Origin of the sequence: Streptosporangium longisporum, from assembly GCF_039534895.1 — a bacterium.
Taxonomy (GTDB): domain Bacteria; phylum Actinomycetota; class Actinomycetes; order Streptosporangiales; family Streptosporangiaceae; genus Streptosporangium; species Streptosporangium longisporum.
Genome location: NZ_BAAAWD010000007.1, coordinates 114,176 through 229,518 on the forward strand (window position 1 = coordinate 114,176; position 115,343 = coordinate 229,518).

Consider the following 115,343-nt stretch of genomic DNA (forward strand, 5'->3'; position numbering starts at 1 on the left):
CGCCCCCGGGGCGTGGGTGTGCCGGGTGCCCCCACCGCCACCGGCCACGAGCCCACCTCGCGGTCGCCGTCGAACACGGTGAGCCTGCGCGCGGCCAGCCCGACCTCCACCCGGTACGTGCTCCGGACGACGCGCAGCCCCCCGTCCCCGGTGTACAGCCAGCCGGTGGACCGGTTCGGCCGGCTCGGCAGCAGCACCCGGTCCCAGCCGGGGAGCCGCTCCACCACCGGTACCCAGGTCGGGCCCGCGAGCTGGGTGGGCGGCAGCACCCCCACGGGCGGTCCGCCGGGACGGGCGTAGATCACCTGCTCCCGCCGGGGATGGACGACGAGCCCGTCGGCGGGCCGGAACGGGTCGGGGTCGCGGGGGGCCTGCCGCAGCGTCGCGTACGTCGTGGCGGCCGGCAGCCGGGCCAGCCGCGCCGCCGAGACCGGTAGCGGGGCGATCCGCTCCCGCCGCCGGGCGGGCTCGTACGGGGCGGCGCTGAGGAGGGGCGTCGGCGCGGCGGACGGCCCGGTGGGCGGGGCGGGCGTCCCCTGCGTGCAGGAGGAGAGCGAGAGCGCGCAGAGCGGCACCGCGCCGAGCGGGACCAGCAGGCGGAGGAGCCGCGAGCGGGACGGTCGCGCAGTGAGGGGGATCGCCGGTGCGAGCAGGGCCGCCGGGGCCGTGGGCCGTTTCACCATCGTGGACGCACCCCCCGTCGCCTCAGATCACGTCACGTCACGCGACGTCACGTCACGCCGGATCACGTCGCCTCGGATCACGTCGTTCCGAAGCGTGTCGCCCGGGACGGCCCGGCCGGGCTCGCGACCTCTCGTTCCCCGCAAGGACTGATGCCCGCTGCGGGGCGCCGGGTCGCCCAAGGTTCGTTGAAGGCTCGGTCCGCTTCCCGTTCCGTACGGATCATTGATGGTCCTGAAAAGAGACGAGACGTATCGTCTTGACGAACATCGATCCCCGGGTGCATGCTTGGGCTCATCGCGAGACGAGACGTCTCGCGAGAAAGCTTCCCAGCCTTCGGAGGACCCCATGACCCGCCGCGCCCACATCGCCATGGTCAGCATCCCGGCCCCGGGTCACGTGAACCCGAGCATCGAGGTGATCAGGGAACTGGCCGCCCGGGGGCACCGGGTGACCTACGCCAACGACCCCTCCTACGCCGAGATCGTCGCGGAGGCCGGGGCCGAACCGGTGCTCTACGACTCGCTCCTGCCCAAGGTGGACTCCGGTACGTGGCCCGAGGACCCGGTCGGCCAGATCGACCTCTTCCTGCGTGACGCGATGGCGATGCTGCCGACGCTGCGCGCCGCGTACGAGAACGACCGTCCCGACCTGTTCCTCTACGACATCGGCGGGTACGCCGTGCGGGTGCTCGCGGAGAACTGGGGGATCCCGCTGATGCAGCTCTCACCGACGTACGTCGCCTGGGAGGGCTACCGCGAGGACATGGCGCCGATGATCGAGGAGTTCGAAAAGGCCCCGGGCGGCGCCGAGCACTACCGGCGGTTCGACGAGTGGCTCTCGGCCAACGGCCTCGGTCACCTCGACTCCCACGAGTTCTCCGGACGCCCGCCCCGGGCGCTGGCGCTCATCCCGAAGGTCATGCAGCCCAACGCGGACCGGGTCGACCCGGCCAGGATCACCTTCACCGGTCCGTGCTTCTCGGTACGGCCCCGCCAGGAGCCCTGGAAGCGCCCCGAGGGGGTGGAGAAGGTCCTGCTCGTCTCGCTCGGGTCGACCTTCACCGACGTGCCCGACTTCTACCGCGCCTGCCTGACCGCCTTCGGCGACCTGCCCGGCTGGCACGTGGTGCTGCAGATCGGCAGGCACATCGACCTCGACGGCCTGGGGGAGATCCCGTCCAACGTCGAGGTGCACCGCTGGGTGTCGCAGCTGTCGATCCTGGAACAGGCCGACGCGTTCGTCACCCACGCGGGCATGGGCGGCACCCAGGAGGGCCTGTACTGCGGTGTCCCGATGATCGCCGTTCCCCAGGCCGCCGACCAGTTCGGCAACGCCGACAGGCTGGTGGAGCTCGGCGTCGGCCGCCGTGTCGACACCGGGGAGGCCACCCCCGAGGCGCTGCGCACGGCCCTGCTCGACCTCACGGGCGATCCGGAGGTCGCCGAGCGGCTGGCCGCGATCCAGGCCGAGACCCGCGCGGAGGGCGGCACCCCCCGGGCGGTCGCCCTGATCGAGGAGATGCTGGCCGGCGTCCCGTCCCGCTAGACGCACCCCGGCCGCCCGGGTCCCGGACCCCGGCTGCCCGGGTCCGGACCCAGGCCGTCCCGGACCCCGGCCCTCCCGGGTCCCGGACCCCGGCTGCCCGGACCCAGGCCGTCCCGGACCCCGGCCCTCCAGGGTCCAGGCCGTCCCTGACCCCGGCCCGGACTTCAGCCCACGGTGACCGGCAGGTCCTTGATGCCGTTGATGAAGTTGGAGCGCAGGCGGCGGGCCGGGCCCGCCTGCTCCAGCTTCGGCAGCCGCTCGGCCAGCACCTCGAAGAGCACCCGCAGCTCCAGCTTGGCCAGGTGGTTGCCGAGGCAGAAGTGGGCCCCGCCGCCACCGAAGCCGATCTGCGGGTTGGGGTCGCGGCCGATGTCGAAGGTGTCCGGGTCGGCGAACACGTCCTCGTCGCGGTTGGCGGAGCTGTAGAAGACCACGATCTTGTCGTTCTCCTTGACCTCCTGCCCGCCGATCACCGTGTCGGTGGTGGCCGTACGGCGGAAGAGGTTCACCGGGGAGACCCAGCGGACGATCTCGTCGGCCGCGGTGCCGGCGAGCGAGGGGTCGGCGACCAGGCGCCGCCACTGCTCGGGGTGCTCGAAGAAGGCCAGCATGCCACCGGAGGCGGCGTTGCGGGTCGTCTCGTTGCCCGCCACCACGAGCAGCAGCACGAACAGGTCGAACTCCTCCTCGGTGAGCGTGTCCCCCGCGGCGTCGGGCATGATCAGCTTGGTGACGATGTCCTCGCGGGGCTGCCGGCGACGCTCGGCGGCCAGCGCGTTGGCGTAGGCGTAGACCTCACCGGCCGCGTTCGCACCCTCGCCGGGGTCGGCCGCGTAGTCCGGGTCCTCGGCCCCGATCATCTGGTTGGACCAGTTGAAGAGCTTGTCCCGGTCCTCGGGCGGGGCACCGAGCAGCTCGCAGATCACGTACAGCGGCAGCGGGGCCGAGATGTCCCGGACGAAGTCGACCGAGTCGCGTCCCTTGGCCTCGTCCACCAGCTGGTGGCAGATCTCGCGGATGTGCCCCTCCAGGGCGCCCATCATGCGCGGGGTGAAGCCCCGGTTGACCAGGGAGCGGCGCCGGGTGTGCTCCGGCGGGTCCTGGTTGAGCATCATCAGCCGCTGCAGGGCCCGCTGGTCCTCGGGGACCTCGTTGAAGAGCGCGAGCTTCCTGCTGGAGGAGAACAGGTCGGAGTGGCGGGAGATGTGCACCACGTCGGCGTGCTTGGTGACCGCCCAGAAGCCGGGCCAGCCCCGCTCGGCGTCCCCCGGATGCGCGTAGACCGGCGCGTTGGCCCTCAGCCAGGCCATCTGGTCGTACGGGGCGCCGTTCCGCCAGTAGAAGTCCTGGTCGACCAGATCGATGTCCATCGGTCCTCCTGCGAGCCGGGTCGGCGTTCCCGTGACACGGTTCATTGTCGGTGCGGCCTGGGTGCGGTTAGCGGCGTACCCTACCCGTTCACGGAGAATCCACCGGGAACGTGACGATGGCCGGGTTTTCCGGTGTTCCGCCCCCGCCCGGGGCACGTCGAGCCACCAAGCGCTCGATCAGTTTCCTGGCGGATTCTTCTTTCTGAAACGTGTTCTATTACGGCTGGGAGACCCCGTCAAGCCGGGGCCCCGGTCACCGGCCCCCCGCGACGCCCTCGGCACCCCGCGACGTCCTCGGCGCCGCGCACGGCGCGGGCCCGGGACGCGTGCGCGTCCCGGGCCCGCGAAACGGGATTCAGGATCGGTTCCGGCGCAGGAGCCGGGGGCGGACCGCGTACGGGATCAGAACGCGATGTCGCGCCAGGTGCCCACCTCCGCGGCGGTCAGGGCCTTCGGCAGGACGGCCATGCGGTCGACCGCGCCGCTCAGGCGCTGGCCGCCGTCCTGGTCGGCGCCGAAGCGCAGCGGCCGGGAGGTGCAGCCGGTGATGCCGTCGCCGGTGGCCGTGCCGCCGCCGACCCGGGTGCCGTCGACGTAGACGTCGATCACGCCGCTGCGGTCCATGGTGACGACGAGGTCGACGTAGCGGCCGGTCGGGATCGTCCCGCTCAGCCCCACGTTCTGTCCGGCGCCGATGAAGCGCAGGGTGTTGGAGGGAGTGAGGTCGACGATGATCCCGTCGGTGCCCGGGTCGCCGCCGGGCTGGGAGTCGAAGAGCCGCCGGTAACCGGTCCCCTCGATCTTGACCTCGGCCGCGAACGTCGCCTCGGGCAGGTGGCCCAGCAGGGTGCTCTCCGTGGTGAGGTAGGTCGAGCCGTCCAGGACCAGTCCGCTGCCGCTCGGCGCCTCGGTGTCGTAGGCCGCCGCGCCGACGACGGTGGCGTCCCTGCCGCTGCCGGAGGCGTCGGTGACGGTCGTGCCCGACGTCGGGTCCCAGGCGACGACGGCCCTGTCCGCCGGGGGAGAGACGCACGGGTTGAGGCCGACGACCGCCGAGCCGCCCGCCTTCCAGTCGTCTCCCGAGAGCTCCGCCGCGATCCGCGCGGACCTGGTCCCGTTCGCGGGACCGGCGGTCACCGAGAACGAGAAGGTCCTGGGACCGCCCGGCGAGACGGCGGGCACCCGGATCGAGGCGGGGACGGCGGTCCAGCCCTGCGGCAGGGCGAGGGTCAGCGTGCCGGCGGGCACGTCCCTCCCGCCGGGCGCGGTGACGGTGACGGTGACCGGGATCGACTCGCCGGCACCCGCGACGACGGGAGCCGTGATCTTGACGGTCACCTCGTTGACGATCGTGTAGGACCTGCCCGCCTTGGCGTCCACGGTGATGACGTCGCCGTCGCGGCGCGGGGTGATCGTCCTGCCCTGCTGGTCCTCGACGTGGTAACGGCCGCCGATCATGGCGGCGCGGACCTTGAGGGGGCCGGACGTCCCGGCGTGCACGGTGACCCTGTCGGCGTTGCCGTCCTTCCACGAGGCGTCCACGGTCACGTCGCCCCGAGCGCGCAGGCCGGTGACCGACCCGGTGGGCCAGGCCGCCGGGAGTGCGGGCAGTACGTGCACCGTGTCGTGCTGGCTCTGCAGCAGCATCTCGGCCATGCCGGCGGTGGCGCCGAAGTTGCCGTCGATCTGGAACGGCGGGTGGGTGTCCCACAGGTTGTCCAGCGTGGAGCCCTTGAGCTGCTCGCTGAGCATCTTGTGCGCGTGGTCGCCGTCCAGCAGGCGGGCCCAGAAGTTGACCTTCCACGCTTTGCTCCAGCCGGTGCCGCCGTCGCCCCGCGCGGTGAGCGACACCTTGGCCGCCTCGGCCTCCGGGGTGCCGGCCGCGATCTGCCGTCCGGGGTGCAGGGCGAACAGGTGGGAGACGTGCCGGTGGGTGTTGGCCCGGTCGTCCAGGTCCTCCTTCCACTCCTGGAGCTGCCCCCAGGAGCCGATCCGGATCCCCGGGTCGAGCTTGGCCAGCGCGGCCTTCATCTCGGCCTGGAAGGCCCTGTCGGTCCTCAGCTCCCGCGCCGCCTCCAGGGTGTTGGTCAGCAGGTCGAAGACGATCTGCTGGGACATCGAGGCGCCCGCGGTGAAGTCGCCCTGCTCGGGGGAGTAGCTGGGGGAGACCACCAGCCTGCCGTCACGCGGGTCGGTGTGGAGGGTGTCCAGCCAGAACTCGGCGGCCCCCTTCATCACCGGGTACGCGGTCTTGCGCAGGTACGTGGTGTCACCGCCGAAGCGGTAGTGGTCGTACATCTGCTGGGTCACCCACGCCGCCGCGTCGGGGAACCAGAACGAGGTGGCCCAGTCGTGCACGCCGGTGAAGCCGAACGGGTTGGTCTCGTTGTGCACCACCCAGCCGCGCGCCCCGAACATCTCCTTCGCGGTCCTCCGCCCGGGGGCGACCATCGACCGGACGTAGCGGTCGTACGGCTCGGTCGTCTCGGCGAGGTTGGTCTGCTCGGCGAGCCAGTAGTTCATCTGCAGGTTGATGTTGACGTGGTAGTCGGCCGACCAGGGAGGATTGGTGGAGTTGTTCCACACGCCCTGCAGGTTGGCCGGGAGCGACCCCTCCCTGGAGGAGGCGATCAGCAGGTAGCGGCCGTAGGCGAAGAACATCGCCTCCAACGCCCGGTCGTCGGCCGAGGCGCCGCCGGTGTACGCCGCGCGCAGCCTGTCCGTCGGGATGGACGGCGTCTTCTGCCCGAGGTCCAGCTCGACCCGGTCGAACAGCCTCCGGTGGTCGGCGCGGTGCTCGGACCTGAGCTCCTCGTACGACCTGCGGGAGGCCCTGTCGACCGCCCTGGTCACCTTGGCGTGCGGGTCCACGGTCCGGTAGGCCGGGTAGGCGTCGGAGTAGTCGGTGCCCGCGGACAGCACGAACACCGCGCTGTCGGCGCCCGTGACGGTGATCCTGTCGGTGCCGTCGGTACGGGTGCCGCCCTGGACGATCACCTGGACCTGCGACTCGAACCTCATGCCGTTGTCGGCGAGCACGCCCTTGACGGTGAGGCGGCCCTTGGAGACCGCGACCTGCTTGTCGTCGCGGGGCGAGGAGGTGCGCAACGTGAAGGAGACCTGGCCGCGCCTGTCGGCGGAGACCCTGCCGACGACGACGTTGCCGGGATGGCTGGCGAAGTACTCGCGGGAGTGGGTCACCCCGTTCGCGGTGTAGCCGACCCTGGCGACCGCGTCGCGCAGGTCCAGCTCCCGGCGGTAACCGGTGACCGTGTTCTCGGTGTTCTCGGGGTTCCCGGGGTTCCCGGGGTTCTCGGGGTTCTCCGGCATGTCCAGCCAGAGGTCCCCGAAGGTCTGGTAGGCGCCGAAGCCGCTCTTGGGCTGGCCGAGCTCGGCCGCCACCGCCTCGGGCGACATCCTGCCGTCGCGGTCGATCTGTGCCCTGACCTCGGCGATCGCGTTCGGCCTGGGGGAGGTCCAGTTGCCGAAGTCGTAGCCGTTCGCCCCGGGGCCGCCGGTCCACAGGGACTTCTCGTTGAACTGGATCCGCTCGCTGCCGACACCGCCGAACACCATGGCGCCCAGCGCGCCGTTGCCGATCGGCAGCGCCTGGGTCTCCCAGTCGGTGGCCGGTTCGTCGTACCAGAGCGTCAAGTCATCGGGTGTATTCGGCTTCATCGTGTTCGTCGATGGTTCCGCGTCGGCCGGGCTCTGGCCGTACAAGCCGGTGGCGAGGGTGAGAACGGCGAGGAGTGCGACACCGAGACGGCGTCGTGGGGGGCGGGGCAACGGATTCCTCCGATCACAGGGCGAGACTGTTTCAAGGAGATAGCACCGAAATTCCGTCGTAACAAGCTTCGTCCTCCGATGTTTCTTGGTAGGTGATCACTTTTGCGCCCGTCGTCACCGGGAACATTCTCGATGATCTCTATCTGCTTCCGCACGAGGAACTCCGATGACTGAAGGTCGAAATTGGGACACGATCCGGCATTAGCCCTGTCAGCTGCGGTTTATCCTCGGTAACGGATCGGATGTATCGGCCCGCGAGGGGTTGACATCGAGGTTCAGTGTCGTTCAGCATCACGAGACAAGACATCCGATGTATCAATGAAGGGTGCGGTGTGAAGCTGCTGCGCGTGGGACCCGTCGGCCAGGAGCGACCGGCCGTCCTGGACGGAGCCGGTAACCTCCGCGAAATCCCGGAGGCCGAGATCGACGGGGCTTTCCTCGCCTCCGGGGGAGTGGCTCGTGTCCGGGAGGCGCTGGAGCGGGACGAGCTTCCCGTGCTGGAGGCCGAGGGGCTGCGGATCGGTGCCCCGATCGCCCGGCCCGGGAAGATCGTGTGCATCGGCCTCAACTACCGCGACCACGCGGCCGAGACGAACGCCGCGATCCCGGCCGAGCCGATCGTCTTCATGAAGGCCCCCGGCACGGTGATCGGCCCGTACGACGAGGTGCTCATCCCCAGGGACAGCGTCAAGACCGACTGGGAGGTCGAGCTGGCCGTCGTGATCGGCGAGACGGCGCGCTACGTCGAGACGCACGAGGAGGCGCTGTCCAAGGTCGCCGGGTACGCGATCTCCAACGACGTCTCCGAACGGGAGTTCCAGCTGGAGCGCGGCGGCCAGTGGGACAAGGGCAAGTCGTGCGAGACCTTCAACCCGCTCGGCCCCTGGCTGGTCACCGCCGACGAGATCGCCGATCCGCAGGCCCTGGGCCTGCGCCTGTGGGTGGACGGCACGCGGTTCCAGGACGGCGGCACCAAGAACATGATCTTCACCGTGGCGGAGATCGTCCGCTACCTGAGCCGGTTCATGGTCCTCGAACCCGGTGACCTGATCAACACGGGCACCCCGGCGGGCGTCGCGCTCGGCCTGCCCGGCACCCCGTACCTGCGGGCGGGCCAGGTCATGGAGCTGGAGATCGACGGTCTCGGCCGCCAGCGGCAGACCCTGGGACAGGCATGAGCGAGCTGACCGCCCCCGGCCCGTCCCCGGCCCTCGACGCGTTCGCTCCCGAGGTCACCGCCTCCGGTGCGGCCCTCGGCGCGTACCGCATCGTCTCGATGCGCACCCACGACATCCGTTTTCCCACCTCGCTGGAGCTCGACGGCTCCGACGCGATGAACCCCGACCCCGACTACTCGGCCGCCTACGTCGTGCTGGGCACCGACGACGGCTTCGAGGGCCACGGCTTCGCGTTCACCATCGGACGCGGCAACGAGGTGCAGACCGCCGCGATCAGGGCCCTGGAGCCGTACGTGCTCGGCAGGGACGCCGAGGACATGGGCACGCTCTGGAAGGACATGGTCCACGACTCCCAGCTGCGCTGGCTCGGCCCGGAGAAGGGCGTCATGCACATGGCGATCTCCGCGGTGGTCAACGCGCTGTGGGACCTCAAGGCCAAGCGGGCCGGAAAGCCGCTCTGGCTGCTGCTGGCCGAGATGCCGCCCGAGGAGCTCGTCGCCCTGGTCGACTTCCGCTACCTCACCGACGCCCTCACCCCGGACGAGGCGCTGGACATCCTGCGCGCCGCCGAACCCGGGAAGCGCGAGCGGATCGCCCACCTGCGCGAGCACGGCTACCCGGCCTACACCACCTCGCCCGGCTGGCTCGGCTACGACGACGACAAGCTGCGCCGCCTGTGCGAGGAGGCCATCGAGGACGGCTTCACCCAGATCAAGCTGAAGGTCGGCGCCGACCTGGAGGACGACCGGCGGCGGATGCGCATCGCCCGCGACACCTGCGGCGAGGACTTCCCCATCGCGATCGACGCCAACCAGCGCTGGGACGTCGGCACGGCCATCGAATGGGTGAACGCCCTGGCCGAGTTCCGCCCGCACTGGGTGGAGGAGCCCACCAGCCCCGACGACGTGCTCGGCCACGCCGCCATCGCCCGGGGCATCGCGCCCATCCCGGTCGCCACCGGCGAGCACGTGCAGAACCGCATGGTCTTCAAGCAGCTCCTGCAGGCCGAGGCCATCTCGTACCTGCAGATCGACGCGGCCCGCGTCGCGGGCGTCAACGAGAACGTCGCGATCCTGCTGCTCGCCGCCAAGTTCGGCGTCCCGGTCTGCCCGCACGCGGGCGGGGTCGGCCTGTGCGAGCTGGTGCAGCACCTGTCGATGTTCGACTACGTCGCGGTGAGCGGCTCGATGGAGAACCGGGTGATCGAGTACGTCGACCACCTGCACGAGCACTTCGCCGACCCCGTGGTGATCGAGAACGGCGCCTACGTCGCACCGAGCGTGCCCGGCTTCGGCGCGGCCATGCACCCCTCGTCGATCGCCGACCACAGCTATCCCGACGGCCCGGTGTGGAGGCCCCTCGATGGGTGAGTTCGACGGCCTGCGCGCACTGGTCACCGGCGGAGGCTCCGGCATCGGCCTGGCCACCGCCACCCTGCTGGCCGAGCGGGGAGCGAGCGTGGCCTCGCTGGACGTCAACGCCTCCGGCGGCCCGTTCGCCGAGGTCACGGCGGACGTCACCGACGACGACGCGGTCCGCGCCGCCGTCACCGAGGCCGCCGGACGGCTCGGCGGGCTGGACATCCTGGTCAACAACGCCGGGATCGGCGCCGCCGGAACGATCGAGGACAACCCGGACGAGGAGTGGCTGCGGGTCCTGGACGTCAACCTCCTGGGCATCGTCCGGGTCACCCGGGCCGCCCTGCCGCACCTGCGCCGCTCCGAGCACGCCGCGATCGTCAACACCTGCTCGATCGCGGCGACGGCCGGCCTGCCCCAGCGGGCGCTCTACAGCGCGTCCAAGGGGGCCATCCAGTCGCTGACCCTGGCGATGGCGGCCGACCACGTCCACGAGGGGATCCGCGTCAACTGCGTCAACCCCGGCACCGCCGACACCCCCTGGGTGCAGCGCCTGCTGGCGGCGGCCGGCGACCCGGCCGCCGAACGGGCGGCGCTGGAGAACCGCCAGCCGATGGGGCGTCTGGTGAGCGCCCCCGAGGTCGCCGCGGCCGTCGCCTACCTGGCGAGCCCGCTCGCGGCGTCCACCACCGGGACCGTCCTGGCCGTCGACGGCGGCATGCACGGCCTCAGACTCCGGCCCAGGACATGACCCCTCCCGGTTCCCACCGACCCATTCACCCTTCGTACGGCTCGAACAAAGGCAACGGCATGAACATTCGACCCGCGGCGACAGGGGCGGCACTGCTCGCCCTCGCCCTCACGCTCTCGGCCTGCGGCTCCTCCGAGCCCGCCGGCACCGCGGCCACCACCGGCGCCCGGCCCACCGGTGACGCCGGCGCCAAGGGCGGCAAGGTCGGGATCGACTTCCCCCGTGCCGACTCCGACTTCTGGAACTCGTACAACAAGTACGTCCCCCAGATGGCGGCCGAGCTGGGCATCGACCTGATGCCGCCGACCAACTCGCAGAACGACGTGGCCAAGCTGGTCGCCAACACCCAGGCCCTCACCGGGCAGGGCGCCAAGGCGATCGTCATGGCTCCGCAGGACACCGGCGCCATCGCCTCCACCCTGCAGACGCTGGAGACCAGGAACATCCCGGTCGTCACCGTGGACACCCGCCCCGACAAGGGCAAGGTCTACATGGTGGTGCGCGCCGACAACAAGGCGTACGGCACCCAGGCGTGCGAGTTCCTCGGCGAGAAGCTCGGTGGCAAGGGCAAGGTCGTCCAGCTCATGGGCGCGCTCGGGTCGATCAACGGCCGCGACCGGGCCGAGGCGTTCCGCGGCTGCATGAAGGAGAAGTTCCCCGGCATCACGGTCTTCGACGAGCCCACCGAGTGGGAGGGCACCAAGGCCGCCTCGATGCTGCAGACCCGCCTCCAGCAGCACCCGGACATCAAGGGCGTCTACATGCACGCCGGAGGCGTCCACCTGGCCCCCACCCTTCAGGTGCTCAAGGCCAAGAACCTGATCGTGCCGCCGGAGGACCCCGGGCACGTCTTCGTGGTCTCCAACGACGGCATCCCGCAGGAGTTCGACGCCATCCGCAAGGGCGAGATCGACGCCACGGTCTCCCAGCCCGCCGACCTGTACGCGAAGTACGCGCTCTTCTACGCCAAGGCCGCGATCGAGGGCAAGACCTTCACACCCGGCCCCACCGACCACGACAGCACGATCATCCAGCTGCCGAACGGCCTGGAGGACCAGCTCCCCGCGCCGCTGGTCACCAAGGAGAACGTGGACGACAAGGCTCTCTGGGGTAACCAGGTCAAGTGATGACACCATCCGTCACGGCGGTCGAGGCGCTCGGGATCACCAAGCGCTTCGGGCCGACCATCGCGCTCAACGGGGCCGGGATCGCCATCACCGAGGGGGAGACGCACGCGCTCGTCGGCAGGAACGGCGCGGGCAAGTCCACCCTGGTGTCGATCCTGACCGGCCTGCAGCGCCCCGACGAGGGAGAGGTCCGCTTCGCCGGCGAGCCCGCGCCGCCGATGGCCGACCGGGACGCCTGGCGGCGGCGCGTCGCGTGCGTCTACCAGAAGTCGACGATCATCCCCACCCTGACGGTGGCGGAGAACCTCTTCCTGAACCGCCAGACCGACCGCGGCGCGATCAGCTGGCGGAGCCTGCGCGGCCGCGCCCGCGACCTGCTGGACCAGTACGGGGTGGACGTCGACGCCGGCACCATGGCCTCGGACCTCGGCGTCGAGCAGCGCCAGCTCCTGGAGATCGCCAGGGCGCTGTCGTTCGGCGCCCGCTTCGTCATCCTGGACGAGCCCACCGCCCAGCTCGACGGGCCCGCCATCCAGCGGCTCTTCGACCGGATGCGCGCGCTGCGCGAGCAGGGCGTCACGATGATGTTCATCTCCCACCACCTGGAGGAGGTGTACGAGATCTGCCAGAGCGTCTCGGTCTTCCGCGACGCCCGGCACATCGTCACCTCCGCGGTCGGCGACCTGCCGCACGACCGGCTGGTGGACGCGATGACCGGTGAGGCGACCGCCGCCTACGCGTACCGCACCCGCACGGCCGACCCCTCGGCCCCGGTGGTGCTGTCCGCCCGCGGGCTCGGCCTGGCCGGCCGCTACGAGAACGTGGACCTCACCGTCCGCGCGGGCGAGATCGTCGGCCTGGCCGGGTCCGGCAGCAGCGGCAAGGTCGGCCTCGCCGAGACCCTGGTCGGCCTGCACCGGGCCGACACCGGGACGGTGACCGTCAACGGCGTCGACGTCCGGCCGGGCGACGTGCCCTCCGCGCTCCGCGCGGGCCTCGGGTTCGTCCCCCAGGACCGGCACCGGCAGGGCTTCGTCCCGCTGCTGTCGATCGCGGAGAACGCGACCATCCCGATCGCCCACCGGCTCGGCCGCTACGGCACGGTCTCCCCGGCCCGCCGCCGCGAGCGCGGCGCCCGGATGATCGAGCGGCTGGACATCAAGACGACGGGCCCCGACCAGCCGGTGGCCGACCTGTCCGGAGGCAACGCCCAGAAGGTGGTGCTGGCCAGGGCGCTCGCCGACGACCCCCGGGCGCTCGTGGTCATCGACCCGACGGCCGGGGTGGACGTCAAGGCCAAGCACTCCCTCCTCGGCGCCGTGGAGGACGCGGCCGGCCGGGGCGCCGGGGCCGTGCTGGTCTCCGACGAACTCGACGACCTGCGGATCTGCGACCGCGTCCTGGTCATGTTCCACGGCAGGATCGTCAGGGACGTGCCGCGCGGCTGGACCGACAACGAGCTGGTGGCGGCGATGGAAGGTATCGACCCATGACCACGACACAGACCCCTCCGCCCGCGCCGGCCGCGCAGGCCGCCTCGCGCGGACCCGGCCTCAGGCTCGGGCGGTTCCGCGACCTCACCCTGGTCCCGGTGATCGTCGTCCTGCTGATCGCCGGGTCCTTCGTGGACCCGATCTTCCTGACCACCGGCAACCTGACCAACGTGCTCCAGCAGCAGTCGGCCCTGGCGCTGGTGGTGCTCGCCGAGGCGCTGATCCTGATCAGCGGGAAGTTCGACCTGTCGCTGGAGTCCACGGTCGGCATGGCGCCCGCGGTCGGGGTGATGCTGGTCATCCCGGTGGCGGCCGGCGGGTTCGGCCTGGACCTGCCCGCCATCCTGGCGATCCCGCTCTGCCTGCTGGCCGGTGGCCTGGTCGGAGCCTTCAACGGCTTCCTGATCCTGCGTTTCCAGCTGTCGGCCTTCATCGTCACGCTGGCCATGATGATCGTCGTGCACGGCCTGCACCTGGGCCTCACCCAGGGCCGGAGCCTGTTCGAGCTGCCCGCGTCGTTCCTCTACCTGGGCAGTGCCGTCTGGTTCGGCCTGCCCGCGGCGATCTGGATCACCGGCGTGCTGTTCGCGGTGGCCGTCGTCGCGCTCGGCTACTTCCGGGCCGGCCGCTCGCTGTACGCCATCGGCGGCAACGCCGACGCGGCCCGCGCGGCCGGCATCAGGGTCGAGCGGGTCGTGTGGGTCGTCTTCGTCATCGGCGGCGTCGTCGCCGCGCTCGCCGGGGTGCTGGAGACCGGCCGCCTGGGCGGCATCAGCGCCAACCAGGGCGTCGGCTGGATCTTCATGGCCTTCGCCGCGGCGGTCATCGGCGGCGTCAGCATGGACGGCGGCAAGGGCACGATCCTCGGCGCGCTCACCGGTGTGCTGGTGATCGGCCTGGTGGAGAACATCCTCACTCTCAAGGGCGTCCCCGGCGAGTGGAAGCAGCTCGTCTACGGCTCGATCATCCTGGTCGCCCTGATGATCAGCCGCCTGGCCGGAGGCAAGGCCCAGGACTGACGCGCCCGTCGGTCCTGCGGGCTCCCGGGCCGCGTCCGGGTACGGGGAGGGCGCCTGTTTCCCGATCACGGGAGCATGAGACGGTACCGGGGATCGCCCTCGTACCGGAGGGATCGTCCTGTCAGGAACGGAGTGGCCGGTGCAGGTCAGCAGGTACGGCTTCGGCGCGGCCCCGATCGGGAACCTGTTCTCCCCCGTCGGCGAGGACGAGGCGCGGGCGGCGGTGGACGCGGCCTACGAGGCGGGGATCCGCCTGTTCGACACCGCGCCCCACTACGGGCTCGGCCTGTCGGAACGGCGGCTCGGCGCCGCCCTCGCCGGCCGTCCCCGCGACTCCTACGTCCTGTCGACCAAGGTCGGCCGCCTGATCGTCCCCGCGGACGGCGACGGCCCCTTCGGCCGGGACGAGGAGGGCTTCGACGTCCCGGCCTCCTCGCGCCGGGTCTGGGACTTCTCCCGCGACGGGGTGCGGCGGTCGCTGGAGGAGAGCCTGGAGCGGCTCGGTCTCGACGCGGCCGACCTCGTCCTGATCCACGACCCGGACGACCATTGGGAGCAGGCCGTCTCCGAGGCGTACCCCGCGCTGGCGGAGCTGCGCGACGCGGGCGTCGTCAAGGCCGTGGGGGTCGGGATGAACCAGACGGCGATGCTCACCCGTTTCGTCCGCGAGACCGGCGTCGACCTGGTCATGCTCGCCGGGCGCTACACCCTGCTGGACCAGTCCGGGCAGGAGGAGCTGCTGCCGCTCTGCCGGGAGCGCGGTGTGTCGGTGCTGGCCGCGGGGGTGTTCAACAGCGGCCTGCTGGCCACCCACGACCCGTCGGGCACCTACGACTACGCCCCGGCCCCGGGCCCGCTGCTGGAGCGGGCCCGCCGCATCGCCTCGGTCTGCGAACGCCACGGCGTCACCCTGCCGCAGGCCGCCCTGGCCTTCCCGCTGCGCCACCCGGCGGTCGCCTCCGTCGTGGTCGGGGCCCGCTCCGCCGACGAGGTCGCCCGCAACGCCGCCCTGACCGCCCGCCCGGTGCCCGAGGACCTGTGGGCCGACCTCACCGCCGAGGGCCTGATCTCCTGAACGCGTCCGGCCGGGATCGTCCCGGTGGGCTCACCCGGCCGGCGTGAAGGCCCGTCCTGGGCCGAAGGAGGAGGGGTTTGCCATACTCCTCCCATGTCCTCCACGGTCTCGGTCGTTTTGCTCGTCATCGCGGGCCTGGTGCTCGTCGTCACGAACCTGCCCCGGCGCGACCGGGCGACATCGCACCGGGAGGCGGACCGGGAGGGCGTGGTCGTCTACTGGCGGCCCGGTTGCCCGTACTGCATGAGGCTGCGCACCCGCCTGCGCCTCACGGGCCTGCGCTACAGCGAGGTCGACATCTGGAAGGACCCCGACGCGGCGGCGTTCGTCCGCTCGGTCGCGGACGGGAACGAGACCGTGCCGACCGTGACCGTGGCCGGGAGGGCGATGGTGAACCCGTCCGCGGGCCAGGTGCTCACCGCGGCCAGGGCCGAACCGCAGCCCCCGGCGTCCTGAGCGTCCCCGGGCCGGGAGGTCCGCCGTGGCGGGGACGGTGACCGGCCCCGGTCACGGATGCCGCGGGATCAGCGTCTTCTCCTCCCGCCAGACCGGGCCGGAGCACCCTCGCCTGGCGTGGCAGCGGTGCGCGTCCCGGCACCGGCCTCTTCCGGCCTCGCACCTGGAGACGCACTTCAGCACCGCCGAGCTCGACTGATGCGTGGACGTCTGCGTTCCCGAACTCGGACACGCGATCGGCGTGGGGGCCGGGGTGACGGTCACGGTCACGGTGACGGTCGGGGTGGGGGTGGTGGTCGGCGTGGGAGTGGGAGTGGGTGTGATGGTCGGCGTGGGGGTGGGTGTCGGCGTGATGGTCGGGGTCGGGGTCGGGGTGGGGGTGGGGGTGGGGGTGGGCGTCGGAGGCAGGGCCGCGCAGTCGAGTTCCGTGCTGAACGGGAAGTCGTGGATCTCCCCGCCGTTGGCGGTGGCCGTTCCCGAGGTCAGCTCGCGGACGATGACGTTGCCCTCGAGGTTGGAGGAGTTCTCGTCGATCAGCTCGGCGTCCGGGGCGAAGATCGTCCCCTCGATGGTGCCCCCCTGCCCCGCGGGAAGCCTGATGGTGGTGGCGTCCGGGAAGTCGAACAGGATGTACCGCCCCTCACGCCCGGAGACGCCGGCGAAGTTCGGGGGAATCCAGGTGAAGTCACCGCCCACGGCGGTGGTGTCCACGACGACCAGGAGCGGGGCGGTGGCCGTGGGCTGGTCGTCGAAGATCAGGTTGGCGATGTTGTTCAGGTTCTCGGCGTCGATCTGCAGGACGTTGGTGACGCCGTCGGTCAGGTTGATGCGGACGTTGGAACCGGGCGGGACGACGTTGCCGGGCAGCGGCACCCCGTTGCCGTCCCGCAGGATCACGGTGTTGACGCACAGGGCGAGGTCCGCGGCCCGCTGGCGGTAGGTGGCGAAGAGCGCGGCGAAGTCGATCACCGAGGCGGGCCCCACGGAGCCGACGGGCTGGCGTACGGTCAGCTCCACCCGCGCCGGTGATTCGTAGTCGCCCGTGGCGTTGATCCGGGTGTTGACCAGCGCGCCGTTGTTGTCGACGTTCAGGACGAACGAGTCGGTGAGGTCACCGATCTTGACGTAGCCGCCGGAGAGCACCGAGAGCCGTCCGGTGGGGCTGCTCTGGGCGAAGTCGACCCGGCCGCCCACCACCAGTGCCGTGGGCCGGGCGTCGCCGGCGACGACGAAGGTGCCCGGATTCTGGCTGGCGACCCGGTAGTCGCCGGTCAGGATGAGGTCCCCGCCCACCGCCAGGGTGCCCTCGTTCTCGTTGCTGCTCAGGCGGGCGTCGCCCTCCACGACGACGGTGAAGCCGTTGTTGCCGCTGACCGGGTTCAGCGGAGCGTGCTCCGAGCCGGTATCGACGATGAGGGCCCCCAGGCTCATGGCGAAAATGCTCAAACCCACGGAAAAATACACTCTACGCATATCGTTCCCCTCATGATCGTTCCATTCCCCGAGCGAGTTTAGGCAGCTCAGGGGGGGCAAGCGGCTCCGTACGGGCAAATGTCCGTCATGCCTGTGGCTCGAATTCGGAGAACGCGGGAAGGGGGCGGCCGGCGTGCCGCGCGGGCGGGGCCGTGCCCGCGCGGCACGCCATGTGGGGATCTCCCGTGCCGCCCCCGCCCCGGGGCGGGTTCAGGCGGATTCGAGGGGCAGGCCGGCCTCGGCCCAGTCCTCGATGCCCTCGCGGTACGTGCGGACGTCGGTGTAGCCGAGGGCGGTGAGCCTGTCGGCGACCTGCCCGCTGTTGGGGCACGCCGGGTTGGAGCAGTAGGTGACGATCGCGGCGTCGAGGTCGGGGAGCAGGGAGGGGGCCAGCCTGTCGACGTCGGCCCGGACCAGGGGAACGGCCCCGGGCAGGTGCTGCTGCGCGTGGTACTGCCCGCCCAGCGCGTCGACGACGGTCACGCGGCCCTCGTCGATCGCGGCCTTCAGCTCGTCCCGGGTGATGAGTGCGGTCATGTCGCTGCCTCCATAGAAGTGGACTATAGTCCGGTTGTGGCTCATGACAGTAGCGGACCGCAGTCCGTTTCCGCAACACCGCTGGAACTGCTGCGCACCCCGCCCCGGAGGGAACGGGCGGACGCGGCACGCAACCGCGCCGCGGTACTGGAGGCCGCGGCCCGGCTGTTCGCCGAACAGGGCGTGGAGGCGGTGTCCATGGACCAGGTGGCCGCGGCCGCGGGCGTCGGCAAGGGCACCCTGTTCCGCCGGTTCGGCGACAAGTCCGGCCTGGCCGCCGCCCTGCTGGACGCCAGGGAGCGCGTGCTGCAGGAGGCGATCCTGCACGGGCCGCCGCCGCTCGGCCTCGGGGCGGCGGCCGGTGAGCGGCTCGCCGCGTTCGCCGGCGCCTACCTGGACTACCTGCTGGAGCACCTGGACCTGGTCCGGATGTCGGAGACCGCGGCCCCCGGTGCCCGGTACCGGATCGGGGCCTACCGGTTCTGGCACCGCCACGTGGCGATCCTGCTCGGCGGCACGCCCGACCCTGAGCACGCCGCGCACGCCCTGCTGGCCGCGCTCTCGGCCGAGCACGTGTCCGCGCTCCTGCCGGAGCTGGGCGAGAAGCGGATACGCGCGGGCGTGCTCCGCCTCGCGCGTTCGATGACGTCCCCTCCCGGAGGGTGACGTCCGGCCCCCTTTCGTCCCCAGGGGACGGTCAGGCGAGGGTGCTGCGGAGCCACTCCTCGACGCCGGCGATGTGGACCGTGGCCCAGGCCCGCGCCACCTCGGGCTGGCGGGCGGCGATGGCGTCGCAGATCGCGCCGTGCTGCTCGCGGGTCTTCTCCAGGGCGTTCTCCTGGGTCAGGCCCCGCCAGATCCTGGCCCTGGTGGTGGGGCCCGAGAGGCTCTCGATGAGGGAACAGAGCACGGCGTTGCCCGACCCCTCCGCGATGCGCTGGTGGAACTCCAGGTCGTTGGCGACCAGCTGCTCGACGCTCGGGTCCGCGGGCAGCTCGTCGAGGAGCCTGCGCAGCTCGGCGATCTCGGAGTCGGACATGGAGGTCGCCGCCATCGCGGTCGCCGCGGGTTCCAGGATGCGCCGCACCTGGAAGAACTGCAGCACGGTGTCGTCCTGGTGGAAGTCGACCACGAACGACATCGCGTCCAGCAGCAGCCTGGGCTCCAGGCTGGTCACGTACGTGCCGTCGCCCTGGCGCACGTCCAGCACGTTGATCAGGGCCAGCGCGCGGACGGCCTCGCGCAGCGAGTTGCGCGAGAGGCCGAGGCGGTCGGCCAGGTCGGCCTCCTTGGGCAGCCTGCTGCCGGGGGCGAGCTCGCCGGACAGGATCATCTGTTTGATCCTGTCGATAGCGGCATCGGTGACCGCCACGCTGCACCGTCCTCAGGGTTCGCCAGACATCCGATGTCTATGAGTGTATGGCGAACCTGACCGGATCCGTCCCCGCCGCCCGCCGGACGAGGCCGCGGACCTCCAGGGTGCGCAGGTGCGCCGCTGCCTCTCCCGCGGCCATCCCGCGCAGCAGGACGGGAAAGTCCTCCCAGGGACGGTTCCAGGTCATCCGCCCGGCGATCTCCCAGATGGTCAGCGGCTCCTCCGCCTCGGCGAGCAGGTCGGCCAGCCGTCGGAGCTTCTCCTCGTGGTGGACGCCGATCTCGGCCGCCCGCGCCGCCGTGTCCGGAAATATCCATTCATGGGCGGGGAGGGCTTCGAGGTCGCCCAGCCCCCTGACCTTCTCCAGCGACTCCAGGAAGTCGGTGAGCGGGTCCACGTCGGAGCGGTCGTAGGGGTAGATGCCGATGTGCGGGGTGATCGCCGGCAGTACGTGGTCACCGGTGAAGAGGCGGTCGGCGTCCTCCAGGTGCAGGCAGACGTGGCCGGGGGTGTGCCCGGGGGTCCAGATCGTGCGCAGCCTGCGTCCCGGCACGTCGATCAGGTCGCCGTCGGTCAGCACGCGGTCGGGCGTCGCGGGCGGCCCGGGCCGGTTCCCGGTGACCTCCTCCACCTCCACGGCGCCCGCCCCGGCCCGGCGCAGCATGTCGGCCTGGAAGTCGCGGTGCCCGCGCTCCCCGAACTCGCGCATCATCGCGACCAGCGCGGCGTCGGCCTCGTGCATGGCGATCCAGGCACCCGACTCCTCCCTGACCTGACCGGCCAGCCCGGCGTGGTCGGGGTGGAAGTGGGTGACGACCACCCCGCGCACGTCACGGACGTCCATGCCGGCCGCGGCGAGCCCGTCGCGCAGCGCCAGCCACGCCTCGGGTGCGTTCCAGCCCGCGTCCACCAGCACCGGGCCCGCCGGGGACTCGATCGCGTAGACCAGGGTGTAGCCGAGCGGGTTGCCCGGGATGGGCACCGGTACGCTCCACACCCCGCCACCGGTGTCGAACGGACGCTGCTCGCTGTACGGCCTGCGGCGGGACTTCAACGGTGGTGCTCCTTACCGGCGCCCCTCCGGGGGCGCTCCTTGCCGGTGCCGTTCACGGGCGCCGCTCACGCGCGCCGTTCACAGGCGTTCCAGGACGGTCGCGGTCGCGAGCGCCCCGCCCGCGCACATGGAGACCAGCGCGGTCGAGGAGTCGGACCGCTCCAGCTCGTGCAGCGCGGTGGTGATCAGCCGTGAACCGGTCGCGCCGACCGGATGGCCGAGTGCGATGGCCCCTCCGTTGACGTTGACCCGTTCCATGTCCGGCTTGTGCACCGATGCCCAGGATAGGACCACGGAGGCGAAGGCCTCGTTCACCTCGAACCTGTCGATGTCGGCCATGCTCATCCCGGTGGAGGCGAGGACCTTCGCGGTCGCGTCCACCGGCCCGTCCAGGTGGTAGTACGGCTCGGCGCCGACCAGCGTCTGGGCGAGGACGCGGGCCCGGGGCCGCAGGCCGTGCCGGGCGGCGGCCTCCTCGCTCATCACCAGCACCGCGGACGCGCCGTCGGAGATCTGCGAGGAGGTGCCCGCGGTGTGCAGGCCGTCCTCGACGACGGGCCTGAGCCGGGCCAGCCCCTCCGCGGTGGTCTCGCGCAGCCCCTGGTCGCGGTCGACCAGGCGCGTCCCGCCGGTCGGCTCGCCGTCCTCGCCGAGGACGGGCGCGCTCACCGCGACGACCTCCCGGTCGAAGCGGCCCTCGGCCCACGCCCGCGCGGCCCGTTGCTGGGAGCGGGCGCCGAACCGGTCGAGCCGCTCGCGGGTCAGCCCGCGCCGGCGCGCGATCCGCTCCGCGGCGGCGAACTGGTCCGGCAGGTCGATGGACCAGTCGTCGGGACGGGGCCGGGCGGGGAGCACGTTGGAGCCGAGCGGTGCCCGGCTCATCACCTCGACGCCGCAGGCCACGCCGACCTCGATGACCCCGGCCTGGACGAGCGCGGCGACCAGGTGCACGGCCTGCTGGGAGGAGCCGCACTGCGCGTCGACGGTGGTGACGCCCGTCTGGTAGGGCAGCCCGGCGTACAGCCAGGCGTACCGGCCGACGTGGCCGCCCTGCTCGCCGGCCTGCGTGACGCATCCGGCGAAGACCTGTTCCACCGCGGCCGGGTCGATGCCCGCGCGGCCGACGAGGCCGCTCAGGGCCGCGGCGAGGACCGCCTGCGGCTTGAGCCCGGCGAGCCATCCGCCGCGCCTGCCGATCGGGGTCCGTACGGCCTCGACGATGACTGCACCCATACGATCTCCTCGCCTTCCGGCTCGGAACTCGCGGCCACCGGGCACCCGTCCCCGCCGGTCCGCCCGCTCGCGCGTCGCTCCAGAACGTCGCTCTAGTCGCCTTCGACTGCGACTGTAACGCGTTCTAATTTCAGGCGGAAGGAGCGGGCCGGAAATCGGCGAGCAACCGGTCGGCGGCGATCTCGATGCGCCGCTGGATCTGCTCGTAGGTGCGCCGTCCCCTGAGCATCTCCAGCAGCTCGTGCACCCAGACGCTGGAGAGCGAGCCGGCGAGCGCGAACTGCTCCTCGGTGGCGGTCTCCACGGTGAGGTCGTCCCCGGCGACCCGGAGCAGCAGCCCCGTCATGCGGTCGCCGAACGGCGTCTCGACCTCGGCCATGATCAGCGAGCGGATGAGCGCGTCGGCGAGCTCGGGCTCGCGCATCAGGCCGCGGGTGGCGCGCATCAGGATGTCGACGGCGCGCCCCGAGGCCGCGACGGCGCTGGGCGGGCGGCGCTCGATGCTGCTCTCCAGGAGGTCGATCTCCTCGCCCACGACGGCGACGACGAGATCCATCTTGGAGGGGAAGTAGCGGTAGAGCGTCCCGAGGGCGACCCCGGCGCGCTCGGCGACGGTCCGCATCTGCATCGCCTCGACGCCGCCGCGCGAGGCGAGGGCCGCGGCGGCCTGGACGATGCGCTTGCGCCGCTGGTGCTGGCTCCTGGTGCGGACGCCGGTGGACGCCGGTTCGCTCTGCACGCCGGATGCCCCTTCGGTCGTGGCCGGATCGACGTTGCCCGGAGCGTGCCTGCCAGTCGGGCGCGCGGCGGCCGGTGCCTCGGTCGTCACCTGCGGGGTACGCATGAGAACACGTTATCTGATTTCCGGATACTCCGGCGGGTTACTCGCCGGTCACAAAGATGCCCGTGCTTACACGGCATATGTGATGTGGCGGTTATGTCCATGTTATTGCGGGCGGCCCGCTATGGACACGGAATAGAATCTGTTCTACTTTTCGGAAGGGCTGGAACGGCGGACGGCATCCCAGGAGCGCGCGTGGACTTCACCCTTGACGAGACCCGGACCGACCTGCGCGACCTTGCGGCCGACCTGCTCGGCAAGGAGGTGACGGCCGCGCGGCTGGAGGCGCACGAGGGGAGCGGCGCCCCCTACGACGCCGCGCTGTGGCGCTCCCTGGCCCGCGCCGGGCTGCTCGGCGCCTGCCTGCCCGAGGAGGCCGGCGGGGCCGGGCTGGGAGCGGTGGGGACGGCGGTCCTGCTGCGGGAGATCGGCGCCCGTGTGGCCCCGGTCCCGGCTGAGCCGAGCCTGGTCGCCGCCCAGGTGATCGCCTCGTACGGGTCCCGCGAGCAGCGCGAGGCGCTGGCCCCGCTGGCCGAGGGCGAGATCACGCTGGCCGTCGCCCCCTCCGAGCCCGGCCGCGACCTCGGAGCCCCGCCCGTCACCGTCGCGCGGCCGGACGGCGCCGGATGGGTGCTCGACGGCGCCAAGGGCACCGCGCCCCACGCGGCCGGAGCCTCGAAGATCCTGCTCACGGCCCGGACCGACACCGGGACCGGGGTGTTCCTGGTCGACCCCGGCGACGTGGAACCGCGCCCCGTGCCGGTCCCCACCGGCGAGCCGGCCGCCGCGTTCACCCTGCGGGGCGTCCCCGGCGAGATGGTCGGCGCCGCGGACGGCCTGGCCGCCGGCGGCCTGCGGCGGGCGGTGATCGCGGGGAACATCGCCGTCTTCTCCGGCGTGCTGGCCGGGGCCCTGGCGCTGACCACCGAGTACATCAGGACCCGGCGGCAGTTCGACCGGGCGCTGGCCGAGTTCCAGGCGGTCACCGTGCAGATCGCCGACGTCTACATCGCCGCGCGGGCGCTGGACGTGGCCGTGTGGTCCGGGGCGTGGCGGCTGGAGCAGGGCGACGACGAGGAGGCCGAGGCCGACCTCGCGGTGGGCGCGCTGACCGCGACCGAGCAGGCGTTGCACGCCCTGTACACCTGCCAGCACCTGCACGGCGGGATCGGCGTGGACGTGACCTACCCGCTGCACCGCTACTTCGCCTGGGGCAGGCACCACGCCCACCTGCTGGGCGGGGCCGAAGCCCGGCTCGACACGATCGGAGCGCTCGTCTGATGCTGATCGACCTCACCCCCGAGCAGAAGAGGCTCCGCGCCGAGCTGCGCGAGTACTTCCGGTCCTGCCTCACCGACGAGGACAGGGGACGGATCGCCGACGACCCGTTCGGCCACGCGTACATGAAGCACTGCCGCACCCTGGGCCGCGACGGCAGGCTCGGGCTGGGCTGGCCGAAGGAGTACGGCGGCGGCGGGCTCGGCCCGCTGGAGCAGCAGATCTTCGCCAACGAGATCGCTCGCGCCGAGGTGCCGTACCCGATCATCACCGTGCAGACCGTCGGGCCGACCCTCATGCAGTACGGCACGCCCGCGCAGAAGGAGTTCTTCCTGCCGCGCATCCTGGCCGGGGAGTGCCACTTCGCGATCGGCTACAGCGAGCCCGGGGCCGGCACCGACCTGGCGTCCCTGCGCACCACCGCGGTCCGCGACGGCGACCACTACGTCGTCAACGGGCAGAAGATCTTCACCTCCGGCGCCCACTACGCCCAGTACATCTGGCTGGCCGTGCGCACCGACCCCGGCGCGAAGAAGCACCGCGGGATCACCATGATGATCGCCGACTGCTCCGACCCCGGCTTCTCCTGGACGCCCATCACGACCATGGACGGGCGCCACCACACCAACGCCACCTACTACTCCGACGTCCGCGTGCCGGTGGACATGGTGGTGGGGGAGGAGAACAGGGGCTGGGACCTGATCGTCAACCAGCTCAACCACGAGCGGATCACGCTCGGCCCCGCGGGCAACATCGCCCACACCTACGACCGCTTCCTGGACTGGGCACGCCGCACCGGCGCGATCGACGAGCCCGCGGTACGCCGTGCCCTCGGCCGCGTCTACGCCTACTTCCGCACCAACGAGCTGCTGAACTGGCAGGTCGCGGCCAACATGGACCTGGGCTGGCTGGGCGCCCCCGACGCCTCCGCCACCAAGGTCTACGGCTCCGAGCGGCTGCAGGAGGTCGGCCGGATCGTCGGCGAGACCCTGGCCCGCTTCGGAGACCCCTCCGACGCGGAGACCGCCGACCTGATGGAGCGCGTCGACCGGGGCGCCAAGGGCGGGCTGGTGCTCACCTTCGGCGGCGGCGTCAACGAGGTGCAGCGCGAACTCATCGCCATGCTCGGCCTGAGCCTGCCGAGGCCGCCCCGATGACCGCGACGACCGGCCCGACCGGCCCGGCCGATCCCGCGACCGGTCATGCGACCGGCTCGACCGGCCCGAACGGCCCGAACGGCCCCGCGACCGATCCCGGGACCGATCCGGCGGACGGCCCCGGCACCCTGCACGAGCGTCTCACCGCCCTGGCCGCGCGCCAGGCCGCCCTGGGCGAGGTGCCCGGCGTCGCGGCGGCCGACCCGGTGAACCTGCCGATGATCCGCCACTGGGCCGCCGCGCTGGGCGACGCCAACCCGCTCTACACCGACGCCGGGGCGGCGGCCGCCGGGGTGCACGGGGAGATCGTGGCGCCCCCGGCGATGATCCAGGTCTGGACCATGCCCGGCCTGGACCCTGACGCCGGACGGGCCGGCACGCCGGTGGACCCCGTACTGGCGCTGCTGGACGCCGAGGGCCACACCGGCGTGGTCGCCACCAACTGCGAGCAGACCTACCACCGCTACCTGCGGCTCGGCGAGTCGCCCGTCCCGGCCACCCGGTTCACCGGCATCACCGGCCCGAAGCGGACCGCGCTCGGCGAGGGCTACTTCGTGACCTGGAACGTCGTCTGGTACGCCGGGGGCGAGGCCGTGGCCGAGATGATGTTCCGGGTGCTCAAGTTCCGGCCCGTCACGAGCCCCGCGGACCCGCCGCCCGGCAGGGCGCCGTCGCGCGAGCCGTACCCGCTCAGGCCCGCGGTCAACGACGACACCGCGTTCTTCTGGGAGGGCGTCGCCGCGGGCGAGCTGCGGATCCAGCGGTGCGGCGACTGCGGGCTGCTCCGCCACCCGCCGGGCCCGGTCTGTCCCTCGTGCCGCTCGACCGCCCGCACGTACGTGACGGCGAGCGGCGAGGGCGAGATCTACAGCCACGTCGTCCACCACCACCCCCCGGTCCCGGGACGCGAGACGCCTTTCGTGGTGGCCGTGGTGGAACTGCCGGAAGGGGTACGGATCGTGGGCAACGTGGTGGACTGCGCCCCTTCGCGGGTGGGTATCGGTATGCCGGTGCGGGTGACGTACCGCCGGATGGACGACGAGCTGATCCTGCCCATGTGGGCCCCCCGGGAGGCGTGATGCGGACACTCACCCGCGACGAGGTGCGGGCCGGAACCCTCCTTCCGGAACTCGCGATCGAGCTGAGCCCCACCGTGGTCGTCTCGACCGCGCTGGCGACCATGGACTTCACCCCCGTCCACCACGACGTGCACCGGGCCAGGGCACAGGGGTCGAAGGACATCTTCCTCAACATCCTGACCACCATGGGCCTGGTCGAGCGCTACGTCACCGACTGGGCCGGGCCCGAGGCGCTGATCCGCGGCATCAACGTGAAGCTCGGCGTCCCGGCGTACGCGGGCGACCGGCTGGTCTTCACCGGCACGGTGCTCACCCGCGAGGAGGACGAGTTCACGGCCGAGGTCCGCGGCAGGGTCAGCCTCGGCGACCACGCCTCGGGAACCGTCAGGTTCGCCCTTCCCACCCCCTGAGCCTGCCCACCCCCCGAGCCCTTCCCACCCCCAAGCCCTTCCCACCCCCGAGCCTTCTCATCGGCCGAGCCTTCTCCGAGCCCCTTCTCATCCACGCGTCATCCACGCGGAAAGGCCCCATCACCGTGGTCTCCTTGTCGGGGAGCGCGGCCGTCGCCGGGATCGGCGCGACCGAGTTCTCCAAGCAGTCAGGCCGGTCCGAGCTGCGGCTCGCCGCCGAGGCGGTGTTCGCGGCGCTCGACGACGCGGGCCTGGCGCCCGCGGACGTGGACGGCATGGTCACCTACACCCAGGACGCCAACCAGGAGATCGCCGTGGCCCGCGAGGTGGGCGTCGGCGACCTGTCGTTCTTCTCCCGCGTGCACTACGGGGGCGGCGCGGCGTGCGGTACCGTGCTGCACGCGGCGATGGCCGTGGCCACCGGGGTCGCCGAGACCGTGGTCTGCTACCGGGCGTTCAACGAGCGCTCCGGCCAGCGGTTCGGCAGGCCCGACGCCCGGATCGGCGGCGAGCCCTCCTCCCAGGGCCTGGAGATGAGCTGGCACGTGCCGTACGGGCTGATGACCCCGGCGGCCTGGGTGGCGATGTTCGCCCGGCGGTACATGCACGTCTACGGCGCCACCTCCGAGGACTTCGGCCGGGTGGCGGTCGCCATGCGCAGGCACGCCGCCACCAACCCGGCCGCGTGGTTCCACGGGCGGCCGATCACGCTCCAGGAGCACCAGGCGTCGAAGTGGATCGCCGAGCCGCTGCACCTGCTCGACTGCTGCCAGGAGAGCGACGGCGCGGTGGCCCTGGTGGTCACCTCCGCCGAGCGGGCCAGGGACCTGCGCAGGTCACCGGCCCTGATCACCGCGGCGGCCCAGGGCGCGGGCGCCGGTCAGATGATGATGACCAGCTACTACCGCGACGACATGACCGGCCTGCCGGAGATGGGGGTGGTCGCCCGACGGCTCTGGGAGCAGTCCGGGCTCGGACCGGCCGACATGCAGACGGCCATCCTGTACGACCACTTCACCCCGTTCGTCCTCACCCAGCTGGAGGAGCTGGGCTTCTGCGGGCGCGGTGAGGCGCGCGACTACATCGCCGACGGCGGCATCGAGATCGACGGGCGCCTGCCGGTCAACCCGCACGGCGGCCAGCTCGGCGAGGCGTACATCCACGGCATGAACGGGATCGCCGAGGCGGTCCGGCAGATCCGCGGCACCTCGGCCAACCAGGTCCCCTCCGTGAGGAACGTGCTGGTCACCGCGGGGACGGGCGTGCCGACCAGCGGGCTGGTGCTGTCCTCGGAGTGAACCCCGCGGCCCGCGCGGGGGAGGGGCCGTGCGCCCGGGGCCGGGCGCACGGCGGTGGTTCAGCAGCTCAGGTTGCCACCGGGGGCGACGCCGAGGATCTGGGTGAAGCGCTGGTAGGAGTTGATCCGGCTCTGCACCTGCGCGGGGTTGCGGCCGTCGCACTCCAGGCTGCCGTTGATGCTGCGGATCGTCTGGCCGAAGCCGTGGCCGTTGACCATCGCGTTGTGCGGGGTCATCGTGCCGGGGCCGTTCTGGGTGTTCCAGTACCACAGGGCGGTCTTCCAGGCCACCGACGCGTCGTTCTGCACCAGGTACGGGTTGGCGAGCAGGTTGATGCCGAGCGCGTCGCCCGCCGCCTTGTAGTTGAAGTTCCAGCTCAGCTGGATCGGGCCGCGCCCGTAGTAGGCGGCCTGACCGGCCGGGCAGCCGTACGGCTGGCTCGTGTCGCAGTAGTGCGGGTAGTTCGCGGTGTTCTGCTCGACGACGTGGACCAGGCCGCCGGTCTCGTGGTTGGCGTTGGCCAGGAACGCCGCGGCCTCCTGACGCCGGACGGTCTCACTGCCGGTCTTGGCGAAGCCCGGGTAGGCGCTCAGCGCCGCGGTCAGGCCGCTGTAGGTGTAGAAGGGGTTCCGGTTCGGGAACATCTGGTTGAACTGGGCCTCGCTCACCACGAACCCCGAGGTGGGGGGCGGGTCGGTGGGCGTCGTGCCGCCACAGGTGTGCGGCTCCCAGTACCAGGTGCTGATCACCGGGTCGTAGCCCGGGTTGTCGTGCTCGGCCCGGTAGTACTTGCCGTCGGTGTACCTGACGATGCTCCCCGCGGTGTACCAGGTGCCCGCCGCCCAGTTCGGGTGGTTGCAGTTGCCCGTGGGCGGGGGAGTGGTGCCGCCGCCGCAGGCGCCCCGGTCGGCCCACACGGAGTTGGTGCCCGGCGCCTCGTTCTGGGTCCACCACTGCGCGAACCAGTTGCGGCCGTTGTGGGAGGCGGTCATCCCGTTCGTGTAGACCGTCGAGGAGTTCCACGCGGCCACGCAGTCCGCCGCGGCACTCCGGGCGGAGCTCTCCGCGACGCTTCCGGCGGTGCTCCCGGCGGTGCTTCCGGCGGAGGCGGACATCGGCAGGGCGACCGACAGTCCGCCCGTGACCGCCAGGGCGGCGAGGGTGGCCATGATGCGCTGTCTCAACACTTGATCACTCCTTCGTGCGGCAGGGGGCCGCGGAGGGTCGGCGAGGGGGGCCGGTCCGTAGGGGAGCCGTCGCGCCACGCTCGTCCCACCGCTGCGCCGTCCCGCCCCGGGTGGGCGTCCCACCGGGTCGGGACGGCCCGTGGCCGGGGGCGCGAACGGACCGCACGAAAGGCTTGCCAGCCCGGTCAGGACGGGCGGTGCGGGGGTGCGTCGCATGATCGCTCCCAGTTGGGGGAAACCGGTGGGCGTGGTGCGTCCGGACGGTCGGACCATCCCGCGACGACGGCTCACGTCGCCGGGGTTCGCGCAGCTCCAGGTCGGATCGGGTGGATCGTGTCGCGGGTCGTGGAGGGCCCCGCTTAACTTTCTCTTAAGAAAGTTTCCTAAGAGTTGCCGTGATCCTAGCCTTGACAGATCGTTGTCACAACCCCCTGCGGACCCCTGGTCCACAGGCCCGGGTGCCGTGCCCGGCCGTACGGAGCGACCGGGCGGCGACCCTCGTCTCTCACCGACAATTTTTCTTGTATTGACTTTTTAAATGCTCGGTCACTATCGTCGTGGCATGGCCGGAGCGGGGGTGATCGGCAGGGCCGGTGCAGACGGGACCGAACCCGGCCGGTCCGGGTCCGGTCGCCCGTTCCGGTGAGCCGCCACCACGGCGAACACCCTCGGCACCCGGCCGCCACCGGACCGCCGGGCCACCACCGCCACCACCGCCGTCACGCCATCACGTCGTCACCACCGTCACCGCCGTTCACCCGAACCCGTGCCCGGCCGCCGTCTCGCGATCGACGCGAGCGGCGACGACACCAAGGAGTCCTGAGATGTCACACGAATTCCGCCTCACCCACGACGTCGAGCTCAAGGCCACCCCGGAGCAGGTGTGGGAGGCGATCGCGACCGGTCCCGGCGTCGACTCGTGGTTCATGGGCAGGAACGAGATCGAGCCCCGCGAGGGCGGCAGGGCGTCCATGTCGATGCCCGGCTTCACCGGCAGGTCCACGGTCACCGCCTGGGAGCCCCCGCACCGCTTCGCCTACCGCTCCGACCCCGGCGAGGACGGCGCGTTCATGGCGTTCGAGTACCTCGTCGAGGGCCGTGACGGCGGCACCACCGCGCTGCGGTTCGTGCACAGCGGCGTGCTGACCGGCGACTGGGAGGCGGAGTACGACGCGCTCCGCAAGGGCGACCCGCTCTACCTGCGGACCCTCGCGCAGTACCTGGAGCACTTCCCCGGCCGCACCGCCGTGCCGGTCACCGCGTTCGGCCCGCAGCGGTCCGGCCCGGACACGGTCTGGGCCCGCCTCACCCGCGCCGTGGGCCTGCCCGAGCAGGTCGAGGAGGGCGACAAGGTGCACTTCACGGTCGCGGGCCGGACCGTCGACGGCGTGGTCGACACGGTGCTCGCCCCTGCCTTCCTGGGCGTGCGCACCGACGACGCGCTGCTGCGGTTCGTCGACGCTGGCGGCCTGATCATGATCGGCCACCACGTCTTCGCCGACGTCGAGGTGGCCGAGGCCGAGCAGACCTGGAGCGCCTGGCTCGCGTCCGTCCCGGCCTGAACCACCCGAACACGAACACCGCGGTGGGCGTCGCGTGTGCGCGGGGGAAGCCCGGGAGGCCCGGGTATCGGAGCGGGTCCGAGGACGTCAGGGAGCGGTCATCATCGGCACGGCGAAGAAGACGATCATCGCGATCGCCACCGCGATGACGAAGCCGGCCACCTCCCACGCCCAGTCGTGGTGGGAGGTCTTCACCCTGGTCCTGCGGGCGTGCGACGCCCGTCCCGCGCGCCTGCGGGACGTGGCCCGTCCGGAGGGGGCCGTCCGTGCCGGCTGTTCCGTCCGTGTCGTCGTCCGTGCCGCGGGCTCCGGTCGCGGCGCCTCGGTACGGCCGGTCCACGGGAACTCCGGGGGCAGGGCCGGACCGGGCGGGGGCGCCGGGGCTGCGGAGGGCGCCGGGCTCGCCGGGAGCGTCGCCGCTGGCACGTCCACCGGGGCGGTCACCCATCCGTCGTGCCGCGTCTCGTACGGCGTCGGCGTCGGCGTCGGCGTGCGGTCCGGCGGGACGGGCCGGGGCGGGACCCCGGAGGGCGGGTCCTCGGGGAGGTGGTCCTCAGGCATGACCCAGCTGGGCAGGCGGAACCGTGCCTGGTTCGCCGGGGTGCTCAGGTGGTCCGGCCGGGGCGTCCAGAGCGGGAGGGCGGTCGGCATCTCACCGGCCGGACCTCCGAAGGAGGAGGTGTCCGCGAACCAGTCGACGGCGTGCGGCCGTACGGGATCGGACGGGCCGGGGGCAGGGGGGCCGTCGGGCGCGGGAACGACAGGGGGTGCGACCGCGGGGGCCGGGAAGGGCCGGGGAGCCGGGGGGACCGGCGCGGCGAGGACGGCGGGGACGGCGGGGACGGCCGGGGGAATCGGAGTGGTCGGCGCGGGCGGCACCGGAGTCACCAGGCCCACCGGGACCGACGGGGCCACCGGGGACGACGGCCGCGCGTGGCGCTCGCGCTCGTCGGCGGCGAGGGCGTCGAGCTGGTCGGTCTGCAGGGGCCAGCCGGGCAGCGGGCGCGCGGCCGACGGGTCGTCGAGCACGTCCCCGGAGGCGCCTGCCGGCTCGAAGGGGACGAGGGGCCGTGCCCGTCCGGAGTCGCCGGGGGTGCCTGCCCGCCCGGAGCCCGTCCGGTCTCCGAGGGTCGGGGAGGAGGGCTCGGTGACGTGCTCACCCGGGAGGCGTTCCCCGTCCCGGGGGGCGGCGGCGACCAGCCTGTCGGTGTAGGCGCGCGCCGCCCGCGCCTCCGAGGTGGGCGGGCGGAACAGGTCCTCCTGCCCGTCCTGCCGCCCGGGGGCGTCGTCCAGCACGTCGCCGGGGATCGGGGCGGGCATCGGGGCCGCCCTGCGCGGACGGGGACGCTGGAGCCTGCGGCGGGGACGCAGGGCCGCGGCGTCCAGGGCGGTGAGCACCGAGTCGCCCAGCTTGGGCATCGGCTCCGTGCTGGCCTCGTGCGCGGAGAGGACGTCCCGGTCCGGCGGCGCGAAGGGGTCGGGGAAACGGTCCTCGGGCGCCTCGGGCGTCCGGCCGGGCGTGGAGAGGGCCGGCGCGCCGGAGAACGGGCCGAACGGCGCCTCGGACCCGGTGCCGTTCTCCGTCGAGGGCAGGGGCCACTGCGGCGTCGTCGGCCACAGCTGCCTGACCAGCGGGGCCATCGGCCGTCTGATCGCCGGGGCGATCGAGGCCCGGGGCCCCAGCACGGCGGAGCGCAGCCGCGCCGGCGGGGTGGGCCAGGGGGCGAGGTTGAGCACGTCGCGGACCGGCGCGACGGCGAGGGCGCCGAACACCTCGGCCATGTGCGCGGGGATCCGGGCCGAGGCCAGGGCGAGGCCCAGCGACTGCGACAGGCGGCGGCAGGCGCTCACGGTCAGCTCGTCGGCGGTGTCGGCCGCCACGTCCAGCACCCAGGAGAGCTCGGCGGCGTCCATCTCGCACACGCCCGACAGGTACAGCACCTCGCGCTGGTGGGTGCGCAGGTCGGCGAGGACGCGCTGGACCAGGGTCGCGACCGGGTCGAGGCCGGTGACCGGCGGCGAGTAGACGATGTCACGCTGGTAGATCTCACGGCGGGCGAGCGCGTACAGCGCCGCGCGCGGCGGCTCGGTGTCCGAGACGTTGGAGAGGACGGCCACCAGGACGTCGGAGGCCGAGCCCGCGTCGCCGAGCTGGTCGTGGGCGTAGGCGAACAGCCCTGCTGCGTGACGGTCGTACAGCTCGGCGATCAGTTCGGTGCGCGAGCGTTGACCGAGGAGCGGTTGGGTCACGGGACCGGATCCTCTGGTGTTTCGGCGAGCGGGGGGGAGAGAGGGGGACGTCCGTGACGCCTGCGACGTACGGTGCCGGTGGGATCAACTTCAGCGATGTGGGTCATCATGTCAACTCCTGGCCACCTCCCGCACTACTGAATGCCCTTTTGCCGAGAAATACACATGACGATCTAGCTCGGCAAAGCAGGGAAGACAGGCCGGTTAAGTCGGGCATAGGCTGACCCGGGCGGGATCATGGGGACGGTTGTGACAGGGGAACCGCAATCCTGTCGAAAAAAGAGGTTGCGCATGATCACATTCAACGGTGTCACCAAGCGCTACGCCGACGGGACCGTCGCCGTGGACGATCTGAACCTTGAGGTGCCCACCGGAGAGATGACCGTCTTCGTCGGCCCCTCGGGGTGCGGCAAGACCACGTCCCTCCGGATGATCAACAGAATGATCGACCCGAGTGGCGGGCAGCTCCTGCTGGACGGCGTGGACGTCACGACGATCGACCCGCCCACGCTGCGGCGCGGTATCGGCTACGTCATCCAGCAGGCAGGGCTCTTCCCGCACCGCAAGATCGTGGACAACGTGGCGACGGTGCCCCTGCTGCTCGGCTGGGACAGGAAGAAGGCCCGTGCCCGGGCGATGGAGCTGCTGGAGAGGGTCGGGCTCGACCCCAAGATGGCGGGACGCTATCCCTTCCAGCTCTCCGGCGGGCAGCAGCAGCGCGTCGGTGTGGCCCGCGCGCTCGCCGCCGACCCGCCCGTGCTGCTGATGGACGAGCCGTTCAGCGCGGTCGACCCGATCGTGCGGACCAGCCTTCAGGACGAACTGCTCCGGCTCCAGGCGGAGCTGAACAAGACCATCGTGTTCGTCACGCACGACATCGACGAGGCCATGAAGCTCGGCGACCGGGTGGCCGTGCTCCGCGTCGGCGGGCGGCTGGCCCAGCTCGACGACCCCGCGACCCTGCTGGCCAGGCCCGCCGACGACTTCGTCCGCGAGTTCCTCGGCCGGGACCGGGGCATCCGGCGGCTCTCCTTCATCTCCGACGAGGGGGTGGGCCTCCGCACCGACCTGCTCGTCCCGGCCTCCACCGACGTCGCCTCGGCCCGCGCCTCCGGCGAGGAGTGGCTGGCCGTGGTGGACGAGAGGGAACGGCCGCTGGGCTGGGTCGCGACCGGGCACCTGCCCGCGTCCGGCACCCTCGCCGACCTGGAGCTCGCGCCGTACGGGACGTACGTCAGCGGACGGGACTCGCTGCGCGGCGCGCTGGACGCGACGCTGCTGTCCCCCTCGGGCAACGCGGTCGCGGTGGACGGCTCGGGCAGGGCGGTGGGCGTCGCCACCCGCCGGTCGTTGAACGAGGCGCTGACCGAGGTCGCGGCGGGCGCGGGCTCGCCCGCCAAGAGCCCCGGTGTCACGGGCTCCGGTGTCACGGGGACCGGTGCGTCCGCCAAGGGCCCCGATGTCACGGCCACGGACGCCGGTCCGTCCGTGAAGGACGCGGGGGACACGAGTGGCGCGGGGGGCGCCGGTGCGACCACCGGTGGCACCGGTGGCACCGCCGGTCCGGGAGGCGTCGATGGATGAGGAGCCGCTGGTCCGCTGGGACTGGATCGGGCGCAACTGGCCCACGATCCAGGAGCTCCTCGCCGACCACGTCGTGATGGCGCTGGTGCCGGTCCTCGTCGGGCTGCTCATCGCGCTCCCGCTCGGGCTGGCCGGGGTCCGCTGGCGGTGGCTCTACCAGCCGACCGTCGGCCTGATGAACGTGATCTACTCGCTGCCCTCGCTGGCGGTCTTCATCGTGCTCATCCCGCTGACCGGCCTGGCGACCCGGCTGACCGTCATGGTCCCGCTCACCTTCTACGCCATGGCGGTGCTGATCCCCGCGGTCGTGGACGGCCTGGGGGCGGTCCCCGACCACGTGCGCCAGTCCGCGGTGGCCATGGGCTTCACCCCGCTGCGCAGGCTGCTGCAGGTGGAGCTGCCGATCGCGGTGCCGGTCGTGCTGGCCGGCCTGCGGGTGGCCACGGTCGCCAGCGTCAGCCTGGTCAGCGTCGGCGCGCTGGTCGGCAGGGGCGGGCTCGGCTACCTGTTCATCGACGGCTGGCAGCGGCAGTTCTACACCCCGATCGTCGTCGGCATCGTGCTGGTCGTCGTGCTCGCCGGGATCGCGGACCTGCTGCTGATCCTGGCGCAACGCCTGCTCACCCCGTGGTCGCGGGCAAGGAGGTCCGCGTGAACTGGCTGTTCGACTTCTTCGGCGACCCGGCCACCTGGTCGGGGCCCGACGGGATCCCGGCCCGGCTGCTGGAGCACCTGGAGTTCGCCGGGCTCTCGCTGCTGCTGGCCACGCTGATCGCGCTCCCGCTGGGACTGCTGATCGGCCACACCGGCAGGGGCGCCGTGCTGGTGGTCTTCGCCGCCAACGCGGCCCGCGCTCTGCCCACGCTCGGCCTGCTGGTCCTCATCGTGCTGCTCATGGGCGTCGGGACGATCCTGCCGGTGCTGATCCCGCTGGTGGCGCTGGCCGTCCCGCCCATCCTGGTCAACACCTACGAGGGCATCCGCGGGGTCGACCCCGAGCTGCGCGACGCCGCGTACGGGATGGGGCTCAAGGGCGGGCAGGTGCTCGGACGGGTACTGGTGCCGGTCGCGCTGCCGCTCATCCTGCTGGGGCTGCGGCTGGCCGCGATCCAGGTGGTGGCGACCGCGACCGTGGCCGCGTACGTGGGCCTGGGCGGTCTGGGCCGGTTCATCATCGACGGCCTGGCCACCAAGAACTTCCCGAGCACGATCGGCGGGGCGGTCCTCGTAGCGCTGCTGGCGCTTCTCGTCCAGCTCGGGTTCACTCTGGTTCAGCGCGTAACGGTCTCCCCGGGGGTGAGCGAGCGCCAGACCATCCGATAGTCTCCTATACCCCCCGCTTTGGAAGGGAATAGCACGATGAAGCGCCTGATCAGCACCGCGGCGATCCTGTTGTCCGCGGCGCTCACACTTACCGCATGCGGCGGCGGAGATCCGCTCACCAGCGCCTCCCCGGCGCCCGCCGGATCCGGATCTGCCTCCGCGCCCGCAGCCGGGGGGAAGGTCGTCATCGGTTCGGCGAACTTCCCGGAGAACGTCCTGCTGGCCGAGATCTACTCCCAGGCCCTGGAGGCCAAGGGCGTCCAGGTCGAGGAGAAGCTCAACATCGGCAGCCGCGAGGTCCTGTACGACCAGGTCAAGAGCGGCGGCCTGACCGTTCTGCCGGAGTACATCGGCTCGCTGCTGGCGTTCGTCGACAAGACCACCACGGCCAAGTCCAAGGACGACGTCGTGGCCGGTCTGAAGGAGAAGCTGCCGGCCGAGCTGGAGGTGCTGACCCCGGCCGCGGCCGAGGACAACAACTCGCTGACGGTCACCAAGGAGACCGCCACCAAGAACGGCCTGACCACGATCGAGGACCTGGTGAAGGTCTCCAAGACCTTCTCGGTGGGCGGTCCGCCGGAGTTCCAGAGCCGTCAGGAGAAGAACTTCAAGGACACCTACGGCCTGGAGTTCAAGGAGTGGAAGAAGACCGGTGACGCCACCGCCGACGCCATCAAGGACGGCACCGTCCAGGTCGGCAACGTCTTCACCACCGACCCGAAGATCATCGTCAACGACCTGGTCTCCCTCCAGGACACCAAGAGCGCCTTCGCCGCCGAGAACATCGCCCCGCTGGTCAACAAGGCCGGCGTGAACGACACGGTGCGCACCACGCTCGACGCGGTCTCGGCCAAGCTCGACACCCCCGGCCTGGTCGCGCTGATGAAGCGCGTCGCGGTGGACAAGGACGACGCGGCCACGGTCGCCAAGGACTGGCTCACCCAGAACGCCCTGCTGTAGCGGTGACGCGCTCCGCGTGACGGTCTCGAACGGAAGGCGGGTGGACCTCCACCCGCCTTCCGTCGTTCCCGGCGTGCGACCACGGGGATCCGCTGTCCCGGGGAGCGGTGTCCCCCCGGGCGGTCCCGCCTCCACGGAGACGGGACCTTCCCTCCTCCCTTCGGAGGTCGGCTCCGTCTACGCCTTCACCGGGACGGCGTCGTCCCACAGCCCGGTGCCGTGGGCGCCGACGAGAGCGCCGATGCGGGCGAGGACGTCGGCGGCGGGCATCGGGCCGAGACGGCGGCCGTCGCGCAGGCGCAGGGTGACCTCGCCGCCGGCGGCCTCGCGCGCGCCGATGACGGCCTGGTACGGCACGAGCCTGGCCTCCCGGACGCGGGCTCCCAGGCTGCCGCGTTCCGGACCGGCGATCTCCGCCCGCAGGTCCAGGCCGGCGCATCGCCGGGCGAGCGCCTCGGCGTCCGGCAGCTCGGCCTCGGAGACCGGCAGGATCACCAGCTGGACGGGGGCGAGCCAGGCGGGGAAGGCGCCGCCGTGCTGCTCGATGAGGTGGGCGACGGCCCGTTCCACGCTGCCGACGACGCTGCGGTGGACCATGACCGGCCGGTGCTTCGCGCCGTCCGCGCCGATGTAGTGCAGGTCGAACCGTTCGGGCTGGTGGAAGTCGACCTGGACGGTGGACAGGGTGGACTCCCGGCCCGCGCCGTCGGCGACCTGGACGTCGATCTTGGGCCCGTAGAACGCGGCCTCTCCCTCGGCGGTCTCGTAGGGCAGGCCGGAACGGTCGAGGACCTCGGTCAGCAGGGCGGTGGAGCGCCGCCACATCTCCGGCCCCGCGACGTACTTCCCCCCTGGGCCGGGCAGGGAGAGCCGGTAGCGGGCCCGGGTGATCCCGAGCGCCTCGTAGGCCCGGCGGATCATCTCCAGGGCCCCGCGCGCCTCGTCGGCGACCTGGTCCTGGGTGCAGAAGATGTGCGCGTCGTTGAGCTGGATGGCCCGCACCCGGGTCAGCCCGCCGAGCACGCCCGAGAGCTCCGAGCGGTACATGCCGCCCAGCTCGGCCATGCGCAGCGGCAGCTCACGGTAGCTGTGCGAGCGGGAGCGGTAGATCAGCGCGTGGTGCGGGCACAGGCTCGGCCGCAGGACGACCTGCTCGGCCCCCAGCCGCATGGGCGGGAACATGTCGTCGGAGTAGTGCGACCAGTGCCCGGAGATCTCGTACAGCTCCCGTTTGCCCAGCACGGGCGAGTACACGTGCCGGTAGCCGGCCCTGCGCTCGGCGGTGCGGACGTACTCCTCCAGGGCGTGCCGTACGGCCGCGCCGTCGGGCAGCCAGTAGGGCAGTCCCGCGCCGATCAGCGGGTCGGTGTCGAACAGCTCCAGCTCGCGGCCGAGCCTGCGGTGGTCGTGCATGGTGGTCTCCTCGCGTACATCGGGCGAGTGATCCCACGACGAAGCCCCGGGGCACTCGCCCCGGGGCTTCGGACAGAACATCGGTCAGCGCGCCGGGACACTCTCCGGCGTCGTCGTCATGGCAGCGCGCTTCATGCCGGAAACGGTAGCAGAGGCACCGCGACGTCCACGAGGTCGTTCCCGGGCGGCGCTCGAGGGATGAGCATCCGATCGGCTCCGGGATGATGGGGGCATGAACCACTTCGTCGAGGCCATGGCCCAGGTGGTGACCGCTGTGACGGTCGTCACGGTGAAGGACGACCGCGACGACGTGGGGGTCACGGTCGCCACCTTCACCTCGGTCTCGCTGGATCCACCGCTGGTGATGGTGAGCCTGGACAACGAGGGGTATCCCAACGAGCTGCTGCTGCGGCAGGACCGCTGGGCCGCCAGCGTGCTGTCGGCGGGGCAGAAGGCGATCGCCAGCCGGTTCTCCACGGAGGGACGGCCGGGGGCCCGGCTGCTGCTCGCGGGGACCCCGCACCACCGGGGGAGGCTGAGCGAGGCCCTGGTGGTGGACGGGGGCGTCGCCGCGCTGGAGGCCGAGACGGTCACGGTCGTCCCGGCCGGGGACCACACGCTCTTCATCGCGAAGGTGCTCGGGGTCGACTACGTCGACGCGTCGGCCACGCCGCTCTCCCGCTACCGGGGCCGCTACCGCTGACGGCCCGGCGCCTGGGAGGGGCCGCGGTAGGGCCACGGGTCGCCCGTGGCCCTACCGCGGCCGTCGCCGGTGCGTGACCCGGGGTCAGCGGGTCAGTGGGCCCGGGGGGTCAGCGGATCGTCCACCAGCCCGGCAGCATCAGCGGGCCGTACGACGGCAGGCCCAGCTCGCCGGCCAGGTGGGCGATCGGGCCCCACGCCTCCAGGCGGACCTGGGCCAGGGCCGCGGCCTTGTCCTCGCTGGACTCCGCGGGACGCAGCCGCTCCAGCGGGCTCAGCTTCGGGTAGGCGCGCACCGGCGCGTCCACGGGCAGCCCGGCCTTCTTGCGGGCCAGGGACAGGGCGTCCTCCAGGCCGCCGAGCTCGTCGACCAGGCCCCGCTCCAGGGCGTCGGCCCCGGTCCAGACCCGGCCCTTGGCCAGCTCGTGGGCGCGTTCGCGGGACAGGCCGCGGCCCTCGGCGACCTTGTTCACGAAGTCGTCGTAGACCCGGTCGAGCCAGGCGTTGATCCGTGCCCACTGCGCCTCGGAGAAGCCCTTGGTCGAGGAGAGCATGCCGGAGTTGGCGCCCTCGCCGACGGTCTCGGAGGAGACGCCGATCTTCTCCAGCAGCCCGCTGATGACCGCCTTGCCGCCGAAGACGCCGATGGAGCCGGTGAGCGTGCCCGGCTGGGCCACGATCGCGTCGGCCGCCATCGAGACCATGTAGCCACCGGAGGCGGCCAGGTCCCCCATGGAGATCACGATGGGCTTGCCCGCCTTGCGGGTGAGCACGACCTCGCGCCAGATGGCGTCGGAGGCCGTGTACGAGCCGCCGGGGCTGTCGACGCGGAAGACGACGGCCTTGACGTTGTCGTCGCGGCGGGCCGCGCGCAGGGCGGCGCAGATGGTGTCGGACCCCATGGCGCCGCCGCCGCCGAGCGGGCTGCGGCCGCTGCGGCCGAGCCGGATCGCGCCGCTGCCGTGGACCAGCGCGACGGTCTGCTCACCGGGGTGGGGGAGCTTCCTGGCGGTCAGCGCCTTGGCGTAGCGGCCGACGTACTGCAGGATCGCGTCCTCGCCGACGGCGCTCTTGACCTCGTCGTAGACCTCGTCGCGGTAGGCCATCCGGTCGACGAGCCCGGCCTCCAGTGCCTCGGCGCCGATGAACGGGCCCTGGTCGATGAGCTCGCGCACCCTGGCCGCGTCGATGCCGCGTCCCTCGGCGATGCCCGCGACGACCTGCTCGGTGACCGACTCGGTGATGCGGCTCATCGACTCGCGGTGGGCCTCGGTCATGTGGTCCTGGGTGAAGGTGTTGGCGGCCGTCTTGTACTCGTGCCGCTGGCCCACCTGGTACTCGACGCCGAGCTTGCCCAGCGCTCCCCGCAGGAAGCGCTGCTCCATCGCCACGCCGGTGAGCCCGACGTCGCCCGAGGGCTGCAGGTAGACCCGCTCGAAGCCGCTGGCCAGGTAGTAGGGGACGGTGCCCGCGCCGAGCTCGCCGAAGCTCTCGGCGAAGGCGACGGTCAGCTTGCCGGAGTCCCGGAAGTACTTCACCGCCTGACGGAGTTCCTGGACGACGGCCAGCCCCGGCGACTGGGTGCCGATCTTGACGATCAGCGCCTTGACCCGGTCGTCCTTCCTGGCCCGCTTCAGGCCGGAGAGCACGTCGGTCAGGCTCGTCTTGCGCATCGCCATGATCGCGCTGAGCGGATCGGAGGGAGGACCGTCGGTGAGGCCCTCGGTGAGGTCGAGCTCAAGCACCAGCGGAGCGGTACGCCGCTGCCGGAACCGCTCGACGGAATCGATGATCACCTTGGTCGCGTCCATGCTCTTCACCCTAAGCGACACATACCGGGCTTACGCGGCCCGGCGGCGGCGACCTGTGAGGCGGTGGGCTCAGGCGGGCCTGCGGGCGTTCACCTGCTTCCTCAGCAGCGAGGTGGACGCGGCCGGGGCGGAGCCCTTCAGGCGCTGCCTCTCCACCGAGGTCAGCACGGCCTTCAGGGTGCCCTTCCCCTTGATCGTGGTGGTGAGGTTCACCGCGCCGTTCGCCCAGTTCAGCCAGGAGGCGAGCAGCTCGCGCTCCATCACGGCCCGCGCGGTCCTCTTCGCCGGGACGAGCACCCGGTACGCGGCCACCGGGCCGGAGACGCGGGTGATCTCGGGGAAGACCTTGCTGGCCTTGCCCACCAGGCCCAGGTAGCAGCCGAGAGTCGCGTCCGGGATCCTGCCCTTGCCCCGGCCCATCTCGGCCGCCCACTGCGCGGCCGTCAGCGTTCTCGTGGTCCCCGTGGTCCCCGTGGACCTGCCGCGGGTGCACACCGCGGGCGCTCCCGCCGACGCCCCGGGCGGGGGGACGGTCACGGTCACGGTGATCGTCACCGTCGGCAGCGGGATCGGGCTGGGCGCCGGGTCGTCCGGCGTGGTCGTCGGGGAGGGACCCGAGCTCGGCTCCGGGCTGGGGTCGGTGCCGGGGTCGTCGGCCGGAGGGTCGGACGGGGGGTCGCCGGGGCCGCCCGGGTCGTCGCTCGCGGGCGGGGGCGGGGTGACGGGAGAGCCGGGGGTGCCTCCGGCGAGCGCGGCGTTCAGGTCGAGGCGCGGGGTGGTCACCGTGCCGTGGACGATCGGCCGTCCCGATCTGGTGAGCACCTCGGCCAGCGCGTCCGGGGTGCCCGGGGCCTTCTGGGCCGCCAGCGCCAGCGCGCCGGTGACGAACGGGGTGGACATCGAGGTGCCGCTGTAGACTTGGTGGCCGCCGCCCGGCACCGCGGACTCGATCTCCAGGCCGGGGGCGAACAGGTCGAGCACGGAGCCGTGGTTGGACCACGGGGGGACGCCGTCGTCGTCGCCCGTCGCGCCCACGGTCACCGCCCCGGAGAAGCAGCCGGGCGCCCCGGCCCCGGCGACGCCCTCGTTCCCGGCCGCGGCCACGACGGCCACGCCCTTGGCGCGGAGGTCGTCGACGCGGCCCTTCATCGCGCTCAGCTCGGGCTCGGCGTCGCACGCCCCCTCGTACAGGCCGCCGCCGAGGCTCATGTTCACCGCGGCGACGTTCCTGCCGCTCTCCTTGAGCTTCGCGACGTGCTTCAGGGCGAGCAGGATCGTGGACTCGAAGGCGGTCAGGCAGGCCGTGCCGGTGCCGTCGCAGTCGTCGACCCTGCTGAAGACCTGGAGCGCCACGATGTCGGCGTCCGGCGCGACGGCGTGGGCGATACCGGCCACGTGGGTGCCGTGGTCGCACAGGTTGACCTGGCCGTCCACGCAGGCGGGGGTCTCGGCGTCGGCGGATCCGAGATCGCTGGTCTGCCCGTTGGGGCACAGGGACCGGGCGCCGTCGTCGGTGGCGGAGAAGCAGGCCTGCTCCACGACCTTGCCCCCGAAGTCGGGGTGGTCGCCGTCGATCCCGGTGTCGATGATCGCGATCGTCTGGCCCTGTCCCCGGGTACCGGCGGCGTGCGCTTTGTCCGCGCCGATCAGCTGGAGGCTGGAGGCCAGGGTGGCCGCGGCGGAGGCCGACGTGAGGGAGGTGAGCGAGGCCGGGGAGACGGCGGAGTAGGTGCGGTCGCGCCGGATGGAGCGGACGCGCGGGTCCTCGGCCAGCCGCTCCAGGGACTCACCGGTGGCCTCGACCACGATGAACGAGGTGTCCGCCGGTTCCAGGACGACCTCGGAGCCGGGCAGCGACCGCGCCTGGCCAGCCACCGGGGCCGCCTCGGCGGGGGCGGCCAGCTCGACGATGACCCGGGTCCCGTCGTCGTCACCGGCCGGCCCGTCGTCGGCCAGCCCGGCCTCCAGCTTCGGCAGGGCGGCGGGAGGGCCGCCGTCGGAGGAGGAGGGGGGTTGAGGGGTCTGGGCGGGCGGGGCGGTGGCGCCCGTCGTCCCGCCGTCCGGAGGTGTCACGGGTGGCGGGTAGGTCGCGCTCGCCGACGCGGCCGGAGGGGCCGGGGTGCCGTCGGCGAGGGCGGGCACCGCCGGAGCGACGCTGAGGATCATCGCCATGGCCACGAGAGCTCGAAGTCGCACGCGTCCTCCGGGGGGATGAAACAGGCGATTCGGAGTCTAAGCAGACGTATGTCCCGCGTGAATACCCTGCCGTGAATTCAGAGGATCTTCGGAGAAAAGCTCGACCCTCCGCGGCGTGACGCGCACGGAGGGTCGAGTGGTCGGAATGTTACTTGAGCCCGTTGGCGATCGCGGTGATGAGTTCGCCGTTGGTGGTGTCGCCGCTGGTCTCCCAGAAGAACGCACCGCCCAGACCCTGGTTCTTGGCGTAGGTCATCTTCCCGGCGATGGTGGCGGGGGTGTCGTAGCTCCACCAGTTGCCGTTGCAGAAGGCGTACGCCGTGCCGCCGACGGTGCCGGTGGGCGGGCACTTGGTCTTGAGGACCTTGTAGTCGTCGATCCCGGCCTCGTAGGTGCCCTGGGCCGCGCCGGTGGCGGTGCCGCCCGGAGCCGCCTGGGTCACGCCGGTCCAGCCGCGGCCGTAGAAGCCGATGCCCAGCAGCAGCTTGCTGGCCGGGATGCCCTTGGCCTTGAACTTCTGGATCGCCGCGTCGGAGTTGAACCCGGCCTGGGGGATGCCGGTGTAGGAGGTCAGCGGGGAGTGCGGAGCCGTCGGACCCTGAGCGTTGAACGCGCCGAAGTAGTCGTACGTCATCGGCATGAGCCAGTTCAGGTCGTTGATGGCCCCGGCGTAGTCGGCGGCGTCGATCTTGCCGCCGTTGGAGCCGTCGGCCGTGGTGGCCGCGGTGATCAGGGCGCTGGAACCGAACTTGGAGCGCAGCGCGGAGATGATGTTCTTGAACGCCGCCGGACCGCTGGTGTCACAGGTCAGGCCACAGGCGTTGGGGTACTCCCAGTCGATGTCGATGCCGTCGAACACGTCGGCCCAGCGCGGGTCCTCGACCAGGTTGTGGCAGGAGTCGGCGAACGCGGCCGGGTTCTGCGCGGCCTGGGTGAAGCCGCCGGACCAGGTCCAGCCGCCGAAGGACCAGATGACCTTGATGTTCGGGTAGGCCTTCTTCAGCTTGCGCAGCTGGTTGAAGTTGCCGCGCAGCGGCTGGTCCCAGGTGTCGGCCACGCCGTCGACGCTCTGGTCGGCGGTGTAGGCCTTGTCGTAGTCGGCGTAGGAGTCGCCGATCGTGCACCTGCCGCCGGTGGTGTTGCCGAAGGCGTACAGGATGTGCGTCAGCTTCTGCGCGGAGCCGTTGGTGACCAGGTTCTTCACGTGGAAGTTACGGCCGTAGACGCCCCACTGGGTGAAGTAGCCGACGATCTTCTTGCCGCCGGGCGGCTGGACGGTCGGGGTGACCGTCGGCGTCGGCGTCGGCGTCGGGGTCACCGTGGGGGTGACCGTCGGCGTCGGGGTGGGGGTCGGGTCGGTGGTCCCGCCGCCGCTGCAGGGGGCGCCGTTGAGCTTGCAGTTCAGCACGTCGGAGATTCCGCCCCCCGTGCCGTTGAAGCCGAAGCTCGTCGAGGCGCCGGCGGCCAGGGCGCCGTTCCAGGACTTGTTGACGAAGGTGTAGTGGTTACCGCTCTTCGTCAGGTCCGCGTCCCAGGAGGAGCCGATGGACGTGCCGGAGGGGAGGTCGAACTCCACCTTCCAGCTCGTCAGCGCGCTCGTTCCTGCCTTCACGACGACCTTGCCCTCGAAGCCGGAGCCCCAGTTCGAGGAGGTCGAGTAGGTCGCGGTGGCGGGTGTGGCGGCCGTCGCGGTGCCGATTCCCAATGGAACCAGCAGCGCAGCCGCCGCGATGAAGGAGCCGATGGTGATTCGTCGCAAGGGTCGCTCCAGGTCAGAGAGTGCCTAGCCCCCGTATTCATAGGAAAGTTTCCTATTAGTTTCCAGAGCGTAAGTGTCCGGTGCACCGACGGTCAATGCCTTGTTCGCGGATATAAGGCCGATTTAAGGTTTTTGGTGGTGCACCGAAGGGCCGATGCCATCGGGGATGACGGCCCGTGAACGGGCCGGGGCCGGCTTGGCCTGGGGAGGCGCGCCCGGTACGCAGAAGGGACGGGCGGGGAACGCGGGCGGGCCGGTCGCACCGGGGTGCGACCGGCCCGGGTCCGTTCCCGAGGACGGGAGTCTGCGGAATCCCGCGGGACCCTTGCGGAACCTTGCGGGACTTTGCGGACGGGGAGATCTCGGGTCAGGCGGGTCCGGCCCCGCCGCCCTTCGGCCCCTCGTCGGCGACCGGCCGGACGACCGGCTCGGCCGCGGGTGCGGTGACCGGTTCGGTGACCGGCTCGGCCGCGGGTGCCGCCACCGGCTCAGTGGCGGGTGCGGGCACCGGCTCGGTAGCGGGCGCCGTCACAGGCTCGGTAGCGGGTTCGGTGACCGGCGCGAGCGCGGGGGCCGGTTCGGCCGCCGCCTCCAGCCGCTCCACGGCCATCTCCTGCTCCGTCCGCTCCAGGACCGTCCCCTGCTCCGCGACCCCGACGGCCCCGACGGCCTCGGCCGCGTCCTCCACGACGGGCTTGGGCATCCCGGGGTGGCGCAGCCACAGGGCGCCCAGCGGCGGGACGCTCAGCGAGGCCGAGTACGGCAGGCCGTGGCGCGGCTCCTCGACGGCCTCGACGCTGCCGAGGTTGCCCACGCCGCTGCCCGCGTAGTCGTAGGCGTCGGTGTTGAGCACCTCCTCCCACCGGCCGGGGAAGGGCAGCCCGAGACGGTAGTCCCGGTGCGTCGCGCCGGAGAAGTTGGCCACGCAGGCCACCGCGGAGCCGTCCTCGGCGTACCGCAGGAAGGAGAACGTGTTGCCCAGCGCGTCGTCGGCGTCGATCCAGCGGAAACCCTCCGGGGAGGTGTCCAGGCTCCACAGCGCCGGGGACTCCCGGTAGACCCGGTTCAGGTCGCGGACCAGCCGCTGCACCCCCCGGTGCCCGTCGAAGTCCAGCACCCACCAGTCCAGGCCGCGCTCCTCCGACCACTCCGAGCCCTGGCCGAACTCGCACCCCATGAACAGCAGCTGCTTGCCCGGGTGCGCCCACATGAAGGCGTAGAGCGCGCGCAGGTTCGCGAACCGCTGCCACTCGTCACCGGACATCTTGCCGAGCAGCGACCCCTTGCCGTGCACCACCTCGTCGTGCGACAACGGCAGCACGAAGTTCTCCGAGTACGCGTACATCAGCGAGAACGTCATCTGGTGGTGGTGGTACTGCCGGAAGACCGGCTCGTGCTTGAGGTAGGCCAGGGTGTCGTGCATCCAGCCCATGTTCCACTTGAACCCGAAGCCGAGCCCGCCCAGGTGGACCGGGCGGGAGACGCCCGGCCACGCGGTCGACTCCTCGGCGATGGTCACGATGCCCGGCGCCTCGCGGTAGGCGACCGCGTTCATCTCCTTGAGGAACGCCACGGCGTCGAGGTTCTCCCGGCCGCCGTACTCGTTGGGCGTCCACTCGCCCTCGCGCCGCGAGTAGTCCAGGTAGAGCATCGAGGCGACCGCGTCCACCCGCAACCCGTCGACGTGGAACTCGCGCAGCCAGTACACCGCGTTGGCGACCAGGAAGTTGCGCACCTCCCGGCGGCCGAAGTCGAAGATGTAGGTGCCCCACTCCGGGTGCTCGCCGCGCGCCGGGTCGGCGTGCTCGTACAGCGGGGTGCCGTCGAACCGGGCCAGCGCCCACTCGTCCATCGGGAAGTGCGCGGGCACCCAGTCGACCAGCACGCCGATGCCCGCCGCGTGCAGGCTGTCGACCAGATGGCGGAAGTCGTCGGGGGAGCCGAACCGGGACGTCGGCGCGTAGTAGGACGTCACCTGGTAGCCCCACGAGCCGCCGAACGGGTGCTCGGCCACCGGCATGAGCTCCACGTGGGTGAAGCCCATCTCCGTCACGTACTCGACGAGCTGGACGGCCAGCTCCCGGTACGACAGGCCCGGACGCCACGAGCCGAGGTGCACCTCGTAGACGCTCATCGGCGCGTGCGTCGCGCCGCTCTCGGTCCGGCGCCGCATCCACTCCTCGTCGTGCCAGTCGTACTCCGACCTCTCGATGATCGAGGCGGTCGCGGGCGGCAGCTCGGTGCGCCGGGCCATGGGGTCGGCCTTGGCGCGCCAGACCCCGTCGGCGCCCAGGATGCTGAACTTGTACCGGTCGCCGGGGCCCAGCCCGGGGACGAACAGCTCCCACACGCCCGACCTGCCGAGCGAGCGCATCGGGTACGCCACGCCGTCCCAGTGGTTGAAGTCGCCGATGACCCGGACGCCGCGGGCGTTGGGCGCCCACACGGCGAAGGCGGTGCCCTCGGCGTCCTCGTGCCGCATGACCCGGGCGCCGAGGACCTCCCAGAGCCGCTCGTGCCGTCCCTCGCCGATGAGGTGCAGGTCCACCTCGCCCAGCGTGGGCCAGTACCGGTAGGGGTCGAGGGCCTCGTACGGCTCGGCGCCGGGGTAGGAGACCCGGAGCCGGTAGTCGGGGATCTTGTCCAGGCCGGGGATCGTCACCGCGAACACGCCGTGGGCGACGTGCTCCATGTCGTGGGCCTCGCCGTCCACGAGCACCTGGACCTGCCGCGCCATCGGCCGCAGCGTCCGGATCGTCACACCCTCGGGACCCGGATGGGACCCGAGGATCGAGTGCGGGTCATGGTGCGCTCCGCCCGCGAGCCGGTCCAGGTCCAGGTGCGCGTTCATGCTTACTCCCGTAGATCGTTGGCCCCTACCTTGCCCTACTCGGGTGCTCCACCCATGCCCCTGTCCGCTATCACCATGCGCGTCGGGAAAACGTGCGGAGGGGAGTGAGGTGAAAGTCACGATGACGGGTCGTGCGGGGCCTGTCCCAGCACTTTCCGCCGACCGTATCCGATCATGGATCGACTCCGGGGAGGACGCTCCGGACGGACGGGTCCCGGCGGTGACGCCGGGCGGGGTCCGGTCCCGGGGCAGCGGGGGTAGCGGGGCCGCGGGGCTCAGTACGGGTTCTTGGCGGTGACGTCGCGCGGGGTGATGCGGAACCCCTGCCAGTGGCTCGGCATCGGGTCGGCGTCCTCGTCGCGCGGGACGTGGTGGAAGCCGACGTTGACCCACAGGACGGGGTCGGCGACCCGCTCCCCGTTGACGTAGCGGTCGACGGACCGGGCGCACCGCGGGGAGGGGTTGACCGTCGCCAGCCGCTCGCAGGCGTGGTAGTCGGTGACGTAGAGGTCGGCCCGGGTGAAGGCCTCGTCCGCCGGGCCGCGGTACTGCGCGCTGTCGGAGTTGTTGATCTCCCAGGAGACGGGGTGCCGGTCGGCGTTGCGCACCTTGCGGTCCACCACCCGCCACCAGCGCATCGGCTTGCTCACCGTCGCGGTCTCGGTGGTGAACGCCGTCCGGGCGAGCCGCCGGTTCGCGGTGCCGGAACCGGTGAAGTCGTACTGCTCCACCACGTCGTCGGCCCGTCCCGCGACGTCGAAGTCCAGCCGCCAGAAGACGTTGTGCGTGTGACTGGCCTCGAACTTCGTCTCGCCCACCCCGATCGGCCAGCCGTACTCCGGCGTGGTGGTGAACCCGGCGAGGGACCCGGTGGCCCCCACCCGGGGGGTGATCGCGCCGTCGTCGGCGAAGGCCCACTCGGCGAGGTAGGTGTACCAGCCGACCTGGAAGGCGGCGAACACCACCAGCTCACGGCCCTGGGCCGTCACGTTCAGCCGGTCGGGGACCGCCTTGAGGTGCGCGTGGCCGCGGGCCCGGGTCGTCACGCAGACGAACTGCTCGCGGCGCTCGCCGAGCGGGCAGTCGGCGGCCCGCAGCGGGACGGCGGTGTGCCCCAGCGACCCGATGTCGTGGTAGCGCGGACGGCCTCGGTCGTACGGGACGTGGATCTGGGCCAGCGAGGTGCTGCGCAGCACGGTGAGCGCCCGCTGGCCCCGGGGGGTGTAGACGATCCTGCTCAGGGTCAGCCCCTCGACGTTGCGCATCTCCCAGCAGAGCTGCCAGCGCGCCCCGTTGGGCAGGGTCTTGTCGATCCGGTACGGCGCGTTGCACGGCGCCGCGGGGGGCGGGCTGGGCACCGCCCCCGCGGGGGCGGCCATCGGAGGCGGGCCGGACGCGGTGGCCGATCCCGGCGGCCCGGTGGTCACGGTGGCCGAGGTGGCCGATCCCGGCGGCCCGGTGGTCGCGGCGGTCGCCTCCGACGGCGCGGCCGGTGCGGTGAGGACCCCGGCGAGCAGGGCGCAGGACAGCAGGAAGCGCAGGGACACCGGTCACCACTCCAGGGTGTGGATCTTCTTGGCGGACAGGTCGACGACGATCCGGCTGGTGTCCAGCCAGGTGGCGTCGGGCAGCCGGACGAACAGCCGCAGGCACCGGTGGGTCTCGCACTGGCGCGCGGACCCGCTCTCACCGGACGGGGTGAAGATCAGCCCGCGCAGCCCCAGGGCCGTCGCGGACCGCAGCGGACCGCCCCCGGCCTTGGCGTACGCCTCGCGCAGCCCCCTGGCGTACCGCGGGTCTCCCAGCAGGAGCCCGGCCGCGGTGTTCTCCTCCTCCTTGGACGGCGGCGGCTGCACCCCCCGCGCCACGGTCTCCCGTACGACCGTGCCCCGGCCGAGGTCCACCGTCCGCACGATGAGCCGGTCGCCGCCGTAGTCGTACAGGTAGGCGTCGGCGCGGCGGTGGCCCGCGGAGTCCTTGTCGTCGTCGCGCTCCACGTAGAGCAGCTTGGTCCGGCCCGCGGCCAGGTGCGACCGGGAGCCCGCCGACGCGATCGCACCGGCCCGCGCCACCTCCTGCCCGGTCAGCGGATCCTCCAGCGCCGGCAGGCGCGCGGAGGAACCGGCGGCCCGCGACCCCTGCTCGCCGGAGACGAGCAGCATCGCCCCGGCGGCGACGACCACCCCCGCCCCGGCGGCCATGACGATCAGCCTTCGTCCCATCAGCGCCCCTTTACTCACCGTTGACATTCCCTTGCGAAGGGTAGCGATCGAGGAAAGTCGGGACGGCTTGAAAGGGGTATTGCGCCATTGGTCGCCATCGTTGGCGTTTGCGTGCTCGACCGGCTTCCGCGGCACGCCGGAAGCTTGCGCGGCATACCAAAAGGCCATAGCGACGTATCAGGAGATGTGCGGCACGTCAGGTAGTCCTACGGCACGTCGGGGAGCAGCTCCCACTCCTCCCAGGAGATGTCCCGCCCCGGCCAGCGGACCGAGGTGTAGGGCCAGGAGCCCGCGAGCCAGGCGCGGACCGCGGCCTCCAGTTCCTCCTCCAGGCCGGTGCCCTCCTCGTCGGCCCGCACCCAGAACGACACGTCGGCGTCGGCCCCGCGCTTCTCCGGCGGCTCGACGTAGACGCACCCGAGCAGGCGCGACCCGTCGGGGCTCGTCACCGCGTAGTTGAACGACCTGCGCAGCAGGGCCTCCTTCTGGTGCCAGGCCAGGTCGATCAGGTTCTCCTCCAGCGTCATGCCGTCGAGCGGCCAGCCGCCTCCCAGGGGGAAGCGCTCCCGCAGCCGGTCGGCGCTGCTCATCACGGCGTCGAAGTCGCGTACGGCGTCGTGCACCGTGATGGGCCGGATGTGGAACCGCCGGTGCCGGACGCCCGGGGGGATCTCGTGGGTTCTCGGTAGGAACGACATGCGGGCCAGCCTGCCGCGCCCGTCTTGGCACCGGCTGAACCCGCGCTTGGCGAAGATCGGCGCAGGACCGAAAACAGGACCGAACAGGATTCGGTCGTCTTTTTCTTCAATCTTCGGATGCCCGCTAATCGTATTCTTCCCCGCGATTACGTTGTCGCGCCGTGATGGAAGGGCGCCGGACGGTGAAACTCCACGCGTCAACCGCAGGTCGGAGGGGTGAGTTGACGTCCATCCGGATGCCGTGCTTTCCGGAGACGGGAAGAGAGTGGATTTCCCGTGACCGGCGGCCTGCGCCACGTGGAAATTTGTGCGTCCGCTCCCGCTCCGGAACCACCATCTCCGCGGGACGAGCGATGGCAGGAGAATCTCCGTATGACCGGCTTGCCCCGATTGGGGCGCTGTATTAGCATCTGCGATGCAAAGCGCGGGGAAGTGAAGAGATAGAGGGTACAGGGAAGCGGAACACGGGGTCGTCTCAGTCCGATACAACGCAGTCCGATCTCGACGCAGGCTTGGACGTACCCTTTTCACAGGTGACCTCCGACCTGCGATCGACCATGCTCCAGAAACTGTTCTTCTCTCGTGGAAGGCGCTCTTGACATGACGTTCGTAGGACCACTCCAGGAGCCTGTTTCCGTCGGGGAATCGGTGTCGGAACTGACCGCCGCATCGAGTTACCGGCCGACCGGGAATCCCTATGTGAACGACACCCCGTATCACCGTCCGCTGGACGCCGAACGGCTCTCCAGGATCAAGTGGGATCAGCCGCTGTCGGAAGAGGGACTGCTTTCCGATGAAAGCCTGGTCGTCAACCGGCTGCTGATGAACATTTACGAAAGTGACGCGCTCTTCCTGCCGTCCTCGGGGCTCGCAGGAAAAGAGAAGCAGTTCGAGGAATTCTACGGGCGGAAGGCACGGCTCCATTCCGACATCGTGCGGCCGGTCGCCGAGTCCTATGTGTTCGACTCCCTCGGGGCGGATGTCCGAATAAACGGCCGCTGGGACTGCGACGCCCTGGAGGCGCACGTCCTGGCCGCCATCGACGAGGCGGTGAACGACGACCGCCCGGCGCTGCGCGCGATCGAGCAGGCGGCGGACCCGCGGCGGGCGGCCGAGATGATGATCGCGCAAATGGCGCTCGACGGCCTCACCGAGGCGACCGCGATGTCTCAGAATCTGGGCGGCGCGTACGGGCCGGAGCAGAGCGAGGTCTTCAAGATATTCATCGACGAATTCGGGTACGGCGTCTTCGACGCGAAGCACAGCACCCTGTTCGTCGAGCTCTGCCGCAGCGTGGGAATGAGCGCCGAACCGCACCACTACTGGTTCTCCTACCTGCCCAGCTGGATGGCCGGGAACAACTACTTCTACAAGGTCACCAAGAACCGGTCGGAGTTCTTCCGCTACATCGGCGGCATGGCCTTCCTGGAGGCGACGTTCGCGCCGTCCTTCGCCGCCATGACGAAGACGTTCCGCGCGGTCTACGGCGACGGGATCGACACCCGCTACTTCGACGAGCACGCCCACATCGACCAGCACCACGGCCGGATGGCGGTGAACGACCTCCTGCTGCCGCTCGCCCGCAAGCACGGCGACTTCGCCATCCGCGAGCTGCTGCGCGGCATCGAGGACGTCCGGGCCCTGGGCAGGCTCAACGACGCGGACCTGGTCGGGCAGCTCACCTGGCGGCCGGAGGCCGTCACCGCGGACACGGGCTCCCGCGACGACCGGGACGACCCGCGCGAGATCGACTCCGGCACGCCGTTCGAGACGATGGTCAGCGACCACGACATGACCGTCTCGGTGCTGTCCGGTACCGCCGCGCTGCACTGGAGCGCCACCGGGGAGCCGCTGGAGGTCACCGCGGGCCAGGCGGTGCGCGTCCCCAGGGGGCGGCTGTACGGTCTGCGGTCCGAGGGGGGCGCCACGCTCGCCTTCACCCGGTCGGCCACGCGGGCCGGCTCGTGAGCGCTCGCGTCCGGGTGGAACTGGAGTGGCCCCGGCACAACGCCGTGCGCGCCGGTGACGAGACGTACTTCTTCCTGGAGCGTTCCGGTTCCGTCCACCTGATCCACAGCCGCTGCCCGCACCGCGGCGGCCCGCTCCACCTCGGTGAGATCGAGGACGAACGGCTGCGGTGCCCCTGGCACGGCAGCACCTTTCGCGTCGACCGCCTCTGCGACCGCGCCGTCCCCACGATCCAGCGCGGTTCCAGCGTCGTCGCCTACCTGCCGGCCGGTCTCGGCGAGGCGGTCCCGGTACACCAGATGGTTTTCGCGAGCTAGGGGCGATTCATGACACCCATCATCAAGAACGTCGAGGGCGTACCGAACGGCTCGGAGCCCGCGGCCGAGTCGCTCTTCTGGTCCGAGGTCGCCGGTGCCGACGCCCTGCTGAAGCACGGCATGGACGCGATGAACCGGCGCGACTACACCACCGCCGCCAACCTGTTCGCGGGGGCGGGAGGGGCACAGCCCGGGTACGGCCCGGCGAACCTCCTGTTCAACCGCGCGGTGCGCCAGCTCGTGCCGCGCTGGCACTTCGCGATGCTCAACGACCAGGCCCGCAACGAGGCCTACCGCAAGGCCATCTCCGCCGTGGTGCGCCCCGGCGACCTGGTGCTGGACATCGGGACCGGGGCCGGGCTGCTGTCGCTGCTGGCCGTCGAGGCCGGTGCCGAGATGGTGGTCACCTGCGAGATGGAACCGGTCATCGCCGCGATCGCCCGGCGGACCATGGTCGTGAACGGCGTGGACTCCCGGGTGAAAGTCGTGGAGGCGAAGTCGACCGACCTGCGGGTGGGCGTCGACCTCCCCCGCCGGGCGGACGTGCTGCTCACCGAGATCTTCGACTGCGCGCTGCTCGGCGAGGGCGCGCTGCCGAGCTTCGAGCACGCCCGCCGGGAGCTGCTGCGCCCGGACGCCGTCATCGCGCCGCAGGGCGCCCGGCTGTGGGGCCGGCTCGTCGAGAGCGAGGAGCTGTTCGCCCGCAACCACGTGGGCAACGTCTACGACTTCGACATGACGCTCTTCCAGCAGTTCAGGTCGATGGAGTACTTCTCGACGTACCTGTCCAGCTACCGGCACCGGCTGCTCGGCGACCCGTTCCCGCTGTTCGACTTCGACTTCCGTACCGGGGAGTGCGAGCGGGAGCGCGTCGTGCCGGCGCCGGTGACGGCCGACGGCACCTGCCACGCGATCGTCATGTGGTTCGAGCTCGACCTGGCCGGGGGCATCACCCTGTCCAACGGTCCCGAGGACCACGGGACGCACTGGCGGCAGGCGGTGCAGACCTTCGAGCGTCCCCTGCCCTGCCGCGCCGGCGATCCGCTGCGGCTGCTCGCGTCCCACGACGACGACCGGGTGCTGGTGCGGCCCGGACCCCTCGGTGCCGCCCCGGGCGGCGAGTCCGCTTCCGGACACAGGTAGCCGACAACCCCCGAGGATGGGCGGGCGTCCACCGTCGTCCCCGTACTTCCGCCCATATTGAGGAGAAGATGAGTACCACGGCTGATTCATCCAAGGAACTGCACAAGACCCTGACGATCAGCCGGGGCGTCGGCCTGGCGGTCAGCATGATCGTCGGCAGTGGGCTGCTGGTGCTCCCGGGGCTCGCCTACGCCTCCGTGGGATCCGCGGCGGTCTTCGCCTGGGTCGCGGCGGCGATCATGGTGATCCCCCTGCTGCTGGTCTTCTCGAAGCTCGGCTCGCGCTACCCCAGCGCGGGCGGGGTGATCGGCTTCATGCAGGCCGCCTTCGGGAGGCGCGTCGCCTCGCCCGTCGCCTACGTGCTGCTCGGCGCCACGGCCTGCGGCGGGGCGGCCATGGCGATCACCGGGGGCAACTACACGGCCGTGCTGCTCGGCATGCCGGACGCCGTCTTCCCGGCGACGCTGGCCTACCTGGCGGTGGTGGCCGTGCTGAACGCCCTGGGGTCGCGGCTGGCGGGCGGGGTCCAGACGGTCGTCACCGCGCTGCTGGTGCTGCTCATCGCGGTCGTCGCGGCCGTGCCGTTCGTCACCCCCGGCTTCGAGATGCAGGGCTCGGTGTCGTTGCCGATGAACTGGCTCGACCTGCTCCCGGCGGTCGGGCTGGTCTTCTTCGCCTTCACCGGCTGGGAACTGGTCGCCTCGACCACGGAGGAGTACCACAACCCCCGGCGCGACCTGCCGCTGGTGCTGGCCGCCTCCTTCGTCGTCATCGTGGTCCTGTACGTGGGCATCGCCACCGCGGTGCAGGTGTCGCTGGACCCGAACGACCCGATGGTCCGGCAGGCGCCGGTGGCGGCGGTCCTGAGGCAGGTCTTCGGTGCCGCGGCCGGGATCGCGGCCGCGGTGCTCGGCGCCCTGATCGTCTTCGCGACGCTGATGGGCGGCACCTGGGCCACCTCGCGGATCATCTTCGCCACCGCCCGCGAGCGCCTGCTGCCCGCGCGGCTGACCGTGTGCAACAGGGTCAACGGGGCCCCCGTCGCGGCCATCGTGGTCGCCGTGCTGATGTTCGGCACGGTCGTGGTCCTGTACGGCGCCGGGGTGCTCACGCTGGACCAGGTCTTCCGGCTGTCGGCGGTGAACTTCATTATCGGCTACGCCATGTCGGCCCTGGCCTACGGCACCCTGTTCAGGGGGCCCAGGAACTGGCTGCTGGTGGTGCTCGCGTGCGCCCCGGTGGTGGTGCTCCTGATCGGCTTCGGCTGGATGCTGCTCTACCCCCTCGGGCTGCTGATCGCGGGCTCGGTGGTGCACGTGCTGACCGCCGAGAAGGACCCGGTGCCGGTGGCGGCACCCCCGGCCGACTGAGCCGGTACGGGGTCCGGCGCACGCCGGACGGGACCCGTCCCCGGCACCGTCCCGGACCTCCCGGCTCGGGGACGGGTCCGGGACGGGGCCCGTCCGGTGTACCGCGGGGTCTCACGGGTAGCACCGGACCGGGCACACGGACGGAAGAGGATGACAGCCATGGCACTGGTCGATCGGGACGACGTCCGCGAGCTGCTGACGTCGCCGGACCCCGACGCGACGCTGGTCTACGTCGAAGGCGCCTGCCGGGTCGTCCCGGCGGACCGGGTCGAGGGACTGAGCGTCGTCAGCCGCCGTGAGCTGCAGGAGCAGCTCGGCGAGGACGCGGCGGGCGGCGAGCCGAGCGACGAGCGGCTCGACGAGCTGGCGCACCGGCTGGACACCGTGGTCCGTGAGCTCGGTGGCTGACCGGCCGCCCTCCGCGCGGGACCCGTGGTGGCGGACCGCCGCCATCTACCAGATCTACCTGCGCAGCTTCGCCGACGGCGACGGTGACGGCGTGGGGGACCTAGCGGGGCTGCGCGACCGCCTGCCCTACCTGGCGGAGCTCGGCGCGGACGCCCTGTGGATCACCCCGTGGTACCCGTCGCCGATGGTCGACGGCGGCTACGACGTGGCCGACCACCGCGACATCGACCCGGTCTTCGGCACGCTCGCCGAGGCCGGGAGCCTGATCGAGGAGGCCCACGCGCTGGGCGTCCGGATCATCGTCGACATCGTGCCCAACCACTGCTCCGACCGGCACTCCTGGTTCCAGGAGGCGCTCGCGGCCGGGCCGGGGTCGCCCGCGCGCGAGCGCTTCTGGTTCCACGCCGGTGACGAGCCGCCGAACGACTGGCCCGCGGCGTTCGGCGGGCGCGCGTGGACCCGGGTGCCGGACGGCGAGTGGTACCTGCACCTGTACGCGCCCGAGCAGCCCGACCTCAACTGGAACCACCCGGACGTGCACGCGGACTTCGAGCGGACCCTGCGCTTCTGGCTCGACCGCGGGGTGGACGGCTTCCGCATCGACGTCGCCCCCGCCCTGGTCAAGGCCGAAGGGCTGCCGGACCTGGCCGGGTACCCGGGGCACGTGCCCTGGAAGGACCAGGAGGCGGTGCACGAGATCTACCGCGCCTGGCGGGCTGTGGCCGACTCCTACCCCGGCGAGCGGATCTTCGTGGGAGAGATCTGGCTGCCCGACCAGGCGCGCATCGCGCGCTACCTGCGCCCGGACGAGCTGCACACGGCCTTCAACTTCGCCATGCTCACCTGCGCCTGGGACGCGGGCGACCTGCGCGAGGTGATCGACACGACGCTGGCCGAGCACGCGAAGGTGGGCGCCCCGCCGACCTGGGTGCTGTCCAACCACGACGTCCCCCGGCTCGTCACCCGCTACGGGCGGGCGGACACCACCTTCGGCCCGCACTACTTCTCCGACGTGCACGGCTCGCCCGCCGACCTCGAACTCGGCACCCGGCGCGCCAGGGCCGCCGCGCTGCTGAGCACCGCCCTGCCCGGTGGCGTGTACGTCTACCAGGGCGAGGAGCTCGGCCTGCCCGGTGTCGAGGACCTGCCCGCGGAGGTGCTGCGGGACCCGACGTGGGTCCGTTCCGGTCACACGGTCAAGGGCCGCGACGGCTCCCGGGTGCCGCTGCCGTGGTCGGGCCCGGAGCCGCCGTTCGGATTCGGCACGGGTGAGCCCTGGCTGCCGCAACCGGCCGGATGGGCCGCGCGCACCGTCGAGGCGCAGACCGGCGACCCGGACTCGACGCTCGCCCTCTACCGCGCCGCCCTGCGTGCCCGGCGCGCCGTCACCGGCGACCTGACGTGGCTGGACGCCGGCGACGCAGGCGGTGCCGCGCCGGACGTGCTGGCCTTCTCCCGGGACGCGGGCTTCACCTGCGTGATCAACCTCTCCGGCGAGGCGGTGCCGCTGCCGCCGTACGAGAGCGTCGTGCTGGCGAGCGGCCCGCTGGAGGGCGGGCTGCTGCCGCCCGACACCGGGGTGTGGCTCATCCGCTGAGCACGCTCCCCGCGGAGCGCCCGGCGGTGCTCTCGCGGATCACCAGCCGGTACGCGGTCACGATCCTGCGCGCGGGTGGACGGGCGGGGGCCATGACGGTGTCGGCGGCGGGGTCCGCGAGCTCCGCGAGCTCCGCGGGGGTGTCGGCGGGATCCGGTGCGGCCGGCTCGCCGGTGCCGGGATCCGCGGCGCCCGTGAGCTCCGGCACGGCGGGGGAGGCGGCCGTCCGGCCGAGGCGGGTCGTGCCGGGGACCGGCGGCTTCAGCAACCGGTCGGCCAGGCAGGCGACGGCCCTCTTGGCGATCTCCGACTTGTCCGGGGCCACGGTGGTCAGCGACGGGGTGGCGTACCGCCCGTCCTCGATGTCGTCGAACCCGCACACCGCCAGGTCCCCCGGTACGGTCAGGCCGCGTTCCAGCGCCACCCGCATCGCCCCCAGGGCGAGCTGGTCGCTGAAGCAGACGATCGCGTCCGGGGCGTGCCCCTCGTCCAGCAGCCACCGCATGGCCCGTGCCCCGTCGGCCCGGTGCAGGGCGTCCACCGGCACCTCCAGCGCGGGGTCGTGGGGCGCGCCGGCGTCGCGCAACGCCTGACGGTACCCCGTCACCCGCTGCCGTGCCGTGCCGTTGGCCAGGTGCGGCTGCACGCCGATCGCCGCGATCCGGCGGCGGCCCAGCTCGATCAGGTGCCGGGTCGCCTCGGCCGAGGCCGCCACCGAGTCCACGCTCACGTGGTCGATCAGCCCGGCGGCGTCCTGCTCGCCGAGCAGGACCAGCGGCACGGCGTCGGCACGCCGCCGCAGGTCGGCCGGGGACAGGCCCCAGGGGCTCATGATCAGGCCGTCGATCATCTGCCCCGGCATGCCCTCGAGCAGCCGGCGCTCGCGGTCGGGGTCGCCGTCGGTCTGGTCGACCAGCAGCGTCCAGGAGTGCTCCTGCGCCTCCTGCACCAGCAGGGACGCCAGTTCCCCGAAGTAGGGAGAGTCGATCTCCGGTATGACCAGCCCGATGAGCCCGGACCGGCCGCCGCGCAGCCGCCGCGCCGCCGCGTTCGGGCGGTAGCGCAGCTCCTCCAGGGCCTTCTGCACGCGCCGCCGCGTCTCCGGGGCGACCAGCGGGAAGTCGTTGACGACGTTGGACACCGTCCGCACGGAGACCCCGGCCCGTGCCGCCACTTCCTTGAGACCGGCCACCGGCCCTCCCTCACATCTGCCTCGTCCGCCCCGGACCGGCCCGGCGGCGACCGCGTCGCGGCACCCGGGCACCGATCATCGATCCTATTCTGCCACCGGCACTTGCAACGTTGCATGCCACGATGCAATATAGACGTGTCCGGCAGATGAGGAGAGTGCCATGACCGACACGACACATCGCGCGACGGCCCCGGTGGCCGCCGGAGAAGTCCCCGCGGGTCCCGTACGGGCGGGCTGGAAGAACGCGCACATGGACGAGGCGGGCACGGCCCAGGCCGTCGAGGACCTGTACCGCGACGGGATCACGGCCCGTCAGGGCGCCTTCGAGGCCGCGTGGGTGGACCAGGTGGCCGAGGACCTCGACATCGCCTTCAAGGAGGCGCTCACCCGCGAGGGCGGCGCGGTCGGCCGCGGCCCGAACCGCTTCTACGTCGAGATCCACCCCGAGCAGATGCGCGGTTTCGTCGACCTGGTCACGCACCCGTGGGTCGTCGCGGTCTGCACGGCCGTGCTGGGTCCCCGGTACGAGATCGTCGAGCTGGGCTTCGACGTGCCGCTGGCCGGGGCGGTCGACCAGCCCTGGCACCGCGACTTCCCGATGCCCGAGGAGACCCGGGCGAACCGCAGGCTCACCTCGCTGGCGTTCAACCTCACCGCCGTGGACACCGAGCCCGACATGGGCCCCTTCGAGATCGCCCCGGGCACCCAGTGGGACGACGAGCCGTCGTTCGACCACGGCATGTTCCCGCCCCGGGACACCTGGTCGCGCTACATCGAGCGCGCGGTGCGCAAGCACCCGAGGCGCGGCGACATCTCGGCCCGCTCGGCCCTGACGATCCACCGGGGCACGGTCAACCACTCGCAGAAGTCCCGGCCGGTGCTCGTCCTGGGCGTCGACGCCCCCGGCGCGGGCAACGCCGCGCACCACGACATGGCGGTCACCCACGGATACCGGGAGAGCCTGCCGGCCCAGGTGCGCGACCACCTGCCCTGTCCGGCCGTGGACGAGCTGCGGCCGATCACGCAGAAGCACACGATCGAGGGCCTGGTGATGGGGGAGGCGTGAGCCCTCCCGATCCCCGCCCTCCCGGCGCCCGCCTTCCCGGTCGCGGTCACGGTCCCGGCTTCGGTCGCGGCCCGGGTCCCGGTCGCGGCCCCGGTCCCGGTTCCGGCGGGGGGCGTCCGCGGGCGGGGCGTTTCGTCACTCCGGGGGTGCGAACTCCTCCCCGCACGTCCCGCAGACGATGGAGCCGCGTTCCCACACCGCGGGGGTGACCTGCAGGCGGCGGGCCGGCATGCAGCAGCACGTGACGGCGAACCGGGTCCCGTCGCGGCCACGTGCCTCCCGCCCCGGGACCTCCTGCGGCGCGTCTCCGGACACCGGGAGCGAGGCGGCCGTGGCCGTGCCCTCCGTGCCCTGGTCGCTCTCGGACGGGCGTAGCCGGGCCCGCTGCGGGCTGTCGAGGTAGGGCAGGCGCTCGGCGTCCAGGGCGTCGATCTGCGCCCGGTAGGACTCCGCGGTGGCGTCGGTGATCGTGCAGTCGGAGTAGCCGGTGATCGGGGCGGGCCGGTCGGGACCGGCCAGGCCCAGCTCGGCGGCCAGGCGCACGAACCGCTTGTTGTGGTAGCGGTACCCGTTGCTGGTCTCCTTGACGCCGCGCACGTGGGCCAGGGCGTGGGCGGCCTCGTGCAGCAGGGCCTGCATCACGTGGCGCCCGCCGAGGCCGATCAGCTCCCCGGAGGCGAACAGTTCCGGGGAGCTGCCGGACTGCGCGGTCCAGGTGTCGGGCCCGAAGTGGCCCCAGTTCATCCACCGGCCGTCGCGCCCCTGACCGGTGATCATCACCACCCGGGGGACGTCGGGGTGGCGGGCGCGGACCGTGGCCCACGCGCCCTCCAGCACGGTGATGATGTGGCTGCCGTGCTCGCGCTCCGGCTCCCGCTCGTGCGGGACGTCCGGCTCACCCGCGGGCCCGTGCCCGGTCCCGTGCCCGGTCCGGGGCCCTGCCGCGGGCTCGCACCCGCACCCGGTCTCCGGCGCGTGTACGGGCTCGCGTGCGGTCTCGCGCTCACGCACGGGTTCGGCGGGGACGGGCGTCTCCATTCGTCCTTCTTAACATGTACATGCTAAGAACGGCGTTCCGGCCCCGTCCAGGAGGCGGCCTGCTCGGCACGCATGTGCTCGGCGTAGACGTCGTACACCTTGAAGGGGTCGAGGATGAGCGTGACGGGCATCCGGCCGCACATGCACCCCACGGGGAAGACGTCCTCTCCGGCCTCGGCCGAGGCGATGATGTCCTGCTCCCCGATCACCGGGCCGTGCGCGCGGTGGTCGATGAGCGGATCCTCCCGCCAGTGGGCGGCCGCGCGACCCGCCCTCATCGTCCGCCGTCCCGGGCGTCACGGCACGGACCCGTTCCGGCCCCGGCCGAAGGCCGCGTTCCCGGGAAGGGCCCGGAGAAGGGCCCGGGGAACGGGCCGGGGAGGGACCGGCGGGGCGAAGGCCCGGCACCGGCATGAGGATGATCCATGTGACGCCCCCCGTGTCCCGGAACGAGGTGTCCACTGTAGTGAACACTTGATCGGTGTTATCGTTCCCTCTGCTTTCGCCTTCTGTCAACCTTGAGGGACCGCGAGGATCGGGGTGGGGTCGTGACGTCGCCGCCGCTGGCCGAGCGGCTCAACCGGCTGTTCGCGGCGACCCCGAACCCGGAGACCGGCCGGCCCTACAAGCTGCGCGAAGCCGCCCGGATGATCACTGCAGGGAAGGCCGCGGACGGCACGGACTTCCCGCCGACGCCGATCGTCGTGGGCTACCTGTCGCAGCTGACCTCCGGCCAGCGCAGCGGGCTCTCGCTTGACAAGGCGCTGGGCATCGCGTGGTTCTTCGGCATCGACGTCCAGGAGCTGGCGACGGCCCGCCACCCCGGCCGGACGGCCGCGCCGGACACCCGCCTGACGAGCGAGCCCACCCACCCCTACCCCGCCTCGTCGGTCTTCCTGGCGCACCGGCCCGCCGAGCAGGTCGGGCCGAACCGGCTCGGCGCCCGGCTGCGGAGCATGCGCGACGAGCACGGCCTGACGGCGGCCGAGGCCGCGGACGCGATCGGTGTCGACGAGAGCGTGGTCACCGGCATCGAGGACGGCACCGCCGAGCTCCAGCCCACCGACCTGGAGGAACTGCTGCTGCTGTACGGGGTGAACGACCCCTACCAGCGGGAGCTGCTGGCGGCGGTGGCGCGCGGCGAGCACGACGACGCCTGGTGGTACGACGACGTGAGCAGGCTGCCGCTGTGGCTGCTGGTCAACCTCGCGGTGGAGGACGGCGCGGAACTGCTGCGCTCGTACAACAACGACACCGTGCCGGCGCTGCTGCAAACCGAGCGGTACGCGCGCGCCTCCCGCCTGGCGGTCCACCACCCCGACCCCGCGCCGGAGCAGATCGACCTGGCCTGGCGGATCCTGCGCAGGCGCCAGGAGCGGGTGCTCGACGGGACGCTGCGGATCTGGGCGGTGGTGCAGGAGCACGCCCTGCTGGACCCGATCGGCGGCCCGGACGTGCTGCTGGAACAGCTCGCCCACCTGGCCGAGGCGGCCGAGCGGCCGCACGTCGCCCTGCAGGTGAACCTGACCCGGGACGGCCGCTACCGGCCGCGGGGCGGGGCGTTCAGCCTGTTCGGCGTCGGCCAGGGGGCGGACGCCGTGTACGTGCCGCAGCTCGTCACCGACAACATGATCACCGACCCGCTGCAGGTCGCGGAGTACCGGATGGCCCACACCCGGCTGAGCCTGTCGGCCGAGCCCGCGGCCCGCACGCCGAAGGTCCTGGCGGAGTTCCGGCGGAGGATCCTCGACGGCACCCGGTAGGCGCGGTACCCGGCGGAAATCACTTTTGAACGAGCCATTGTTATTTCCGTGATGAAAATCCCCGTCGTCATCGCGTATCGGATGATTTCCACTCTACGATCAATGGCCTGTCGTGCCACCTTTCTCCCCTCAGCGCCGACGGAAGGAAACCGCATGGAGGATCGCGAACGCGCCCCCGGTATCGATCCGGCCAAGGCCAATCCGGCCCGGATGTACGACTACTACATCGGCGGGAACACCCACTATCCCGCCGACATCGCCGCGGCCGAGGCCGCCATGCGGGCCAGCCCGTACGTGCAGAAGGCGTGCAGGGAGAACCGGCATTTCCTGCGCCGGGTCGTGCGTTTCATGCACGGTGAGGGGATCCGCCAGTTCCTCGACATCGGCGCGGGCCTGCCCACGGCGGGCAACGTCCACGAGCTCGCCCCGGACGCGCGCGTCGTGTACGTCGACAACGACCCGGTCGTGCTGATCCACGCGCAGACGCTGATGTCCGACAGCGGGAACGTGCGGGTGGTCGAGGGCGACGCCCGTACCCCCGGGGGCATCCTGTCCGACCCCACCGTCAGGGAGTTCCTGGACTGGGACGAGCCGATCGGCCTGCTGATGATCGGCCTGCTGCACTTCGTGGCCGACGCCGACGACCCGTACGGGGCGGTGCGGGAGTTCCGCGACGCCCTGCCCGCCGGGAGCCACCTGGGCATCTCCCACGGCACGGCCGTGGGCTTCGAGGAGTACGTGGAGTCGCTGGAGAAGGCGTACTCGCGCGCCTCGGCGTCCCCGTCCCTGCGGCCCCTGGAGCGGATCGTCCCCTTCCTCGACGGCCTGGAGGTGGTCGAGCCCGGCGTCGTCCCCATCACCACCTGGCACCCGGACGGCATCGCCGAGGGGCTGGGACCGGACCAGGTGGGGATCTACGGCGGCGTCGGCCGGGTCCGGTCCGCAGGGGCCTAGCGGGTCCTGACGACGGTCCGCAGGGGTCCAACAGGCCCTGACGACGGTGCGCAGGGACCGGCGGGCCCTGACGACGGGTCTGCAAGGACCGGCGGGCCCCTGACGACGGTGTGCAAGGACTAGCGGGCCTTGACGACGGTGCGCAGGGAACCGAAGCCGCGCATGTTCGCCGAGTGGACGCGCTCGGCCTCGCCGACCTCGTAGTCCTCCCGGACCGCGGCCACGAGCTCCTCCAGGACCACGCGGGCCTCCAGACGGGCCAGCGAGGCGCCGAGGCAGAAGTGGGCGCCCGTCCCGAAGGACAGCAGGCGCGAGGTGTCCCGGCCCAGCAGGAACCGCTCCGGGTCGGGGAACACCCGCGGGTCGTGGTTGGCCGCGGCGCCGAGCAGCAGCATCCGCGACCCCTCCGGGACGACCTGCCCGTACAGCTCGACGTCGCGGGTGACGCGGCGGGCGACCATCTGCCCGGAGCTGTCGTAGCGCAGGGTCTCCTCGATCCAGGGGCCGACGCCGCCCCCGCCCGGGGCGAACGCCACGGCCCGCTGATCGGGGTTGCGCGCGGCCTGGTACCAGGCGTTGCCCAGCAGCTTGGCCGTGCTCTCGTTCCCGGCCACGCCCAGCAGCATCAGCACCGCGCGGACGTCGGTGACCGACAGGCGCCGGCCGTCGATCTCGGCGGCGAGCAGGGCCGAGACCATGTCGTCGCCGGGACGGGCGCGGCGCTCGGCGATCAGTTCCTCGTAGTAGCGCATCAGGACGCCGGTGGCCTCCCGGCCCGCGGCTGGCATGGTGAACGACTCGTCGCGGGCGATCATCAGGTTCGACAGGCGCAGCACCTCCTCCCGGTCGGCCTCGGGGACGCCGACGAGCTCGGAGATCACGTCCACCGGGACCCGCTGGGCCAGGTCGCCGACGAAGTCGAACTCCCCGGCCTCCAGGACGACCGCGAGGCGGGCGCGGGTGAGCTCGCGGATCCGCGGCTCCAGGTCCATGACGCGCCGCGGGGAGAAGCCCCGGGAGACCAGGGCGCGGAAGTTCGTGTGCTCGGGCGGGTCCATGCTGATGAACGAGGACCGTTCCCTGGCCTGGGGGGACCACAGCTCCAGGGAGACGCCGTAGGCGCTGGAGTACAGCCCGGTGTCCCGGAACGCCGCCCAGACGTCCGCGTGCCGCGACAGCGCCCAGAACGGCAGCTCGGGGATCGTGCTGAGGTACAACGGCGCCTCCTCGCGCAGGCGCTCGTAGACGGGGTAGGGGTCCTCGTGGAGCGCGTGGTCGAAGGGGTTGTAGCCGATCGGCGTGTGGGACACGGGACCTCTCAGGTCGTGGGGCTCCCGGGGACGGGGCGAACACCACATGATGATCGTCCCCGCCCGTGTGATCAAGCCCCCGTCCGCGCCGGGACCGCCGCCGGGCCGCTGCGGCGGGGACCCGGCTCCCGCTCCGGCGCGAGTGATCCACGGAACAGAACCTAAGCTCTGGGGTGTGGCGAAATACTTCGACGTACATCCGGACAGTCCCCAACCACGGCTGATCGGCCAGGTGGTCGATCTTCTGCGCGCGGACGGGTTGATCGCGTACCCCACGGACTCGGGCTACGCGCTGGGGTGCCAGATGGGGAGCAAGGAGGGCATCGACCGGATCAGGGAGATCCGCGACCTCGACAGCGACCACCACTTCACCCTGATCTGCCGGGACTTCGCGCAGTTCGGCACGTTCGTTCAGGTGAGCAACGCGCTGTTCCGCTCGGTCAAGGCGGCGACCCCCGGCGGGTACACGTTCATCCTCCCCGCGACCAGGGAGGTGCCGCGGCGGCTGCTGCACCCCCGGAAGAAGACGGTCGGCGTCCGCATCCCCGACCACGTCGTCACCCAGGCGTTGCTGGCCGAGCTCGGCGAACCGCTGGTGTCGAGCACCCTGCTGATGCCCGGCGAGACCGAGCCGCAGACCCAGGGCTGGGACATCAAGGAGAGGCTCGACCACGTGGTGGACGCCGTCATCGACTCCGGTGAGTGCGGCGCCACCCCGACGACGGTCGTCGACCTCTCCCAGGACGAGCCCGTGATCCTCCGCCGGGGCAGCGGAGACCCGTCCCCGTTCGAGTAGACGCCCGGCACGCCGCGTGAGCAGGGGCCTAGCGGCCCATCTGGAAGGCCGACATCGGGATGTGCATCCAGGTGGGCCGGTTGCGGGCCTCGTAGAGGACCTCGTAGGCGGCCTTGTCCAGCTCCAGGGCACGGAGCAGGACGGCGTCCTCGGCGCGCAGGTGGCCGCCGCCGGCGGAGTAGCCGGCCAGGAACGACGACCGGTTGAGCTCGGCCCACTCCACCGCGCGGGGACGCAGTTCGTCGGCGTCGGAGTGGTCGGCCAGCAGGTGACGGGCGGCGTAGTCGAAGGAGCGCAGCATGCCGGCCACGTCCCGCAGCGGGGAGGCCAGGGCCCGGCGCTCGGCCATGGGCTGGCCCGGCTCGCCCTCGAAGTCCAGGACGATCCAGTCGGTGGTGGTGCGCATCACCTGGCCCAGGTGGTAGTCACCGTGCACCCGCTGGACCCGCGTCTCGGAGGCCACGTCGGTGACGCGCTGGTAGGCCTCCTCGGCCACGTGGGCGTACTCGCCCAGCTCGGGCACCTCCTCCACCGCGGTGCCCAGGCGGCGGCGGAACTCCTCGACCATCCGCTTGACCTCCTGCGGCTCGATCGTGTCCGTCGGGAAGGCGGCGGCGAGCTCGTGGTGGATCTGGGCGGTGGTGATCCCCAGGCGGTAGGCCTCGGAGCTGAAGTCGCCGCCCGCGTCGGAGGCCGACCCCTCCAGCGACCCGTACAGGTCGCGGACGCTGGCCAGCGCCAGTGCCCAGCCGTCGTTGGAGTTCGGCAGGAACTCCTGGGTCATCGCCAGCGTGGTGGGCTCGCCGTCCAGGTCGGCCTCGATCCAGCCGTACGGGCGGGCGATGTTCCGGCCGCCGTGCCGGGCCAGGGCGGTGACGATCTCCAGCTCGGGGTTGACCCCGGCGTTCAGGCGGCGGAAGAGCTTGCAGATGTAGGTCTCGCCGTAGACCAGCGAGGTGTTGGACTGCTCGGCGCCCAGGACCAGGCTGCGCAGGGAGGTGTCGATCTCCACGCCCTCGACGTGACGGAAGCGCAGCGGCCCCGTGTCGCGGCCCTCGGCCATGCCCTCCAGCAGGGCCACGGTGAGGTCGGCGTCGTAGGCGGCGTCGTAGTAGCCCTCGCCGATGTGGGCGGCCTTGAAATGGGCCCACTCCGGTGCCTCGCTGCCCAGCAGGAGCTGGTAGCGGTCGCGGGCACCGGCCTGGTGGACCGAGATGATCAGATGGCGTAGACGGGGTGACAACTCGACGTCCGAATCGACGACGAGATCGTCGATCGGGCGCCCCTTACCGGCGAACCAACGCTGATGGGTGATCCAACCGGTAAGGAGCTCCGTCAACACGGCGTTACGCCTCCTGGGACGCGGGCGGCAAGGTGAACCAGTAGAACCCATGCCCAGGGAGCGTCAAAAGATACGGAAGTTCGCCAATTGAAGGGAAGGGAACCCCGCCCATCGTCTCCACCGGAACGGATCCTTCGAAACGGCGGAGGTCGAGCTCCACCGGCTGGGGGAACCGTGACAGATTGTTGACGCAGAGCATACGGTCGTCGCCCAGCTCGCGGACGAAGGCCAGCACGCTCGGGTTGGAGGAGTTCAGCTCGGTGAACTCGCCCAGCCCGAAGACCGGGTGCCGCTTGCGGATGTCGATCATGCGCTTGGTCCAGTGCAGCAGCGAGCCCGCGCTGCGCTGCTGGGCCTCGACGTTGAGCGCCTGGAAACCGTAGATCGGGTCCATGATGACCGGCAGGTAGAGCCGGCCCGGGTCGCACTCGGAGAACCCGGCGTTGCGGTCCGGGCTCCACTGCATCGGGGTACGGACGCCGTCGCGGTCGCCCAGCCAGATGTTGTCGCCCATCCCGATCTCATCGCCGTAGTACAGCACGGGAGATCCCGGAAGGGAGAGCAGCAGCGCCGTGAACAGCTCGATCTGGTTGCGGTCGTTCTCCAGCAGCGGCGCCAGCCGCCGCCGGATGCCGACGTTGGCCCGCATCCGCGGGTCCTTGGCGTACTCCGAGTACATGTAGTCGCGCTCGTCGTCGGTCACCATCTCGAGGGTGAGCTCGTCGTGGTTGCGCAGGAAGATGCCCCACTGGCAGTTCTCCGGGATCTTCGGCGTCTGGGCCATGATCTCGGAGATGGGGTAGCGCGACTCCCGCCTGACCGCCATGAAGATGCGCGGCATCAGCGGGAAGTGGAACGCCATGTGGCACTCGTCGCCCCCGGTGGCCGGGTCGCCGAAGTACTCGACCACGTCGGCGGGCCACTGGTTGGCCTCGGCCAGCAGCACCCGGTCGGGGTAGAGCCGGTCGACCTCGGCCCTGACCCGCTTGAGGTACTCGTGGGTGCGGGGCAGGTTCTCGCAGTTGGTGCCGTCGACCTCGAACAGGTACGGGATGGCGTCCATCCGGAAACCGTCGATGCCCAGGTCCAGCCAGAAGCGCAGGACCTCCAGCATCGCGTCCTGCACGTCGGGGTTCTCGTAGTTCAGGTCGGGCTGGTGGCTGAAGAAGCGGTGCCAGTAGTACTGCCCGCGGACCGGGTCGTGGGTCCAGTTCGACGTCTCGGTGTCGACGAAGATGATCCGGGCGTCCTTGTAGAGCTCGTCGTTGTCGTTCCAGACGTAGAAGTCGCCGAACGGGCCCTCCGGGTCGTGCCGGGAGGCCTGGAACCACGGGTGCTGGTCACTGGTGTGGTTCATCACCAGGTCGGCGATGACCCGCATGCCGCGCTTGTGCGCCTCGTCGACCAGCTTCACGAAATCCCCGAGGTCGCCGAAGTCAGGCAGGATCTTCATGAAGTCGGCGATGTCGTACCCGCCGTCACGCAGCGGCGACTCGTACAGCGGCAGCAGCCAGAGGCAGTCCACGCCCAGCCACTGGAGGTAGTCCAGTTTCTGGATGAGACCGCGGATGTCTCCGGTGCCGTCGCCGTTGGAATCGGCGAAGCCCCGGATGAGAACCTCGTAGAAGACGGCACGCTTGAACCAGTACGGATCGCGCGGCTTTTCCTCGTCGAAGGTGTTCGGGATGGGCTCGTGTAGCTGACTCACCAGTGGACTCCCCGCTGTTCTGCCGGTATACGCGTACCCGGCCGGCTCACCGCTGGTTCGCCGCCGCGGCACGCAGAGTGAAGACGTGCGCTGGGTGGATGTGGGGATCGAGGCGCACGTAGTTGTCCTGCCGCCAGCGGTACGACTCGCCCGACAGTTCGTCGTCCACGACGAACTCGGCTTGCCAGTCGAGACCGAGGGCCGGCATGTCCAGCGACACCGTCGCCTCATGTGTGTGGTGCGGGTCCAGGTTCACGACAACGAGGACCACGTCGCCCAGGCCGTGCCGTCGTGTGGCCGTGTCATAGGCGCCGGGCAGCCGCTTGGAGAAGCAGACCACGTCCGGATTGTTAACGCTGTGGAAACGTAGATTACGCAGTTCCTGGAGCGCCGGGTGGGCTCTTCGGAACAAGTTGAGTTGCGTGATGAGCGGGGCCAGGCTACGGCCCTCTCGTTCGGCCGCTTCCCAGTCCCGGGGTCTGTACTGGTATTTCTCGCTATCTAGGTATTCTTCACTACCTGGCCTTACCGGGACATTCTCCGCAAGTTCGTATCCGGCGTACACGCCCCAGGTCGGCATGGACGTGGCCGCGAGTACGGCTCTGATCCGAAATGCCGGGACTCCCCCGTGTTGCAGGTACTCGTGGAGAATATCAGGGGTGTTCACGAACACGTTCGGCCGCATGTAGTGCGACGTCTCGTGCGAGAGCTCGCCCAGATATTCTTCCACGTCCGCGCGGGAGTTCTTCCACGTGTAGTACGTGTACGACTGGTGGAAGCCGACCTTGGCCAGCATCCGCATCATCGCCGGCCGGGTGAACGCCTCTGCCAGGAACAACACGTCCGGGTCGGTGGTGTGGACGTCGGCCAGCAGCTTCTCCCAGAAGGAGACCGGCTTGGTGTGCGGGTTGTCCACGCGGAAGATCCGCACCCCGTGGTCCATCCAGAGCCGCACCACCCTTCTGATCTCCTCGTAGATCCCCTTGGGGTCCTTGTCGAAGTTCAGCGGGTAGATGTCCTGGTACTTCTTGGGCGGGTTCTCCGCGTACGCGATCGAGCCGTCGGCGCGGATGTTGAACCACTCCGGGTGCTCCTTGACCCAGGGATGGTCGGGCGCGCACTGCAGGGCGAGGTCGATGGCGACCTCCATGCCCAGCTCGCGGGTCTTGGCCACGAAGGCGTCGAAGTCGTCGAACGTGCCCAGCTCGGGGTGGATGGCGTCGTGGCCGCCCTCGGCCGAGCCGATCGCCCAGGGCGAGCCCGGGTCGTACGGCTCGGGCGTGAGGGTGTTGTTCCGCCCCTTGCGGAAGCTCTGCCCGATCGGGTGGATCGGCGGCAGGTAGACCACGTCGAAGCCCATCCTCGCCACGGCGGGCAGGCGCTCGGCCGCGGTGGCGAAGGTCCCGGACTTGGGGGCGACACCGTGCTCGATGATCGCACCCTCGGAACGCGGGAAGAACTCGTACCACGACCCGAACAGCGCCCTGCGGCGGTGGACCAGGATCGTGCGCGGCGCCGACCTGGTCACCAGGTCGCGCAGCGGGTGCGCGCGCAGCAGCGCCGCGGTCTCCGGCGCCTGCGCCACGCTGAACCGGGCGCGCGGGTCGATCTCCGGGTCGCGCAGCCGGGCGGCCACCGCCTGGAGCGCGGCGCGGTGCCCGCAGACGTGCTGCTCCGGGGCGGCCTCGGGCCGCTTGCGCCCGCCCTTGCGCCCGGAGGGACCGGTCGTCGCCACGGTGGCCGCCACCGCGGCGGTCACCGGACGGCAGTCGGCGGGCCGGACCGCCTTGGCCGCGCGCTCGAAGAGCCGGGCCCCCTCCTCGCACATCAGGTCGGCGTCCAGATCACGAGGGATCTTGATGCCCGCGTCGTGCAGCCAGGTGGCCACGGGGTCGCCCCAGGCCTCCACGCGGAAACGCCACTCACCCTCGGTGGGCAGCGTCACCTCCACGCCCCAGCGGTCGGTGCCCGGATTGAGCTCGGCCATGGGCAGCAACGGGCCGCGCGCCTTGCCGGGGCCGGTCAGCACCACGCCCGCGGCGACCGCGTCGTGTCCCTCGCGGAACACGGTCGCGGAGATCTCGAAGGTCTCACCCGCAGCGGCCTTCGCGGGGCGGCGCCCGCAGTCGACCGTGGGGTGGATGTCCTGAATGGGAATTCGTCCGATCATCGCGTCTCAAGGTAGCGGCGGCACGCCCGGTACCGCCGGGGAAGTCAGCAAGGAAGATCTTCGTTTTTCAAGCTTTCCCGGCGGCCGTCGTCGGGCAGGGCGGAACCCTGCCCAGCTGGGACGGCCGGTTCCCGAGGGCGGTAGGGCTGGCTCGTATGTCCGGTGCCCCAATAGTCCATCTTCATGCGTGGCTCTGGATAGAGTGCGAGACCTCTTACTCTCCGGCGAGCCGTCCTCACAGTTGATGACCTGTCTCTGTTGTGTTTGGGACGGTTTGATACCGGTGAGGGGGAGACGCGTTGAGTGTTGAGGTCGCCCTCGTGGCGCTGAGTAACTAGGGTCTGGCACCGTGAGAGCAATCCGTAGGTTTACCGTCCGCACCGTCCTGCCCCCGGAGCTGGCCTCCCTCGGCGAGCTCGTCCTGAACCTGCGCTGGTCATGGCACCCGGAGACGCTGGACCTCTTCGGCGAGGTCGATCCGGCCATCTGGGCGCGCGTCGGCCACGACCCCGTCGCCCTGCTGGGCGCCGTGGAGGCCGACCGGCTCCGTGAGCTCGCCGCCGACCGCCGCTTCCTGCGGCGCCTGGCCGACGCCGCCGACGATCTTCGCGAGTACATGACTGCGCCCCGGTGGTACCAGACCATCCCGGACGCGCCCCGTGCCGTCGCCTACTTCTCCCCGGAGTACGGCATCGCCGCCGCCCTGCCGCAGTACTCCGGCGGCCTGGGCATCCTGGCCGGTGACCACCTCAAGGCGGCCAGCGACCTCGGGGTGCCGATCCTGGCCGTGGGCCTGCTCTACCGGCACGGCTACTTCACCCAGTCCCTCTCCCCGGAGGGCTGGCAGCTGGAGCACTACCCCTCGCTGGACCCGGGCGGCCTGCCGCTGACCCTGCTCCGCGAGCAGGACGGCGCCCCCGTCCGGATCAAGATCAGCCTTCCCGAGGGCCGCACGCTGCACTCCCAGGTCTGGGTGCTCCAGGTCGGCAGGGTGCCGCTGCTGCTGCTCGACTCCGACGTGGCCGAGAACGACACCGCCGCCCGTGACGTCACCGACCGCCTCTACGGCGGCGGCACCGACCACCGGCTGCTGCAGGAGCTGCTGCTCGGCGTCGGCGGCGTCCGCGCCATCCGCGCCTACTGCCGGGTCACCGGGCACGCCGAGCCCGAGGTGTTCCACACCAACGAGGGCCACGCCGGCTTCCTGGGCCTGGAGCGCATCCGCGAGCTCACCGAGGCCAGGCTCTCCTTCGACGAGGCCCTGGAGGCGGTCCGGGCCGGCACCGTCTTCACCACCCACACGCCGGTTCCCGCCGGCATCGACCGCTTCCCCGCCGAGATGATCGCCCGCCAGTTCGGCGGCGACAACGCCTGGCCCACGGTCCCGGTCGACCGCATCCTCGCGCTCGGCGCCGAGGAGGAGGCCGGCAAGTTCAACATGGCCGCGATGGGCATGCGGCTGGCCCAGCGGGTCAACGGCGTCTCCGAGCTGCACGGCGAGGTCAGCCGGGGGATGTTCCAGGGCCTGTGGCCGGGCTTCGACACCTCCGAGGTGCCGATCGGCTTCATCACCAACGGCGTGCACGCCCCCACCTGGGTCGGCCGCGAGATCATGGAGCTGGCCGGCCAGGAGCTGCCCACGCTGGTCGAGCGCGCTCAGGGCTGGGAGAGCATCGCCAAGGTCAGCGACGGCGACGTGTGGGGCATCCGGGGGAGGATGCGCGAGCGGCTGGTCCGGGCGGCCCGCGAGCGGCTGCGCCAGTCGTGGCTGAACCGGGGCGCCTCCCGGGCCGAACTGGGCTGGGTGGACGAGGCCCTCGACCCCGAGGTGCTGACCATCGGCTTCGCCCGCCGGGTGCCCTCGTACAAGCGGCTCACCCTGATGCTGTCGGACCCCGACCGGCTGCGTGCGCTGCTGCTGGACCCGGTCAAGCCGATCCAGATCGTGATCGCGGGCAAGGCGCACCCGGCCGACGAGGGCGGCAAGAAGCTCATCCAGCAGATCGTGAAGTTCGCCGACTCCGAGGACGTCCGGCACCGCATCGTCTTCCTGCCCGACTACGACATGGCCCTGGGCCAGCTGCTCGTGCAGGGCTGCGACGTGTGGATGAACAACCCGCTCCGCCCGCTGGAGGCGTGCGGCACCTCCGGCATGAAGGCCGCGCTCAACGGCGGGCTCAACCTGTCGATCCGCGACGGCTGGTGGGACGAGTGGTACGACGGCACCAACGGCTGGGCCATCCCCACCGCCGACGGCGTCACCGACCCCGACCGGCGTGACGAGCTGGAGGCCACCGCCCTGTACGACCTGATCGAGCACGAGGTGGCCGACCGCTTCTACGACCGCGCCGACGGCCTGCCCCGGCGGTGGCTGGAGATGGTCAGGCACACGCTGGCCTCGCTCGGCCCCAAGGTGCTCGCCGGGCGGATGCTCCGCGACTACGTGGTCGGGCTGTACGCCCCGGCCGCGGCCTCGGCGCGGGCCCTGTCCGGTGACGGCTACGAGCGGGCCAGGGGTTTCGCCGCCTGGAAGCTCAAGGTCGGCCGCGCCTGGCCGGGCGTGCGGGTCGAGCACGTGGAGACCTCGGGCCTGGGGGACACCCCGGAGCTGGGCTCCTCGCTGGAGCTGCGGGCCACCATCGCGCTGGGCGAGCTGGAGCCCGGTGACATCCGGGTGCAGGCGGCCTACGGCCGGGTGGGGGACCACGACGACCTCGCCGACCCCGCCTACGCCGACCTGACCGTCGAGTCCGAGGGCGACGACGGCCGGGCCGTCTTCGCCGGGACCGTCCCGCTGGAGCGGACCGGTCCCTTCGGCTACACGGTCAGGGTCGTCCCCGACCACCCGCTGGTGGCGTCCACGGCCGAGCTCGGCCTGGTCACCGTCCCGGAGGAGCCGGTCGGCATGACCAACGGCACCCTGCGCTGAGAAGGCGCCCCGCCGGGGCCTCCGGTGAGGACCCTCACCGTAGGTTCCGGCGAGGCCCTGGCGAGGTGTCAAAAGGCCCCGCCCTCCCCGCGGTCACGCCGCGGGGAGGGCGGGGCCTCGCCTTCCGCGGGGGCCTCACCCTCCGCGGAGGTCAGGCGTGCACCTCCAGGGCGGTGCGGACGGCCGACTCCAGGGCGCCCTCGATCCAGGAGTGCTTCAGCGAGGTGTGCTCGCCGGCGAAGTGCAGCCGTCCCGCCGGGGCGGCGATGGCCGGGTGGATCTCGGTCATCTGCCCGGGGGTGAAGACGGCCGCCTCACCGAAGGCGTAGCGGTTGCGCAGCCAGCTCTGGGTGCGGCCGTGGCCGGTGTAGAACTCGGCGACGCGCTCCCCGTACACCTCCTGAAGGCCGCGCAGCGCGTGGCCGTAGCGCTCGGCGTCGTCCATGGAGTCCCAGCGGGAGGCGTCGTCGGCCCAGGCGTAGCTCGCCAGCACGACGCCGCCCTCGCTGCCGGGCACCGGGTGGGAGGGGAAGTAGACGAACCGGTTGGCGTTGTCGGTGACCGAGCCGCCGCCCATGGTGCGGCTCGCGGTCCCCGGGCGGTAGCGGGAACCGAGCTCCCGTCGCCAGTCGCGCTCGTCGAACTCCCACCAGCGCCTGCGGAACTCCAGCAGCACCTTGGTCGCCGAGTCGTAGTGCAGCTCGATGATCGCGCGCCGCTTGGGGTAGGGCAGGGCCGGGGCGATCTCCACGTGGCGCAGCGCCGAGAACGGGACCGTGATGATCGCGACGTCCCCCTCGAACGTCTCCCCCCTGCGCTGCGGCCGGGAGGCCGACTCGGTGCTGCCGGTCTCGGTGACGGTCTCGACGCGCACGCCGCGCGCGGTCTGCTCGATCCGGGTGGCCCGGCGGTCCATCCGGATGTCGCGGCCCAGCCCGGGCCGCAGGCGGTAGGGCAGCTGCCAGCTCCCCCCGGACATCTCCCAGTAGGTCGCCGAGGGGTTGACCAGGCTGCGGGTGAGGAAGGTGTGCATGAACGACAGCGGGAGCCGGGAGGTGAGGTTCTCCAGGGTGCCGATGCAGTCGATCGCCGCGTCGCTCAGCCCGGCCCGCTCGCGCAGGAAGCGGTTCATCGAGTGGTCGTCGTACTCCTGCAGCACCCGGGCCCAGCCCTCGATCAGCTCGGGCAGCGGCTTGTCGACCCGCCCGGAGCCGCGGACGACGGAGAAGTGGTCGCGGACCGGGTCGAGCGCGTCGTCCAGGATCCTGCCGGCCGTCCTGCGGTCGTCCAGCCCGAACGAGGCGTTGATCCTGCGCGGGTCCCTGGCGTACTCGTCACGGCGCTGGGAGATGCCGTTGACCCGGATCCAGGTGCGGTCGGCCCGCGCGGGGGCGGTGAACTCCCCGCGCGAGGGGCCGGAACGCCAGACGGGACCCTGGCGCGGGGTGTAGACGACGGGCGGGACCGGGCCGGTGGCCGCGGCGCCGGGCCGCACGTCCACGTTGTAGAACAGCCGCCGGGGGATGCCCAGCCTGTCGATCAGCGCGAGCGTGAGCGGGTGGAAGTCGGGGATGCGCATGGCCCCGGCCTCGGCGTACTGCGCGCGGTCGGCGAAACCGGACCTGAAGGTCTTGATCCGGCCGCCGATCCGGTCGCCGTTCGCCTCGATGACGGTGACCCGGTGCCCGGCCCGCTTGAGCAGGGTGGCGGCCACCAGCCCGGAGATCCCGGCACCGACGACGAGGACCCGCTTGGGCGAGCGGGTCCTGGGCAGGCCGTCGTCGATCAGCACCTTGAGATACCTCAGCTTGAGGTCGGAGCCGTCCTCGCCGACCAGCAGCAGGTCGCGCGCCATGGACACGCAGGTGTCCCAGCTCCTGGCCCGGCGCGGCCCCGGGCCGGGAGCGCGGACCGGGTCCGCGAGCGGGACCCCCGCCCGGGCCGCCGTTCCCGGGCCCACGGTCGAGCCCACGGCCCCCACCGCACCCAGCCCGGCCAGCCTGGCGAACCCCCGACGGTCGATACCTGGCACGTGCCCTCCTTTGATCGTCACGAAGAGTAATGAGATGACTACTATCTGGTCACGTACGGGTATGCCAGGGTCTGCCGGGCTGTGACTCCAACCGATACGGGAAGGCTCGGTTTTTCGCGGCCTTTGTCGGGAGGGGGTGTTCGGGGGGAGGGTGGGCCCCGAAACGAAAAACGTCTTTTAAAGGGCAAAAAGCGCTAATAATGTCTTTTGCAGTGTTCTTTAGCTCTTTACTAGGGAATCCCAATATGACGGACATATCCCTCTTATTGGGGGCGGGCTAGTGAGCGCATGGACGTCCGAGGGGCAGCCGGCCGCGCTGGGCGACACCACGGTCACCCTGGTCGAGGGGGGTTCCTTCTGCGTGTGCGCCCGCAACGGCGACATCCTGCAGGGCGGGTCCCAGGGCGTCTACCACGCCGACACCCGGCTGCTGTCGCGCTGGGAACTGCGGGTGGACGAGCTGCCCGTGGAGGGCCTGCGGGTGGTCCCGGGCGAGCCGTACCACGCGACGTTCGTCGGCCGGGCCGGACCGCGCCCGGGGCGGGCCGAGAGCACCCTGCTGGTGATCAGGGACCGCTACGTCGGCGGCGGCCTGCGCGAGGACCTGACCCTGCGCAACCTCTCCGACGAGCCGGCCGGGTGCGTGGTCGCCCTGCACGTCGGCTCCGACGTGGCCGACCTGTTCGAGGTGAAGGCCGGGCGGGTCCGGCACGTGAGCGACGTGGAGACGACCGCCGACCGCTCCGGGCTGCTGATCGTCTCGGCCTGCCGCGGGCGGGGCACCAGGGTGGTGGCCGACCCCGCGCCGTTCGCCGGGCCCGGCCTGCTCGTCTTCCGCGTCCTGGTGCCCTCGCGCGGCGAGTGGACGGCCGGACTGCAGGTCAACCCGATCCTGGAGGGCGAGGAGTCGCCCGGCCGCTTCCCCGCCCACCACCCGCTGGAGCACGCAGAACCGGTCAGGCGCCGCGCCGACTGGGAGCGCCGCAGCCCGGTGATCACCACCCCGGACCGGTTCCTGTCCGCCGTCCTGGAACGTTCCACGGAGGATCTGGGGGCGCTGCGGCTCTTCGAGCCGGACAGGCCCGACGATCCCCCCACGATCGCCGCGGGCGCGCCGTGGTTCATGACCCTGTTCGGCCGCGACTCGCTGCTCACCTCCTGGATGGCGCTTCTGATGGACCAGTCGCTCGCGCTGGGCACGCTGCGCCGCCTGGCCAGGCTGCAGGGCACCGTCAGCGACCCGCTGACCGAGGAGGAGCCGGGCAAGATCCTGCACGAGCTGCGCTTCGGCAGGCAGGGCGGCGCCTCGCCGTACGCGGGCCGCGCCTACTACGGCTCGGTGGACTCCACCCCGCTGTTCGTGATGGTCCTGGGCGAGCTGGGCCGCTGGGGCGTGCACGACGAGGCCGTGGAGGAGCTCCTGCCGTACGCCGACGACGCCCTCGACTGGATCCGCAGGTCGGCCGACCCCTTCCTGTCCTACCGCCGCAAGACCGACCACGGGCTGGCCAACCAGGGATGGAAGGACTCCTTCGACGGCGTCAGCTTCGCCGACGGCACCCTGGCCCGCGCCCCCATCGCGCTGGCCGAGGTCCAGGGCTACGTCTACGCCGCCTACCTCGCGCGCGCCCACTTCGCCGCCAAGGCCGGGCAGGCCTCCCTGGAGGCGCAGTGGACCTCCCGCGCGGGCCGGATCAGGGACGCCTTCAACGAGCGCTTCTGGCTGCCGGACCGGGGTCACTACGCGGTCGCGCTGGACGGCGCCGGGCGCGCCGTCGACAGCCTCGCCTCGAACATGGGCCACTGCCTGTGGACCGGCATCGTGGACGAGGACCGCGCCGGCCGGGTGGCCGAGCACCTGCTCTCACCCCGGATGTTCACCGGGTACGGGGTGCGCACCCTGGCCGGCGACATGGGGGCCTACAACCCGATGAGCTACCACAACGGCTCGGTCTGGCCGCACGACAACGCCCTGATCGCGGCGGGCCTGATGCGCTACGGCTTCGAGCGGGAGGCCGGCCGCATCACCTACGGCCTGCTGGACGCGGCCGAGGCGTTCGGCTGGCGGCTGCCCGAGCTGTTCTGCGGGTTCGACCGGGCCGAGTTCACCTGGCCCGTGCCCTACCCCTCCTCGTGCTCCCCGCAGGCCTGGGCCGCCGCGGCCCCGATCCAGCTCCTGCGCAGCATGCTGCGGTTCGACCCCTCGATATCCGGCGGGCACCTGCGGCTGTGCCCGGCCGGTCTGGAGGGACTGCGGATCGAGGGGCTCGCGCTCGCGGGCTCCGACGTCACGATCGAGGTGGGCGCCGTCGGCACGTCCGTCCGCGGCCTGCCCGAGGGGATCACCCTGATCGAGGAGCCGCGCGGCCCACCGGCCAGGGCGATGTGGCCGGTCCACTGACGCGCGCGTCCCCGCGTGTTCCCGTGTCCTGTCCGTCCTTCCGTGTCCTTATGTGTCCTTTCGTGTCCTTCCGTGCCCTTGCAGGTGAGGTGGCCATGCTCTCTTCCACAGACATCCCGGACCGGTCCGGCTGCATGCGCGTCCTGCTGGTCGCGCCGCCCTGGTACGACGTGCCGCCCCGCGGTTACGGGGGCATCGAGACGATGGTGGCCGGTCTGGCCACCGGGCTGACCCGGCGCGGGCACGACGTCACGCTGATCGGGGCGGGCCGGGCGGGCACGCCCGCGCGTTTCCTGGCCACCTACGGGCGGGCGCCCTCCGAGCGGATCGGCGAGGCGCTGCCCGAGGTGCTGCACGCGGCCAGGGCCCACGCGATGAGCGCGGGGCTGGCGGTGGACGTCGTCCACGACCACTCCCTGGCCGGGCCGCTGTACGCGCCCGCCAGGTCCGCCCCGACCGTGGTCACCTGTCACGGGGAGGTCGAGGGCGAGTTCGGCGACTACTACCGGGTGCTCGGCGCCACGGCCTCGATGGTCGCCATCTCCGAGGCGCAGCGGCGCATCGCCCCCGACCTGAACTGGGCAGGGGTCGTGCACAACGCCGTCGACGCCGGGGCCTTCCCGTACCGGGAGCGCAAGGAGGACTGGGTGCTCTGGCTGGGCAGGTTCAGCCGGGACAAGGGTGCGCACCTGGCCATCGACGCGGCCCGCGCGGCCGGGCGGCGCATCCTGCTCGCCGGCAAGCTCGTCGAGAGGACCGAGCACGCCTACTTCGACGCCGAGGTCGGGCCCAGGCTCGGCCCCGACGCCGAGTACCTCGGGGAGGCCGGCACCGCCCGCAAGCGCGAGCTGATGGCGGCGGCCAGGTGCCTGATCTTCCCCGTCCTGTGGGAGGAGCCGTTCGGCATGGTCATGATCGAGGCCATGGCCTGCGGCACGCCCGTGGTCGCCCTGGGCAGGGGAGCCGTGCCCGAGGTGATCGTGGACGGCGTCACCGGCTTCGTCCGGAGCGACCCCGCCGGCCTTCCCGCCGCGATCGAGGCGGCGGGCACGCTCGACCCGCGCGCCTGCCGCTCCCGGGTGGAGCGCTTCTTCAGCGTGGAGGCGATGACCCGCGGCTACGAGGCGATCTACCGCAGGACGATCGCCGGACTGCCCAGAAGGGCCGGGGAGAGCAGGGACCTGGCCCTGCCCGTCAACTGAGCCCGCGCCCTATGTTGGATCACGGCACGGTGGACCACGACACGGTGGGACACCCGCGGCCGGCCGCGGGCCGGCCGCGTGAGGCGGGTTCGGCGAAGGGACGTTCATGGGTGAGTTCGTGCGGGTGGAGACGGACGGCGGGGTCGCGACGATCAGGCTCGACCGGCCGAAGATGAACGCGCTCAACCTGCAGGTCCAGCGGGAGCTGGCCGAGAGCGCCCGGCAGGTGGACACCGACGCGGGCGTGCAGGCCGTGGTCCTCTACGGGGGGCCGGTCTTCGCGGCCGGGGTGGACGTCAAGGAGATGGCCGGCATGTCGTACGCCGACATGGCGGCCCACTCGCGGGCCCTGCAGGACTGCTTCACCGCGGTGGCGCGGATCGGCAAGCCCGTGGTCGCCGCGGTGAACGGCTACGCCCTGGGCGGCGGCTGCGAGCTGGCGCTGTGCGCGGACGTCAGGATCGCCGGCGAGTCGGCCAGGCTGGGCCAGCCGGAGATCCTGCTCGGCATCATCCCCGGCGCGGGCGGCACCCAGCGGCTGCCCCGGCTGATCGGCCCCTCCCGGGCCAAGGACCTCATCTTCACCGGCCGCCACGTGCCCGCCGCCGAGGCCCTGACCCTCGGCCTGGTGGACCGGGTCGTCCCCGACGAGGAGGTGTACGCCGAGGCCCTCGCCTACGCGGGCCGGTTCGCCGGTGGCCCGGCCCTGGCGCTGCGCGCCGCCAAGCAGGCGGTCGACCACGGCCTGGAGACCGACCTCGACACCGGCCTGGAGATCGAGCGCCTGCAGTTCTCCGGCCTGTTCGCCACCGAGGACGCCAAGGCCGGGATGCGGGCCTTCTCGGAGAAGACGAAGGCGGAGTTCACCGGCCGCTGAGAGGCGCTGAGAGGCGCCGAGAGCGCCGAGGGGACCGGGGGCGCCGGGTCGCCGGGGGCGTGAGCCTCGCGGATTGGCCGGATAGATCCGGCATTGCCGGTATCGTGCCAGCATGGTGCGGTTGGTGAAGCGCGCGCTGGTGCCCACCCGGCTGCGGCGGGCGGTCCTCGGATGGTTCGACGCCCGGTACATCTCCAGGGCCGATCACCGGCAGGACGTCAAGGACGCGCTCTGGGAGGTCCGGACGCTGGCCAGGGAGGTCACCTCGCTGCGCGCGGAGGTCGCCGACCTGCGCGCGCAGGTGGCCCGGGTCCGGCCGGACCCGGCGCGGACCGGACGCTGGGACGACGCCCACCGGCTGGCCCAGGAGACCGCGGTCGCGCTGGAGGAGGTCCTGCGGAACGAGGTGCTGCTCTGGCAGGCCGTGGACCGCGTCACCACCGAACCGGGCCGCGCCGCGGGACCCGGACGGATCCCGGAACCGGAACGGACCCCGGAGACGGGACGGACCTCGGAACCGGAACGGACCCCGGAGACGGGACGGACCTCGGAGACGGGACAGAACCGGCCGGCCACCGGGAGCGCCGGGAGCGCCGGATGAGGGTGACCTGGACGGCCGACGGCGACACCTGGCGGATGGCCTTCCGGCTGGACGCCGAGGACGACGTCACCGGCCGGTGCGCCGACGGCCAGCCGCTGAGGCTGGCCACGAACTCCTTCCGGATCGAGCTCCCGCGGACCCTGCGCGAGATCCACCCGGACCTGCTCGCCCTCGCCGCGTGGACCGTGGCGGCCCCGTGGACCCGGCGCAGGATCGTCTTCGACCGGCCGATCTCCGACGGCCTCGCCGGGGCGATCGGCGACGGCTGGGGGATCGAGGCCGGTCCGGTGGGTACGGGCGCGCGGTCCGGCGGCAGGCTGGCGATCTCCTACAGCGGCGGGGCGGACTCGGTCGCGGTGGCCGCGATGCTGCCGGATGCGCCGTTCGTGCACTTCCAGCGGGTCTCCCACCCGCGGGTGCCCAACCGCTGGACCCACTACCGCTCCGACGTGCTCGCCGAGCTGGCCGCCGCGACGGGCCGCGAGCTCACCGTGGTCCGCTCCGACCTGGAGTTCACGCTCGCCGAGCCGCGGCCCGGCTACCCCGAGCACCACGCGGTCGCCGCGGGCGCGCTGCTGATGGCCGACGAGCTCGACCTGGGCGGCCTGGCGTTCGGCTACGAGCTGGGGTCGCGCTGGCTGGGAGGTGACCGCTACCTGCTGCGCTACACCCCCGACAACCCCATGTGGGCCCCGCACGGCGCCTGGGGACGGGCGTTCGCCGCGGCCGGGGTGCACCTGGTGCTCCCGGTGGGCGGGGTGAGCGAGGCCGTCACGATGCGGCTCGCCCTGAACTCGGAGCTGCGCGGCCAGGTCCGCTGGTGCCTGCGCGGCGTCGGCGGCCCCTGCGGGACCTGCGGCAAGTGCCTGTACAAGGAACTCATCCAGGCCGCCGTCGAGCGCCGCCCGCTGCGCACCACGATCACCGCGGGCCGCCCGGTCGCCCGCAGGTGGCAGGAGCCGCCGCCGTACGGGGGCCAGGAGATGATCGAGTACGGCTGCGCCCGGGTGCCCGGTGTCGAGGACACCGTCTTCGGCGCGGCGGCGCGGTACCTGGGCGCGACCGAGTCCTCCACCGCCTGGCTGGAGCGCTGCTACCCGCCCGCGATCGAGGAGATCCCCGAGCCGTGGCGCGGCCGGGTTCGCGACTTCATGACGGGGGAGATCGGTCTCATGAACGAGGACGAGGCGCGGCGCGTCGAGACGTGGGGGGTGGCGTGAAGGTCTACGTCTCGGTCGACATGGAGGGCGTCAGCGGGCTGACCGACCCCGAGGAGATGCACGCCGGAGGCCGCGGCTACGAGCGTGGCTGCGAGCTGATGACCGCGGACGCCAACGCGGTCGTGGCCGGGGCGTTCGACGGCGGCGCCACCGCCGTGCGGGTCAACGACGCCCACGGGTCGACCAAGAACCTCAGGATCGACCTGCTCGACGAGCGGGCGACCCTGCTGCGGGGGCCGGGCAAGCCGCTGCGGATGGGCGAAGGGCTCGACGCGAGCCACCGGGCGGCCTGCTTCGCCGGCTACCACGCGCGGGCCGGCGTCCGGCACGGCGTCCTCAACCACACCTGGATGGGCAGGGAGATCCACAACGTCCACCTCAACGGCGAGGTGTGCGGGGAGATCCGCCTGGTCGCCTCGTTCGCGGGGTCGCTCGGCGTGCCGGTGGTCCTGGTGACCGGGGACGAGGCGGCCTGCGAGGAGGCCAGGGAGCTGCTCGGCGACGTGGAGACCGTCGCGGTCAAGCGGGGCGTCGACCGGTTCGCCGCCGAGCTGCTGCCGCCCGCCGTCGCCCAGGCGCGCATCCGCGAGGCCACCGCCCGCGCGCTGGGCCGGGTGGCCGACTTCCGCCCGTACGCGCCCGAGCCGCCGTTCACCCTCGGCATCGAGTGGAACTCCACCGCGATCGCCGCGGGATGCGCGCTGGTGCCCGGCGTGACGGCCGCGGGCCCCCGGCACACCGAGTTCACCACCGGCGACTTCTCGCAGATCATGTCCCTGATGGGTATCTTCGCCATGATCGGCGGCCAGGTCGCCTGCCGCAGCGGCGTGTACGGCTGATCCCGCGATGCCCTCCTCGGTACCGCCCCCGGTCTCCTCTACGCTTCGACCACCCCCTTTGCGGCCTTTTTCGTGATTTTCCTCTCCCCGGACGTCTCCAGCACTCCGAACGTCCACCCCCGAATGCCCCGACGTCCTCCACCGGACGGATCCCCGTACCCGACCACGACCACGACGGTGCCCGATGCCCCTGACGACCGCCGATGAGTGACGAGACCGGCGCCTCCCCTCCCGTTCCCCCCGCGTCCCCAGCTCCCCCCGCGACCCCCGCTCCCTCCGCTCCCGCTCCCTCCGGTTCCGCGCCGGAGCGTGCCCCGGGCGGGTCCGCCGGTGGCCTGACGCGCAGGGCTCTGCTGGTCGGCGTGGGCGCGGCCGGGGGCGCCGGGGCCATGTTCGCGGCCATGGGCGCCCTGGGCCTGGCCCCGGACTCCCAGGACCGGAACTACACGCCCCCGCAGCCCTCCGACTTCGCCCTCAGCGGCAGGGCGGCGGCCAGCGTGGTCGTCCTCGGCGCCGGTGTCGCCGGGCTGACCTGCGCGTACGAGCTGGGCAAGGCCGGGTACGACTGCACGGTCCTGGAGGCGTCCGACCGGGTGGGCGGCAGGAACCTCACGCTGCGCGCGGGCGACCGGCTGGACGAGCTGGGCGGCGCGACGCAGACGGCCGGGTTCGGCGAGGGCGTCTACTTCAACGCCGGGGCCGGGCGGATCGCGCCGTGGATGGTCACCATGGACTACTGCCGCGAGCTGGGCGTCCCCATCGAGACGTTCGTCAACAACAACGCCTCGGCGTACGTCTACACGCGCGGCATGACCGCCCCGGTGCGGGCCCGCGCGGCCCGCGCGGACCTGTACGGCCACGTCGCCGAGCTGCTGGCCAAGGCGAGCGACGCGGGCGCGCTGAACCGCCGCCTGACCGCGGACGACCGCGAGCGGCTGGCGGAGTTCCTGCGGCGCTTCGGCGACCTCGGCCCCGACCTGTCCTACCGGGGCTCCACCCGCCGGGGCTTCGAGACCTGGCCGGGGGTGGGCGAGGGCGTGCCGCTGGGGGCGGCGCCCTCGCTGCGCCAGGTGCTCGCCGCGGGCACCGGCAGGGCCGTCACCATGGACTTCGGCTACGACCAGGCCACGCCGATGTTCCAGCCGGTGGGCGGCATGGACGGCATCGTCGTCGCGCTCGCCGACGCGGTCGGCCGCGACCGGATCAGGACGGGCACGCCGGTCACCGGCATCAGGAACCTGCCAGACGGGGTGGAGGTCACCCACCCCGGCGGCGTCGTCCGCGCCGACTACTGCATCGCGACCCTGCCGCCCCACCTGCTGGCCCGGCTGCCGCACAACCTCGGCGCCCCGGTCACGGCCGCGCTCCGCACCCCCGTCCCGGTCTCCGCGGGCAAGATCGGCCTGGAGTACGGCAGGCGCTGGTGGGAGACGGACGACCGGATCTACGGCGGCGTCACCGAGACCGACCTGGACATCACCCACATCTGGTACCCCTCGCACGGCTACCACTCGCGCGGCGGCCTGGTCGTCGGCTACTACAACACCGAGGAGAACGCCGACCGGTACGCCGGGCTCCCGCACGACGGCCGCCGCGCCCGCGCGCTCACCCAGGGCAAGAAGATCCACGGCGAGAAGTACCGCGCCGAGCTGCGTTCCAGCGTCTCGATCGCCTGGCGGCGCAGGCCGCACGTGGAGGGCGGCTGGGTGCGATGGCCCTCCTACGAGGGCGCCTTCACCCTCCTGCAGCAACCGGCCGGCCGGGTCCACTTCGCCGGTGACTGGCTCACCCACCTGATCGCCTGGCAGGCGGGCGCGATGGAGTCCGCGCGCAGGACGGTCACCGAGCTGCACCACAGGGTGCTGCGGACGACCTCCTGACCGGTCGCCGTACCCGCGACCCGGAGGTCCTCCGCGCCGCCGCGGCCCGCGTCACGGGCCTGGCCGCCGTAAGGTCTTCGGTGCGGAGCCCGTCGGTACGGGAGGGGCTCCCGGTACGGAGGAGCGAGGGGGAGCCGACGGCGATGGCGATCGGGACGTTGGACTGGACGAGTGCCGGGATGCGGCCGGACCTGCTGGCCGAGCCGGTGGCGCGGGCGGTCGCGGAGCTGGCGGGACGCGACGGGGCCGGGGACGTCGCCGTCGCCGAGATCGACCCGGAACTGGCCGACACCGCGGCCTTCTGCGAGCGCTACGGCGTGGACCCGGGCGAGTCGGCCAACTGTGTGATCGTGGCCGCCAGGCGGGCCGGGGAGACCCGCTACGCGGCGTGCCTGGTCCTGGCGACCACGAGGGCGGACGTCAACGGCGTGGTCCGGCGCCACCTGGACGCGCGGAAGATCTCGTTCGCGCCGATGGACGACGCGGTCACGCTGACCGGGATGGAGTACGGCGGGATCACCCCCCTCGGGCTGCCCGCCGGCTGGCCGGTGCTGGTCGACGAGGCGGTGGCGGCCCACCCGGCGGTGGTGATCGGCAGCGGTGTCCGCCGCTCCAAGCTGGCCGTACCCGGTTCGCTGCTGGCCGGGCTGGGAACCGCACGGGTTCTCGGCCTGGCGAACCGAAGCGAAAATGAGATTAAGTGAGAGAAGGAATCGGGAAACCGTCGAGGTTCCATGGACGTTGTTCAGTCGGAGAATGTGGCCCGATGGTTCATCTCGTGGGTGGGGTTTAAGCCGATATGGTGCTTCATGCCATGAATCAGGACGACCGATTGGGTCCTTACCGACTGCTGAGGCGGCTCGGCGAGGGCGGTATGGGCGTGGTGCACCTCGCGGTGGATCCGCAGGGCCGCCAGGTGGCCGTCAAGGTCCTGCGCGCCGAGGTGGCCGGTGACGACGTCGCCCGCCGTCGCCTCTCGCGCGAGGTCGAGACCATGCGCCGCGTGCGCAGCGAGTACATCGCCGAGGTCCTCGACGCCGACGTGACCGGTCACCGTCCCTACATCGTGACGCGCTACGTCGCCGGCCGCCCGCTGGACGAGGTGATCAAGCAGGACGGGCCGATGGAGCTGCCCGCGCTGCTGCGGGTCGCGCACGGCGTGGCCTCGGCGCTGGCCGCGGTCCACTCGGTCGGGGTGATCCACCGCGACCTCAAGCCCGGCAACGTGCTGATCCTGGACGGCGACCCGGTCCTCATCGACTTCGGCATCGCGCAGGCGGTCGACGCCACCCGCCTCACCCAGACCGGCATGTTCATCGGCACCCCCGGCTACCTCGCCCCCGAGATCATCGAGGGGCACGAGGCCGGTCCCGAGGTCGACGTGCACGCGTGGGCGGGCACCCTGGTCTTCGCCGCCACCGGCCAGCCGCCCTTCGGCAAGGGCACGCTGGAGATGATCTTCTACAACATCACCGCGGGCAAGGCGAACGTCGACGCCGTCCCGCAGCCGCTCCAGCCGGTGCTGCGCGCCGCGCTCCAGCGCGACCCGTCCAGGCGGCCCCCGGCCGCCGAGCTGGCCGCGCAGGTGGCGCGCCTGCTGCCGTCCAGCGGCAGGCACCCCGTGCCCGACGAGATCAGCACGGTCGCGGCGTTCGACGACCAGGTCCGCGGCTCCGGTGTGTTCGGCGCGACCGGTGTCCCCGGCCCGCCCGGCGCGGGGACCTCGGGGACCTCGGGCACTCCGGGGACCCCGGGCACCGGCGACCCGGGCGACGTGCCGACCCCGGTGGCCTCCCGGCTGTCCGTCCCGCACCCCGTCGCACCCCCGCCGACCCCGGCGGCCCAGTCCCACGAGTACGTCTCGCTGCTCGGGCAGGACCAGGCCGACCCGTGGCCCACCCGCCGGGTGACGCCGGAGGAGCTGCGCCAGGCCGCCGAGGCCCAGCGCTCCTCCCACGACCTGCCCACCGGCATGCTCGCCCCCGAGGACGTCCCCACCCGCACCCCGGGTGCGGCGTCCGGGACGCCGGCCGGCGTCCCGCCCGCCACGACGCCCGTCCCCGACGGGGACATCCCCACCCAGCGCGTCCGGCCGCAGGACCTGCAGGACTACATCCGCCGCTACGGCGACCCGCAGGGGGCGCCGGGCACGCGGGACCGGCCGGGGGACCGTTCCGGCACCCAGGCGGGCATGCAGGCCGGTGGGGCGGCGCCCGAGGCCGGTCCGCCGCCCTACCCGCACCCGCAGCCGTTCGAGCAGCAGACCCCGCACCGGCCGCGTCCCGCCGTGCCGCCGCCCTATCCCTACCCGCACCCCCAGCCGCAGCAGTACCCCCAGCACCCCCAGCATCCCCAGAACCCGTACCAGCACCAGCCCGTCGCGCAGCCTCCGGCGCCCACGCCGCTGCACCCCGGCCAGCGGCCGGGGAACGCGTTGCAGCGTTCCAAGGCGTACGGGGTGGCGAGCCTGCTGATGCTGGCCGTCATGACGGTCGCGGCGGTCCTCGCCCCGGTGCTCGTCGCGGTGGTGGTGATCCCGGCGGTGATCCTGCTGCGCGCCGCCGACATCGCCCAGCCGGTGCTCAGCGTGCGCAGGTCGGCCGGTGCCGCGGCGACCGACGTGCTGCGCGTGCTCGGCCGGCCGGCCGCGCTGCTGAAGTCGGCGGGCATCACCGCCGCCCTCGTGCCGTACGCGCTGATCCTCGGGCTGCCGGTGACGCTCCTGCTCACCGTGCTGGTCGGGCGGATGCCCGTCACCAACGCGCTGAGCTGTGGCGCCGCCGTGGCGCTCTGGACCGTCTGCGCCGGACCCGGTGTGGAAGGCCCCGGCCGCCAGATGCGACGTACGCTGGCATCACTGCTGCCGTCGCGCGGCGCGGCCATGGTCGCCGCCGCGGCGCTGGCCGCGGTGACGGTGGCGGTGCTCTTCGTGGCGAGCGGCACGGTGGGCGGTGGAGCACGGAAGGCGGTGTGGGCGCCGGTCAGCGACGAAATGGTCAAAAAGGTGGTACACGAACTGGACGACCTACGAAAGAAGGCGGCCTGATGACGGGGGACACGCGGGCGCCCGAGAGACTGGGGCCGTACCGGCTGCTGAGGAAGATCGGCGAGGGCGGCATGGGCGTCGTCCACCTCGGTCTCGACGAGGACGGGCGCGAGGTGGCCGTCAAGGTCCTGCACCCCCACGTGGCCGCCGACCTCAAGGCCCGCGACCGGCTCACCCGCGAGGTGGAGACCATGCGGCGGGTGCGCAGCCCGCACGTCGCCGAGGTGCTCGACGCCGAGCTGACGGCCAGGCAGCCCTACATCGTGACCCGGTTCGCCCCGGGCCGCACCCTGGAGGAGACCGTCCTGCAGGACGGCCCGCTCCCCGACGACCAGGTCATACGGCTGGCGCGGGGCATGTGCGCGGCCCTGGTGGCCATCCACGCCGCCGACGTCATCCACCGCGACTTCAAGCCGTCCAACGTCATGATCGTCAACGGTGACCCGCTGGTCATCGACTTCGGCATCGCGCACCTGGTGAACGCCACCCGGCTGACCCAGACCGGCATGTTCGTCGGCACGCCCGGCTACCTCGCCCCGGAGATCATCCGGGACTCGGAGATCACCCAGGCCGCCGACGTGCACGCGCTGGCCTCGACGGTCTTCTTCGGCGCGACCGGCAAGCCGCCGTTCGGCACCGGCAGCTTCGAGGTCGTCTGCTTCAACATCATGGAGGGCCGGGCCAACATCGACATGGCCCCGGCGTGGCTGCGGGGCTGGCTCAGGCGGGCGCTGGCCGTCGACCCGGCCGCCCGGCCGGTCGCCGTCGAGCTGCTGCGGCTGGCCCGCGACCTGGACCCGGCGGTGACGGCGTTCCAGGAGACCCCGCCCACCTCGGTCCTGGACGCCGGCGGGACCAGGGTCCTCGACGCCGACGGCACCAAGGTCCTGGACGGCCAGGCCCCGCCCCCGCCGGTCAACGGCACCCGTGCGCTGCCGCAGGACGCCTCGGGCTACTCCGACCTGCTCCCGCCGGTCAGGTACGCCGAGCCGGAGCGGCGTGAGCGCCGGCCCCGGCAGGAGCGCGGGCAGGCGTCCGGCGCGGCGGCGCCCCCGCCGTACACGCCGGCCGCCAATCCCTCACGGCCCCCGCCGTACGTCCCGGCCCCGCCCTCGGCGCAGGCCAGGGCGGCGGCCCCGCCGCCCTACCCCGACCAGCGGGTGGCCGGGTACCCGGCCCCGCCGCCGACCGGCCAGGCGAGGCCGTACCCGCCGCCGGAGCGGTCGCGGCCGCACGTCCCGACGCAGCCCTCGGGCCGCGCGCAGCCCGCACCCCGCACCCCGCCCCGGGAGCGCTACCGCGCCGCCCACCCGCTGGCCGGGATGCTGCTGCTGACGATCCTCGTGGCGCTGGCCTGCGTGCTGCCGGTCGTGGTGGGCGTGTTCGCCGTGGCCGCGGCGCTCTGCCTGCGGGTGGGCGAGTACCTCTTCGCCGACCTGGCCCAGCGCCGCTCCATCCGGGGCAACAGCGCCGGAGACCCCCTGCTCGCGCTGGTCGGCACGCCGTGGGCGCTGATCAGGTCGGCGTTCGGGACGGCGATCACCGCCGGGCTGTCGATCATGCTCGGCATGTGCGTGTGGGGGTTCCTGGTCTACGCCGGCGACATGAACAGGAACTTCGCCGCCGCCTACGCGGCCGGTGCCTTCGTGGCCGGGCTGTTCCTGCTGCCCGGTGGCGGCAAGCCCAGGAAGGCCGTCGCCCGCACGCTGAGCGCGGTCATCCGCAGCCCCGGCGCGGGCATGGTGACCACGATCGTCCTGGGCACGCTGGCGTTCTTCGCGGTGATGGCCGCGCTGAGCGTGGTCCCGTCCTTCGAGCCGTGGCAGAACCCGACCGACGCCGTCAAGGACCTCACCGACCAGTGGCGGCGGTCGGCGAACGAGGGCGCGATGGGCGCGTTCGACCTCGTCACCGGGCTGGTGGACGACCTGATGAAGAGCCTCGGCCTGGGGTTCCTGACGTTCTGGAAGTGACGGCCCGCCGTGGGGTGACCCGCCCCGGCGGGCGCGTCACCCCCGGTGCCCGGGCCGTCCCCGCCGGGCACGTCCGCCCGGCGTGCCCGCTCCGGGGTCCGGGCGGTCCCGGCCCGCGCGTCCGCCCGGTGCCCGATCCGCGTCCGGCGCGGACGTCCGCGGCCCGGACCCGGTGCGGGATCGGCCTTCCTGCGGCACGATGGAGAAGACGAGCCGAAGGAGTCGCATGGTCGCGCCGGACGGTGAGAAGCTCGGTCCGTACCGCCTGTTGTCGAAGCTCGGCGCCGGAGGTTTCGGCGAGGTCCACCTGGCGCTGGACCCCGGCGGGCGCACGGTGGCGGTCAAGATCCTGCATCCGCACGTGGCGGCCGACGAGACGGCCCTGACCAGGCTCGCCCGCGAGGTGGAGACGATGCGGCTGGTCCAGGGCCCGCACGTCGCCGAGGTCCTGGACGCCTCGCTGACCGGTGCCCGCCCGTACCTGGTCACCCGCTACGTGCAGGGCCGGCCGCTCAGCGCGGTGATCGCCGCGGACGGCCCGGTCGGCGGTGACGACCTGACGAGGCTGGCCCGTGGCCTGGCCGAGGCCCTGGCCGCGGTGCACGCGGCCGGGGTGGTGCACCGCGACCTCAAGCCCGCCAACGTGATCCTGGCCGACGGGGAGCCGGTGGTCATCGACTTCGGGATCGCCTGCGCGCTCGACTCGCCCTCGGTCACCGCCTCGGGGGCCGTGCTCGGCACGCCCGGCTACCTGGCGCCCGAGGTGCTGGAGGGCACCGGGTCCGGCACCGAGGCCGACGTCTTCGCCTTCGGCGCGACGCTGGCGTACGCGTCCACCGGGCGGCACCCCTACGGGACGGGCCCGGCGTCGGCGATCGGCTACCGGGTCGTCCACCACCCGCCGGACCTGGAGGGCGTCCCGGGATGGCTGGAGCCGCTGCTGCGGGAGTGCCTGCTGCGCGATCCGGCCGCCCGGCCGCCCGCGGACGCGCTCCTGGCCCGGCTCGGCGTCGCCCCGCCCCCCGCGGCCGGTCGTCGCGGAGCCGCGCGGGCGGTGGTCCCGGGGCTCGGGCGAGGCCGCGGTGCACGGCCTGGTCACCCGCGAGTGGCGGCCGGGCCGCCGCCCGCCCGCGGGGAAGCCCTCGCCCGAACAGGCCGCCGAGCGTCGCAGGGCCGTCCTGCACCGCCGCTGGGTGGTGGGCACCGGCCTGCTCGTCTCGCTGGCGGCGGCCACCGCCTCCGACCCGCTGCCCGAGGTGTCGCTGCTGTTGCTGACCGGGTACGGCTCGGTGCTGCTCGCCGACGCCGGGATCGCCCTGTTCGCCCGGCGGGACCGCGGGCGCCTGGTCGTGGACCTGGCCGCGGCGGCCGGGACCGCCGCGCTCTGGGCGGTCCTCGGCACGTTCTTCAGCACCCTCACGCTGGCGCTCGCGCTGGGGACCGTGATCTTCGTGCTGGTCGCGATCCTGATCGCCGGTTGAGCCCACCGTCGGCACCCGGGGGCACGCGCCACCACCGGAACATAGTTCGGTATGGTAGGGGGGTGGCCGCCGGGGAAGGTTCCGGCGGTCCGGTGCGAGCCGCGCAACCTGGCGGTTTGCACCTAAGCTACCGATGGGTAACATAATCTCGGGAGGCCGGGACGGGGCATGTCCCGACCGGGTCACCCGCTGCCACACCGCCTCCGGGCACGTGGCAGTCTTGGCACCGCGTGCACGTGCCCCGCGTGCACGTACCGAGCCGGCGTCAACCGCAGCGACGCGGTGGCGTACGCGAACACGGGAGGTCGGCCACCGGCCATGAACATCGTCGTCTGCGTGAAGCAGGTCCCCGACACGGCGACCGAGCGCAAGCTGAAGTCCGATGACAAGACGCTCGACCGCGACGCCGCCGACGGCGTCATCAACGAGCTGTGCGAGTACGCGGTCGAGGAGGCGCTGCGCCTGAAGGAGGCCCACGGTGGTGAGGTGACCGTCCTCACCATGGGCCCCGACAAGGCGAGCGACACCATCCGCAAGGCCCTGGCCATGGGCGCCGACAAGGCCGTCCACCTGGTGGACGACGCGCTGCACGGCTCGGACACGCTGGGCACCTCCCACGCCCTGGCACAGACCCTCAAGAAGATCGGTTTCGATCTGGTCGTGCTCGGCTCGGAGTCGACCGACGCCCGCACCGGCGTCCTCGCCGCCATGCTGGCCGAGCGCCTGGGCGTGCCGCAGCTCACCTTCGCCAACCAGGTGGAGGTCGACGGGAGCGCCATCTCCATCCACCGCGTCACCGACTACGGCTACGACCGGGTCGAGGCCTCGCTGCCCGCCGTGATCTCCGTCGTGGAGAAGATCAACGAGCCGCGCTACCCGTCCTTCAAGGGCATCATGGCCGCCAAGAAGAAGCCGGTCGAGAAGCTCGGCGTCGCCGACGCCGAGATCGACGCCTCCCAGGTGGGCCTGGTCAACTCCTGGAGCGAGGTCGCCGACTTCGAGGCCGCCCCGGCGCGCGCGGCCGGCACCGTGGTCAAGGACGAGGGTGACGGTGGCGTGAAGGCCGCCGACTTCCTCGCGTCGAAGAAGTTCGTCTGAGAGCGGGGGTAGCTGGAAATGTCTGAGGTTCTCGTTCTGGTCGAGCATGTCGAAGGCCAGGTGAAGAAGGTCACCCTCGAGCTGCTGACGCTCGCCCGCAGGCTGGGCACCCCGTCGGCGGTCTGGACCGGGGCGGGCTACTCCCCGCAGGCCCAGGCCAGGCTGGCCGAGTACGGCGCGGAGAAGATCTACCTGGCAGACTCCGCGGAGGTCGCCGACTACGTCGTCGCCCCCAAGGCGGAGCTGCTGGCCCACCTGGTGGCCGAGAAGTCCCCGGTCGCGGTGCTCGTCGCCGCCACGGCCGAGGCCAAGGAGATCGCCGGGCGCCTCGCCATCAAGACCGACTCCGGCGTGCTCACCGACGTGGTGGGCATCGAGGACGGCCTGGTCGCCGACCAGTCCATCTTCGGCGGCGGCGTCAACGTCCGCTCCCGGGTGACCAAGGGCATCCCGATCATCGCGGTGCGTCCCAACGCGACGCCGGTCGAGGCCTCCACCGGCGCGGGGACCGAGGAGCAGGTCTCCTTCACCGTCTCCGACGCCGCCAAGAGCGCCAGGATCGTGGAGCGGGTCAAGGAGGACAAGGGTGCGCGCCCGGAGCTCACCGAGGCCGCGATCGTGGTCTCCGGCGGCCGGGGCGTGGGCTCGGCGGAGAACTTCTCGATCATCGAGGAGCTCGCCGACTCGCTCGGCGCGGCCGTCGGCGCCTCCCGCGCCGCGACCGACGCCGGCTGGTACCCGCACCAGTTCCAGGTCGGGCAGACCGGCAAGACCGTCTCGCCGCAGCTCTACATCGCGGCGGGCATCTCCGGGGCCATCCAGCACCGGGCCGGCATGCAGACCGCCAAGACGATCCTCGCGATCAACAAGGACCCGGAGGCGCCGATCTTCGAGCTCGCCGACTTCGGGGTCGTGGGCGACCTGCACCAGATCGTCCCGCAGCTGACCCAGGAGGTCGGCAAGCGCAAGTGATCGGCCTCACCCGGAGGGCCGGACGGTGCGAACCGTCCGGCCCTCCGGCGTGTGAGGCCCCCGGCGTGTGCGTCCCCGGCAGGCGGCCCCTCCGGAGGGTGCGGCCCTTTCGAAGGGAGCCTTCCGGGCCGCCGGGACGTCCTCTCAGGCCGCCATGGACAGCTCGCGCGGGGCGGTCCGCGCCGGGACGGGCAGGGCCGTCGCGCGGAAACGGGGCAGGAACCAGGCGAGCGCTGCGATCAGCACCCCGAGCACCACGGCGATGCCCAGGCCCGCCCTGAGCGTGGCCACGTCGGCCAGGAAGCCGATGAGCACCGGCCCCAGCAGCAGCCCCGCGTACCCCATGGCGCCGGTCTGGGCGATGGCCGGTCCGGGGTCGGCGGTCGCGCCGCCCGCCAGCGACATCGCCATCGGCGAGACCGTCGCCACCGCCACGCCCACGAAGAGCATGGCCGAGAGGGCGACGAGCGCCGTCGGAGCGGTGAGGACCACGCCGAAGGTGGCGGCGGTGGCCAGGCCGGAGGCGACCATCATGCCGCGGGCGCCGAACCGGGCCCGGACGCGGTCACCGGTCAGCCGCCCGGCCAGCATGCCCGCCTCGAAGATCGGGTAGCCCAGCGCGGCTGCCGCCTCGGTGGCGCCGAGCACGTCACGCAGGTATAGACCGTTCCAATCGGCGACCGTTCCCTCCACCATGAACGCGCAGAAGGCGATCACTCCGAGCAGGTAGACCACCGGCGGCATCCGCCGGCGGGCGGCCGGTGCGGCGCCGTCGTGGCCGGGGGAGACCACCGGGTCGGGCAGGCAGGTACGGCCGGCGAAGGCCGTCGCCGGGAGCGCGAGCAGGGCGACCAGGGTCAGGTGGACCGTGATCGGCAGCCCCGCGGCGATGGCCGCGGCGCCCAGCAGGCCCGCGGAGATCGCCCCGGCGCACCAGCCCGCGTGCATGCCGTTCATCAGCGGGCGCCCGTAGGCGCGCTCGACCACCGATCCCTGCGCGTTCATCGCGACGTCCACCGCGCCGAACGCCATGCCGAACAGGGCGCTCGCGGCCAGGGCCAGCGGGAACGACGGCGCCAGGGCCAGCAGGGCCAGGGTGACCGCGGTGAGGGGGGCCGCGACCCGCAGGACGCTCCGGCTGCCGACGCGCGCCATCACCACGCGCATGGACTGCATGGTGACGAGCGCCCCCAGCCCCCAGACGAGCAGGGTGGCACCCACCGACGCCTCGGACAGGCCGAGTTTGTCGGAGAGCGCCGGGATGCGAACGGTCATCGATCCACAGAGCAGTCCGGCGAGCACGAATGTGAGAACCGCTCCGGTTCGAGCCGTCCTCAGGTCGCGGGTCATGACGAAGTCCTTTCAATACACGTTTTGACAAAGTGCGGAGCGGGCACAACAGAATCGGTCGCTTCCGCGCAGGCGGAAGCGACCGCCAATCCGTCGGGGGGCCGCACCCCGCTGGGGTGGGTGATCGATCGGCGAGGCCGTGATCAGGCCGTCGAGGCCGTCGAAGTCGTCGTCATCAGTCGGCAGGCCCGGGAGACCCGGGTGACCCGGACGACAGGGTCGTGACCGGCCCGGTGGGACGCCGGATCCGGCGGGAGGCCCGGCAGGCCTTACGATCAGTGCGGCAGGGCTCCGGTCAGGGGGCCAGCAGCGCCAGCAGGCGCCTCTCCAGACGCGCGTAGTGCCCGGCGTCGTAGAGGTCGGGGTCGTGACTGGCCACGTCCCACAGGCCCTCGCAGGCCAGGCGCACGATCTGCGCCGCCTCCGGATCCGGCTCGTCGCCGAGCCCCTCGCGGTGCCAGCGGGCCATCGCCGTCCGCAGCGGCGCCAGCAGGTAGGGGTTGCCCGAGGCGCCGGTCACCACGGCCCAGCGCCGTAACCTGCCGCTCTGCACGGCGGCGAACGTGGCCGCCAGGTAGTTCTTCGTGTAGGTGTCGTGGCCCTGCGCGGCGACGAGCTCGTCGAACTCCTCGATCAGGCGCTCCACCATGCCCTTGATCAGGGCTTCCTTGGTGCCGAAGTGGTAGAGCAGGCCGCCCTTGCTGCATCCGGCGCGCTCGGCCACGGTCGCCAGGGTGAGAGCCTGGGAGCCCTGGTCGCCGAGGAGATCCTCCGCCGCGTCCAACAGCTCTTCCCGTCTCATGAAGACGACTGTACCGTCTGGACGGTTCAGTGGTCAACTCCGGGGGTGAGCTCCTCGACGGGCGCGGATACCCTGGGGAGGTTGACAGCCGACTTGGGGAGGGGAATGCGGTCGTGAAGTCCGCCTATCTCGATCACGCGGCGACCACGCCGATGCTTCCCGAGGCGATCGAGGCCGTGACGGCCCAGCTCGGCCAGGTGGGGAACGCCTCCTCGCTGCACGCCGCGGGCCGTCGTACCCGTCAGGTCGTGGAGGAGTCGCGGGAGACCATCGCGGCCGCCCTCGGTGCCCGTCCCAGCGAGGTCGTCTTCACCTCCGGCGGCACCGAGGCCGACAACCTGGCGGTCAAGGGGCTGTACTGGGCCCGGCGCGCCACGGGTGCCCGCAGGATCCTGATCAGCGCGGTCGAGCACCACGCCACCCTGGACCCGGCGCACTGGCTGGCCGACCACCAGGGCGCGACCGTCGAGCCGCTGGAGGTCGACGAGTTCGGCCGGGTGAGCCCGGACACGCTCAGGGAGGCCGTCGAGCGCGACCCCGCGAGCGTCGCCCTGATCAGCGTCATGTGGGCCAACAACGAGGTCGGCACCGTCCAGCCGGTCGAGGCGCTGGCCGGGACGGCCCGGGAGCACGGCATCCCCTTCCACACCGACGCGGTCCAGGCGGTCGGCCAGCTCCCGGTGTCCTTCGCCGACTGCGGGGCCGACGCGCTGACGCTCTCCGGGCACAAGGTCGGCGGGCCGATGGGCGTCGGCGCCCTGCTGCTGGCCCGGGGCGTCGACCCGGTGCCGGTGCTGCACGGGGGCGGCCAGGAGCGCGACGTGCGCTCCGGCACGCTCGACGCGCCCGCCGCCGCGGGGCTGGCCACGGCCGTGCAGATCGCGGTGGCCCGCCAGGCCGAGACCGCGGCCCGCCTGTCCGGGCTCCGCGACGACCTGATCCACCGGGTCCGCCTGGCGGTCCCGGACGTGATCCTCAACGGTGATCCGGTGAACCGCCTGCCCGGCAACGCCCACTTCTCCTTCCCCGGCTGCGAGGGCGACGCCCTGCTCATGCTGCTGGACGCCAAGGGCGTGGAGTGCTCGACCGGCTCGGCCTGCTCGGCCGGGGTGGCGCAGCCCTCCCACGTCCTGCTCGCGATGGGCGCCGACGGCTACCGGGCGCGCGGCTCGTTGCGCTTCTCCCTGGGACACACCTCGACCGAGGAGGACGTGGACCGGCTGGTGGAGGTCATCGGCCTCGCGGTCGAGCGGGCCCGCCGCGCGGGCCTGAGCTGACCCGGGCCTGAGCCTCGCACCGGCCCGCACCGGCCCGCACCGACACGGCCTGGGCGGGCACGGGCTCACCCGCCGACCCGGGCCGGTGCGCCGCCGAGGGCCGCTGCGCCGCCGAGCCGGTCAGGTCAGGAAAGGGGAGACGGCGATCCAGCCGGGGTCGGCGGTCACGTCGACCCGGGGACGGCCCTCCTCCCAGCCCGCGCTCAGCTCCCTGGCGCAGGAGGCCGCCTCGCTCGCCGGGTCGGCGTAGAGGTGCAGCACGCGCTGTCCCTCGGCGCTCAGGTGCGCGGCCAGGACGGCGCGGCCGTTCAGCCGGCCGATCCGCCCGGCGAGGCGCTCCTCGACGTCGCGCAGCGCCTCCAGCGACGACCCCGCGGGCAGCCCCTCGGCGTCCCGGTGCGCGTACGGGAGCGTGATCTCGATGTGCTGGTCGAGCAGGGGGTGGTCGACCGGGCGGAGGGGGTGGCGGGCGGTGGCGACCAGGCGGGCACCGGAGGCGGTCCGGCCCTCCAGCAGCGCCCACTGCTCGTCCCGGTACCCGGAGGCCAGGTCGGCGACCACGCCCGGCAGGTGCACGGCGGGCACCGCGTCGATCGGCTCGTAGGCCGCGGCGGAGACGTCGCCCACCCAGCGGGCCACCTCGTCCTCGCCGAGCAGCCGGTCCAGGGCGAGCAGCGCCGCCTCGGTACGGGTCTCCTCCTCCAGCAGGGTGAAGACCGGGTGATGGGCGACCACGTCGATCCGGGGGCTGCCGTGCGGGACGCGCAGCCCGAGCACCAGCCCGTCGAGCGCGAGCTCGTAGCCGCCGGCGTCGAGGACGAGGCCCGTCGGGTCCGGGGCGGCCCGCCGGGACGGGTGGAACTCCCACGACCCGTCGGCGGGCGGGGCCGCGGCGGCCCAGCGGTGCGCGGTGGGACGCAGCTCCGGGTCACCGGCCGAGGTGACCACCAGGGCCCGTCCGGCCGCCCGGCCGGGGACGATCTCCCAGACCAGCGAGGGGTGCACGACCTGTACCGCCGGGCCGATCCACTCGGCCAGCCGCCCGGTCTCGCCCGCGGCGGCCATCGCGTCCAGCTCGGGCCTGGCCTGTGCCCACCACGCCCAGAACTCGGCGATGCCGCCCGCGGGATCGGGGGCGGGCTCGTTCCTCCGCCCGAACAGTCGCATGACCCCGGATTCTCCCAGCCCGCCGGGGCACCTGCCAACGCGGGTACGCTCAAGGGGTTATGAGTCTCCGTGTGCTTGCCGCCATGTCCGGCGGCGTCGACTCCGCCGTGGCCGCCGCCCGCATCGCCGATGCGGGCCACGATGTCACCGGCGTCCACCTCGCCCTCTCCGCCAACCCTCGTTCCCACCGGACCGGTGCCCGGGGGTGCTGCACGATCGAGGACTCGCGCGACGCCCGCAGGGCCGCCGACGTGATCGGCATCCCCTTCTACGTGTGGGACATGGCCGAGCGCTTCCAGCGCGACGTGATCGAGGACTTCGTCAGCGAGTACGCCGCCGGTCGCACCCCCAACCCGTGCCTGCGCTGCAACGAGAAGATCAAGTTCGAGGCGGTGCTGGACCGGGCCCTGGCCCTCGGGTTCGACGCGGTGGCCACCGGGCACCACGCCCGCGTCGCCGACGGCGTGCTGAGCCGCAGCCCCGACCACGGCAAGGACCAGTCGTACGTGCTGGGCGTCCTGACCCGGCAGCAGCTCGCTCACGCGATCTTCCCGCTGGGCGACTCCACCAAGGCCCAGGTGCGCGAGGAGGCGGCGCGGCGCGGGCTCACGGTGGCCGAGAAGCCCGACAGCCACGACGTCTGCTTCATCGCCGACGGCGACACCCGGGGCTTCCTCGCCGGCCGCCTCGGCGCGGCGCCGGGCCCGATCGTCGACGAGTCCGGCGAGGTGGTGGGCGACCACGAGGGGGCGTACGGCTTCACGGTCGGCCAGCGCAAGGGGCTGCGCATCGACCGCCCGGCCCCCGACGGCCGCCCGCGCTACGTGCTGTCCATCGAGCCGGTCTCCAACACGGTCACGGTCGGCCCGCGCTCGTCGCTGGAGGTCACCTCCATCGTGGCCGGGCGCCCGGTCTGGAACGGGCCGGTGGACGTGCCCCGCGAGCCGCTGGCCTGCACGGTCCAGCTCCGCGCGCACGGCGAGGTGTACGGCTGCCGTGCCCAGCTCTCCGGCGACCAGGTGCACATCACGCTGGACGCCCCGGCCACCGGGGTCGCCGCGGGCCAGGCCGCCGTGCTCTACCTCGGCGACACCGTGATCGGCTCCGCGACCATCGCCTCGGCCTCCTGAGCCCGCGGCCCGGTCACCGGGCCGCCGGGCGGAGGTCCGTCGCGCGGCTACGGCCGCCCGCCCCGGGGTGCTCGCCCCGCGGGTCCCGGGCCCCCGGGGCGCCGGACGGGATCACGGCAGGGTGACCGACTCGCCCGGCGAAAGGCGGCGCATGTCCGCCTGCTGGTGGTCCGACTCCATCGCCAGCCACCTGTCGACCATGCGGAGCCCGTCGTCGTTGAGCAGGCCGTCATGGGTGGAGAAGGCGCGGGCCGGGCGGACCTCGCGCAGGTAGTCGATCATCTCCCGGACCTTCATCCACGGGGCGTTGGACGGCACCAGGAGGGTGGGCACCCCCGGCTCCGGCACCGTGAACGCGTCCCCCGGGTAGAAGACCTCCTCGTCCACCATGAAGCCGACGTTGCCGATGATCGGCATGTCCGGATGGACGGGGGCGTGCCACTCGCCGACGACCCGTACCCCGAAACCGGCCGCGTCGAAGGTGTCGCCGTCCCGTACCGTGTGGATCGTCGCGGGCAGGCCGGTCAGCGTGGCGGCCACGGCCTCGTTGGTCCAGATCTCCAGGGCGGGATCGGCCTCGGCCGCCCGGCGCAGCCGGTCGGCGTCCACGTGGTCGAAGTGCTCGTGGGTGATGAGCACGGCGCGGGCCCCGTCGAGCGCGGACTCCTCGCTGAAGGATCCCGGGTCGATCACCAGGGCGGAGTCGTCCTTCTCCAGGCGTACGCAGGCGTGCCTGAACTTCGTGAGTCTCATCTTCCCAGGCTAGGGGGCCGGTTCTCAGGGGCCCGGTCGAGCCCGGGCACGGTGCGCCATGGGTCCCGCCCGGGGGGATGCCCCCGGGCGGGACGCGGTCAGGTGATCACGGCCGGAGCCGTGCCGCCGTCACCGCCCCAGACGTCCTCGTCCTCGACGAGCCAGGTGGACCGCTCGCGGTCCTGGTTCCCCTCGCCCGGCGAGCCGCCCATCGGCATGAACGGCATGCCGCCCATGCCCATACCGGTGCCCACGCCGGCGCCCCGCGTGCCGCCGACACCGTTGACGGCGTTGAGGCCGCCCCCGGCCCCGCCGGTGGTGGCGCCGTTGCCGACCCAGGTGCCCGGCCCGGTGCCGGTGGGGTTGTTCAGGCCGTTCAGGCTGTTGGGCCCGTTCAGGCCGTTCGGGCCGAGCGAGGTGGTGGACGGGCCCGTGCCGATGCCCGGGCCGGTGCCGTTGTACTGGGGCAGGCCGATGCCCGGGCCGGTCCCGGGACCCGTCGCCGTCGGCACCGTCGGTGTCGTGGGCTCGAAGCCGGCCAGGTGGGTGGCGCGCGGGTCGTTCGGGTTCAGGCCGCCCTGCTGGTCGGGGGAGTACCCCGCCGGCATGGTGACGGTCCCCGGCTGTCCCGAGCCGGGACCGCCGGCACCCGGATACCCCGGGTAGGCCGGGTTGCTCCCGCCGCCGGGAAGGCCCCCGCCGGGGTCGGTGACCCCCGGGTAGGCCCCGCCACCGGGAAGGTTCCCCCCGCCGGGCAGGGTGCCGCCACCGGGCAGGTTGACCCCGCCGGAGCCGCCGCCCGGGTAGCCGCCGGGCAGGCCGCCCCCGCCGGAGCCCCCGCCGGGGTAGCCGGGCAGGCCGGGGCCCGTGTAGCCGCCCCCGCCGGGATAGGCCCCGCCGGAGCCGCCACCGGGGTAGCCGCCGTAACCGCCACCCCCGGGCAGCCCGCCGTACCCGCCACCCGGGTACCCCCCGCCGGGGATCCCGCCGCCGGGCGGGACACCGCCGGGGATACCTCCCGGGTAGTCCTGGTTGGTGAGCGCGGGGCCGGCCGGACCGCCCAGGATGGGCAGGTCCTTCTCCACGGTCGGGGGGATGTCGTTGTAGAGCTTGACCAGTTCCTTGTTGAGGTTGACCAGGTCGTCCCGGGCGAAGTCGTTGTTCGACTTGTTGGTGATGAGGTAGCCGCCGCCCACGTGACCGGTGGCGATGTCGTCCCCGGGGAGGATGTCGAGCCCGTCGAGGAATCCCACGGCCGACGGCCTGGTGGCGGCGAGTTCGGTGTACTTGGGAAGGGCCTCCGCGCCGTACTGGACCAGTGGCGGCCCGAGCTGGCCGCAGCGGATGGCCAGCTCCTGAACCGTCTTGTGGACCAGTTGAAGCGCTTGCTGCGCCTGGATCGAGGCGTCCCCGCTCCAGACCTGGGCGAGCTGGGCGGCGACGTCCCTGATCAGGGTGTGGCTGCCCTGCAGCGTGCCCGCCGCGGATTTGTAGGCGTGGCCCGCCTCCTCGATGGCCCGGGGGTTGGTGGCCGCGAGCATTTCCTTGATCTCGACGGCGCTGTAGCCGCTGTAGTGGTCACGGCTGCCGATCTCCGGTGCGCTCTCACCGTCGAACTTGATGTGGTGGATCGCGCGGTCGTTGCCCATCGCCTCAGCTCGCCTTGTTCGTGGTGCTGGACTGCTCGGCGTCCTGGTAGTTGTAGGCGGCGGCCCGCAGCAGCTCGATCGCGGCCCGGTACCTGGCGATGGTGTCCTGGTAGACCACGCCGATCTTCATATGGGCCTTCTGGGCGGTCCTGGCGACGTCCTTGGCGGTGTCCCAGCTGCCGAACTGGGCCTCGGTCAGGTTGGTCATGGCCCGCATGTCCTGCAGGGCGCCCTCGTTGGAGCCCTCCAGGCGCACGAGGTCCTCCTCCAGGGCCTTGAGGAGCTGCTTGATCCGGTCGCGCTTGATCTCGACGGCGGGACGGTTCTTGTCGAGGCCGGGCCAGGAGGGTTGTCTGTCTTCGGGAGGTAGCATGCCTCTCTCCCCGTGGCTGAGGGGACGCGGCGTCGCCGCGACCCGGTCGGTTCTTCCCGATGACGAGGGGCCCCGGCGTCGCCGTGGCCCGCTCGGTTACCAGGTGTCAGCGTCCGTCGAACATCGACACGTTGACCTTCTCGGTCTGCGAGAAGTTCTCCCTGCCGATCTCGATGACGCCACCGAGGCGCTGGAGGAGCTGGGCCATCCGGCCGGACGCGGCGTCCCACTGGGCGCGTGCGGCGTAGTAGGCGGTGCGGGCGTCGCCCTCCCAGTCGCCGAGCAACCGGTCGAGGTCTCCTTCGAGTGTCTGGAGGGTGCCCTCCAGCATCTGCCACTGCCGCGCGAAGTCCGCGGCAGAGCGGTCCATCTGGCCGAAATCGACAAGAGTGCGGTCAAGGTCGCTAGCCATGGTGATCCCCGTTTCTGAGCTGTGTCAGCTGTTGATGTCGGCGGAGAGCTTGCCGATGGTGCCGGCCTGGTTCTCCTCCGTCGACTGGTAGTTCTTCTGGGTGAGCTTGAGCTTCTCGGACAGACCCTCCAGCTCGCGCAGGATGACGGTCATCTCGGTGTTCCAGGCGTTGAACACGCTGTCGAACGAGACCGCGGACTGGCCGTCCCAGCCCGAGCGCAGCTCGCCGCGGTGCCCGTCGAGCTGGGTCTTGATCTGGGTGATCGTGTTCTTGGCGTCCAGGGTCTTCTGCGAGGACTCGACGAGCCGCGAGTGATCCGCATTTGTTCTAGCCACGCTGGCACCTCCATGGTGCTCGATGGACATGAGTGCTTCGATCATTACAAAGTGGACAGTGAGATGATCTCACCCTGATAACAGGGGGATGTCCCGTTGGTAACGGGAATCACCGCTGTCCCAATGGCACCGGGTTTCTCGCCGCTGCGGGGTCGAGCGTAGGCCCCTGCGGGATCAAATGCACGATATGGGCGGGTAGCGGCGCGACGTCGGCGGCCGTGTACCCCAGGCTCGGCAGCGACTCCGCCGAGGTGATCGCGTGCCGCCGCCCCTGGTCGCTGATCAGGAAGAGCGAGCCGACCGCGTCCAGCCTGCCGTTCCCGGGCAGCACGCCCACCAGCGAGGCGCTGCCCGGCGGCAGCACGACCTGGTCCACCGAGTCCTGGTCGAACCGCCCCCCGGGCGGCGCCGGGATCCGCACCGTGCTGCCGACGGTCAGCCGGGCCCGGGTCGATCCGCGCTCGGTGTCGGCGTAGACCGCGCACACCGGCGAGGCCGGGTCGGGGGAGACGACCTTCGGCATGACCTCGGGCAGACCGGCCTGCCCGAGACGGGTGGCCGAGCGCCGCATCCCGTTCGCGGTCGCCGCGTCGATCTCCACGGCGCGCACCGGCGCCCTGCCGTACGCCCGCTTGCTGGCCGGGTCCTGGAGCATCAGGTCCGCCTGGGCGGGGGTGAGCGGGGCCAGGCCGTCGGCGAGCAGGACGTACCACTTGGCCGTGCCGCCGGCGGCCGCCGGCACGGTGTAGATCCGGCCGACCGCCGAGCGTCCGCCGTCGGGGCCGCGTACCGTGCGGCCGCGGGTGGCCATCGCGGGCGCGCGGAAGTCAGGGCCGATGGGCAGCGCGTTGAGCCAGACCGCGGGGACCTGCCGGGGCTGCTCCTCGGTCAGCGCCCGCAGGCTCTGGGGCGGCACCCGCATCCGCCGGTCCCCCCACAGCAGCCAGGTCTGGGACCCCTCCTCCACGACCATCGCGGCGCTCCGCCCGAACGGCGTGCCGCCGACCCCGAAACCACCGATCAGCGAGGTGTACGGGGCCCGTGCCCCGGTCGCGTCCACGCCCTCGACCACGCAGGCCGACCAGGGTGCGCGCACCAGCCGGGTGCGCGGCGGCAGCGACTCGGGGGCCCCGGGAATGCCGACCATGAGCCCGCGGGAGAAGCGCGCCAGGGAGGCGTTGGTGACCGTGCGCACCTTCACGGCCTGCGCGCCGCCGATCAGCAGCCGGGCCGAGGTCACGTTGGCGACCGGGATCATCCGGTTCTGGGACGCGCTGTAGACGAAGGTCGCGCCCGACTCCTCCTCGACGATCACCGTCCCTGGCGCGGTGAGCGCGGTGGCGCCGCCCGGCCGCAGCAGCCCGTAGATGCCGAACCCCGCCATCACCAGCACCGCGACCAGCACGCCGCAGAGCGTGGCCACGTTGTGCCTGCGCATCGGCGACTCGGGCACGTCGGGTTCACCCTGGAGCAGGGCCATGCCCAGGCGCTGGGTCATCAGCCTGTGCGCCTGGTAGAGATCACGACGGGTCTGCATCCCACCTCCGCCTCGCAGGGTGCGCGGTCGCCGACAGCATAGAAGCGCCGGTGACGCCCGGGACACGCGGTGCCGATGGTGAACGGTGGGGGGCGCGGACGTTTCCGATCATCGGCGAGCGTGTGAACAGGCCTTCGAAGCACCCGGAAGGGCCGGATGGGGATGGTAGGAGATGTCCGGGAACATGCGATCACGGGAGGCCACATGACCCAGGAGAGGTACGTCACCTCCATGGCGATCGAGAGCATTCGCGCCGAGATCGAGGAGGACGTCATCCCGAAGCTCAAGGAGTTCCGCGCGATGATCGGCGACACCACGGTCGGTTTTCCCGGCTGGGGCGCCATCGGCGAGGTCGCGGTCGGGATGCGGTACCGGGACGTCCAGCGGGACGTGGGGGAGAAGTTCGACGACGCCGTGGCGGCGCTGGAGTCGTGGACGGTCGCGCTGACCACCGCCCGCGCCAACTGGCGCGCCGCGGAGGACAACAGCACCGTCGTCTACCAGTGATCCACGGAAGGGGGAGGCGGCATGGCCGTGGCATCGGGGGGTAGGCCGACCGCGCTGACGGCGGGCAGGAGCGCCAAGGGGGTGATCACGAACTCCGGCAAGGTGCTGTCCACCCTCAAGGGCGGCGCGCGGCTGGCCCCCACCGCCTGGGCGGGCGTGGCGGTCGCGAGCACCGCCGTGGCGAACGTGCCGGGCATGGCCGACGCCTACAACAACTGGGAGTCCATCCACTCGCGCCTGGACACCGCGGTGAAGAGCTACGTCGCCGTCCTGCTCACCAAGGAGAAGGAGGGCTGGATCGCCGACGACAGGGAGGCGTTCGACGACGCCGTCCAGCGGATGCAGGAGGCCCTGGAGAGCCTGCGCGCCTACGTCAAGAACATCTCCGGGATCGTGGACGAGATGGGCGACGCCTACCGCGCGTACTGGCTGGCCATCGCCAAGGTCGCGGCGACCCTGCTGGCCCTGGCCACGATCGCGGCGGCCATGCTGGCGACCCCGTACGCGGCCACCGCCATGGTCAACCTGAGGACGCTGGGCACCCTGGCCAGCCAGATCATCGCCGTCTCGACCGGTGCGCTGGGCAAGCTCATCGCGGCGGCGGCGGGCAGCATGTCGATGTACTTCTCCGGCAAGGCGTGGGTCCAGTCGTTCAACCTGGAGCCCACCGGCTCGGCCAAGGTGGACTTCACCAAGGCGAGGATCGACCCCTCGCTCCTGCCGTACCAGCCCGCCCCCGCCGTCGCCCCGGGCCAGGTGCCCCAGCTTCCCAAGGGCGGGACGTTCGAGTGGCTGGCCCCCAGGAAAGAGAAGCCGGAGCCGTACAAGTGATCCCTCTCGACCCCGGCGGCCTGCGCCCGGAGGACCTGGACGCCGTCATACGGAACAGCGAGGAGACGCTGCGCCGTCTCGGCGACGTCGCCGTCGAGCTGAAGACCGTCACCGGCGAGGGGACGGGCGCCGGAGGCCTGGCCCGCGCGCTGGTGGACGGCGCCGGGCAGATCAGGGAGATCACCCTTGAGCCGCGCATCATGCGGCTGGACAGCCAGGCCGTCGCCGAGGCGGTGACCGAGGCGGTGCGCGCCGCCCAGCAGGACGCCAGCCGCGCGAACGAGGAGCTGCTGCGCGCCGCCACCGGCGGCGAGCCGGTGACGCTCGACATGGACGAGGCCCGCCGCCGCTTCGAGGACATCGGCAACGACCTCGCCCGCGCCCTGGAGGACCTCAGGCGCGACTGAGCCCGCGGGCCCGGGACGGACCGCGGGCCCGCGCGCCGGGCCCGCAGGCCTGAGACGGGCCGGATCTTCAGGTCTGAGACGGGCCGGACCCGCGGGCCCGGGACGGACCGGGCACGACAGGTGGACCGGGGACCGGCCGGGGCCGGTCAGCCGGACAGGCCCCTGATGGCGGCGTACACGTCCAGCACCCCGAGCGCGAGCGGGAGCAGGGACAGGATCAGGCAGAACTCCACGATGTCGGCGGCGCGTCCCCAGAACGGCGAGGGCCGCCGTACCGGCAGGAACAGCGCCAGCCCGCACGTCAGCCCCGCCGCGCAGACCAGGCCGATCGTCACCGCGGGAGCCGAGCCCGGCACGGTGAGCGCGACGCCCACGATCAGAGCCAGCAGCCCGGCCATCCCCGAGCAGAGCAGCCAGAGCCGCTGGCCGGTCCCCTGGAAGACGCGGGCCCGCAGCAGCAGCGCCAGCGAGAGCGCGACCACGGTCGCCGGGGCGGTCCACCCGCTCGCGGTCAGCAGGGCGGGCAGCGCGCCCAGGGCCACCAGCGCGACCCCCGCGGTCAGGCCGGTGGCGAACCGCTCGGCCTCGGCGGCGCGCCGCAGGACGTCGGCGCCGTCGATGTCCTCGGTGTCGGCGCGCAGTTCCTCGGCGTTGGCCGGCAGCGCGGGCAGCGGGAGCCGCGCCAGCCGGAAGGACGTCGTCGGGATGAGCGGCGCGCAGGCCAGGGTCACCGCGGCGGCCACCGCGGCCACGCCGGCCGCCGGTACGGCGGTGAGCATCACCACGGCCGAGCAGATCGCCCCGATCACCGCGGCCAGGCCGACGCCGAAGAAGTTGGGCAGCCCCTCGGAGACGATCCAGCCGGTCACGGTGGCGACCAGCGCGGTCACCGCGAACCCGGCCAGCAGGCTGGGCGCCCCGAACGCGCCGGGACCGGCGGAGGCGGGCACGCACGCCCCGGCGAGGAACGCGTGGGGAAGCGCGGTGTAGCCGATGACCGCCCCGGCCCGGCCGTCGCCCGCGGCCCTGGACAGCACGGCGCCGGCCACCATGGCCAGGATCGTGCAGACCGCGGCGAAGGCGACGACCACCACCCAGCCGGGGCCGCTCACCGCGAGCACGGCGACCGCCGCGACCATCGCGACCGCGGCCGCGGCCAGCCCGGTGCCCCGGGTGTGGGCCGGGCGCCAGCGGCCGGTCCGCTCCTTGACGCCGGTCGCCACGGTGTCGGCGACGTCGTCGAAGACCGCCTCGGGCAGCTGGGAGGCCCGGGGCAGCAGGTAGAGCACCTCGCCGTCCCTGATGCCCAGCTCGTTCAGGCCGGCGCCCGGGGGCATGGGGGCCGCGCCGATCCGCTGGAGCACCCAGCCGCCGGCCGGCGGGATCGCGTCGGCCTCGCCGGTGGCGGTCACCAGGTCGGGCAGCAGGTGGGACAGCGGAAGATCGGAGGGAACCGCCAGGTCGACCCGCCGACGCGGGGTGACGACGGTGATGCGGCACAGCGGGATTGCGGTCACCTGGTTCACGGGCGCATGGTAACCATCCCGGCGGTCGCCCGATACCCGGCCCGGTCTCGGTTCCGTGCCGTTCATCCGGATTTCGCCGAGAAGGGGGAACGGGTTCGCTACGGTATGCCGGGGACAAAATCAGCTTTACTCACATCGGGGGCGAAGTGGGCATAGTGGTCGTCCGGCGGCCTGAACGACGTCCGCCGCCGGTACCACCTCGCGGCGAGATCCTGCTGGAGTCTCCGCCGGAGATCCCGGAGACCACCTCGGCGGGGTTCACCCAGGTGCTCACCTACCTGCCGATGCTGGCCGGCGCGGCCGCGATGGGGCTGATGTTCGCCGGCAACGGCGGCGGAAACCCGATCATGTACGTGGCCAGCGGCATGTTCGCGCTCTCCATGGTCGGCATGTCGATCGGCCAGATGGGCCGGGCCGGGGGAGAGCGCAAGCAGCGGCTCAACGGCCTGCGGCGCGACTACTTCCGCTACCTGTCCCAGACCCGCGCCAAGGTCCGCCGCGCCGCCCGCAGACAGCGCGAGGCGCTCGACTGGAACGGCCCCGACCCCGACGCCCTCTGGTCGATCGCGCTGAGCGCCCGCCTGTGGGAGCGGCGGCCGGCCGACGCCGACTTCGCCGCCGTCCGGGTGGGCACCGGGACCCAGCGCCTGGCCGTCCAGCTCATACCGCCGGAGTCCAAGCCGGTCGAGGACCTGGACGCGATGTCCGCGGGGGCGCTGCGCCGCTTCGTCCGCGCCCACTCGACCGTGACCGACCTGCCCATCGCGGTCGCCCTGCACTCCTTCGCCCGGGTCCGGCCCACCGGCCCCCAGGCGCCGGTCCGCGACATGATCAGGGCGCTCGTCGCCCAGCTGGCCGTCTTCCACTCGCCCGACGAGCTCAGGATCGCGGTCTGCGCCTCCGGGGAGTGGATGGCCCACTGGGAGTGGGTCAAGTGGCTGCCGCACGCCCTGCACCCGCACGAGACCGACGCCGCCGGGCCCGTCCGGCTGATGACGGGCGACCTGGGCGAGCTGGACCGGCTGCTGGGCGAGGACTTCAAGAACCGGGCCCGGTTCAAGCCGGGCGTCTCGGCCGACGCGCTCCCGTACCACGTCGTGATCATCGACGGCGGCCACGTCCCACAGGACTCCCCGCTGGGCGCGGACGCGATCGAGGGCGTCACGCTCATCGACCTCGACGGGACCACGACCCCGGCCGGGGAGAAGACGACGCTCCGGCTGCGCGTCACCGAGGACTCCTTCAGCCGGGTCACCACCGACCAGGGCGGCAAGGAGGTCGTCACCCCCCTGGGCAGGCCCGACCGCTTCTCCTACCTGCAGGCCGACGGGCTGGCCAGGCGGCTGGCGCCGCTGCGCGGCTCCCCGGCCGGGGCGGGGGGCGCCGACGCGCTGGCCGCCGACACCACGCTGGCCGAGCTGCTGGGACTCGGCGACCCGGCCGCGCTCGAACCGGCGCTGCTGTGGCGTCCCCGGGCGCCGCGCAATCGGCTGCGCGTGCCGATCGGCGTCGGCACCGACGGGCGCCCCGTCGAGCTGGACATCAAGGAGTCGGCGCAGGGCGGCATGGGCCCGCACGGCCTGGTCATCGGCGCCACCGGCTCCGGCAAGAGCGAGCTGCTGCGCACGCTGGTGCTCGGGCTGGCCGTCGCGCACTCCTCGGAGGTCCTGAACTTCGTGCTCGTCGACTTCAAGGGCGGCGCGACCTTCCTGGGCATGGACTCCCTGCCGCACGTCGCGGCCGTGATCACCAACCTCGCCGACGAGCTGCCCCTGGTCGACCGCATGCACGCCGCCCTGCACGGCGAGATGGTACGGCGCCAGGAGCTGCTGCGGGCCGCCGGGAACTACGCCTCGCTGCGCGACTACGAGCAGGCCAGGGAGCAGGGAGCCGACCTGCGGCCGCTGCCCACCCTGTTCGTGGTGCTGGACGAGTTCAGCGAGCTGCTCTCGGCGCAGCCCGAGTTCATCGAGCTCTTCGTGATGATCGGCCGGCTCGGCCGGTCCCTGGGCGTGCACCTGCTGCTGGCCTCGCAGCGGCTGGAGGAGGGCAGGCTGCGCGGCCTGGACACCCACCTGTCGTACCGGATCGGCCTGCGGACCTTCTCGGCGATGGAGAGCCGGGTGGTGCTCGGCGTGACCGACGCCTACGAGCTGCCCTCGGCGCCGGGCAACGCGTTCCTGAAGTTCGACACCACCGGTATGGTCCGCTTCAAGGCCGCCTACGTCTCCGGGCCCTACACGCCCGAGCGCCGGGTGGTGCGGCACGAGCGCGCCGAGGGACGCCAGATCGTCCCGTACGGCGCCGCCCACGTCGCGCCGCCCCCGCGGGCCGAGCCCGAGCCCGAACCCGAGGCCGTCACCGCGGGACGCGAGTCGCTGCTCGACGTCGTCGTCCGGCGCCTGGAGGGGCAGGGCCCGCCCGCGCACCGGATCTGGCTGCCGCCGCTGGCCGAGCCGCCCTCGCTGGACGAGCTGCTCCCGCCGCTGAGCGTCACCCCGCACCACGGGCTGACGACCGCGCAGTGGCAGGGACGCGGCGGGCTGCACGCCCTGCTGGGCGTGGTGGACCGGCCGTTCGAGCAGCGGCGCGACCCGTACTGGCTGGACCTGTCCGGCGCGGCCGGGCACGTGGCCGTGGCCGGGGGGCCGCAGAGCGGCAAGAGCACCGTGCTGCGCACGATGGTCGCCGGTCTGGCCCTCACCCACACCCCCGCCGAGGTGCAGTTCTACTGCCTGGACTTCGGCGGCGGCGGCCTGGCCGCGCTGGAGGGCCTGCCGCACGTCGGCGGGGTGGCCAACCGGCTGGACACCGACCGGGTCCGCCGTACCGTCGCCGAGGTCACCGCGCTGCTCGCGCGGCGCGAGCGCGAGTTCGCCGAGCAGGGCATCGACTCGATCGCGACCTACCGGCGCCGGATCGCCCAGAGCGCCGACGGCGCCGACGGCGGGGTCGACACCGGCGGCTTCGGGGACGTGTTCCTCGTGGTGGACGGCTGGCTCACGGTCCGCCAGGAGTTCGAGTCGCTGGAGCCCGTCATCACCGAGCTGGCCGCCCGCGGCCTCGGCTACGGCGTGCACGTGGTGGCCGCGACCAACAAGTGGTCGGAGTTCCGCCCCTCCATCCGCGACCTGTTCGGCTCGCGCGTGGAGCTGCGACTGGGCGACGCCTACGAGTCCGAGGTGAACCGCAGGGCCGCGCTGGCCGTCCCCGAGGGCACCCCCGGCCGCGGCCTGACCCGCGACGGGCTGCACTTCCTCGGCGCGCTGCCCCGCGTCGACGGCGGCTCCCGCGCCGAGGACCTGCCCGCCGCCACCCGGGCGATGGTCGAGGCGGTCGCCGCCGCCTGGCAGGGCCCGCCCGCCCCGCGCGTGCGGCTGCTGCCCGCGGTGCTCGGGCCCGAGAGCCTGCCGGGTCCCGACCAGACCGGCGCGCGCATCCCGCTGGGCATCGACGAGAGCACGCTGTCGCCGGTGCTCGCCGACTTCGACGCCGACCCGCACCTGGTCGTCATCGGCGACAACGAGAGCGGCAAGTCCAACCTGCTGCGCCTGGTGGCCGAGGGGGTCGTGGCCCGTCACCAGCCCTCGGCGGCCCGCCTGATCGTCATCGACTACCGGCGCTCGCTGCTGGACGCCGCCTACACCGAGCACCGCATCGGGTACGCGGCCTCCTCGACGGCCGCGGGCGAGTTCATCGCCGAGATCAGGGAGGCGCTGGTCAAGCGGCTCCCCCCGGCGAACCTCTCCCCGGAGGAGCTGCGCTCGCGCGGCTGGTGGAAGGGGGCGGACATCTACATCGTGGTCGACGACTACGACGTGGTGTCCTCGGGCGCCAACCCCCTCATGCCGCTGATGGACCTGCTGCCCCAGGCCCGCGACATCGGCCTGCACCTGGTGCTGGCCCGCGCGATGGGCGGTGCCGGGCGCGCCATGTTCGACCCGGTGCTCCAGCGGCTCAAGGACATGGCCACCCCGGCCGTGATGATGTCGGGCCACAAGGACGAGGGTGTCCTGTTCGGGGTGCGCCCGCACCCGCTGCCGCCGGGCCGGGCCTACCTCTCCGACCGCAGGAACGGCGTGCGCCTCGTTCAGACCGCGTTCATGTCGCCGCCCGACGACACGGACAGGTGAACGGGAAAGCAAACAGAAAGCGTCTAAAAGCTGCCCTCTTCTGTAACAATGGGTACATAGCATCACCCCAAAAACGCACGTCACGTCCAGGGGGAGCGCCTTGTCCCATCCCGCAGAACCGACGGACATCAGTCCGACCGACCTGAACAAGCGCAAGGAGGACTTCCGCGCCGAGAACAACGAGCTCGGCAGGGCCATCACCGAGGCGATGGCCGCTCTCGACGGGCTCGGGCCCTTCTGGGGGAACGACGAGATCGGGCAGAAGTTCGCGGGTGGCGGCGGCAAGGGCTACCTCGCGGCCCGTGACGAGGCCTTCAAGCACGCCGGGGAGCTCAGGGACGCCTACTTCAAGATCGGCGACAACCTGGGCCTGGTCGGCGACAACGTGGACGGGGCCAACTGGGCCACGGTCGGCGCGATGGTCACCGCGATCGTCGGTCCCGAGATCCAGGCGAGCAGCAAGGCCGAGCTCGAATGAGCCCCCTGGGAGGCGTGGGGGCCTTCGTCAAGGCCAACCCGTTCAAGACCGCCATGGGGGCGGGCTCACTGGGCGGTGCCGCGTTCGTCACGTCCATGCTCGGCGTGCAGTGGCCCGAGGGGGACCCGGACAAACTGCGTGAGGCGGCGGACGTCTGGGACCGCCTGGCCGACGTCGTCGAGCGCACCGGCGCCGACGCGAACGGCATCGCCGAGCAGGTCTGGAAGAACAACGGCGGCGCGGCGATCCAGGAGTTCAACCGGTTGTGGACGGGCACGTTCCGGCCCTACCCCGGCCAGCTCGCCGCGTTCTGCCGGGCGATCGCCACGGCCTGCCGTGACTACGCCCGCGCCGTGGAGATCACCCAGTACGTGCTGATCGTCCTGGCGATCCAGGCCTGGGTGAACATGGTCTTCACGGTGGCCTGGGGCTGGGCCACCGCGGGCATCGGCGCGGCCGTGCAGAAACAGATCATGGACAGGTTCCTCAAGGGCCGCGCGATCCTGCAGATGAAGCTCTTCAAGATGAGCGTCGAGAAGATCATCTACAACTCGTTCTACTACCTGGGCGACAGCATCGGCTACGCCGGCGGCCAGCAGGTGATCCAGTGGAGCATCTTCGAGCTGGCCGGGGTCAAGAAGGACCTCACCGGCAACGACGTCACCGGCGCGGGGGAGAACGCCAAGCAGTTCGGCCGGGGCTTCGTCAGCAACGTCGCCTTCGACGGCGTCTACGACCTGACCAAGATCGGCCCCTGGGGCAAGGCGTTCCCGAGCAACGCGGTGGGCAACCTGATGTCCCGCCTCGCCGGCTCCGGGATGTACACCGTGATGGACAACACGCTCCAGGGGAACCCCGGGCTTCCCAGCTGGGAGCAGTGGGTCTCCAAGGTGATCGTGCACGGCTCCCGGACGGCCAAGCCCCCGGCCTGAGCCCGTCCCCGGCCCGAGCTCGTTTTCGGCCTGAGCCTGTCGCCGAGCCCGGAACCCGTGCCCCGAACCTGTCCGTGGGTTCCGGGCTCCGGGCTCCTGGCACACCCGTGCGGGTTCCGGGCACGTTCACGGGTTCCGGGCACGGCTCCGGGGCCGAGCGCGACCCGCACGACTCCGGCCCCGGGCGAGGAGCCCGGGGCCGGAGTCGTGTGTCGGGGACCGCCGATCAGTTCCGGAAGGGTTCCTCCAGAAGCGAGTTCAGCAGCCCGCCGGTCTGCTCGGCCGCGTCCCTGGCGGCCTCACCGGACGCCGCCAGGATCGCCTCGGCGAGGGCCTCCGAGCCCAGGCGCAGGGCGCGCGGGTCCAGGCGCAGGGCCGCCAGTTCGCCGCTGGCCAGCACCTCCACCTGGACGTGACCGCCGGCCGCCTCGCCCCGGCCCCTGGTCTCGGCGAGGCTCTGCCCCACCTCCTCCATGCGGTTCGTCTGTTCCCAGATCCCCGCGAGGAGGCGGTCCGCCTCCGGGTCGCCGGTCAGCGAGTACGTCTCGCCCGCGGCGTTCGGCGCGCTCTCCCGCTCGCCCGGCCTCATCGGCAGCCCCAGTCGAGACCGGCGGAGCCGCTCGGGACGCCGCCGTTGAAACGCACGCACTTGCCCTTGGCGGGAAGGACGACCGGTCCCGCGTAGTACTCGTGGCTGCGCCGGTCGGTCCTGCTCTGGGCGCCCTGGACGTCGAGCGTGGCCCAGACCGGTGAAGCGGTGCCCACGTTCGCGCTCTTGATGGTGACCGCGCAGCCGTTACCGGTGGCGGCGTTGAAGAGCACGTAGGCCGTCCCGCCGTTGAAGGGCGCCGAGCGCTGCACCGTGTAGCCCGCCCCGCAGACCTGCTCGGGGGTGTGCGGGTTGGTGCGCTGCACCGGGGGCGTCCAGGACGGCTTGGCGGTCGTCGAGAAGGTCGGCCGGACCGTCGGGGCCACCGTGGGGGCGACCGTCGGCCGGACCGTGGGCCGGGTCGTCGGCCGGACCGTGGGCCTCGCGGGCTGCGAGGGGCTCGCGGTCGGCTTGGCGGTCGGCTTGAAGGTCGGAGCGGCGGGCTGCGACGGCTTGGCGGTCGGCTTGGCGGTCGGAGGGACCGGCTGTGACGGCCTGGCGTTCGTCGGCCGCGCCGTCGGAGGAGCCGCCGGGGGAGCTGTCGGGGAGAGGGTGGGCACCGGGGTCGGCGTCACCTGGCCCGTGCTCGGCGTCGGCGTCGGGGGCACCGGCGCCGGGGTGGGCGTCGTGCTGGGCGCCGGCGTGGCGGGAGGGTCGCTCTGCCCCGGGGTGGGGGTGGGGCTCGGCACCGGCGTCGGTGTGACGGTCGGCGCCGCCTCCGGCTCGACGGTCAGCGACGGCACCGGCGTCGGGGTCGTCTGGACGGGTGCCGTGGACGACGCCTCGGCGGTGGGGGTGGCCGGGGCCGTCGCGGGGACGGTCGGCACCGCGGGCGCCGTCGGGGCCGCGGTCAGCGCGCCGGACGGCACGGCGACCGGGGGGCCGGTGTACGAGCCGATGGTCGGCACCGGGGGCGTGGGAGCGTCGCTGGGCAGCTGCAGCGGCCCGACCTCCGCGGCCTCGGGGTCGGGCGTCGTGCCCCAGGGCACGGTGACCTTGCCCACCGGGTCGTCCCCGGGCGCCTGGCCGGGATCGGCCCCCTGCGGCTCCTGCTGCGAGCTGTCCGCCAGGCCGAGGGCGACCTCCGGGACGGCCCCGTTGGAGGAGGCCTGCTCCAGGTCGTTCAGGGCGGTGTAGCGCCCGGCCGCCCACAGTCCGAGCCCGGAGAGCAGGACGATGGCGCCGACGCACACGGCCAGCGCCATGGAGAAGTTCCCGCTCCTCGGCCCCTTCTCGGCGGCGGGCGGGGGTGCCTGGGCCGGGACGCCGGGCACGGGGGACGCGCCCTGGGGAAGCTGCGGAGCACCCCAGACCGACGTCGCAGATGTCGCGGGCCGTCCCGGTGCGGCCGCGCCGGGAGTGGCCTCGTCGGCCGGGACGTCTTCCCCGTGCAGGATCCCCGTGACGTCCGTGCCGTTCCGTGCTTCGGAACCGGAGGCCGCCCGTGCCCCGGTGTCCGAGATCGTGTCCGGCCCGGTGCTCGCCGCGGTGTCCGCCTCGGCACCCGAGACGGTGCCGACGACGCCGGGGAAGGGGACCGGGTCCGGAGCGGTTCCGGCCGGGGAGGCCGCCGCGTCCGCCGCCTCGCGCTCGCCCAGGAGGCGCAGCATGGCGTTCCTGGCGTCCGGCCGCTCCTCGTACCGCCCGGACAGGCAGGAGGCGAGGACGGGCCGCAGCTCCGTGGGCAGGCCGCTCAGGTCCGCCGGGCCCTGCTCCGGCCGTCCGCCGAAGGGCGGCCGTCCGGTCGCCGCGTGGACGACCGTGGCCGCCCAGGCGAACATGTCCGCGGGCGCGCCGTTGAGGGCCAGGGGGTCCTCACGCGGCCGCTCGGGGGCCAGGTAGTCCGGCTCCCACCCGCCGGTGGCGGGGACGAGGCCGATGTCGAAGACCCGCGGGCCGTCGGGGCCGAGGATCACGGTGTCGGGGGTGAGCGCCCCGTGGGCGAGGCCCGCCAGGTGCAGGGCGGTCAGCGCGGTGAGGGTGCCGACGGCGAACCGCTCCAGCGCGTCACCGGCGAGCGGGCCGTGCTCGGCGACCGCCTGCCGCAGGGTGGGACCCTCGACGTGCTCGCGGACGACGTACGGGGAGTCGTCGAACCAGCCCACCTCCAGCAGCCTGGCGGTGTGCGCTCCGGACGCCCGCTTGGCCGCGTTCAGCGTGGTCGTGATCTGTTCCCGGGCCTGCGCGTCGGCGTCCGGCCGGGGAGGGAGGAGGCGGATGACGCGAACGGTCTCGTCATCGAGGAGATGTCCCAGGTAGACGGTGTGCCCGGGGGCCGGGTCGAGCCGGCCGACCAGGGCGTA

Annotated in this window: 91 protein-coding genes and 2 pseudogenes (2 of these 93 running past the window's edge); 54 read left to right on the forward strand and 39 right to left on the reverse strand. The window is 72.4% G+C overall.

Going from position 1 to position 115,343, the window contains the following annotated elements:
- A protein-coding gene (locus tag ABD832_RS13520) for a L,D-transpeptidase (protein ID WP_344893787.1) crosses the window boundary here: on the reverse strand, positions 1 to 683 show its 5' portion. The gene continues 247 nt to the left of window position 1, outside the view; only the first 683 of its 930 coding nucleotides appear in the window; it begins with the start codon at positions 681 to 683; its stop codon lies off the left edge, out of view.
- A gap of 346 nt (positions 684 to 1,029) precedes the next feature.
- Here ABD832_RS13520 and ABD832_RS13525 point away from each other — a divergent pair, with 346 nt between their 5' ends.
- Entirely contained in the window at positions 1,030 to 2,229 is a 1,200-nt protein-coding gene (locus ABD832_RS13525) for a macrolide family glycosyltransferase (protein ID WP_344893790.1), read from the forward strand.
- A 164-nt stretch (positions 2,230 to 2,393) separates the two neighbouring features.
- On the opposite strand, the gene ABD832_RS13530 is transcribed toward ABD832_RS13525, so the two are convergent.
- On the reverse strand, positions 2,394 to 3,599 hold the full coding sequence (locus ABD832_RS13530) for a cytochrome P450 (protein ID WP_344893793.1): 1,206 nt from the start codon (positions 3,597 to 3,599) through the stop codon (positions 2,394 to 2,396).
- Between the two features lie 402 nt (positions 3,600 to 4,001).
- The gene (locus ABD832_RS13535) at positions 4,002 to 7,253 is read right to left on the reverse strand and encodes a glycosyl hydrolase family 95 catalytic domain-containing protein (RefSeq protein WP_344893796.1); all 3,252 of its coding nucleotides are present in this window, start codon (positions 7,251 to 7,253) and stop codon (positions 4,002 to 4,004) included.
- A 467-nt stretch (positions 7,254 to 7,720) separates the two neighbouring features.
- On the opposite strand from ABD832_RS13535, the gene ABD832_RS13540 reads away from it, so the two are divergent.
- The 8 genes from ABD832_RS13540 to ABD832_RS13575 all read left to right on the forward strand — a co-directional run bounded on the left by ABD832_RS13540 (position 7,721) and on the right by ABD832_RS13575 (position 15,845).
- Positions 7,721 to 8,566, forward strand: coding sequence for a fumarylacetoacetate hydrolase family protein (locus ABD832_RS13540; RefSeq protein ID WP_344893799.1), 846 nt, complete (start codon positions 7,721 to 7,723; stop codon positions 8,564 to 8,566).
- A complete protein-coding gene (locus ABD832_RS13545) occupies positions 8,563 to 9,936 on the forward strand; it encodes an L-fuconate dehydratase (RefSeq protein ID WP_344893802.1) in 1,374 nt (457 codons plus the stop codon). Before ABD832_RS13540 ends, ABD832_RS13545 begins: the two co-directional genes overlap by 4 nt.
- Positions 9,929 to 10,675: an SDR family NAD(P)-dependent oxidoreductase gene (locus tag ABD832_RS13550; RefSeq protein ID WP_344893804.1), complete on the forward strand. Its 747-nt coding sequence runs from the start codon at positions 9,929 to 9,931 to the stop codon at positions 10,673 to 10,675. The genes ABD832_RS13545 and ABD832_RS13550 overlap by 8 nt, the downstream gene beginning before the upstream one ends.
- Positions 10,676 to 10,734: 59 nt before the next feature.
- Positions 10,735 to 11,802 (forward strand): sugar ABC transporter substrate-binding protein, encoded by a 1,068-nt coding sequence (locus tag ABD832_RS13555; RefSeq protein ID WP_344893806.1) that lies wholly within the window; start codon positions 10,735 to 10,737, stop codon positions 11,800 to 11,802.
- Positions 11,802 to 13,295, forward strand: a complete 1,494-nt coding sequence (locus tag ABD832_RS13560; RefSeq protein WP_344893809.1) for a sugar ABC transporter ATP-binding protein — start codon at positions 11,802 to 11,804, stop codon at positions 13,293 to 13,295. The genes ABD832_RS13555 and ABD832_RS13560 overlap by 1 nt, the downstream gene beginning before the upstream one ends.
- Positions 13,292 to 14,314: an ABC transporter permease gene (locus ABD832_RS13565; protein WP_344893812.1), complete on the forward strand. Its 1,023-nt coding sequence runs from the start codon at positions 13,292 to 13,294 to the stop codon at positions 14,312 to 14,314. Before ABD832_RS13560 ends, ABD832_RS13565 begins: the two co-directional genes overlap by 4 nt.
- A 139-nt stretch (positions 14,315 to 14,453) precedes the next feature.
- A complete protein-coding gene (locus tag ABD832_RS13570; RefSeq protein ID WP_344893815.1) occupies positions 14,454 to 15,389 on the forward strand; it encodes an aldo/keto reductase in 936 nt (311 codons plus the stop codon).
- Positions 15,390 to 15,482: 93 nt separating this feature from the next.
- Positions 15,483 to 15,845, forward strand: coding sequence for a mycoredoxin (locus tag ABD832_RS13575; RefSeq protein ID WP_344893818.1), 363 nt, complete (start codon positions 15,483 to 15,485; stop codon positions 15,843 to 15,845).
- A gap of 51 nt (positions 15,846 to 15,896) precedes the next feature.
- Here ABD832_RS13575 and ABD832_RS13580 read toward each other — a convergent pair whose 3' ends face one another.
- Together ABD832_RS13580 and ABD832_RS13585 are read right to left on the reverse strand one after the other, a co-directional pair.
- Positions 15,897 to 17,276, reverse strand: coding sequence for a collagen-binding domain-containing protein (locus ABD832_RS13580; RefSeq protein ID WP_344893821.1), 1,380 nt, complete (start codon positions 17,274 to 17,276; stop codon positions 15,897 to 15,899).
- A 252-nt stretch (positions 17,277 to 17,528) separates the two neighbouring features.
- On the reverse strand, positions 17,529 to 17,855 hold the full coding sequence (locus tag ABD832_RS13585) for a rhodanese-like domain-containing protein (RefSeq protein WP_344893824.1): 327 nt from the start codon (positions 17,853 to 17,855) through the stop codon (positions 17,529 to 17,531).
- A gap of 36 nt (positions 17,856 to 17,891) precedes the next feature.
- On the opposite strand from ABD832_RS13585, the gene ABD832_RS13590 reads away from it, so the two are divergent.
- Complete coding sequence (locus ABD832_RS13590; RefSeq protein WP_344893827.1) at positions 17,892 to 18,521, forward strand: TetR/AcrR family transcriptional regulator; 630 nt, start codon at positions 17,892 to 17,894, stop codon at positions 18,519 to 18,521.
- 31 nt (positions 18,522 to 18,552) lie between these two features.
- Here ABD832_RS13590 and ABD832_RS13595 read toward each other — a convergent pair whose 3' ends face one another.
- The 4 genes from ABD832_RS13595 to ABD832_RS13610 form a co-directional block, all read right to left on the reverse strand.
- On the reverse strand, positions 18,553 to 19,227 hold the full coding sequence (locus ABD832_RS13595; protein ID WP_344893830.1) for a FadR/GntR family transcriptional regulator: 675 nt from the start codon (positions 19,225 to 19,227) through the stop codon (positions 18,553 to 18,555).
- A gap of 37 nt (positions 19,228 to 19,264) precedes the next feature.
- Entirely contained in the window at positions 19,265 to 20,284 is a 1,020-nt protein-coding gene (locus tag ABD832_RS13600) for an MBL fold metallo-hydrolase (RefSeq protein WP_344893834.1), read from the reverse strand.
- Between the two features lie 78 nt (positions 20,285 to 20,362).
- The gene (locus tag ABD832_RS13605; protein WP_344893837.1) at positions 20,363 to 21,517 is read right to left on the reverse strand and encodes a steroid 3-ketoacyl-CoA thiolase; all 1,155 of its coding nucleotides are present in this window, start codon (positions 21,515 to 21,517) and stop codon (positions 20,363 to 20,365) included.
- A 130-nt stretch (positions 21,518 to 21,647) separates the two neighbouring features.
- Positions 21,648 to 22,361 carry a TetR family transcriptional regulator gene (locus tag ABD832_RS13610; protein WP_344893840.1) on the reverse strand — a complete coding sequence of 238 codons (714 nt, stop codon included), beginning with the start codon at positions 22,359 to 22,361 and terminating at the stop codon, positions 21,648 to 21,650.
- A gap of 192 nt (positions 22,362 to 22,553) precedes the next feature.
- On the opposite strand from ABD832_RS13610, the gene ABD832_RS13615 reads away from it, so the two are divergent.
- The 5 genes from ABD832_RS13615 (at position 22,554) to ABD832_RS13635 (ending at position 27,580) form a co-directional block, all read left to right on the forward strand.
- Entirely contained in the window at positions 22,554 to 23,639 is a 1,086-nt protein-coding gene (locus ABD832_RS13615; protein WP_344893843.1) for an acyl-CoA dehydrogenase family protein, read from the forward strand.
- Positions 23,639 to 24,793, forward strand: a complete 1,155-nt coding sequence (locus ABD832_RS13620) for an acyl-CoA dehydrogenase family protein (protein WP_344893846.1) — start codon at positions 23,639 to 23,641, stop codon at positions 24,791 to 24,793. Before ABD832_RS13615 ends, ABD832_RS13620 begins: the two co-directional genes overlap by 1 nt.
- Positions 24,790 to 25,872, forward strand: a complete 1,083-nt coding sequence (locus tag ABD832_RS13625) for a bifunctional MaoC family dehydratase N-terminal/OB-fold nucleic acid binding domain-containing protein (RefSeq protein ID WP_344893849.1) — start codon at positions 24,790 to 24,792, stop codon at positions 25,870 to 25,872. Before ABD832_RS13620 ends, ABD832_RS13625 begins: the two co-directional genes overlap by 4 nt.
- Complete coding sequence (locus tag ABD832_RS13630) at positions 25,872 to 26,282, forward strand: MaoC/PaaZ C-terminal domain-containing protein (RefSeq protein WP_344893852.1); 411 nt, start codon at positions 25,872 to 25,874, stop codon at positions 26,280 to 26,282. Before ABD832_RS13625 ends, ABD832_RS13630 begins: the two co-directional genes overlap by 1 nt.
- A 125-nt stretch (positions 26,283 to 26,407) precedes the next feature.
- Entirely contained in the window at positions 26,408 to 27,580 is a 1,173-nt protein-coding gene (locus ABD832_RS13635; protein WP_344893855.1) for a lipid-transfer protein, read from the forward strand.
- A gap of 59 nt (positions 27,581 to 27,639) precedes the next feature.
- Here the strand turns inward: ABD832_RS13635 and ABD832_RS13640 are convergent, their stop codons facing one another.
- Positions 27,640 to 28,767: a glycoside hydrolase family 19 protein gene (locus ABD832_RS13640; protein WP_344893858.1), complete on the reverse strand. Its 1,128-nt coding sequence runs from the start codon at positions 28,765 to 28,767 to the stop codon at positions 27,640 to 27,642.
- 824 nt (positions 28,768 to 29,591) lie between these two features.
- Here ABD832_RS13640 and ABD832_RS13645 point away from each other — a divergent pair.
- Entirely contained in the window at positions 29,592 to 30,329 is a 738-nt protein-coding gene (locus ABD832_RS13645; RefSeq protein WP_344893861.1) for an SRPBCC family protein, read from the forward strand.
- 87 nt (positions 30,330 to 30,416) lie between these two features.
- Here ABD832_RS13645 and ABD832_RS13650 read toward each other — a convergent pair whose 3' ends face one another.
- Entirely contained in the window at positions 30,417 to 32,579 is a 2,163-nt protein-coding gene (locus ABD832_RS13650; RefSeq protein WP_344893864.1) for a hypothetical protein, read from the reverse strand.
- Between the two features lie 291 nt (positions 32,580 to 32,870).
- On the opposite strand from ABD832_RS13650, the pseudogene ABD832_RS13655 reads away from it, so the two are divergent.
- The 4 genes and pseudogenes from ABD832_RS13655 to ABD832_RS13670 form a co-directional block, all read left to right on the forward strand.
- Positions 32,871 to 33,956: pseudogene (locus ABD832_RS13655) on the forward strand (ABC transporter ATP-binding protein); the annotation flags it as partial.
- Positions 33,957 to 34,155: 199 nt separating this feature from the next.
- A complete protein-coding gene (locus tag ABD832_RS13660) occupies positions 34,156 to 34,818 on the forward strand; it encodes an ABC transporter permease (RefSeq protein WP_344893867.1) in 663 nt (220 codons plus the stop codon).
- Positions 34,815 to 35,486: an ABC transporter permease gene (locus tag ABD832_RS13665; protein WP_344893870.1), complete on the forward strand. Its 672-nt coding sequence runs from the start codon at positions 34,815 to 34,817 to the stop codon at positions 35,484 to 35,486. The genes ABD832_RS13660 and ABD832_RS13665 overlap by 4 nt, the downstream gene beginning before the upstream one ends.
- A gap of 36 nt (positions 35,487 to 35,522) precedes the next feature.
- Positions 35,523 to 36,446, forward strand: a complete 924-nt coding sequence (locus ABD832_RS13670; RefSeq protein ID WP_344893873.1) for an ABC transporter substrate-binding protein — start codon at positions 35,523 to 35,525, stop codon at positions 36,444 to 36,446.
- A 177-nt stretch (positions 36,447 to 36,623) separates the two neighbouring features.
- On the opposite strand, the gene thrS is transcribed toward ABD832_RS13670, so the two are convergent.
- Positions 36,624 to 37,940, reverse strand: coding sequence for a threonine--tRNA ligase (gene thrS / locus ABD832_RS13675; RefSeq protein WP_344893876.1), 1,317 nt, complete (start codon positions 37,938 to 37,940; stop codon positions 36,624 to 36,626).
- Positions 37,941 to 38,091: 151 nt separating this feature from the next.
- Here thrS and ABD832_RS13680 point away from each other — a divergent pair, with 151 nt between their 5' ends.
- On the forward strand, positions 38,092 to 38,562 hold the full coding sequence (locus tag ABD832_RS13680; protein WP_344893879.1) for a flavin reductase family protein: 471 nt from the start codon (positions 38,092 to 38,094) through the stop codon (positions 38,560 to 38,562).
- Between the two features lie 109 nt (positions 38,563 to 38,671).
- On the opposite strand, the gene sppA is transcribed toward ABD832_RS13680, so the two are convergent.
- The 7 genes from sppA to ABD832_RS13715 form a co-directional block, all read right to left on the reverse strand.
- On the reverse strand, positions 38,672 to 40,372 hold the full coding sequence (sppA, locus tag ABD832_RS13685; RefSeq protein ID WP_344893882.1) for a signal peptide peptidase SppA: 1,701 nt from the start codon (positions 40,370 to 40,372) through the stop codon (positions 38,672 to 38,674).
- A 69-nt stretch (positions 40,373 to 40,441) separates the two neighbouring features.
- Positions 40,442 to 42,568 carry a S8 family peptidase gene (locus ABD832_RS13690; RefSeq protein ID WP_344893885.1) on the reverse strand — a complete coding sequence of 709 codons (2,127 nt, stop codon included), beginning with the start codon at positions 42,566 to 42,568 and terminating at the stop codon, positions 40,442 to 40,444.
- A gap of 148 nt (positions 42,569 to 42,716) precedes the next feature.
- On the reverse strand, positions 42,717 to 44,327 hold the full coding sequence (locus ABD832_RS13695; RefSeq protein ID WP_344893888.1) for a glycosyl hydrolase family 18 protein: 1,611 nt from the start codon (positions 44,325 to 44,327) through the stop codon (positions 42,717 to 42,719).
- 367 nt (positions 44,328 to 44,694) lie between these two features.
- On the reverse strand, positions 44,695 to 47,178 hold the full coding sequence (glgB, locus tag ABD832_RS13700) for a 1,4-alpha-glucan branching protein GlgB (protein ID WP_344893891.1): 2,484 nt from the start codon (positions 47,176 to 47,178) through the stop codon (positions 44,695 to 44,697).
- A gap of 275 nt (positions 47,179 to 47,453) precedes the next feature.
- A complete protein-coding gene (locus ABD832_RS13705; protein WP_344893894.1) occupies positions 47,454 to 48,725 on the reverse strand; it encodes a copper amine oxidase in 1,272 nt (423 codons plus the stop codon).
- A 3-nt stretch (positions 48,726 to 48,728) separates the two neighbouring features.
- The gene (locus tag ABD832_RS13710) at positions 48,729 to 49,400 is read right to left on the reverse strand and encodes a hypothetical protein (protein WP_344893897.1); all 672 of its coding nucleotides are present in this window, start codon (positions 49,398 to 49,400) and stop codon (positions 48,729 to 48,731) included.
- A gap of 206 nt (positions 49,401 to 49,606) precedes the next feature.
- On the reverse strand, positions 49,607 to 50,098 hold the full coding sequence (locus ABD832_RS13715) for a GNAT family N-acetyltransferase (protein WP_344893900.1): 492 nt from the start codon (positions 50,096 to 50,098) through the stop codon (positions 49,607 to 49,609).
- Between the two features lie 699 nt (positions 50,099 to 50,797).
- Here ABD832_RS13715 and ABD832_RS13720 point away from each other — a divergent pair.
- From ABD832_RS13720 to ABD832_RS13745, 6 genes are all read left to right on the forward strand, one after another.
- Entirely contained in the window at positions 50,798 to 52,066 is a 1,269-nt protein-coding gene (locus ABD832_RS13720; RefSeq protein ID WP_344893903.1) for an iron-containing redox enzyme family protein, read from the forward strand.
- The gene (locus ABD832_RS13725) at positions 52,063 to 52,383 is read left to right on the forward strand and encodes a Rieske (2Fe-2S) protein (protein ID WP_344893906.1); all 321 of its coding nucleotides are present in this window, start codon (positions 52,063 to 52,065) and stop codon (positions 52,381 to 52,383) included. The genes ABD832_RS13720 and ABD832_RS13725 overlap by 4 nt, the downstream gene beginning before the upstream one ends.
- A 9-nt stretch (positions 52,384 to 52,392) precedes the next feature.
- On the forward strand, positions 52,393 to 53,526 hold the full coding sequence (locus ABD832_RS13730; RefSeq protein ID WP_344893909.1) for a class I SAM-dependent methyltransferase: 1,134 nt from the start codon (positions 52,393 to 52,395) through the stop codon (positions 53,524 to 53,526).
- A gap of 68 nt (positions 53,527 to 53,594) precedes the next feature.
- Positions 53,595 to 54,896: an APC family permease gene (locus ABD832_RS13735; protein ID WP_344893912.1), complete on the forward strand. Its 1,302-nt coding sequence runs from the start codon at positions 53,595 to 53,597 to the stop codon at positions 54,894 to 54,896.
- A 159-nt stretch (positions 54,897 to 55,055) separates the two neighbouring features.
- Complete coding sequence (locus ABD832_RS13740) at positions 55,056 to 55,304, forward strand: hypothetical protein (RefSeq protein WP_344893915.1); 249 nt, start codon at positions 55,056 to 55,058, stop codon at positions 55,302 to 55,304.
- The gene (locus tag ABD832_RS13745) at positions 55,288 to 56,901 is read left to right on the forward strand and encodes a glycoside hydrolase family 13 protein (protein ID WP_344893917.1); all 1,614 of its coding nucleotides are present in this window, start codon (positions 55,288 to 55,290) and stop codon (positions 56,899 to 56,901) included. Before ABD832_RS13740 ends, ABD832_RS13745 begins: the two co-directional genes overlap by 17 nt.
- Here ABD832_RS13745 and ABD832_RS13750 read toward each other — a convergent pair.
- Positions 56,891 to 58,093 carry a LacI family DNA-binding transcriptional regulator gene (locus tag ABD832_RS13750; RefSeq protein ID WP_344893920.1) on the reverse strand — a complete coding sequence of 401 codons (1,203 nt, stop codon included), beginning with the start codon at positions 58,091 to 58,093 and terminating at the stop codon, positions 56,891 to 56,893. The two genes, ABD832_RS13745 and ABD832_RS13750, sit on opposite strands and share 11 nt — an antisense overlap.
- A 160-nt stretch (positions 58,094 to 58,253) precedes the next feature.
- Here ABD832_RS13750 and ABD832_RS13755 point away from each other — a divergent pair, with 160 nt between their 5' ends.
- On the forward strand, positions 58,254 to 59,159 hold the full coding sequence (locus tag ABD832_RS13755) for a phytanoyl-CoA dioxygenase family protein (RefSeq protein WP_344893923.1): 906 nt from the start codon (positions 58,254 to 58,256) through the stop codon (positions 59,157 to 59,159).
- 135 nt (positions 59,160 to 59,294) lie between these two features.
- Here the strand turns inward: ABD832_RS13755 and ABD832_RS13760 are convergent, their stop codons facing one another.
- Both ABD832_RS13760 and ABD832_RS13765 read right to left on the reverse strand, forming a co-directional pair.
- Positions 59,295 to 60,197, reverse strand: a complete 903-nt coding sequence (locus ABD832_RS13760) for a hypothetical protein (RefSeq protein ID WP_344893927.1) — start codon at positions 60,195 to 60,197, stop codon at positions 59,295 to 59,297.
- 23 nt (positions 60,198 to 60,220) lie between these two features.
- Positions 60,221 to 60,475, reverse strand: coding sequence for a hypothetical protein (locus ABD832_RS13765; RefSeq protein ID WP_344893930.1), 255 nt, complete (start codon positions 60,473 to 60,475; stop codon positions 60,221 to 60,223).
- 270 nt (positions 60,476 to 60,745) lie between these two features.
- Between ABD832_RS13765 and ABD832_RS13770 the strand changes: the two genes are divergently transcribed.
- Both ABD832_RS13770 and ABD832_RS13775 read left to right on the forward strand, forming a co-directional pair.
- The gene (locus tag ABD832_RS13770) at positions 60,746 to 61,960 is read left to right on the forward strand and encodes a helix-turn-helix domain-containing protein (protein WP_344893933.1); all 1,215 of its coding nucleotides are present in this window, start codon (positions 60,746 to 60,748) and stop codon (positions 61,958 to 61,960) included.
- A gap of 153 nt (positions 61,961 to 62,113) precedes the next feature.
- Positions 62,114 to 62,914 carry an SAM-dependent methyltransferase gene (locus ABD832_RS13775; protein WP_344893936.1) on the forward strand — a complete coding sequence of 267 codons (801 nt, stop codon included), beginning with the start codon at positions 62,114 to 62,116 and terminating at the stop codon, positions 62,912 to 62,914.
- A 119-nt stretch (positions 62,915 to 63,033) separates the two neighbouring features.
- Here ABD832_RS13775 and ABD832_RS13780 read toward each other — a convergent pair whose 3' ends face one another.
- Positions 63,034 to 64,224, reverse strand: a complete 1,191-nt coding sequence (locus ABD832_RS13780) for a cytochrome P450 (protein ID WP_344893939.1) — start codon at positions 64,222 to 64,224, stop codon at positions 63,034 to 63,036.
- A 175-nt stretch (positions 64,225 to 64,399) separates the two neighbouring features.
- Here ABD832_RS13780 and ABD832_RS13785 point away from each other — a divergent pair, with 175 nt between their 5' ends.
- A complete protein-coding gene (locus tag ABD832_RS13785) occupies positions 64,400 to 65,020 on the forward strand; it encodes an L-threonylcarbamoyladenylate synthase (protein WP_344893942.1) in 621 nt (206 codons plus the stop codon).
- 28 nt (positions 65,021 to 65,048) lie between these two features.
- On the opposite strand, the gene ABD832_RS13790 is transcribed toward ABD832_RS13785, so the two are convergent.
- From ABD832_RS13790 to ABD832_RS13800, 3 genes are read right to left on the reverse strand one after another with little or no spacing between them, the layout of a single operon-like run.
- Entirely contained in the window at positions 65,049 to 66,362 is a 1,314-nt protein-coding gene (locus ABD832_RS13790) for a maltokinase N-terminal cap-like domain-containing protein (RefSeq protein WP_344893945.1), read from the reverse strand.
- A gap of 4 nt (positions 66,363 to 66,366) precedes the next feature.
- The gene (gene treS / locus ABD832_RS13795; RefSeq protein ID WP_344893948.1) at positions 66,367 to 68,070 is read right to left on the reverse strand and encodes a maltose alpha-D-glucosyltransferase; all 1,704 of its coding nucleotides are present in this window, start codon (positions 68,068 to 68,070) and stop codon (positions 66,367 to 66,369) included.
- A gap of 46 nt (positions 68,071 to 68,116) precedes the next feature.
- Positions 68,117 to 70,240: an alpha-1,4-glucan--maltose-1-phosphate maltosyltransferase gene (locus ABD832_RS13800; RefSeq protein WP_344893951.1), complete on the reverse strand. Its 2,124-nt coding sequence runs from the start codon at positions 70,238 to 70,240 to the stop codon at positions 68,117 to 68,119.
- A gap of 349 nt (positions 70,241 to 70,589) precedes the next feature.
- On the opposite strand from ABD832_RS13800, the gene glgP reads away from it, so the two are divergent.
- Complete coding sequence (gene glgP, locus ABD832_RS13805; protein ID WP_344893954.1) at positions 70,590 to 73,169, forward strand: alpha-glucan family phosphorylase; 2,580 nt, start codon at positions 70,590 to 70,592, stop codon at positions 73,167 to 73,169.
- A 151-nt stretch (positions 73,170 to 73,320) separates the two neighbouring features.
- Here glgP and ABD832_RS13810 read toward each other — a convergent pair whose 3' ends face one another.
- Positions 73,321 to 75,201 carry a flavin monoamine oxidase family protein gene (locus tag ABD832_RS13810; protein WP_344893957.1) on the reverse strand — a complete coding sequence of 627 codons (1,881 nt, stop codon included), beginning with the start codon at positions 75,199 to 75,201 and terminating at the stop codon, positions 73,321 to 73,323.
- A 280-nt stretch (positions 75,202 to 75,481) separates the two neighbouring features.
- On the opposite strand from ABD832_RS13810, the gene ABD832_RS13815 reads away from it, so the two are divergent.
- The 14 genes and pseudogenes from ABD832_RS13815 (at position 75,482) to ABD832_RS13880 (ending at position 92,791) form a co-directional block, all read left to right on the forward strand.
- Positions 75,482 to 77,602 (forward strand): amylo-alpha-1,6-glucosidase, encoded by a 2,121-nt coding sequence (locus ABD832_RS13815; RefSeq protein ID WP_344893960.1) that lies wholly within the window; start codon positions 75,482 to 75,484, stop codon positions 77,600 to 77,602.
- Positions 77,603 to 77,697: 95 nt separating this feature from the next.
- Entirely contained in the window at positions 77,698 to 78,804 is a 1,107-nt protein-coding gene (locus ABD832_RS13820) for a glycosyltransferase family 4 protein (RefSeq protein WP_344893963.1), read from the forward strand.
- A 106-nt stretch (positions 78,805 to 78,910) separates the two neighbouring features.
- Complete coding sequence (locus ABD832_RS13825; RefSeq protein ID WP_344893966.1) at positions 78,911 to 79,681, forward strand: enoyl-CoA hydratase/isomerase family protein; 771 nt, start codon at positions 78,911 to 78,913, stop codon at positions 79,679 to 79,681.
- A gap of 112 nt (positions 79,682 to 79,793) precedes the next feature.
- Complete coding sequence (locus ABD832_RS13830; RefSeq protein ID WP_344893969.1) at positions 79,794 to 80,282, forward strand: hypothetical protein; 489 nt, start codon at positions 79,794 to 79,796, stop codon at positions 80,280 to 80,282.
- Positions 80,279 to 81,502, forward strand: coding sequence for a DUF6395 domain-containing protein (locus ABD832_RS13835; RefSeq protein WP_344893972.1), 1,224 nt, complete (start codon positions 80,279 to 80,281; stop codon positions 81,500 to 81,502). The genes ABD832_RS13830 and ABD832_RS13835 overlap by 4 nt, the downstream gene beginning before the upstream one ends.
- Positions 81,499 to 82,341, forward strand: coding sequence for a M55 family metallopeptidase (locus ABD832_RS13840; RefSeq protein WP_344893975.1), 843 nt, complete (start codon positions 81,499 to 81,501; stop codon positions 82,339 to 82,341). Before ABD832_RS13835 ends, ABD832_RS13840 begins: the two co-directional genes overlap by 4 nt.
- 203 nt (positions 82,342 to 82,544) lie before the next feature.
- A complete protein-coding gene (locus ABD832_RS13845) occupies positions 82,545 to 84,221 on the forward strand; it encodes a flavin monoamine oxidase family protein (RefSeq protein ID WP_344893978.1) in 1,677 nt (558 codons plus the stop codon).
- 143 nt (positions 84,222 to 84,364) lie between these two features.
- The gene (locus tag ABD832_RS13850) at positions 84,365 to 84,925 is read left to right on the forward strand and encodes a YbaK/EbsC family protein (protein WP_344893981.1); all 561 of its coding nucleotides are present in this window, start codon (positions 84,365 to 84,367) and stop codon (positions 84,923 to 84,925) included.
- A 128-nt stretch (positions 84,926 to 85,053) separates the two neighbouring features.
- Positions 85,054 to 87,267, forward strand: coding sequence for a serine/threonine-protein kinase (locus tag ABD832_RS13855; protein WP_344893984.1), 2,214 nt, complete (start codon positions 85,054 to 85,056; stop codon positions 87,265 to 87,267).
- Positions 87,267 to 89,240: a serine/threonine-protein kinase gene (locus ABD832_RS13860; protein ID WP_344893987.1), complete on the forward strand. Its 1,974-nt coding sequence runs from the start codon at positions 87,267 to 87,269 to the stop codon at positions 89,238 to 89,240. Before ABD832_RS13855 ends, ABD832_RS13860 begins: the two co-directional genes overlap by 1 nt.
- 226 nt (positions 89,241 to 89,466) lie before the next feature.
- Positions 89,467 to 90,183: pseudogene (locus ABD832_RS42130) on the forward strand (serine/threonine-protein kinase); the annotation flags it as partial.
- Between the two features lie 139 nt (positions 90,184 to 90,322).
- Positions 90,323 to 90,721, forward strand: a complete 399-nt coding sequence (locus ABD832_RS13870) for a hypothetical protein (RefSeq protein ID WP_344893993.1) — start codon at positions 90,323 to 90,325, stop codon at positions 90,719 to 90,721.
- Positions 90,722 to 91,039: 318 nt separating this feature from the next.
- On the forward strand, positions 91,040 to 91,819 hold the full coding sequence (locus ABD832_RS13875) for an electron transfer flavoprotein subunit beta/FixA family protein (RefSeq protein WP_344893996.1): 780 nt from the start codon (positions 91,040 to 91,042) through the stop codon (positions 91,817 to 91,819).
- Positions 91,820 to 91,837: 18 nt separating this feature from the next.
- Positions 91,838 to 92,791: an electron transfer flavoprotein subunit alpha/FixB family protein gene (locus ABD832_RS13880; RefSeq protein ID WP_344893999.1), complete on the forward strand. Its 954-nt coding sequence runs from the start codon at positions 91,838 to 91,840 to the stop codon at positions 92,789 to 92,791.
- A 144-nt stretch (positions 92,792 to 92,935) separates the two neighbouring features.
- On the opposite strand, the gene ABD832_RS13885 is transcribed toward ABD832_RS13880, so the two are convergent.
- Both ABD832_RS13885 and ABD832_RS13890 read right to left on the reverse strand, forming a co-directional pair.
- A complete protein-coding gene (locus ABD832_RS13885; RefSeq protein WP_344894002.1) occupies positions 92,936 to 94,141 on the reverse strand; it encodes an MFS transporter in 1,206 nt (401 codons plus the stop codon).
- Positions 94,142 to 94,436: 295 nt separating this feature from the next.
- Positions 94,437 to 94,943 carry a TetR/AcrR family transcriptional regulator gene (locus ABD832_RS13890; protein ID WP_344894005.1) on the reverse strand — a complete coding sequence of 169 codons (507 nt, stop codon included), beginning with the start codon at positions 94,941 to 94,943 and terminating at the stop codon, positions 94,437 to 94,439.
- A 113-nt stretch (positions 94,944 to 95,056) separates the two neighbouring features.
- On the opposite strand from ABD832_RS13890, the gene ABD832_RS13895 reads away from it, so the two are divergent.
- The gene (locus ABD832_RS13895; protein WP_344894008.1) at positions 95,057 to 96,220 is read left to right on the forward strand and encodes a cysteine desulfurase family protein; all 1,164 of its coding nucleotides are present in this window, start codon (positions 95,057 to 95,059) and stop codon (positions 96,218 to 96,220) included.
- A gap of 120 nt (positions 96,221 to 96,340) precedes the next feature.
- Here the strand turns inward: ABD832_RS13895 and ABD832_RS13900 are convergent, their stop codons facing one another.
- Positions 96,341 to 97,387, reverse strand: a complete 1,047-nt coding sequence (locus ABD832_RS13900) for a DUF695 domain-containing protein (protein WP_344894011.1) — start codon at positions 97,385 to 97,387, stop codon at positions 96,341 to 96,343.
- A 59-nt stretch (positions 97,388 to 97,446) separates the two neighbouring features.
- Between ABD832_RS13900 and mnmA the strand changes: the two genes are divergently transcribed.
- Positions 97,447 to 98,517, forward strand: coding sequence for a tRNA 2-thiouridine(34) synthase MnmA (gene mnmA, locus ABD832_RS13905; protein ID WP_344894014.1), 1,071 nt, complete (start codon positions 97,447 to 97,449; stop codon positions 98,515 to 98,517).
- 111 nt (positions 98,518 to 98,628) lie between these two features.
- Here the strand turns inward: mnmA and ABD832_RS13910 are convergent, their stop codons facing one another.
- From ABD832_RS13910 to eccB, 6 genes are all read right to left on the reverse strand, one after another.
- Positions 98,629 to 99,270 (reverse strand): MBL fold metallo-hydrolase, encoded by a 642-nt coding sequence (locus tag ABD832_RS13910; RefSeq protein ID WP_344894017.1) that lies wholly within the window; start codon positions 99,268 to 99,270, stop codon positions 98,629 to 98,631.
- 98 nt (positions 99,271 to 99,368) lie between these two features.
- Entirely contained in the window at positions 99,369 to 100,919 is a 1,551-nt protein-coding gene (locus ABD832_RS13915) for a WXG100 family type VII secretion target (RefSeq protein ID WP_344894020.1), read from the reverse strand.
- A gap of 4 nt (positions 100,920 to 100,923) precedes the next feature.
- On the reverse strand, positions 100,924 to 101,292 hold the full coding sequence (locus tag ABD832_RS13920; protein ID WP_344894023.1) for a hypothetical protein: 369 nt from the start codon (positions 101,290 to 101,292) through the stop codon (positions 100,924 to 100,926).
- 106 nt (positions 101,293 to 101,398) lie between these two features.
- Positions 101,399 to 101,704 carry a WXG100 family type VII secretion target gene (locus ABD832_RS13925; RefSeq protein ID WP_344894026.1) on the reverse strand — a complete coding sequence of 102 codons (306 nt, stop codon included), beginning with the start codon at positions 101,702 to 101,704 and terminating at the stop codon, positions 101,399 to 101,401.
- A gap of 24 nt (positions 101,705 to 101,728) precedes the next feature.
- Complete coding sequence (locus ABD832_RS13930; protein WP_344894029.1) at positions 101,729 to 102,040, reverse strand: WXG100 family type VII secretion target; 312 nt, start codon at positions 102,038 to 102,040, stop codon at positions 101,729 to 101,731.
- A gap of 109 nt (positions 102,041 to 102,149) precedes the next feature.
- A complete protein-coding gene (gene eccB, locus ABD832_RS13935; protein WP_344894032.1) occupies positions 102,150 to 103,577 on the reverse strand; it encodes a type VII secretion protein EccB in 1,428 nt (475 codons plus the stop codon).
- 204 nt (positions 103,578 to 103,781) lie between these two features.
- Between eccB and ABD832_RS13940 the strand changes: the two genes are divergently transcribed.
- The 3 genes from ABD832_RS13940 to ABD832_RS13950 are packed head-to-tail and all read left to right on the forward strand — an operon-like array spanning position 103,782 to position 105,322.
- A complete protein-coding gene (locus ABD832_RS13940; RefSeq protein ID WP_344894035.1) occupies positions 103,782 to 104,084 on the forward strand; it encodes a hypothetical protein in 303 nt (100 codons plus the stop codon).
- 21 nt (positions 104,085 to 104,105) lie between these two features.
- Positions 104,106 to 104,915, forward strand: a complete 810-nt coding sequence (locus tag ABD832_RS13945; protein ID WP_344894038.1) for a hypothetical protein — start codon at positions 104,106 to 104,108, stop codon at positions 104,913 to 104,915.
- Entirely contained in the window at positions 104,912 to 105,322 is a 411-nt protein-coding gene (locus tag ABD832_RS13950) for a YbaB/EbfC family nucleoid-associated protein (RefSeq protein WP_344894041.1), read from the forward strand. Before ABD832_RS13945 ends, ABD832_RS13950 begins: the two co-directional genes overlap by 4 nt.
- A gap of 146 nt (positions 105,323 to 105,468) precedes the next feature.
- Here ABD832_RS13950 and eccD read toward each other — a convergent pair whose 3' ends face one another.
- Positions 105,469 to 106,848, reverse strand: coding sequence for a type VII secretion integral membrane protein EccD (gene eccD, locus ABD832_RS13955; RefSeq protein WP_344894044.1), 1,380 nt, complete (start codon positions 106,846 to 106,848; stop codon positions 105,469 to 105,471).
- 146 nt (positions 106,849 to 106,994) lie between these two features.
- Here eccD and eccCa point away from each other — a divergent pair, with 146 nt between their 5' ends.
- The 3 genes from eccCa (at position 106,995) to ABD832_RS13970 (ending at position 112,391) form a co-directional block, all read left to right on the forward strand.
- The gene (eccCa, locus tag ABD832_RS13960; protein ID WP_344894047.1) at positions 106,995 to 110,981 is read left to right on the forward strand and encodes a type VII secretion protein EccCa; all 3,987 of its coding nucleotides are present in this window, start codon (positions 106,995 to 106,997) and stop codon (positions 110,979 to 110,981) included.
- Between the two features lie 100 nt (positions 110,982 to 111,081).
- Complete coding sequence (locus ABD832_RS13965) at positions 111,082 to 111,459, forward strand: hypothetical protein (protein ID WP_344894051.1); 378 nt, start codon at positions 111,082 to 111,084, stop codon at positions 111,457 to 111,459.
- Positions 111,456 to 112,391: a WXG100-like domain-containing protein gene (locus ABD832_RS13970; protein WP_344894054.1), complete on the forward strand. Its 936-nt coding sequence runs from the start codon at positions 111,456 to 111,458 to the stop codon at positions 112,389 to 112,391. Before ABD832_RS13965 ends, ABD832_RS13970 begins: the two co-directional genes overlap by 4 nt.
- 226 nt (positions 112,392 to 112,617) lie before the next feature.
- On the opposite strand, the gene ABD832_RS13975 is transcribed toward ABD832_RS13970, so the two are convergent.
- On the reverse strand, positions 112,618 to 112,980 hold the full coding sequence (locus ABD832_RS13975) for a YbaB/EbfC family nucleoid-associated protein (RefSeq protein WP_344894057.1): 363 nt from the start codon (positions 112,978 to 112,980) through the stop codon (positions 112,618 to 112,620).
- Positions 112,977 to 115,343, reverse strand: the 3' portion of a protein-coding gene (locus tag ABD832_RS13980) for a serine/threonine protein kinase (RefSeq protein WP_344894060.1). 3 nt of this gene lie beyond the right edge of the window; the window shows 2,367 of its 2,370 coding nt (coding positions 4-2,370); its start codon lies off the right edge, out of view; its stop codon occupies positions 112,977 to 112,979. Before ABD832_RS13980 ends, ABD832_RS13975 begins: the two co-directional genes overlap by 4 nt.

Bases quoted from the DNA above. Each gene is read 5' to 3' on its own strand.
- ABD832_RS13755 (WP_344893923.1), top strand. From the start codon at position 58,254: ATGACCGACACGACACATCGCGCGACGGCCCCGGTGGCCGCCGGAGAA.
- ABD832_RS13940 (WP_344894035.1), top strand. From the start codon at position 103,782: ATGACCCAGGAGAGGTACGTCACCTCCATGGCGATCGAGAGCATTCGC.
- mnmA (WP_344894014.1), top strand. From the start codon at position 97,447: ATGAGTCTCCGTGTGCTTGCCGCCATGTCCGGCGGCGTCGACTCCGCC.
- sppA (WP_344893882.1), bottom strand. From the start codon at position 40,372: ATGGACGCGACCAAGGTGATCATCGATTCCGTCGAGCGGTTCCGGCAG.
- ABD832_RS13605 (WP_344893837.1), bottom strand. From the start codon at position 21,517: ATGGGTGCAGTCATCGTCGAGGCCGTACGGACCCCGATCGGCAGGCGC.
- ABD832_RS13575 (WP_344893818.1), top strand. From the start codon at position 15,483: ATGTCCTCCACGGTCTCGGTCGTTTTGCTCGTCATCGCGGGCCTGGTG.
- ABD832_RS13735 (WP_344893912.1), top strand. From the start codon at position 53,595: ATGAGTACCACGGCTGATTCATCCAAGGAACTGCACAAGACCCTGACG.
- eccB (WP_344894032.1), bottom strand. From the start codon at position 103,577: ATGCAGACCCGTCGTGATCTCTACCAGGCGCACAGGCTGATGACCCAG.
- ABD832_RS13820 (WP_344893963.1), top strand. From the start codon at position 77,698: ATGCTCTCTTCCACAGACATCCCGGACCGGTCCGGCTGCATGCGCGTC.
- ABD832_RS13825 (WP_344893966.1), top strand. From the start codon at position 78,911: ATGGGTGAGTTCGTGCGGGTGGAGACGGACGGCGGGGTCGCGACGATC.
- ABD832_RS13945 (WP_344894038.1), top strand. From the start codon at position 104,106: ATGGCCGTGGCATCGGGGGGTAGGCCGACCGCGCTGACGGCGGGCAGG.
- ABD832_RS13585 (WP_344893824.1), bottom strand. From the start codon at position 17,855: ATGACCGCACTCATCACCCGGGACGAGCTGAAGGCCGCGATCGACGAG.
- ABD832_RS13620 (WP_344893846.1), top strand. From the start codon at position 23,639: ATGCTGATCGACCTCACCCCCGAGCAGAAGAGGCTCCGCGCCGAGCTG.
- ABD832_RS13800 (WP_344893951.1), bottom strand. From the start codon at position 70,240: ATGATCGGACGAATTCCCATTCAGGACATCCACCCCACGGTCGACTGC.
- ABD832_RS13925 (WP_344894026.1), bottom strand. From the start codon at position 101,704: ATGGCTAGCGACCTTGACCGCACTCTTGTCGATTTCGGCCAGATGGAC.
- ABD832_RS13975 (WP_344894057.1), bottom strand. From the start codon at position 112,980: ATGAGGCCGGGCGAGCGGGAGAGCGCGCCGAACGCCGCGGGCGAGACG.
- ABD832_RS13680 (WP_344893879.1), top strand. From the start codon at position 38,092: ATGAACCACTTCGTCGAGGCCATGGCCCAGGTGGTGACCGCTGTGACG.
- ABD832_RS13845 (WP_344893978.1), top strand. From the start codon at position 82,545: ATGAGTGACGAGACCGGCGCCTCCCCTCCCGTTCCCCCCGCGTCCCCA.
- ABD832_RS13560 (WP_344893809.1), top strand. From the start codon at position 11,802: ATGACACCATCCGTCACGGCGGTCGAGGCGCTCGGGATCACCAAGCGC.
- ABD832_RS13915 (WP_344894020.1), bottom strand. From the start codon at position 100,919: ATGGGCAACGACCGCGCGATCCACCACATCAAGTTCGACGGTGAGAGC.
- ABD832_RS13740 (WP_344893915.1), top strand. From the start codon at position 55,056: ATGGCACTGGTCGATCGGGACGACGTCCGCGAGCTGCTGACGTCGCCG.
- ABD832_RS13765 (WP_344893930.1), bottom strand. From the start codon at position 60,475: ATGAGGGCGGGTCGCGCGGCCGCCCACTGGCGGGAGGATCCGCTCATC.
- ABD832_RS13970 (WP_344894054.1), top strand. From the start codon at position 111,456: ATGAGCCCCCTGGGAGGCGTGGGGGCCTTCGTCAAGGCCAACCCGTTC.
- ABD832_RS13775 (WP_344893936.1), top strand. From the start codon at position 62,114: ATGGAGGATCGCGAACGCGCCCCCGGTATCGATCCGGCCAAGGCCAAT.
- ABD832_RS13835 (WP_344893972.1), top strand. From the start codon at position 80,279: ATGAGGGTGACCTGGACGGCCGACGGCGACACCTGGCGGATGGCCTTC.
- ABD832_RS13545 (WP_344893802.1), top strand. From the start codon at position 8,563: ATGAGCGAGCTGACCGCCCCCGGCCCGTCCCCGGCCCTCGACGCGTTC.
- ABD832_RS13860 (WP_344893987.1), top strand. From the start codon at position 87,267: ATGACGGGGGACACGCGGGCGCCCGAGAGACTGGGGCCGTACCGGCTG.
- glgB (WP_344893891.1), bottom strand. From the start codon at position 47,178: ATGAACGCGCACCTGGACCTGGACCGGCTCGCGGGCGGAGCGCACCAT.
- ABD832_RS13530 (WP_344893793.1), bottom strand. From the start codon at position 3,599: ATGGACATCGATCTGGTCGACCAGGACTTCTACTGGCGGAACGGCGCC.
- ABD832_RS13625 (WP_344893849.1), top strand. From the start codon at position 24,790: ATGACCGCGACGACCGGCCCGACCGGCCCGGCCGATCCCGCGACCGGT.
- ABD832_RS13920 (WP_344894023.1), bottom strand. From the start codon at position 101,292: ATGCTACCTCCCGAAGACAGACAACCCTCCTGGCCCGGCCTCGACAAG.
- ABD832_RS13660 (WP_344893867.1), top strand. From the start codon at position 34,156: ATGGATGAGGAGCCGCTGGTCCGCTGGGACTGGATCGGGCGCAACTGG.
- ABD832_RS13830 (WP_344893969.1), top strand. From the start codon at position 79,794: ATGGTGCGGTTGGTGAAGCGCGCGCTGGTGCCCACCCGGCTGCGGCGG.
- ABD832_RS13880 (WP_344893999.1), top strand. From the start codon at position 91,838: ATGTCTGAGGTTCTCGTTCTGGTCGAGCATGTCGAAGGCCAGGTGAAG.
- ABD832_RS13565 (WP_344893812.1), top strand. From the start codon at position 13,292: ATGACCACGACACAGACCCCTCCGCCCGCGCCGGCCGCGCAGGCCGCC.
- ABD832_RS13885 (WP_344894002.1), bottom strand. From the start codon at position 94,141: ATGACCCGCGACCTGAGGACGGCTCGAACCGGAGCGGTTCTCACATTC.
- ABD832_RS13890 (WP_344894005.1), bottom strand. From the start codon at position 94,943: ATGAGACGGGAAGAGCTGTTGGACGCGGCGGAGGATCTCCTCGGCGAC.
- ABD832_RS13550 (WP_344893804.1), top strand. From the start codon at position 9,929: ATGGGTGAGTTCGACGGCCTGCGCGCACTGGTCACCGGCGGAGGCTCC.
- ABD832_RS13850 (WP_344893981.1), top strand. From the start codon at position 84,365: ATGGCGATCGGGACGTTGGACTGGACGAGTGCCGGGATGCGGCCGGAC.
- ABD832_RS13730 (WP_344893909.1), top strand. From the start codon at position 52,393: ATGACACCCATCATCAAGAACGTCGAGGGCGTACCGAACGGCTCGGAG.
- ABD832_RS13580 (WP_344893821.1), bottom strand. From the start codon at position 17,276: ATGAGCCTGGGGGCCCTCATCGTCGATACCGGCTCGGAGCACGCTCCG.
- ABD832_RS13630 (WP_344893852.1), top strand. From the start codon at position 25,872: ATGCGGACACTCACCCGCGACGAGGTGCGGGCCGGAACCCTCCTTCCG.
- ABD832_RS13900 (WP_344894011.1), bottom strand. From the start codon at position 97,387: ATGCGACTGTTCGGGCGGAGGAACGAGCCCGCCCCCGATCCCGCGGGC.
- ABD832_RS13715 (WP_344893900.1), bottom strand. From the start codon at position 50,098: ATGTCGTTCCTACCGAGAACCCACGAGATCCCCCCGGGCGTCCGGCAC.
- ABD832_RS13910 (WP_344894017.1), bottom strand. From the start codon at position 99,270: ATGAGACTCACGAAGTTCAGGCACGCCTGCGTACGCCTGGAGAAGGAC.
- ABD832_RS13710 (WP_344893897.1), bottom strand. From the start codon at position 49,400: ATGGGACGAAGGCTGATCGTCATGGCCGCCGGGGCGGGGGTGGTCGTC.
- ABD832_RS13645 (WP_344893861.1), top strand. From the start codon at position 29,592: ATGTCACACGAATTCCGCCTCACCCACGACGTCGAGCTCAAGGCCACC.
- ABD832_RS13875 (WP_344893996.1), top strand. From the start codon at position 91,040: ATGAACATCGTCGTCTGCGTGAAGCAGGTCCCCGACACGGCGACCGAG.
- ABD832_RS13555 (WP_344893806.1), top strand. From the start codon at position 10,735: ATGAACATTCGACCCGCGGCGACAGGGGCGGCACTGCTCGCCCTCGCC.
- thrS (WP_344893876.1), bottom strand. From the start codon at position 37,940: ATGTTCTGTCCGAAGCCCCGGGGCGAGTGCCCCGGGGCTTCGTCGTGG.
- ABD832_RS13760 (WP_344893927.1), bottom strand. From the start codon at position 60,197: ATGGAGACGCCCGTCCCCGCCGAACCCGTGCGTGAGCGCGAGACCGCA.
- ABD832_RS13670 (WP_344893873.1), top strand. From the start codon at position 35,523: ATGAAGCGCCTGATCAGCACCGCGGCGATCCTGTTGTCCGCGGCGCTC.
- ABD832_RS13525 (WP_344893790.1), top strand. From the start codon at position 1,030: ATGACCCGCCGCGCCCACATCGCCATGGTCAGCATCCCGGCCCCGGGT.
- ABD832_RS13610 (WP_344893840.1), bottom strand. From the start codon at position 22,361: ATGCGTACCCCGCAGGTGACGACCGAGGCACCGGCCGCCGCGCGCCCG.